110 protein-coding genes, 3 tRNA genes and 1 pseudogene are annotated in these 104934 nt (G+C 66.6%); 64 read left to right on the top strand and 50 right to left on the bottom strand.

The features are described from left to right. Positions 1-53: 53 nt before the first annotated feature. From CZ674_RS09845 to CZ674_RS09855, 3 genes and pseudogenes are all read left to right on the top strand, one after another. Positions 54-287 (top strand): annotated as a pseudogene (locus CZ674_RS09845) (integrase core domain-containing protein); the annotation flags it as partial. Positions 288-577: 290 nt separating this feature from the next. Continuing rightward, positions 578-1078 carry a YtxH domain-containing protein gene (locus CZ674_RS09850; protein WP_143244709.1) on the top strand — a complete coding sequence of 167 codons (501 nt, stop codon included), beginning with the start codon at positions 578-580 and terminating at the stop codon, positions 1076-1078. Beyond that, complete coding sequence (locus tag CZ674_RS09855; protein ID WP_086992356.1) at positions 1075-2205, top strand: hypothetical protein; 1131 nt, start codon at positions 1075-1077, stop codon at positions 2203-2205. Before CZ674_RS09850 ends, CZ674_RS09855 begins: the two co-directional genes overlap by 4 nt. Here the strand turns inward: CZ674_RS09855 and purF are convergent. Beyond that, on the bottom strand, positions 2198-3655 hold the full coding sequence (gene purF, locus CZ674_RS09860; RefSeq protein ID WP_086992357.1) for an amidophosphoribosyltransferase: 1458 nt from the start codon (positions 3653-3655) through the stop codon (positions 2198-2200). The two genes, CZ674_RS09855 and purF, sit on opposite strands and share 8 nt — an antisense overlap. Positions 3656-3839: 184 nt before the next feature. Here purF and CZ674_RS09865 point away from each other — a divergent pair, with 184 nt between their 5' ends. After that, a complete protein-coding gene (locus CZ674_RS09865) occupies positions 3840-4277 on the top strand; it encodes a VOC family protein (protein ID WP_086992358.1) in 438 nt (145 codons plus the stop codon). 79 nt (positions 4278-4356) lie between these two features. On the opposite strand, the gene CZ674_RS09870 is transcribed toward CZ674_RS09865, so the two are convergent. Further along, positions 4357-5535 (bottom strand): glycine C-acetyltransferase, encoded by a 1179-nt coding sequence (locus CZ674_RS09870; protein ID WP_086992359.1) that lies wholly within the window; start codon positions 5533-5535, stop codon positions 4357-4359. Positions 5536-5544: 9 nt separating this feature from the next. Continuing rightward, positions 5545-6588, bottom strand: coding sequence for an L-threonine 3-dehydrogenase (tdh, locus tag CZ674_RS09875; protein ID WP_234988544.1), 1044 nt, complete (start codon positions 6586-6588; stop codon positions 5545-5547). Between the two features lie 202 nt (positions 6589-6790). On the opposite strand from tdh, the gene purM reads away from it, so the two are divergent. Together purM and CZ674_RS09885 are read left to right on the top strand one after the other, a co-directional pair. Further along, entirely contained in the window at positions 6791-7876 is a 1086-nt protein-coding gene (gene purM, locus CZ674_RS09880; protein ID WP_086992361.1) for a phosphoribosylformylglycinamidine cyclo-ligase, read from the top strand. 1 nt (position 7877) lies between these two features. After that, on the top strand, positions 7878-8255 hold the full coding sequence (locus tag CZ674_RS09885; protein WP_086992362.1) for a DUF4190 domain-containing protein: 378 nt from the start codon (positions 7878-7880) through the stop codon (positions 8253-8255). 91 nt (positions 8256-8346) lie between these two features. Here the strand turns inward: CZ674_RS09885 and CZ674_RS09890 are convergent, their stop codons facing one another. From CZ674_RS09890 to CZ674_RS09905, 4 genes are all read right to left on the bottom strand, one after another. After that, positions 8347-9819: an L-serine ammonia-lyase gene (locus CZ674_RS09890; protein WP_086992363.1), complete on the bottom strand. Its 1473-nt coding sequence runs from the start codon at positions 9817-9819 to the stop codon at positions 8347-8349. Between the two features lie 145 nt (positions 9820-9964). Beyond that, positions 9965-10159, bottom strand: a complete 195-nt coding sequence (locus CZ674_RS09895; protein ID WP_086992364.1) for a DUF3073 domain-containing protein — start codon at positions 10157-10159, stop codon at positions 9965-9967. Positions 10160-10316: 157 nt separating this feature from the next. Beyond that, positions 10317-10679, bottom strand: coding sequence for a fluoride efflux transporter FluC (locus tag CZ674_RS09900; RefSeq protein ID WP_086992365.1), 363 nt, complete (start codon positions 10677-10679; stop codon positions 10317-10319). Beyond that, positions 10676-11065: a fluoride efflux transporter FluC gene (locus CZ674_RS09905; RefSeq protein ID WP_086992366.1), complete on the bottom strand. Its 390-nt coding sequence runs from the start codon at positions 11063-11065 to the stop codon at positions 10676-10678. Before CZ674_RS09905 ends, CZ674_RS09900 begins: the two co-directional genes overlap by 4 nt. A gap of 102 nt (positions 11066-11167) precedes the next feature. On the opposite strand from CZ674_RS09905, the gene CZ674_RS09910 reads away from it, so the two are divergent. Then, entirely contained in the window at positions 11168-14479 is a 3312-nt protein-coding gene (locus CZ674_RS09910; RefSeq protein WP_086992367.1) for an efflux RND transporter permease subunit, read from the top strand. Between the two features lie 81 nt (positions 14480-14560). Further along, positions 14561-16924 carry a DUF2510 domain-containing protein gene (locus CZ674_RS09915; RefSeq protein WP_159456955.1) on the top strand — a complete coding sequence of 788 codons (2364 nt, stop codon included), beginning with the start codon at positions 14561-14563 and terminating at the stop codon, positions 16922-16924. Positions 16925-17290: 366 nt separating this feature from the next. Here CZ674_RS09915 and CZ674_RS14400 read toward each other — a convergent pair whose 3' ends face one another. Then, positions 17291-17845, bottom strand: coding sequence for a hypothetical protein (locus CZ674_RS14400; RefSeq protein ID WP_143244710.1), 555 nt, complete (start codon positions 17843-17845; stop codon positions 17291-17293). Here CZ674_RS14400 and CZ674_RS14405 point away from each other — a divergent pair, their 5' ends adjacent. Next, entirely contained in the window at positions 17846-19105 is a 1260-nt protein-coding gene (locus CZ674_RS14405; RefSeq protein WP_143244711.1) for a DEAD/DEAH box helicase, read from the top strand. It begins immediately after the preceding gene. 133 nt (positions 19106-19238) lie between these two features. Here CZ674_RS14405 and CZ674_RS09925 read toward each other — a convergent pair whose 3' ends face one another. Genes CZ674_RS09925 through CZ674_RS14525 form a run of 3 tightly spaced genes read right to left on the bottom strand, consistent with a single transcriptional unit; the run spans position 19239 to position 21302 of the window. Continuing rightward, positions 19239-20540 carry an MFS transporter gene (locus CZ674_RS09925; protein ID WP_086992370.1) on the bottom strand — a complete coding sequence of 434 codons (1302 nt, stop codon included), beginning with the start codon at positions 20538-20540 and terminating at the stop codon, positions 19239-19241. Then, positions 20537-21178: a helix-turn-helix domain-containing protein gene (locus CZ674_RS09930; RefSeq protein WP_159456956.1), complete on the bottom strand. Its 642-nt coding sequence runs from the start codon at positions 21176-21178 to the stop codon at positions 20537-20539. Before CZ674_RS09930 ends, CZ674_RS09925 begins: the two co-directional genes overlap by 4 nt. After that, entirely contained in the window at positions 21171-21302 is a 132-nt protein-coding gene (locus tag CZ674_RS14525; protein WP_268802399.1) for a hypothetical protein, read from the bottom strand. The genes CZ674_RS09930 and CZ674_RS14525 overlap by 8 nt, the downstream gene beginning before the upstream one ends. 167 nt (positions 21303-21469) lie before the next feature. Here CZ674_RS14525 and CZ674_RS09935 point away from each other — a divergent pair, with 167 nt between their 5' ends. The 5 genes from CZ674_RS09935 (at position 21470) to CZ674_RS09955 (ending at position 27485) form a co-directional block, all read left to right on the top strand. Continuing rightward, the gene (locus CZ674_RS09935) at positions 21470-22237 is read left to right on the top strand and encodes an SDR family oxidoreductase (protein WP_086992372.1); all 768 of its coding nucleotides are present in this window, start codon (positions 21470-21472) and stop codon (positions 22235-22237) included. Further along, positions 22207-24105, top strand: coding sequence for a DNA helicase RecQ (gene recQ / locus CZ674_RS09940; protein ID WP_234988546.1), 1899 nt, complete (start codon positions 22207-22209; stop codon positions 24103-24105). Before CZ674_RS09935 ends, recQ begins: the two co-directional genes overlap by 31 nt. A 235-nt stretch (positions 24106-24340) precedes the next feature. Then, entirely contained in the window at positions 24341-25327 is a 987-nt protein-coding gene (locus tag CZ674_RS09945) for a LacI family DNA-binding transcriptional regulator (RefSeq protein WP_086992373.1), read from the top strand. 41 nt (positions 25328-25368) lie between these two features. Next, positions 25369-26604 (top strand): CapA family protein, encoded by a 1236-nt coding sequence (locus CZ674_RS09950; protein WP_086992374.1) that lies wholly within the window; start codon positions 25369-25371, stop codon positions 26602-26604. Between the two features lie 32 nt (positions 26605-26636). Continuing rightward, entirely contained in the window at positions 26637-27485 is an 849-nt protein-coding gene (locus CZ674_RS09955; protein WP_086992375.1) for an HpcH/HpaI aldolase/citrate lyase family protein, read from the top strand. 198 nt (positions 27486-27683) lie between these two features. On the opposite strand, the gene CZ674_RS09960 is transcribed toward CZ674_RS09955, so the two are convergent. Both CZ674_RS09960 and CZ674_RS09965 read right to left on the bottom strand, forming a co-directional pair. Beyond that, complete coding sequence (locus tag CZ674_RS09960; protein ID WP_086992376.1) at positions 27684-27950, bottom strand: CsbD family protein; 267 nt, start codon at positions 27948-27950, stop codon at positions 27684-27686. Positions 27951-28236: 286 nt separating this feature from the next. Beyond that, positions 28237-30012 carry an MDR family MFS transporter gene (locus CZ674_RS09965; protein WP_086992451.1) on the bottom strand — a complete coding sequence of 592 codons (1776 nt, stop codon included), beginning with the start codon at positions 30010-30012 and terminating at the stop codon, positions 28237-28239. Positions 30013-30298: 286 nt separating this feature from the next. Between CZ674_RS09965 and CZ674_RS09970 the strand changes: the two genes are divergently transcribed. Further along, positions 30299-31090 (top strand): M15 family metallopeptidase, encoded by a 792-nt coding sequence (locus tag CZ674_RS09970; protein ID WP_143244712.1) that lies wholly within the window; start codon positions 30299-30301, stop codon positions 31088-31090. Positions 31091-31226: 136 nt separating this feature from the next. Here CZ674_RS09970 and CZ674_RS09975 read toward each other — a convergent pair whose 3' ends face one another. From CZ674_RS09975 to pgm, 3 genes are all read right to left on the bottom strand, one after another. Then, on the bottom strand, positions 31227-32150 hold the full coding sequence (locus CZ674_RS09975; RefSeq protein WP_086992377.1) for a carbon-nitrogen hydrolase family protein: 924 nt from the start codon (positions 32148-32150) through the stop codon (positions 31227-31229). Positions 32151-32173: 23 nt separating this feature from the next. Continuing rightward, a complete protein-coding gene (locus CZ674_RS09980; RefSeq protein WP_086992378.1) occupies positions 32174-33496 on the bottom strand; it encodes an MFS transporter in 1323 nt (440 codons plus the stop codon). Positions 33497-33793: 297 nt separating this feature from the next. Further along, on the bottom strand, positions 33794-35413 hold the full coding sequence (gene pgm, locus CZ674_RS09985) for a phosphoglucomutase (alpha-D-glucose-1,6-bisphosphate-dependent) (RefSeq protein ID WP_086992379.1): 1620 nt from the start codon (positions 35411-35413) through the stop codon (positions 33794-33796). A 22-nt stretch (positions 35414-35435) separates the two neighbouring features. Between pgm and pheA the strand changes: the two genes are divergently transcribed. Further along, the gene (pheA, locus tag CZ674_RS09990; RefSeq protein WP_234988547.1) at positions 35436-36365 is read left to right on the top strand and encodes a prephenate dehydratase; all 930 of its coding nucleotides are present in this window, start codon (positions 35436-35438) and stop codon (positions 36363-36365) included. Here pheA and CZ674_RS09995 read toward each other — a convergent pair. Continuing rightward, on the bottom strand, positions 36343-37296 hold the full coding sequence (locus CZ674_RS09995) for a diacylglycerol/lipid kinase family protein (protein WP_086992381.1): 954 nt from the start codon (positions 37294-37296) through the stop codon (positions 36343-36345). The two genes, pheA and CZ674_RS09995, sit on opposite strands and share 23 nt — an antisense overlap. A 162-nt stretch (positions 37297-37458) precedes the next feature. Here CZ674_RS09995 and CZ674_RS10000 point away from each other — a divergent pair, with 162 nt between their 5' ends. From CZ674_RS10000 to CZ674_RS10045, 10 genes are all read left to right on the top strand, one after another. Then, positions 37459-38523, top strand: a complete 1065-nt coding sequence (locus tag CZ674_RS10000; RefSeq protein ID WP_086992382.1) for a YeeE/YedE family protein — start codon at positions 37459-37461, stop codon at positions 38521-38523. A 36-nt stretch (positions 38524-38559) separates the two neighbouring features. Next, complete coding sequence (locus tag CZ674_RS10005) at positions 38560-38787, top strand: sulfurtransferase TusA family protein (RefSeq protein WP_086992383.1); 228 nt, start codon at positions 38560-38562, stop codon at positions 38785-38787. 45 nt (positions 38788-38832) lie between these two features. Continuing rightward, positions 38833-40119 carry a serine--tRNA ligase gene (gene serS, locus CZ674_RS10010; protein WP_086992384.1) on the top strand — a complete coding sequence of 429 codons (1287 nt, stop codon included), beginning with the start codon at positions 38833-38835 and terminating at the stop codon, positions 40117-40119. Continuing rightward, positions 40116-40931, top strand: a complete 816-nt coding sequence (locus CZ674_RS10015; protein ID WP_086992385.1) for an HAD family hydrolase — start codon at positions 40116-40118, stop codon at positions 40929-40931. The genes serS and CZ674_RS10015 overlap by 4 nt, the downstream gene beginning before the upstream one ends. A gap of 63 nt (positions 40932-40994) precedes the next feature. Then, positions 40995-41077 (top strand) — tRNA-Ser (locus CZ674_RS10020). A gap of 17 nt (positions 41078-41094) precedes the next feature. Next, positions 41095-42384 (top strand): LCP family protein, encoded by a 1290-nt coding sequence (locus CZ674_RS10025; protein WP_086992386.1) that lies wholly within the window; start codon positions 41095-41097, stop codon positions 42382-42384. Between the two features lie 61 nt (positions 42385-42445). Then, positions 42446-42537 (top strand) — tRNA-Ser (locus tag CZ674_RS10030). A gap of 398 nt (positions 42538-42935) precedes the next feature. Beyond that, positions 42936-43193, top strand: a complete 258-nt coding sequence (locus tag CZ674_RS10035; RefSeq protein WP_441352980.1) for a cold-shock protein — start codon at positions 42936-42938, stop codon at positions 43191-43193. Between the two features lie 52 nt (positions 43194-43245). Beyond that, positions 43246-43318, top strand: a tRNA-Arg gene (locus CZ674_RS10040). Between the two features lie 210 nt (positions 43319-43528). After that, positions 43529-44035 (top strand): Dps family protein, encoded by a 507-nt coding sequence (locus CZ674_RS10045; RefSeq protein ID WP_086992388.1) that lies wholly within the window; start codon positions 43529-43531, stop codon positions 44033-44035. Positions 44036-44107: 72 nt separating this feature from the next. Here the strand turns inward: CZ674_RS10045 and CZ674_RS10050 are convergent, their stop codons facing one another. The 5 genes from CZ674_RS10050 to CZ674_RS10070 all read right to left on the bottom strand — a co-directional run bounded on the left by CZ674_RS10050 (position 44108) and on the right by CZ674_RS10070 (position 48631). Next, the gene (locus CZ674_RS10050; RefSeq protein WP_086992389.1) at positions 44108-45034 is read right to left on the bottom strand and encodes a VOC family protein; all 927 of its coding nucleotides are present in this window, start codon (positions 45032-45034) and stop codon (positions 44108-44110) included. Positions 45035-45110: 76 nt separating this feature from the next. Next, positions 45111-46208 carry a glutathione S-transferase family protein gene (locus CZ674_RS10055; RefSeq protein ID WP_086992390.1) on the bottom strand — a complete coding sequence of 366 codons (1098 nt, stop codon included), beginning with the start codon at positions 46206-46208 and terminating at the stop codon, positions 45111-45113. A 56-nt stretch (positions 46209-46264) separates the two neighbouring features. Beyond that, entirely contained in the window at positions 46265-46789 is a 525-nt protein-coding gene (locus CZ674_RS10060; RefSeq protein WP_086992391.1) for an adenine phosphoribosyltransferase, read from the bottom strand. A 108-nt stretch (positions 46790-46897) separates the two neighbouring features. Further along, on the bottom strand, positions 46898-47947 hold the full coding sequence (locus tag CZ674_RS10065) for an NAD-dependent epimerase/dehydratase family protein (protein WP_086992392.1): 1050 nt from the start codon (positions 47945-47947) through the stop codon (positions 46898-46900). 189 nt (positions 47948-48136) lie between these two features. Further along, on the bottom strand, positions 48137-48631 hold the full coding sequence (locus CZ674_RS10070) for an Lrp/AsnC family transcriptional regulator (protein ID WP_086992393.1): 495 nt from the start codon (positions 48629-48631) through the stop codon (positions 48137-48139). Between the two features lie 126 nt (positions 48632-48757). Here CZ674_RS10070 and ald point away from each other — a divergent pair, with 126 nt between their 5' ends. Further along, positions 48758-49837, top strand: a complete 1080-nt coding sequence (gene ald / locus CZ674_RS10075; protein WP_086992394.1) for an alanine dehydrogenase — start codon at positions 48758-48760, stop codon at positions 49835-49837. Positions 49838-49907: 70 nt separating this feature from the next. Here the strand turns inward: ald and CZ674_RS10080 are convergent, their stop codons facing one another. Beyond that, a complete protein-coding gene (locus CZ674_RS10080; protein WP_200810087.1) occupies positions 49908-50330 on the bottom strand; it encodes an OsmC family peroxiredoxin in 423 nt (140 codons plus the stop codon). Between the two features lie 142 nt (positions 50331-50472). Here CZ674_RS10080 and CZ674_RS10085 point away from each other — a divergent pair, with 142 nt between their 5' ends. Then, complete coding sequence (locus tag CZ674_RS10085) at positions 50473-50844, top strand: FKBP-type peptidyl-prolyl cis-trans isomerase (RefSeq protein ID WP_086992396.1); 372 nt, start codon at positions 50473-50475, stop codon at positions 50842-50844. Between the two features lie 10 nt (positions 50845-50854). On the opposite strand, the gene CZ674_RS10090 is transcribed toward CZ674_RS10085, so the two are convergent. Further along, positions 50855-51424 (bottom strand): histidine phosphatase family protein, encoded by a 570-nt coding sequence (locus CZ674_RS10090; protein ID WP_159456957.1) that lies wholly within the window; start codon positions 51422-51424, stop codon positions 50855-50857. A gap of 109 nt (positions 51425-51533) precedes the next feature. Between CZ674_RS10090 and CZ674_RS10095 the strand changes: the two genes are divergently transcribed. Next, entirely contained in the window at positions 51534-52061 is a 528-nt protein-coding gene (locus CZ674_RS10095) for a methylated-DNA--[protein]-cysteine S-methyltransferase (RefSeq protein ID WP_086992453.1), read from the top strand. Beyond that, positions 52039-52953 carry an asparaginase gene (locus tag CZ674_RS10100; RefSeq protein WP_159456958.1) on the top strand — a complete coding sequence of 305 codons (915 nt, stop codon included), beginning with the start codon at positions 52039-52041 and terminating at the stop codon, positions 52951-52953. Before CZ674_RS10095 ends, CZ674_RS10100 begins: the two co-directional genes overlap by 23 nt. A 70-nt stretch (positions 52954-53023) precedes the next feature. Here the strand turns inward: CZ674_RS10100 and CZ674_RS10105 are convergent, their stop codons facing one another. Beyond that, positions 53024-54379 (bottom strand): FAD-binding oxidoreductase, encoded by a 1356-nt coding sequence (locus tag CZ674_RS10105; RefSeq protein ID WP_086992399.1) that lies wholly within the window; start codon positions 54377-54379, stop codon positions 53024-53026. A gap of 42 nt (positions 54380-54421) precedes the next feature. Continuing rightward, positions 54422-54898 (bottom strand): Lrp/AsnC family transcriptional regulator, encoded by a 477-nt coding sequence (locus CZ674_RS10110; protein WP_086992400.1) that lies wholly within the window; start codon positions 54896-54898, stop codon positions 54422-54424. A gap of 144 nt (positions 54899-55042) precedes the next feature. Between CZ674_RS10110 and CZ674_RS10115 the strand changes: the two genes are divergently transcribed. Genes CZ674_RS10115 through CZ674_RS10130 form a run of 4 tightly spaced genes read left to right on the top strand, consistent with a single transcriptional unit; the run spans position 55043 to position 58131 of the window. Further along, the gene (locus CZ674_RS10115) at positions 55043-56080 is read left to right on the top strand and encodes a thiamine pyrophosphate-dependent enzyme (RefSeq protein ID WP_234988548.1); all 1038 of its coding nucleotides are present in this window, start codon (positions 55043-55045) and stop codon (positions 56078-56080) included. Beyond that, positions 56073-57047, top strand: a complete 975-nt coding sequence (locus CZ674_RS10120; protein ID WP_086992401.1) for an alpha-ketoacid dehydrogenase subunit beta — start codon at positions 56073-56075, stop codon at positions 57045-57047. Before CZ674_RS10115 ends, CZ674_RS10120 begins: the two co-directional genes overlap by 8 nt. Then, complete coding sequence (locus CZ674_RS10125) at positions 57047-57364, top strand: biotin/lipoyl-containing protein (RefSeq protein WP_086992402.1); 318 nt, start codon at positions 57047-57049, stop codon at positions 57362-57364. The genes CZ674_RS10120 and CZ674_RS10125 overlap by 1 nt, the downstream gene beginning before the upstream one ends. Then, on the top strand, positions 57364-58131 hold the full coding sequence (locus CZ674_RS10130) for an alpha/beta fold hydrolase (RefSeq protein WP_086992403.1): 768 nt from the start codon (positions 57364-57366) through the stop codon (positions 58129-58131). Before CZ674_RS10125 ends, CZ674_RS10130 begins: the two co-directional genes overlap by 1 nt. 452 nt (positions 58132-58583) lie before the next feature. On the opposite strand, the gene CZ674_RS10135 is transcribed toward CZ674_RS10130, so the two are convergent. The 3 genes from CZ674_RS10135 to upp form a co-directional block, all read right to left on the bottom strand. After that, positions 58584-59264, bottom strand: coding sequence for a winged helix-turn-helix domain-containing protein (locus CZ674_RS10135; protein ID WP_086992404.1), 681 nt, complete (start codon positions 59262-59264; stop codon positions 58584-58586). Between the two features lie 282 nt (positions 59265-59546). Continuing rightward, positions 59547-60086, bottom strand: coding sequence for a GNAT family N-acetyltransferase (locus CZ674_RS10140; RefSeq protein ID WP_086992405.1), 540 nt, complete (start codon positions 60084-60086; stop codon positions 59547-59549). Positions 60087-60088: 2 nt separating this feature from the next. Further along, positions 60089-60727 carry a uracil phosphoribosyltransferase gene (upp, locus tag CZ674_RS10145; protein WP_086992406.1) on the bottom strand — a complete coding sequence of 213 codons (639 nt, stop codon included), beginning with the start codon at positions 60725-60727 and terminating at the stop codon, positions 60089-60091. Positions 60728-60775: 48 nt separating this feature from the next. Here upp and CZ674_RS10150 point away from each other — a divergent pair, with 48 nt between their 5' ends. Further along, a complete protein-coding gene (locus tag CZ674_RS10150) occupies positions 60776-61243 on the top strand; it encodes a nucleoside deaminase (RefSeq protein WP_234988549.1) in 468 nt (155 codons plus the stop codon). Here CZ674_RS10150 and CZ674_RS10155 read toward each other — a convergent pair. Then, positions 61240-62172, bottom strand: coding sequence for a LysR family transcriptional regulator (locus CZ674_RS10155; protein ID WP_086992407.1), 933 nt, complete (start codon positions 62170-62172; stop codon positions 61240-61242). The two genes, CZ674_RS10150 and CZ674_RS10155, sit on opposite strands and share 4 nt — an antisense overlap. A 164-nt stretch (positions 62173-62336) precedes the next feature. Here CZ674_RS10155 and CZ674_RS10160 point away from each other — a divergent pair, with 164 nt between their 5' ends. Together CZ674_RS10160 and putP are read left to right on the top strand one after the other, a co-directional pair. Continuing rightward, positions 62337-65879, top strand: coding sequence for a proline dehydrogenase family protein (locus CZ674_RS10160; RefSeq protein WP_234988550.1), 3543 nt, complete (start codon positions 62337-62339; stop codon positions 65877-65879). 119 nt (positions 65880-65998) lie between these two features. After that, positions 65999-67486 (top strand): sodium/proline symporter PutP, encoded by a 1488-nt coding sequence (gene putP, locus CZ674_RS10165; protein ID WP_086992409.1) that lies wholly within the window; start codon positions 65999-66001, stop codon positions 67484-67486. Positions 67487-67552: 66 nt separating this feature from the next. Here the strand turns inward: putP and CZ674_RS10170 are convergent, their stop codons facing one another. Beyond that, positions 67553-67927 carry a hypothetical protein gene (locus CZ674_RS10170; RefSeq protein ID WP_086992410.1) on the bottom strand — a complete coding sequence of 125 codons (375 nt, stop codon included), beginning with the start codon at positions 67925-67927 and terminating at the stop codon, positions 67553-67555. A 30-nt stretch (positions 67928-67957) separates the two neighbouring features. After that, positions 67958-68920, bottom strand: coding sequence for a cation diffusion facilitator family transporter (locus CZ674_RS10175; RefSeq protein WP_086992411.1), 963 nt, complete (start codon positions 68918-68920; stop codon positions 67958-67960). 52 nt (positions 68921-68972) lie between these two features. On the opposite strand from CZ674_RS10175, the gene proC reads away from it, so the two are divergent. Next, positions 68973-69806: a pyrroline-5-carboxylate reductase gene (gene proC, locus CZ674_RS10180; RefSeq protein WP_086992412.1), complete on the top strand. Its 834-nt coding sequence runs from the start codon at positions 68973-68975 to the stop codon at positions 69804-69806. 30 nt (positions 69807-69836) lie between these two features. On the opposite strand, the gene CZ674_RS10185 is transcribed toward proC, so the two are convergent. From CZ674_RS10185 to CZ674_RS10210, 6 genes are all read right to left on the bottom strand, one after another. Beyond that, positions 69837-70379 (bottom strand): hypothetical protein, encoded by a 543-nt coding sequence (locus CZ674_RS10185; protein WP_086992413.1) that lies wholly within the window; start codon positions 70377-70379, stop codon positions 69837-69839. Continuing rightward, positions 70376-71038, bottom strand: a complete 663-nt coding sequence (locus CZ674_RS10190; RefSeq protein ID WP_086992414.1) for a hypothetical protein — start codon at positions 71036-71038, stop codon at positions 70376-70378. Before CZ674_RS10190 ends, CZ674_RS10185 begins: the two co-directional genes overlap by 4 nt. Further along, positions 71031-71714: a hypothetical protein gene (locus tag CZ674_RS14190; protein WP_159456959.1), complete on the bottom strand. Its 684-nt coding sequence runs from the start codon at positions 71712-71714 to the stop codon at positions 71031-71033. Before CZ674_RS14190 ends, CZ674_RS10190 begins: the two co-directional genes overlap by 8 nt. A gap of 51 nt (positions 71715-71765) precedes the next feature. After that, entirely contained in the window at positions 71766-72158 is a 393-nt protein-coding gene (locus CZ674_RS10200) for a YchJ family protein (protein ID WP_086992416.1), read from the bottom strand. Between the two features lie 63 nt (positions 72159-72221). Further along, positions 72222-72893, bottom strand: a complete 672-nt coding sequence (locus tag CZ674_RS10205; protein WP_086992417.1) for a potassium channel family protein — start codon at positions 72891-72893, stop codon at positions 72222-72224. Beyond that, positions 72886-74322 carry a TrkH family potassium uptake protein gene (locus CZ674_RS10210; RefSeq protein ID WP_086992418.1) on the bottom strand — a complete coding sequence of 479 codons (1437 nt, stop codon included), beginning with the start codon at positions 74320-74322 and terminating at the stop codon, positions 72886-72888. Before CZ674_RS10210 ends, CZ674_RS10205 begins: the two co-directional genes overlap by 8 nt. A 124-nt stretch (positions 74323-74446) precedes the next feature. Here CZ674_RS10210 and CZ674_RS14565 point away from each other — a divergent pair, with 124 nt between their 5' ends. The 10 genes from CZ674_RS14565 to CZ674_RS10260 all read left to right on the top strand — a co-directional run bounded on the left by CZ674_RS14565 (position 74447) and on the right by CZ674_RS10260 (position 80852). After that, the gene (locus CZ674_RS14565; RefSeq protein ID WP_086992419.1) at positions 74447-74965 is read left to right on the top strand and encodes an ArsR/SmtB family transcription factor; all 519 of its coding nucleotides are present in this window, start codon (positions 74447-74449) and stop codon (positions 74963-74965) included. A gap of 143 nt (positions 74966-75108) precedes the next feature. Then, the gene (locus CZ674_RS10220) at positions 75109-75207 is read left to right on the top strand and encodes a 30S ribosomal protein bS22 (RefSeq protein WP_086992420.1); all 99 of its coding nucleotides are present in this window, start codon (positions 75109-75111) and stop codon (positions 75205-75207) included. Positions 75208-75681: 474 nt separating this feature from the next. After that, positions 75682-76074: a hypothetical protein gene (locus tag CZ674_RS10225; RefSeq protein WP_086992421.1), complete on the top strand. Its 393-nt coding sequence runs from the start codon at positions 75682-75684 to the stop codon at positions 76072-76074. Between the two features lie 24 nt (positions 76075-76098). Next, on the top strand, positions 76099-76917 hold the full coding sequence (locus tag CZ674_RS10230) for a hypothetical protein (protein WP_143244716.1): 819 nt from the start codon (positions 76099-76101) through the stop codon (positions 76915-76917). Continuing rightward, on the top strand, positions 76914-77597 hold the full coding sequence (locus CZ674_RS10235; protein ID WP_086992423.1) for a hypothetical protein: 684 nt from the start codon (positions 76914-76916) through the stop codon (positions 77595-77597). Before CZ674_RS10230 ends, CZ674_RS10235 begins: the two co-directional genes overlap by 4 nt. Beyond that, positions 77582-78247: a hypothetical protein gene (locus CZ674_RS10240; protein ID WP_086992424.1), complete on the top strand. Its 666-nt coding sequence runs from the start codon at positions 77582-77584 to the stop codon at positions 78245-78247. Before CZ674_RS10235 ends, CZ674_RS10240 begins: the two co-directional genes overlap by 16 nt. A gap of 22 nt (positions 78248-78269) precedes the next feature. Continuing rightward, on the top strand, positions 78270-78881 hold the full coding sequence (locus CZ674_RS10245; protein WP_159456960.1) for an ATP-binding cassette domain-containing protein: 612 nt from the start codon (positions 78270-78272) through the stop codon (positions 78879-78881). Positions 78882-78915: 34 nt separating this feature from the next. Then, positions 78916-79176, top strand: a complete 261-nt coding sequence (locus tag CZ674_RS10250) for a glutaredoxin family protein (protein WP_086992426.1) — start codon at positions 78916-78918, stop codon at positions 79174-79176. Then, positions 79176-79646 carry an SRPBCC family protein gene (locus tag CZ674_RS10255; RefSeq protein WP_086992427.1) on the top strand — a complete coding sequence of 157 codons (471 nt, stop codon included), beginning with the start codon at positions 79176-79178 and terminating at the stop codon, positions 79644-79646. The genes CZ674_RS10250 and CZ674_RS10255 overlap by 1 nt, the downstream gene beginning before the upstream one ends. 21 nt (positions 79647-79667) lie before the next feature. Beyond that, a complete protein-coding gene (locus CZ674_RS10260; protein ID WP_086992428.1) occupies positions 79668-80852 on the top strand; it encodes a trans-sulfuration enzyme family protein in 1185 nt (394 codons plus the stop codon). Positions 80853-80922: 70 nt separating this feature from the next. Here the strand turns inward: CZ674_RS10260 and CZ674_RS10265 are convergent, their stop codons facing one another. From CZ674_RS10265 to CZ674_RS10275, 3 genes are all read right to left on the bottom strand, one after another. After that, positions 80923-81264: a DUF488 domain-containing protein gene (locus CZ674_RS10265; protein WP_086992429.1), complete on the bottom strand. Its 342-nt coding sequence runs from the start codon at positions 81262-81264 to the stop codon at positions 80923-80925. A gap of 178 nt (positions 81265-81442) precedes the next feature. Further along, on the bottom strand, positions 81443-82750 hold the full coding sequence (gene aspS, locus CZ674_RS10270; protein WP_086992430.1) for an aspartate--tRNA(Asn) ligase: 1308 nt from the start codon (positions 82748-82750) through the stop codon (positions 81443-81445). A 9-nt stretch (positions 82751-82759) separates the two neighbouring features. After that, positions 82760-83041, bottom strand: a complete 282-nt coding sequence (locus CZ674_RS10275; RefSeq protein WP_086992431.1) for a hypothetical protein — start codon at positions 83039-83041, stop codon at positions 82760-82762. Between the two features lie 57 nt (positions 83042-83098). On the opposite strand from CZ674_RS10275, the gene CZ674_RS10280 reads away from it, so the two are divergent. The 5 genes from CZ674_RS10280 to ccsB all read left to right on the top strand — a co-directional run bounded on the left by CZ674_RS10280 (position 83099) and on the right by ccsB (position 87792). Continuing rightward, a complete protein-coding gene (locus tag CZ674_RS10280) occupies positions 83099-83740 on the top strand; it encodes a histidine phosphatase family protein (RefSeq protein ID WP_086992432.1) in 642 nt (213 codons plus the stop codon). Positions 83741-83766: 26 nt separating this feature from the next. Beyond that, complete coding sequence (locus tag CZ674_RS10285; RefSeq protein WP_234988551.1) at positions 83767-84339, top strand: TlpA family protein disulfide reductase; 573 nt, start codon at positions 83767-83769, stop codon at positions 84337-84339. A 73-nt stretch (positions 84340-84412) separates the two neighbouring features. Next, positions 84413-85183, top strand: coding sequence for a cytochrome c biogenesis CcdA family protein (locus CZ674_RS10290; RefSeq protein WP_327078622.1), 771 nt, complete (start codon positions 84413-84415; stop codon positions 85181-85183). After that, positions 85164-86786, top strand: coding sequence for a cytochrome c biogenesis protein ResB (gene resB, locus CZ674_RS10295; protein ID WP_234988552.1), 1623 nt, complete (start codon positions 85164-85166; stop codon positions 86784-86786). Before CZ674_RS10290 ends, resB begins: the two co-directional genes overlap by 20 nt. A gap of 22 nt (positions 86787-86808) precedes the next feature. Next, on the top strand, positions 86809-87792 hold the full coding sequence (gene ccsB, locus CZ674_RS10300) for a c-type cytochrome biogenesis protein CcsB (protein WP_234988553.1): 984 nt from the start codon (positions 86809-86811) through the stop codon (positions 87790-87792). A 1-nt stretch (position 87793) separates the two neighbouring features. Here the strand turns inward: ccsB and CZ674_RS10305 are convergent, their stop codons facing one another. Beyond that, positions 87794-88810, bottom strand: a complete 1017-nt coding sequence (locus CZ674_RS10305) for an o-succinylbenzoate synthase (protein WP_086992433.1) — start codon at positions 88808-88810, stop codon at positions 87794-87796. A gap of 42 nt (positions 88811-88852) precedes the next feature. Here CZ674_RS10305 and CZ674_RS10310 point away from each other — a divergent pair, with 42 nt between their 5' ends. From CZ674_RS10310 to CZ674_RS10325, 4 genes are read left to right on the top strand one after another with little or no spacing between them, the layout of a single operon-like run. After that, positions 88853-89362: a hypothetical protein gene (locus tag CZ674_RS10310; RefSeq protein WP_143244717.1), complete on the top strand. Its 510-nt coding sequence runs from the start codon at positions 88853-88855 to the stop codon at positions 89360-89362. A gap of 53 nt (positions 89363-89415) precedes the next feature. Continuing rightward, positions 89416-90324: a 1,4-dihydroxy-2-naphthoyl-CoA synthase gene (locus tag CZ674_RS10315; protein ID WP_086992435.1), complete on the top strand. Its 909-nt coding sequence runs from the start codon at positions 89416-89418 to the stop codon at positions 90322-90324. After that, positions 90324-91328, top strand: a complete 1005-nt coding sequence (locus tag CZ674_RS10320) for an AMP-binding protein (protein ID WP_086992436.1) — start codon at positions 90324-90326, stop codon at positions 91326-91328. Before CZ674_RS10315 ends, CZ674_RS10320 begins: the two co-directional genes overlap by 1 nt. An 18-nt stretch (positions 91329-91346) precedes the next feature. After that, the gene (locus CZ674_RS10325; protein WP_086992437.1) at positions 91347-92351 is read left to right on the top strand and encodes a 1,4-dihydroxy-2-naphthoate polyprenyltransferase; all 1005 of its coding nucleotides are present in this window, start codon (positions 91347-91349) and stop codon (positions 92349-92351) included. 7 nt (positions 92352-92358) lie between these two features. Here the strand turns inward: CZ674_RS10325 and CZ674_RS10330 are convergent, their stop codons facing one another. Further along, positions 92359-92757 carry a DUF4229 domain-containing protein gene (locus CZ674_RS10330; protein WP_159456961.1) on the bottom strand — a complete coding sequence of 133 codons (399 nt, stop codon included), beginning with the start codon at positions 92755-92757 and terminating at the stop codon, positions 92359-92361. Positions 92758-92859: 102 nt separating this feature from the next. On the opposite strand from CZ674_RS10330, the gene CZ674_RS10335 reads away from it, so the two are divergent. Genes CZ674_RS10335 through CZ674_RS10345 form a run of 3 tightly spaced genes read left to right on the top strand, consistent with a single transcriptional unit; the run spans position 92860 to position 95878 of the window. Then, entirely contained in the window at positions 92860-93360 is a 501-nt protein-coding gene (locus CZ674_RS10335; RefSeq protein WP_086992439.1) for a PLD nuclease N-terminal domain-containing protein, read from the top strand. Further along, positions 93290-95011: a 2-succinyl-5-enolpyruvyl-6-hydroxy-3-cyclohexene-1-carboxylic-acid synthase gene (menD, locus tag CZ674_RS10340; protein ID WP_234988554.1), complete on the top strand. Its 1722-nt coding sequence runs from the start codon at positions 93290-93292 to the stop codon at positions 95009-95011. The genes CZ674_RS10335 and menD overlap by 71 nt, the downstream gene beginning before the upstream one ends. Positions 95012-95020: 9 nt before the next feature. Next, positions 95021-95878, top strand: coding sequence for a polyphosphate kinase 2 family protein (locus CZ674_RS10345; RefSeq protein ID WP_086992440.1), 858 nt, complete (start codon positions 95021-95023; stop codon positions 95876-95878). A 9-nt stretch (positions 95879-95887) separates the two neighbouring features. On the opposite strand, the gene CZ674_RS10350 is transcribed toward CZ674_RS10345, so the two are convergent. Further along, positions 95888-97144: an isochorismate synthase gene (locus tag CZ674_RS10350; protein ID WP_086992441.1), complete on the bottom strand. Its 1257-nt coding sequence runs from the start codon at positions 97142-97144 to the stop codon at positions 95888-95890. A gap of 56 nt (positions 97145-97200) precedes the next feature. On the opposite strand from CZ674_RS10350, the gene CZ674_RS10355 reads away from it, so the two are divergent. Genes CZ674_RS10355 through CZ674_RS10365 form a run of 3 tightly spaced genes read left to right on the top strand, consistent with a single transcriptional unit; the run spans position 97201 to position 100316 of the window. After that, complete coding sequence (locus CZ674_RS10355) at positions 97201-97953, top strand: class I SAM-dependent methyltransferase (RefSeq protein WP_200810088.1); 753 nt, start codon at positions 97201-97203, stop codon at positions 97951-97953. Continuing rightward, on the top strand, positions 97953-98960 hold the full coding sequence (locus tag CZ674_RS10360; protein ID WP_086992443.1) for a polyprenyl synthetase family protein: 1008 nt from the start codon (positions 97953-97955) through the stop codon (positions 98958-98960). Before CZ674_RS10355 ends, CZ674_RS10360 begins: the two co-directional genes overlap by 1 nt. A 15-nt stretch (positions 98961-98975) precedes the next feature. Further along, positions 98976-100316, top strand: a complete 1341-nt coding sequence (locus tag CZ674_RS10365; RefSeq protein WP_086992444.1) for an FAD-dependent oxidoreductase — start codon at positions 98976-98978, stop codon at positions 100314-100316. Positions 100317-100333: 17 nt separating this feature from the next. Here CZ674_RS10365 and cls read toward each other — a convergent pair whose 3' ends face one another. Both cls and CZ674_RS10375 read right to left on the bottom strand, forming a co-directional pair. After that, positions 100334-101803, bottom strand: a complete 1470-nt coding sequence (cls, locus tag CZ674_RS10370; RefSeq protein ID WP_234988555.1) for a cardiolipin synthase — start codon at positions 101801-101803, stop codon at positions 100334-100336. 9 nt (positions 101804-101812) lie between these two features. Further along, complete coding sequence (locus CZ674_RS10375; RefSeq protein ID WP_086992445.1) at positions 101813-102298, bottom strand: YajQ family cyclic di-GMP-binding protein; 486 nt, start codon at positions 102296-102298, stop codon at positions 101813-101815. A 103-nt stretch (positions 102299-102401) separates the two neighbouring features. On the opposite strand from CZ674_RS10375, the gene CZ674_RS10380 reads away from it, so the two are divergent. Then, positions 102402-102680 (top strand): hypothetical protein, encoded by a 279-nt coding sequence (locus CZ674_RS10380; protein ID WP_086992446.1) that lies wholly within the window; start codon positions 102402-102404, stop codon positions 102678-102680. A gap of 76 nt (positions 102681-102756) precedes the next feature. Here the strand turns inward: CZ674_RS10380 and CZ674_RS10385 are convergent, their stop codons facing one another. The 4 genes from CZ674_RS10385 to CZ674_RS14195 all read right to left on the bottom strand — a co-directional run. Further along, positions 102757-103056 carry a hypothetical protein gene (locus CZ674_RS10385; RefSeq protein ID WP_086992447.1) on the bottom strand — a complete coding sequence of 100 codons (300 nt, stop codon included), beginning with the start codon at positions 103054-103056 and terminating at the stop codon, positions 102757-102759. A 3-nt stretch (positions 103057-103059) separates the two neighbouring features. Continuing rightward, positions 103060-103515 carry a hypothetical protein gene (locus tag CZ674_RS10390; protein WP_086992448.1) on the bottom strand — a complete coding sequence of 152 codons (456 nt, stop codon included), beginning with the start codon at positions 103513-103515 and terminating at the stop codon, positions 103060-103062. 8 nt (positions 103516-103523) lie between these two features. Next, on the bottom strand, positions 103524-104513 hold the full coding sequence (locus CZ674_RS10395; protein WP_086992449.1) for an N-acetylmuramoyl-L-alanine amidase: 990 nt from the start codon (positions 104511-104513) through the stop codon (positions 103524-103526). Between the two features lie 56 nt (positions 104514-104569). Then, positions 104570-104934 (bottom strand): hypothetical protein (locus CZ674_RS14195; RefSeq protein ID WP_200810089.1); only part of this gene is annotated, 365 nt, incomplete at its 5' end.

Raw genomic sequence — 104934 nt, forward strand, 5'->3', positions numbered from 1 at the left:
CAAGACCGACCCGAAAACCGGCGAGATCATGAGTTGACAACTATAGGAGCATCAACGCGCTTGCTGAGACCGTGAACGGCTACTACAAGGCCGAGCTCGTGCGCAGGCCAGCGAAATCGGGGCCGTGGAAAACGAATGATGATCTTGAACTCGCGACCCTCGGCTGGGTGCATTGGCACAACACGAAACGGCTCCATGGCTACCTCGGTGATGTGCCGCCTGCAGAGTTTGAAGCGGCGTTCTATGCTGGAGTTGCCAGCGCCAAAGAACTGGTCGAAATCAAATGAGTTAAGTCTCTAAGAAAACCAGGGCGCATCAGAACTCCCTTTGGAGTTGAGCTTCGGCGGGGTTTGCCGAACTGCTTGTTTTGTGGGGGTTTCTGCCGAAGTGCTTGCAGATTGCAAGCGTTTGGGCAGATCCAAGCGTTTCGGCAGACGGTGGGCCGGCAGGTCGGCGCGGGTGGCAACTGAACTCCAAAGGGAGTTCAGGCGGCGAGTTCGCTGACGGCACGTGCCCGGATGCCCGTTTAAGCGGGTGTCTGGCCGAAGCCGCGCCGAAAGTTTGGGAGAATCAGAGGGTGTCTGAGTCAAATGAGCCCCGCCAGCGGATGTCCACCGAGCACCAGCAGGTGCGCGTGCGAACATCGCCGCGCTACGGCGTCTTCATGGCACTCGGCGCGGTCGTCTTCGCGCTCGTCGCATGGGGCGTCAGCTCGACGGTCGAGCCCGGCCTGCAGGCCGACGGCACCCGCATCGACACCACGCCCGTCATCGGCCTCATGGTCGTCGTCGGCTTCGTCGTCGGCGCAACCGTCGGCGCGCTGGTCGCGATCCTGCTCGACTTCATCGTCGGCCGCAAGACCCGCGAGGCCGAAGCCGAGCGCGTCACCGTGACCGAAGAGTACGACGACGAGCTCGCTGCAGACGATGCCGATGCAGGCGACCGGGACCGCGCATCCGCCCCCGAAAACCTCGACGACCCCGCCGACCCGGCCGACCCCGCAGACCCCACAGACGCAGACCCCGCCCAGCACGACACTGGCGAACACCGCCCGGGCCAACACCGCTCGGGCCAATGACCTTGCTGCCCGCGCTGTGGTCGCTGACGGCGACTGCGGCGTTGGGCGTGTTCGCGACGATCGGCCTGCTCGCTGACCAGCAGGCGCTGGCGATGCTGATGACGGCAATCCTGCTCGGATGCGCACTCGGCTCGCTGCGCTTCGCCCGCATCGTGCAGCTCGTGCTGGTGTCGCTGGTGCCGCCGTCGCTTGCGGTTCCGGCGGTGTTTGCGTGGGTTCCGGATGCGGAGCTGCCGATCACGGCGAGTGTTGCGCTGGCAGCCGCCGCGGCGTTGGGTCTCGCGGCCGGTCGGCCGAACTTCGACCAGCGTGCACGGCAGCCCGCGCTCGCGGCCCTCGTGCGCGGGCTCTGCATAGCGGTCGCAGCTGTCGCGGTCGGTGTGCTCGCGTCGTTCAGCATGGCTGCCGCGCTCACGGTCGCTGCCGCTGCTGCGGTCGCGTGGGTCATCGTGTTCTCGACGTCCGCGCCGCCGAAGCGCATCCGCCGCGATGGCCTGCAGCCCACCGAGCTGCTGCAGACGGCGCTCGTCGCGGCCGGAACAGGCGGATGGGCGGTGCTGTCGCTCGTGATCGCCGACCAGGCGGGAATCACCGATGAGCTTGTCGAGACCGGCACTCCCGCGCTGCCGATCGCGGTTGCGGTTGCTGCGGCGGCTGTCGGTGCGGGGCTCGGGGCCGCGGCGGCGCTGGCACTGCTCCGCCAGGGAATCCGTCTGCTGCCCCAGTTGACCCTTGTCATTGCTCTCGTGGGCATGGCGCTCGTGATGATCGCTCGGCCCGGAGGCCTTGCGGCATTCGCAGCAGTCGGCGTGCTCGTGGCTGTGTTCGGCCTTGCGGCCGCTGTGACCATCGCCCGCACCCGCCCTGCTCCCGAGCCGGCGCCGGCCACGGAGCACACGCCATCCGACACCGCCGCCATTGCCCGTCGCCTCTTCGCAAGCGAGGCGGTGCTCGAACGCTTCGCGATTCCGGCAGTGCTGGCATCAGCCGCGCTCGGCGCACTCATCGGCGGACTGCTCGGGTCGATCGTCGAAGTGCGCGACGCACTGTTCGTCAGCCTCGCGGCAGTGGCCGCAGCTGCTGTGTGGATCGCGGTTCGCAGGCAGCTCGCCCGCGAAGTCAGCTGAGCTGCGAGCGCTCGACCCAGGCGAGGTACTCGCTCGAGACGTCGCCCGTGACGTATTCGCCAGTGAAGCAGCTGTCTTCGAGCTTCTTGATCGACGACCCCTGGGTGATGGCCTTCGTCATGTCGTCGACTTCCTGGTAGACGAGGAAGTCGCTGCCTAGTGACGCATTGATCTCGGGAATCGTCTTGCCCGACGCGATCAGCTCGTGACGCGACGGCATGTTGATGCCGTAGACGTGCGGGTAGCGAACCGGGGGAGCAGCCGACGTGAACGTGACCGAGTTGGCGCCCACCTGGCGGGTCATGTCGACGATCTCGTGGCTCGTGGTGCCGCGCACGATCGAGTCATCGACAACCAGCACGTTCTTGCCCTCAAACTCGCTCGCAAGCGCGTTGAGCTTCTCGCGCACGCTCTTCTTGCGGTGCTCCTGGCCGGGCATGATGAACGTGCGGCCGACGTAGCGGTTCTTGTAGTAGCCCTCGCGGTACTCGATGCCGAGCTTGCGGGCGACCTCCATCGCGGCGGGGCGTGACGAGTCGGGGATCGGCATGACGACGTCGATCGCACCCGACGGCGTGTACTTCTCGATCGTGTCGGCCAGGCGCTCGCCGAGGCGCAGACGCGACTCGTAGACGTTGATGCCGTTCATGATCGAGTCGGGTCGGGCGAGGTAGACGTACTCGAACGAGCACGGAACCAGCTGCGACGACGGATGCGTCTGCTTGCTCTGCAGCTCTCCGTCGAGACCGATCAGGATCGCCTCGCCCGGATCGACGTCGCGCACTAGCTCGTAGCCGCTCGCGGTCAGGGCGACCGACTCGCTCGCCACCATCCACTCGGTGCGGCCCTTGCCGCCTTCGCGGCGGCCGAGCACGAGGGGTCGGATGCCGTACGGGTCGCGGAACGCCAGCAGGCCATAGCCCGAGATCAGCGCGATGACGGCGTACGATCCGCGGATGCGGTCGTGCGTCCTCGAGACCGCCGTGAAGACCTGCTCGGCATCGAGGCCGGCTGGACCGACCAGCTGCTGCAGCTCGCTTCCGAGCACGTTCAGCATCATCTCGGTGTCGCTGCCCGTGTTGGTGTGGCGCATGTCCTGCGTCGCAAGCTCGCGCTCGAGGTCGCGCGTGTTCGTGAGGTTGCCGTTGTGCACGAGCACGATGCCGTACGGGGCGTTCACGTAGAAGGGCTGAGCCTCGAGCTCGTTCTTGGCTTCGCCGCTGGTGGCGTAGCGCACGTGCCCGAGGCCGACGCGGCCCACGAGCGCGCGCATGTCGCGGGTGCGGAAGGCCTCCTTGACCATGCCCTTGCCCTTGCGCACATGGATGTGCGAACCGTCGAGGGTCGCGATGCCCGTCGAATCCTGGCCGCGGTGCTGCAGGAGCCCCAGCGCGTCGTAGACCTGCTGGTTGACGCTCGAAGTCGAGGCGATGCCGACGATGCCGCACACGGAATAGTCCTCCATTGGCTGAGAAGCGAGGTACCCGCCAAGCCTAGTCGCTTCTGTGGGCTGTGCTTTGTGGTTGCTGGTTGTGGTGGTGTTGCTTTTCTCGGTCGATCAGCGGTTCGGCGTCAAATAGTGACGTGGAACGCCTGAGCGACCGAGAAAAACAGCACAGGCGTACCCTTGACCCATGGCAAAGGTGCTGCAGATCACGTTCGACTGTGCCGACCCGCTGGGGCTCGGCGAATTCTGGTGCGAGGTGCTGGGCTATGTGCGCGAGAGCCCGCCCGAAGCCGAGACGTGGGAGGAGCAGCTGCGGCTTTGGAAGGTGCCCGAGAGCGAGTGGAACTCGCGCAACGCCATCATCGACCCCGAGGGCGCCAGCCCGCGGATCTACTTTCAGCGGGTGCCGGAAGGCAAGAGCGCCAAGAACCGGCTGCACCTCGACATCAGACAGGCGCCGGGCCTGACTGGCGAGGAGCGCATGGCGGCGTTCGAGCAGCGGGCCGCCGAGCTGGTGGCGATGGGCGCTGAGCGGGTGCAGCGGCTTGACGACAACCCGGCGACGGGTGATCTCGGCATCATCGTGATGCGCGACCCCGAGGGCAACGAGTTCTGCCTCGACTGATCGCCATTTTTCAGCCCCCAGCGAGGGTTCGGCTGCAATATGCAGATGGAGTCACTCTGGGGTCCGAAAACGGCGCGCCCTACGCAGCAACCGCCTCGCGAGCCGCCACGAACGCAGCCACAGCGCGGTCGACATCAGCATCCGAGTGCGCAGCCGACAGCTGCACACGGATGCGCGCCTCACCCTTCGGCACCACCGGAAACGAGAACGCCGTCACATAGACGCCCTCGGCCAGCATCGCGGCCGCCACATCGGCGGCAACCCGCGCCTCGCCGAACATCACCGCGATGATCGGGTGCTCGCCCGGCAGCAGCTCGAACCCGGCCGCAGTCATGCCCTCGCGAAAGCGAGCAGCGTTGCGCTCGAGCTGCGAGCGCAGCGACTCCGCGCCTTCAACCAGGTCGAGCGCAGCGAGCGAGCCCGCCACGACCGAAGGCGCCAGCGCATTCGAGAACAGGTAGGGGCGCGAGCGCTGACGCAACAGGTCGACGATCTCCTGGTGGGCTGCGATGTAGCCGCCCGAGGCCCCGCCGAGCGCCTTGCCCAGAGTGCCCGAGATGATGTCGATGCGATCCTGCACGCCGAAGCGCTCAGGCGTGCCCGCGCCGGTCGCACCCACGAAGCCGACGGCGTGAGAGTCGTCGACCATCACCATCGCGTCGTACTTGTCGGCCAGGTCGCAGATCTCGTCGAGCGGCGCATAGTAGCCGTCCATCGAGAAGACGCCGTCGGTCACGATCAGTCGGCGCCGCGCCCCGGATGCCTCCTGCAGCCTCGCCTCGAGCTCCGCCATGTCGCGGTTCGCGTAGCGGTAGCGCGCAGCCTTCGAGAGCCTGATGCCGTCGATGATCGAGGCGTGGTTCAGGGCGTCTGAGATCACGGCGTCGTCGCGGCCCAGCAGCGTCTCGAAGAGCCCGCCGTTGGCGTCGAAGCACGACGAGTACAGAATCGAGGCCTGCTGCCCCAAGAACGACGCCAGTCGCGACTCGAGCTCGAGGTGCTGATCCTGCGTGCCGCAGATGAACCGCACCGAGGCCATGCCGAAGCCCCAGTCGTCGAGTGCGTCGCGGGCGGCGGCAACGACGTCGTCGTGGTCGGCCAGCCCGAGGTAGTTGTTGGCGCAGAAGTTCAGCACCTCCGTGCCCGCGGTGAGCACGTTCGCGCCCTGCGGCCCGGCCAGCGGCCGCTCGTGCTTGGTGAGTCCGTCGGCCTCGATCTGGCCGAGCTCATCGGCCAGGGATTCCCGAATGCTGTACACAGTGTGCTCCTATCGTGCGAATCGCAGAATGACCTTCGACGCGGCGCCGCTCGACGCAGTGTCGAACGCCTCCTGCCAGTCGTCGAAGTCGAATCGGTGGCTGATCACGGGCGTCACGTCGAGTCCCGAAGCGATCAGCTGGGTCATGGCGTACCAGGTCTCGAACATCTCGCGGCCGTAGATGCCCTGAATCGTCAGCATGCGGCCGACGACGAGCCCCCAGTCGATCGAGATCTCGCTGGCCGGCAGGCCGAGCAGCGCGATGCGTCCGCCCGCGTTCATGTTGCGCACGAGCTCAGGCAGCGCGGTGGGCGAGCCTGACATCTCGAGCGCCACGTCGAACCCCTCGCGCATCGCGAACTCGCTCTGCACATCCCGAATGCTCGTCTCGCGCGGGTTCACAGCGGTGAAGCCCATGGAGCGCGCCAGTTCGAGGCGCGGCTCGGCGATGTCAGTGAGCAGGATGTGGCGGGCACCGACCATGCGCACGACTGCGGCGGCCATCAGCCCGATGGGACCTGCACCCGTGATCACGACGTCTTCTCCCACGAGCGGAAACTTGAGTGCCGTGTGCACGGCATTGCCCAGCGGGTCGTAGATGCCGAACACGTCGAGCTCGTCGTCGGTGGTGTTCGAGAGCGACTTGCCCTGGTGCACCCACACGTTCTCTGCCGGCACGACGACGTGCTCCGCGAATCCGCCGTCTTGCCCCACGCCGAGATTCGACGTCTGAATGCACAGGTGGCGGCGGCCGGCGCGGCAGTTGCGGCACTGACCGCAGACGATGTGGCCCTCTGCGCTCATGAGGTTGTCGACTTCGAGACCTTTCACGCCCTCGCCGAGCTCGACGATCTCGCCGGTGAACTCGTGGCCGACGGTGATGCCGGGCTTGACGTTGGCGGCAGCCCACGAATCCCACTTGTGGATGTGCAGGTCAGTGCCGCAGATGCCAGCGCGCAGTACGCGCACCTTCACGTGGCCGGGCGGCGGTGCCGGCTCTGCGATCTCATCGACGAACAGGCCTGCTGTTCCGTCGGTGCGGAGTGCTTTCACGGGTCTCCCATGGGTCTCGGGGCGCCGGCCGCTCGCTTGTGGCGGTTGCGTCGGCTGCGGTGTGACTGCTTCGAGGCATCGGCGCCTCGTCGGATCCGTGCCCAGCCGGTGCGGCGTCGCACGGGATTCCTGAGCCATCCTACCGAGCGACGGCGGTGCGTTACGAGGATTCCCGAACCCGCATCGGGGTACCCTATTGACCATGACGAACCCCTATGCCGCATCCGGTGTCGACACAGAGGCAGGCGACCGCGCGGTCGAGCTGATGAAGGCCGCGGTCGCCAAGACGCACACGGCCGGAGTGGTCGGCGGATTCGGCGGATTCGCGGGTCTGTTCGATCTGTCGGCTGCGGGCAGGTTCCGTCGTCCGCTGCTGGCCACATCAACCGACGGCGTGGGCACCAAGATCGCGCTGGCGCAGGCGATCGACAAGCACGACACGATCGGGCAAGACCTGGTCGGCATGGTCGTCGACGACATCGTGGTCGTGGGCGCGAAGCCGCTGTTCATGACCGACTACATCGCGTGCGGCCGGGTTGTTCCCGAGCGCATCGCAGACATCGTGCGCGGCATCGCCGAGGCATGCTCGGCCACCGGCACGTCGCTGGTGGGCGGCGAGACCGCTGAGCACCCGGGCGTCATGGCCGAGCACGAATACGACGTGGCAGGCGCCGCGGTCGGCATCGTCGAGCACGACGAGCAGCTCGGCCCGGATCGCGTCGAGATCGGTGACGTCGTCATCGCGATGGCATCGAGCGGCCTGCACTCGAACGGCTTCTCGCTCGTGCGCCACGTGCTCTCGGAGCGCGACATCGCACTCGACGCGCACGTCGAAGAGCTCGGGGGAGTGGCGGCCGAAGTGCTGCTCGAGCCCACGCGCCTCTACACGCAGCCGCTCGTCGAGATGCTCGAGGCGGGCCTCGGCATCCACGCGCTCTCGCACGTGACGGGCGGCGGCATCGCCGCGAACCTCGCTCGCGTGCTGCCCAAGGGCGCCTCGGTCGAGATCGAGCGCTCGTGGAGAATTCCCGAGGTCTTCGGTGCGCTCGCGCACATCGGTGGCTTCGGGATCGACCAGACTGAAGGCACTTGGAACCTCGGCATCGGCATGTTCGCCGTCGTTGACGCAGCTGATGCAGAAGCAGTGATCACTGCCTCGCACGCGGCCGGCATCAACGCCTGGGCAGCAGGACGCGTTGAGTTCGGAGCCTCCCTCAGCGAGGATTACATTCAGGGCGCCAAAGGTGTAAACGGCGGCGCTGTAAGACTGCACGGCAATTGGAGTTAACATGAGCAACTACGACCCTAACCAGGGCTACGACCAGAACCAGGGCGTTCAGAACCCTTACGGCGGCGGCAACGCGCCCGCCGGCTACGACCCCAATGCGGGCAAGAGCGACAAGCGCACCTTCGGCCTGTGGTCGCTGTGGCTCGGCATCGCCGGCATGATCATCCCCGTCGTCCTGCCCTCGCTGGCAGCGCTGGTGCTCGGCATCGTCTCGCTCGTCAAGGAGCCCAAGGCCAAGACGCTCGGCATCTGGGGCACGGTGCTCGGTGCACTGGGCCTGATCTGGAGCCTGATCTTCCTGACGGTGGTCATTCCGCTCATCCTGATTCTCGCGTTCGTCCCAGCAGTCGTCGAGTACGGCACCTACACGTCATACTAGGCAGCAGTTCGCCCAAAATCGGGCCAGAGCGCTCCGCCATGTGGATTATCCACTCGGCGGGGCGCTCTGCCGTGGATTTGAGCGGAGTCGCTCAGCACTCGACGTAGGCGACCGCGAGGCCGCCCATCGCGGTCTCTTTGTACTTGTCGCTCATGTCGGCGCCGGTCGCACGCATCGTCTCGACCGCGGTGTCGAGCGAGATGTGATGTGATCCGTTGCCGTGCTTCGACATGCGGGCGGCGTTGATCGCCTTGACCGATGCCATCGCGTTGCGCTCGATGCACGGAATCTGCACGAGCCCGCCGACCGGGTCGCACGTCAGCCCGAGGTTGTGCTCGATGCCGATCTCGGCGGCGTTCTCGATCTGCTCGGGAGAGGCTCCGATCACGTCGGCGAAGCCTGCCGCTGCCATCGCACAGGCTGACCCGACCTCGCCCTGGCAGCCGACCTCGGCTCCCGAGATTGACGCGTTCGACTTGATGATGATGCCGATCGCGCCTGCTGTCAGCAGGAATCGCACTCCCCAGGGCAGCCCATCCGCATCCGACTCGGGCTTGTGCACGAACCGGTCGTAGTAGTGCATGACTGCCGGGATGATGCCGGCGGCGCCGTTGGTCGGCGCGGTCACGACGCGGTTGCCCGCTGCGTTCTCTTCGTTGACCGCGAGGGCGAAGAGGTTGACCCACTCCATGCCGTCGAGACGGTCTTCGCCGGGCTTGCGGCCGGGATCTGCCTCGCGTGCGAGCAGCTGGTCGTGCCAAGCCTTGGCGCGACGCTTGACCTTGAGGCCGCCGGGCAGGATGCCGTCGACTGAGATTCCGGCGTCGACGCAGTCGCACATGACCTGCCAGATGTGGCGCAGGGCCTCGATCGTCTGCTCGGGCTCGCGCCAGGCGCGCTCGTTCTCGAGCATGAGCTCAGCGATCGAGAGGCCTGACGACTTGCAGTGCGCAAGCAGCGCATCGCCGCTCGTGAAGGGGTAGGGCATCTCGCGCACTCGCTCGAGTGGAGCGGGCACGGGCGTCAGCACGTCGCCCTCGTCGTGGCGCATGACGAAGCCGCCGCCGATCGAGTAGTAGCCGGCGGTCTCGATGACCTCGCCGGCAGCGTCGTAGAGCGTGAGCCGCATCGCGTTCGGATGCTCGGGCCGCATAGTGAGCGGCCTGAAGATGGTGTCGCGGCCCGGGTTGAACGGGATCGCGTGGGTGCCGGCGAGCACGAGCTCTTCACGTTCGCGGATGCGCTCGATCGTGGGCGCGATGCTGGCGGTCTCGACGGTGTCGGGGGCGTAGCCAGACAGCCCGAGCATCGCCGCGATGTCGGTGCCGTGGCCCGAGCCGGTTGCGCCGAGCGAGCCGAACAGGTCGATCTGCACGCGCCGCGCGTTGTCGAGACTGCCGTTCGCCGAGGCCTGCTGGATGAAGTCGGATGCAGCCCGCATGGGGCCGACCGTGTGCGATGACGAAGGGCCGATGCCCACCTTGAACAGGTCGAGCACAGAGAGGTGCTCGAACACCGGTGCCGGTTCAGTCGTGTGTGATCCGGGGGCTTCGGTTGTCGTCATCGACAGCTCCAATCAGAGTCTGCGCACTCGAGCGGATGCTCGCACGGCTGGCAGAGTCGACTACCAGTCAAGCATGGCGCGGCGCAGGTGCAAGCCGTGTGCGCGTGGCTTGGCGCAAGACGCCCGGAAATCGAGCGTGGCAGTGCTAGGCGCTGCGCTCGTCGCTTTCGTCGGTGGAGTCGTAGTCGGCGTAGTCTGACCAGTTGTCGATGTCGACGTCGGCAGCCTGCTCGCCCCCGCGCAGTTCGCGCTCGAGCGACGAGAAGTTGACGTCAGGACTGTATGACTTCAACTCGCGTGCAATCTTGGTGTGCTTCGCCTTTTGACGGCCACGACCCATGCCGAACCCCCGAATGTCTCTGCAGCTCACAGGGCCTCTGCCTCTGCAGCTGTGCTCCGTTAAACGCTGTGTGCCAATTCACCCTGGTGAACACAGGTGTAATCCAACCTGCATAGTATCACGCGCGCCCGCTCGATCTGCCTCTGAGCACGCGTGGCTACGACCAGAGAACCTGCCCCGCAGTGATGCCGAGCCACGCGAATGCCACCGACACGAGTGCGGTGACGGCCACCAGGGCCACGGCGCGAACCCGCTCTCTGCGTCGCAGCGCCTTGGCTGCATCCGTCGACGCAGTCGAGAACGTCGTGAACCCGCCGCAGAATCCCGTCAGCACAGCCAGGCGGATGCCCGGGTCGTCGATCGCAGACGCCGCAAGACCCGCGATGAGCGAGCCGGCGATGTTGACACCGACGGTGATCCAGGGGCGAGTGCGCTCGCTGCCGAGCCGTGAGAGCCCGAAGCGAAGCAGCGCGCCGACAGCGCCGCCGAGGGCGACGAGCAGCACGGATGCGGGGGTCATCGGGTGCCCTTCGTTGCAGTTCTGGAGCCGATCGACAGGCCGGCGTAGGCGACGGCGACTCCGGCCACGGCGACGCCCATGACCAGCAGCACCGAGAGCAGGGTCGGGGCAGCATCGGCGGCGGATGCGCCCCAGAGTGCCAGCGCGGAGTACGTCGTGAAGCCGCCCAGCAGGCCGGTCTGCACTCCCTCGCGAAGCCAGGCAGGCCATCTGACTCGATCGCTCGCTGCGCGACCCGCGAGCACGCCGAGAACGAGCGAGCCGATGAGGTTCACCGCAACCGTCGACCACGGAAGCCCCTGCTCGGGCATCGCCAGGTCGGCAAGCAGTCGCAGCAGCGTGCCAGCGGCGCCGCCGAGCGCGACGGCAAGCAGGGTGAGTGGCATGCAGAGCACGATACTCGGCACCTGTGACACGGGCCCAGCACGGGGGTGTCGAGACGGTTGTCGGCTGCCGCGCTCACGTCCGTGTCACATGTCGGTGCAAGAATGATCGATGTGCACCTCCTCGCCAAAGCCAGCCTCAAGAACCGCGCACTGATCGCGCTTGCAACCATCTGCGCGCTGTTCTTCGGCGTGGTCGCGATGCAGAGCCTTCGCACCGAGCTCGCGCCCGACATCGAGCTGCCCCAGATCGCCGTCATCACGCAGTATGAGGGGGCAAGCCCCGAGGTGGTCGCGAGCGATGTGACCGACCCGATCGAGCGTGCGCTGCAGGCGGTTCCAGACCTCAAAGAGACCACTGGCACGTCGTCGCAGGGCTCGTCGATCGTCATGGCCGAGTTCGAATACGGCATCGACGTCGCGACCACCGAGCAGAAGGTGCAGCAGGCTGTGGGCCGCGTCGATGCGGCGCTTCCCGACACCGTGACGACCGATGTCGTCAGCGGCTCGATCTCAGACTTTCCGATCATCCAGATCGCCATCGGCATCGGCGACGAAGACCCGGCCGCCCTCGCCGATCGCATCGAGCTCGACGTGCTGCCGCGTCTCGACCGCATAGAAGGGGTGCGCGACACCTCGCTCAGCGGCGTCGAGGGCCAGCGCGTCAGCATCACGCCCGATGCAGACGACCTCGCGCAGGCGGGCCTCACGGCGGCAGATCTCAGCGAGGTCATCTCGGCCGCGGGCCAGCTGTCGCCGGCGGGCACGGTCGACGACGAAGACAGCACCCTCAGCGTGCAGCTCGGCGAACAGCTCGAATCGGTTGCCGACATCGAGGCGCTGCCGGTCAGCGGCGACCTCACGGTGGCCGATGTCGCGGCCGTTGAGGTCGAGCAGGATCCCGCCACGAGCGTCGCCCTCGTCAACGGCGAGCCCGCAGTCGTGCTGGCCGTGACCAAGACGCAGTCGGCGAACACCGTCGAGGTGTCAGACCAGGTGCGCGCGCTCTTCCCCGATCTCGAGGCAGTGCTCGGCGAAGGCCACGACATCACGGTCGTGTTCGACCAGGCGCCGTTCATCAGCCACTCCGTCGAGGCGCTCGCGACCGAGGGGCTCTTCGGCCTCGGCATGGCGGTGCTCGTCATCCTGGTGTTCCTGCTGTCGGTGCGCTCGACGATCGTCACGGCGATCTCGATTCCGACCAGCCTGCTCGTCACCATGATCGGCGTCTGGGCCTCGGGCTACACCCTCAATGTGCTCACGCTCGGCGCCCTGACCATGGCCATCGGCCGCGTCGTCGACGACTCGATCGTCGTGGTCGAAAACATCAAGAGACACCTGTCATTCGAGCGCGACCGCATGCGTGCCATCTCGAATGCAGTCAAAGAGGTGGCCGGCGCCATCACCGCCTCGACCGTGACCACGATCATCGTGTTCCTGCCGGTGGCCTTCGTCGGCGACATCGCGGGCGAGCTGTTCAGGCCCTTCGCGATCACCACCTCGATTGCGCTCGCGGCCTCGCTGCTGGTCGCGCTGACCATCGTGCCGGTGCTCTCGTACTGGATGCTGCGCAGCACCGCGCCCGCGCATCCGTCTGATGCTGTCGAAGAGGCGCCTGCTGCCGAGACCGTCGCGCAGTCGGCGAAGACGGATGCACGGCCACGGCGCCAGCGCGGCGTGCGGTCGGTCTTCGGCCCGGGGCGACGTCGCAGCCAGCAGCAGAAGGCCGAGCGACGCGCTGTCGAGGCCGGACGGGCTGTGGGCGTTGCGGCGGCCGGCATTGCGACCGACAGACGAGCCGTCGGGGCCTCAGCGTCTGCGGCGAGGACCGACCGCCTCGACGCCGACGACTCGAAGCGCGACTGGATGCGCCGCGGCTACGGCGGCGTGCTCAAGGCGACGCTGCGCCACCCCGCGATCACGCTGACGAGCGCCGCGGTGATCTTCGTCGGCAGCCTCGGGCTCACGCAGCTGATGGGGCTGTCGTTCCTGGGCAGCAGCGGCGAGAACAGCGTCTCGCTGTCGCAAGAGACCGAGCTCGGCCTGTCGCTCGAGGCGCAGACCGACATCGCGCTGGCCACCAGCGAGGCGATTCAGGGCGTCGACGGCGTCGAGACGGTGCAGGTGACGGTGTCGTCATCGGCCGGCGGCATGCAGGCGATGATGGGCGGGGGCGGCTCGTCGATCACCTACTCGGTGTCAGCTGACGAAGACGCCGACATGGAGCAGGTGACGCAGCAGATCCGCGACGCCACTGCCGACGAGCCGGGCGAGATCTCGCTCATGCAGGGCGGATTCGCGTCGACCGAGATCGCCGTCGACGTGCAGTCGTCTGACCCCGAGGTGCTCGAAGAGGCCGTCGGAGCAGTCGCCGCCGAGATTGAGGCGCTCGACGGCATCGCCCAGATCGAGACCAACCTGTCAGAGCAACAGCCGCTCGTCGAGGTCGCCGTCGACCGTCAAGAGGCGGCCAGCCGCGGCCTCACCGAGGGCCAGGTCGTCAACATGGTCGCGGGACTCACGCAGCCGCAGCCCGTGGGGTCGATCCAGCTTGACGGAGCCCAGGTGACGATGTATCTGTCGCCCGAAGACCCGCCGGCAACGCTGACCGAGTTGCGCGAGCTCGACATCATGACAGCGACCGGCCCGGCACAGCTCGACGACATCGCGTCGGTCGAGATCGTGCAGTCGCCCTCTGAGGTGAGCACGGTCAACTCGACCCGCAGCGCAACCGTGAGCGTGACACCCGACGGCGACGACATCGGCGCAGTCACGACAGCAGTGACGGATGCGCTCGATGCGGCCGACCTGCCGGCCGGCTCTGAGTGGTCGATCGGCGGTGTCTCACAGCAGATGACCGATTCGCTCACGCAGCTCGGGCTTGCGGCGCTGATCGCCATCCTGCTGGTCTACATCGTCATGGTCGCCACATTCAACAGCCTGCTGCAGCCGCTGCTGCTGCTGATCTCGGTGCCGTTCGCGGCCACCGGTGCGCTGATCATGCAGGTGCTCTCGGGCATCCCGCTCGGCGTCGCCTCGATGGTCGGCCTGCTGATGCTCGTGGGCATCGTCGTGACCAACGCGATCGTGCTCGTCGACCTCGTCAACCAGTATCGAGCGAAGGGGCAGAGCGTTCGCGAGGCGGTGCTCTCGGGCTCTGAGCGACGCATGCGCCCGATTCTGATGACCGCCGCGGCGACGATCTTCGCGCTTGTGCCGATGGCGCTCGGCATCACGGGGCAGGGCGGCTTCATCTCGCAGCCGCTCGCGATCGTCGTGATCGGAGGGCTGCTGTCGTCGACCCTGCTGACGCTCATCGTGCTCCCCGTGCTCTACGCAGTCGTCGAAGGCGCTCGCGAACGCCGCGCCCAACGCAGAACCGAACACAAAGCCCAGGCCGCTCTCCAAGCGGCATAAGAGTCAGAGCGCCAAGCGGGCTCACAGCCGCACCCGCTTAAATGGTGGATGGCGCCCACCTCGATCGGATACGGAGTCCTCATGCCGACGTACCTCATTGTTCACAGCGCATCTGGCGCGCACGATGCATCAGCATTCCTGCAGCCGCCGACCCTTCGCGTCAACGACCTCGAGTGCCCCCTCGACTGGGGCGACACGACCCTTGAAGTCCGCGACGGCGACGCCGAGGTCGAGGTCCGCGCCGCAACTGCCGACGAGAGCATGCGCGCATCTGTGCAGCTGACGCTGGCGCCCGAGACCGGCACCCGCCTCACGTTCGTGGCGGCCGGCGACGGCGGCGCCAAGCTGTCGGTCAACGGCCAGTGGCCCGCAGACGCAGCCATGGAGTACTACGCGGCACGCGACTCCCGCACGCTTGCCCAGGCTCGCCCGGCGACCACACCCATTCACGACGACCTGGCCTCGGCCGGGTCAGCGGGATCGGCAGGGTCTGCCGGCTCCGCGGCAGAGGCTCCTGCTCAGGCGGCCGAGCAGCCCGCGACCGAGTCGCAGATCTCACACGACACCGATGGCCCCAGCCGCCCCGCGGTCGGGCCGAACATCGGCTCGCGTGGCTCGGTGCCCTCTGTCACGTCGCCCGACTCGGCCTCGCAGTTCGGCTTCGAGCAGTCGCGCACGGTCGAGCCCGCTGTTGCAGCGTTCAACACGCAGCCTCCCCGTGCCGAGCAGTCGCCGCAGCATCCTGCTGGGCAGCACCGCGCATCCGCGCCGGTCGACCCTGCCCAGGGTGGGTCGCCGCCCGCTGGTTCGTCGCCCGCGCAGGGAGCACCCGTGCAGGGTGGTGCGCTGCCTGTTCCGCCGCTGAAGGTCGACGAGTCGCGTCAGATGCGTCCGCCAGTCGAGCCCGAGCGCGGCGTCGGAGAGTTCGGCCAGCCGACCGACGACATGAATGCCTGGAGCGCGGCGCCGGTTGCGGGCACCGCCGGATCCTTCGGCGAAGCCGACGACACAGCGCAGCCCGATGCGGCGTCGGCTGACGCAGCGCCGGCAGACTTCGGTGAGAAGGCCGAGCCGGTCGAGGTCGACACGAGCAATGAGCCCGACACGGTCGCAGGGCCGATTCCGGTCGTCGCTGATGCCGAAGCCGGTGCAGACGCCGACGATGCGTCTCAAGCAGCAGTGCCGGCGGCCGAAGAGTCGCCTGCCGCAGAGCGCGAGGCCGCTGTCGAGGAGGCTGCCGCCGCTGGCGAAGCCGCCGATGCAGAAGTCGAAGACGAGACCGCGCAGGTCGCATCGCCCACCGATGGCAACATCGCGACCGGCCGCATCACTGTCGTCGAGGCAGACGATGCGGCGAGCGAAGACGCCGATGTCGCGCCCGCAGCTCCGGCAGCAGCAGTGCCCGAACCGGTGCAGGCCTCGACGCCGCAGCCATCACAGTCGCAGCCCACGCCGCAGCAGAGCGCGCAGCCGTCGGCTCCGCAGCAGAACCCGCAGTACGGCGCAGCACAGCCCAGTGCCGCACACCCGAGCGCGGCGCAGCCCAGCGCCGCCCAGCCCAGCGCTGGCCACCCAGCGCAGGCCGGCTTCGGAATGCAGAACCCACAGCAGCCGCAATCGCAGCAGGGGAGTCAGCACATGAATCAGCCGCAGTTCAACCAGGGCTACGGGCAGCAGCCGCAGCCGCAGCAGCCCGGACAGCCTCCGCAGCAGCCTGGCCAGCCCGGATTCCCCGGCAACCCGCCCCAGCAGCCCGGTCACCCCGGTCAGCCGCAGCAGCCGGGTCAGCAGTTCCCGGGTCAGCAGCAGCCGGGTCAGCCTCAGCCTGGCCAGCGCGACATGTACGGCAGGGATCCTGGTCACACAGGCGCGATTCCCACGCCGCAGCAGTACGACTCGTACGCGCGCAGCACCTACCAGGGCGGGCAGCCGCAGCAGTCGTTCGTGCAGCCGGGCCAGCCCATCCGCCCACAGAACCTCCAGCAGGGTCAGCACCCCCAGCAGGGCCAGCACCCGCAGCAGGGTCAGCAGTTCGGTCAGCCTGGTGCGCAACAGGGCCAGCCCGGATTCCCGGGGCAGCACCCAGCACAGCACCAGCAGCACCCGGGTCAGCAGCAGGGCTTCGGCCAGCAGCAGCCTGGCCAGCCGCAGCAGAGCCAGGGGCAGCAGGGGCAATTTCAGCCGCAGCAACCACATTCGGCCCAGACCGGCTACAATCGTGGAGGCCAGTTCGATCAGTCTGGCCAGATCAATCAGCAGAATCCCTACAGCCAGCAGCCGCATCTTGGGCAACAGAACGCCCGTCCGCAGCAACCCGCGCCTCAGCAGATGCCTCAGCAGCCGGGCTGGTACCCAGATCCGAACCGTCGGGCCGAGTACCGCTGGTTCGATGGCAACTCATGGACCGGCTATGTCGCGACAGGCGGCGTTCAGCGTCATGAGTAGCAAACAGATGCAGTGCCACGAAGGCACGCAGGCTGCGCGGCAACTGCCGTGTAGATGAAGGCTCCGCTATTCGAAATCGGAGCGAATTTTGGAGCTCAGATGCATTCGAGTGGCAGCCAGCCCGGTTCAAAGGGCAACCACAGGAAGGGCAATTCAGCCGCTTCCGGAAACTCACGATTCAAGCGACGAGTGAACGACTCAAAGGGTCGTTCGCGCTCAGACCGACCGGACTGGCAGCCCAAGGAGTCGCGCGGCGCCGAACAGGCTTTCCGCACCCGTGGCGGAGGACGCCCCGGTGCAGGCCGGCCCGGTGCCGGTCGCGATGACCGTCGCGGCGGCCGATACGAGTCTGACGACCGCGGCGGTTCACGCGGCGGCGAGCGCGGAGGATTCCGCGGCGATCGCCGCAACGACCGTGGCGATGACCGTCGTGGCGGATTCCGCGAGGACCGCGGAGGGTTCCGGGGCGACAAGCGCAACGATCGCAATGATGACCGCGGTGGGTTCCGCGGTGACAGGCGCAACGATCGCAATGATGACCGTGGTGGATTCCGCGGTGGTCGCGGTGGCGATGACCGCGGCGGCTCGCGCGGCAGCGACCGTGGCGGCTTCCGCAATGACCGTCGCAACGACCGCAGTGACGACCGTCGTGGTGGATTCCGCGATGATCGTGGCGGCTTCCGTGGTGACAGGCGCAACGATCGTAATGACGATCGCGGTGGCTTCCGCACTGACCGTCGCAATGACCGCAATGACGACCGCGGTGGCTTCCGCGGCAGCGACCGCAACGCTGACCGCGGCGGTTTCCGCGGGCGTGGCGGCGACGAGCGTCGCAGAGGCGAAGACCGTGGCGGATACCGCGGCCGCGGCGGCAACGTCAGCAGCGACCGATCCTCGCGCGCCGAACGACCGCAGCATCACGTGCGCACTGACCGCACATCCAAGGGCTACGTTGACGACACCGTGCACGAGAGGCTCGAGGCGACTGCCATCGACTCGTCGACGGTCGCGTCTGACTTCGCTGCGCTGGGTCTCGGCGACGGCATCGTCCGCGCCCTGACCGCTCAGGGTGTGACGTCGCCGTTCCCGATTCAGTCCGGAACAATCCCGGCTTCGCTCGAGGGCCGTCACGTGCTCGGCCGCGCCAGCACCGGCAGCGGCAAGACCGTCGCATTCGGTGCCCCGGTCGTCGAGCTGCTCATGCGCACAAAGTCGAAGGAGCGTCGTGTCGAGGGCCGCAGCCCGCGCGCCCTCATCGTCGCGCCCACGCGTGAGCTCGCAGAGCAGATCAATCGCACCGTCTTCTCGCTCGCTCGCGAGGTCGGCCTCTTCACCGTGCTGATCACGGGCGGAACCGGCCAGCAGCCGCAGGTGGCTTCGCTGCGTAAGGGCGTCGACATCGTGATCGGCACCCCCGGACGCATGGAAGACCTCATCGACCAGGGCCGCCTCAACCTCGGCCGCGTCGAGATCGCCGTGCTCGACGAGGCAGACCACATGGCAGAGCTCGGCTTCATCGAGCCTGTCGGTCGCCTGCTGCGTCAGACGCACCCCGACAGCCAGAAGCTGCTGTTCTCGGCGACCCTCGACCGCGAGGTCGAGTCGCTCGTCAAGGAGTTCCTGACCGACCCGGCGATCTACGAGGCCGCAGATCTCGAGCAGACGAACGACCAGGTCGAGCACACCGTGCTCGTGGCCGACCGTCACGACAAGGACGCTGTTCTCACGAACCTGGCCGCCATCGGCATCAAGAGCGTGTTCTTCACGCGCACCCGTGCGTACGCAGATCGTCTTGCCGACCAGTTCATTGACGACGGCATCCGCGCCACTGCAATGCATGGCGACCTCTCGCAGGCCCGCCGCACCCGCGGCCTCGAGAAGCTGCGCCGCGGCAAGATCGACGTGCTGGTGGCGACCGATGTCGCGGCCCGCGGCATCCACGTCGACGAGATCGAGCTTGTCGTGCAGGCAGACCCGCCCGACGACCACAAGGCCTATGTGCACCGCGCTGGTCGCACTGGCCGCGCCGGCGCATCCGGTCACGTCGTGACGGTCATCGCGCCCTCACGCCGCCGTCGCATGCAGGAGCTGCTCGACCGCGCTGAGCGCGAGGTCGTGATGATTCCGGTCGACGCGACCAGCGATCTCGAGGGCATTCTCGGTCTCGGCCGCAGCGCCTAGGCACAGCACTGAGGGGCTCACCGCAGGCATCTGCTTGTGGTGGGCCCCTCTTGTGCTGCGCCCGTGCGAGGAATGCCACGAAATCGCTACGCGATTTCCAGGCGAAGCGCATGCCTTCACCTGCGCGAATCTCCTAGGCCTGCACGGTCTCAGCAGCCGCCTTCACCTGGTGCCTGCGCCACGGCGAAAGCGACAGCGCACCGGCGACCAGCACGGCAGCGCAGACGACCAGCAGCACCCTGAAATCGACGAACAGGATGAGCCCGGCGCCCACAATCGATACGGCGGTCTGGGGCACGTTGAGCATCATGTTCATGGCGGCGGATGTGCGTCCCTGCACATGCGGAGGAGTCACGCGCATGCGCAGGGTGACCGCCCCGACAACGCTCCATGAGATACCGAACCCGCCGAGCATCCATGCCGCCGCGACCAACACGAGAGCAAGCGGCGAACCGGTCGGCAGCATGATGACGACCGCCGTGGCGCCCACAAGACACAGAGCGAGCGCAGTCACGCCGAACGCGACGGTTCGCTGCTCGTCGAAGCGCTTGATGAGCGCCGCCGCTGTGAGGCCGCCGACGACCGCGCCGATGCCCTGCACCGTCGAGATCGGGCCGAGCATCTCTGGGTCGAGCCCGAGGCCCTGCTCGATCAGGGGGAACACCATGATGTTCAGCAGCCCCGTGATGCCGAAGGCGGCGGCGAGCACGATCATGATCAGACGCAGCGATGTGTCAGTAAGCAGCAGACGGAACCCCGACCAGATGCCCGCATAGGTGTCGGTCTTGCCTGCCGGAGCCGTCTCGGTGACCTTGACGGTGAGCAGCACCAGAGCCGCAATGCCGAAGCAGACGGTCGTGAGCGCGATGACCGCTGTCGCGCCGAACGCGACGTAGAGCATGGTGCCGAGCAGGGGAGTGAGGATGCGGAGGCCCTGGTCGATGGTTGTGAAGAGCCCGTTGGCTGGTGCGATGTGCTCGTCGGGCAGGATGTCGCGCAGCAGACCAGACTGAGCGGCGCCGATCAGGTACTGGGCCGCGCCGTAGATCAGCGTGATCGCGTAGATGAGCCAGAGGTCTTCGGGGCCGCGCACGAACAGCAGCAGCAGCACGACGAGGGCGACAGTGCCGTTGCCGGTGATGAGCAGCGTGCGGCGCGACATGGCGTCGGCGAGGCGTCCAGCGAGCGGGGCCACCAACGCCGGCAGGCCGAGGAAGATGAACACAGACCCGGCCGCAGCGTCATTGCCCGTGAGGTCTTTGACCCAGACGGCCAGCATGAGAAACAGCGCGCTGTCGGCGAGGTTCATCGACACCCACGCGCCGGTCAGGCGCCTGAACGGCGGCAGGCTCAGCGGGCCAGTTCTGAACGGGCCAGTTCTGAGCTGGCCAGTCCTGAGCTGGCCTTTGGCCGACGACTCGGGTTGCGGGCTCATGATGCGTCTTCTTCAGTCGGATGCGCATCCGTCACGGCGTCCGGGTCGTGCGGCTCTGAGTCGGGGTCGGGGTTCACCGCGGCGAACAGGCGGCCGCGGCGCGCACCCGCGGGGCGAAGGGTAGGATCGGCGCCTCGACCCCGGAACGGCTCGACGAGGGCGATGACGCGCTCGACGAGGTCCGTCATCTCTTCTGCCGTGGCCCAGAAGTCGCTGTTGTTGACGGTCGTGGCCGAGACCCACTCGGGCTGGTTGGGGTCGAGCGCGCCCCGCTGCAGATCCTGCATCAGACGCTGCATCTCGTTCTGCACATACAGCACCGCAACCCGGCTCGACGCGACGATCGACTGGGGGTCACTAGGGTCTGGCGAGAGGTTTCTCGACTCGTGCGCGGCTCGCCAGGGCTTCTCGCGACCGCGCTGCTCGGCACGCTCGACGTAGCCGTACTTCTCGAGCGTGCGCAGGTGGAATGAACAGTTGGCGACGGTCTGATCCAGTTGCTCGGCGAGCTGGCTGGCAGTCTTCTCGCCATGCTTGTCAAGGAGCGACAGGATGTCGACCCGCACCGGATGCGCGAGCGCCTTGAGCGTCTCAGGGTCGCCGGTGCGCAGCTCGCGGCGTTCGCTTGGCTCAGCCACGGATGCCTCGCAGTGCTGCTTCGATGTGCGCTGAGCTGATGGGCTCGTTGGGTCGCTCGGGGCTGCGGGTGACACGTCGCTCTGCGGTGTGCCACGGCTGCTTCGGGCTGGGTTGCCTGGTCATGATGTGCGTCCTCACGGTCGGTGGAGGCTGATCCTCCTGATGTTAAACGATACTTGCGAAAGAAGAGTTGCGCAAGAGTTGTTTAACATGGCGTGTCGCTGGGGGCGGCGCGCCGCTCCGGCGGCTGTCGGCTTGCTCGTGTCAGAGGCCGTCGCTAGCGTTGAGACATGCGCATTGCAGTGGTTGGAGCCACCGGACAAACGGGCAGACTGCTCATCGAGCGGCTGCACAAACTCGGCGGGCAGGCGGTTGCCGTCTCTCGCTCAGGCAAGTCGGTTGAGGGGGCAGTCGATGCCGCCGCGGCCGACGTCGTGACTGGCGCGGGGCTCGACGCCGCGCTTGAAGACTGCGACGTTCTGGTCGACGTCGTCAACACCCAGAAGCTGGTCGATCTTCGCGTCTTCAGCCTCGGCGCCCGCAACCTGATCGCGGCTGCCGAGCGCGTCGGCATCAAGCGCGCCGTCATGCTGTCAGCGGTGGGCGTCGAGCAGTCGCAGTACCCCTACCACCGCAAGAAGGCCGAGCAAGAGCGCCTGTACCGAGAGTCGTCACTCGACACCACGATCGTGCGTGCCACCGAGTACCACAGCTTCATCACGTCGTTCTTCGAGAACGGGTCGGCGATGGGAGCCATCCCGGTGTTCCTGGGTGCTCGCTTTCAGCCGGTCGCGCCCGAAGAGGTCGCCGATCTGCTCGCGACAACGGTCATGAATGATCTCGGCGACTCCGAGATCGCCGGTCCTCGCGTCTGGGTCTCGCGCGACCTCGCGAAGGCGTGGCAGCAGTCTTCGCGGGCTCGCGGGCTCATCGTCAATGGGCCGTTTCCGCCGAAGCTGCTCGAATTCTTCCGCTCGGGCGCCAACCTCAGCGACACCGCACTGCAGGGTGCCGTGTCGTTTCAAGAGTGGCTGCAGCGCCAGTCGCGGCACTCGTGAGCGCCGCCGCACCACTTGAGGTGCTGCAGCGCGTCTGGGGCTACGAGAGCTTCAGAGGCGAACAGGCCGACATCGTGCAGACCGTCATCGACGGCGGCGATGCGCTGGTGCTCATGCCCACCGGCGGCGGCAAGAGCCTCTGCTACCAGCTGCCTGCGCTCATTCGCGAGGGCACAGCCGTTGTCGTCTCGCCGCTGATCGCCCTCATGCAAGACCAGGTCGACGCCCTCGAGCAGCTGGGTGTGCGGGCGGCGTTTCTCAACTCTTCACTCGACCTCGACCAGCGCCGCTTCATTGAACAGCAGCTGGTTGCGGGCGAACTCGACCTGCTCTACATCGCTCCCGAGCGGCTGCAGCAGGTCGCACCCCTGTTTGACCGCACCAAGCTGTCGCTCTTCGCGATCGACGAGGCGCACTGCGTGGCGCAGTGGGGTCATGACTTCAGACCCGAGTACCTGCAGCTCGACGAGCTGGGGCGCCGCTGGCCTGAGGTTCCGCGCATCGCTCTGACCGCCACAGCGACCGTCGACACGCGCCGCGAGATCGTCGAGCGTCTCGGGCTCGGCAACGCGCGACAGTTCGTCTCGAGCTTCGACCGGCCCAACATCCAGTACCGCATCGCGCCCGGCAGCCAGGCGCGGCAGGCATTGCTCAAGGTCATCCGCGACGAGCATGACGGCGAAGCGGGCATCGTCTACTGCCTCTCGCGCAAGTCGGTCGAGCAGACGAGCGCCTGGCTGAACGAGCAGGGCGTCGAGGCTCTTCCGTACCACGCGGGGCTTTCGGGCGATCAGCGCCGGCGCAATCAGCAGAGGTTCCTGCGTGAAGAGGGCATTGTGGTCGTTGCCACGATCGCGTTCGGCATGGGCATCGACAAGCCCGACGTGCGATTCGTCGCGCACCTGAACCTGCCGAAGTCAGTCGAGGGCTACTACCAAGAGACCGGTCGCGGCGGCCGCGACGGCCTGCCGTCGACCGCGTGGCTGGCGTACGGCCTGCAAGACGTCGTGCAGCAGCGCCGCATGATCGATCAGGGCGAGGGGTCGCCGGTGCGCAAGCGCGCGCAGTCGCAGCATCTCGATGCGATGCTTGCGCTCTGCGAGACGGTCGAGTGCAGGCGCGTGCAGCTGCTGCGCTACTTCGGGCAAGAGAGCACAGCGTGCGGCAACTGCGACACATGCCTCGAACCGCCGCCCACCTTCGACGCTACGGTTGCGGTGCAGAAGCTGCTCTCGACGATCGTGCGGCTCGGCCGCGACTACAACCAGACGTTCGGCGCTGGCCATCACATCGACGTGTTGCTTGGCCGTCGTACCGAGCGCATTGAGAGCCGGGGACACGATCAGCTTTCCACCTTCGGCATCGGCCGTGACGTGAGCGAGCCCACCTGGAGGTCGATCGTGCGCCAGCTGCTGGCCTCGGGAATCCTCGCGGTGCAGGGCGAGTACGGGGTTCTGGCGGTGACGGATGCGGCGCGTCCGGTGCTGCGCGGCGAGACCGAGCTGCGGCTGCGGCAAGACCTGCAGACACAGAAGTCGGCACGTGTCTCGAAGCACAAGTCGGCGGCGAGCGACCTCAGCTCGGGCCAGCAGGGGCTGTTCGAGCAGCTGCGGCAGTGGCGTGCGAGCGAAGCTGCGGGGCAGGGAGTCCCGGCCTATGTCGTGTTCGCCGACAAGACGCTGGTCGCGATTGCCGAGTCTGCGCCCGCTTCGATCGACGACCTTCGCGGAGTGTTCGGCATCGGCGAGGCCAAGCTCGAGCGCTACGGCGCGCAGGTGCTGAAGGTAGTTGCGGCGGCTTCGGCTGATGCTTCTGGTTCCGATGCCGCTGGTTCTGATGCTTCGGGTGCTGAGGTGCCTGCCGGCTGACGCCTGCTGCTGGCCCGCCTGCTGACTGAGCCCGCGCATCCGCTGCTCTGCGCATCCGTTCTCGTCTGCTGGAGCCCACCCTGCCGAAGTGCTTGTTTTCGCGGCATTTCTGCCCAAGTGCTTGCCAACTGCAAGCATTTCGGCAAATCCAAGCATTTCGGCAGATGCGCTCGTGGAGTTGGGCTTGCCAGCAACCCGCAGTATCGTTCCGGCAAAACTGTGACAGACTCGACGCATGGCATCGAAGCGAGCCACCATCCTTGACGTGGCGGCGAAGGCGGGCGTCTCGACGACGACCGTCAGCGATGCACTGCGCGGCAGGGGCCGCATCTCGGCCGAGACCCGCGCATCGGTCGAACGCGCCGCATCCGACATCGGCTACGTGCCGAACCGCGCAGCCCGCAGCCTGCGCATCGCTGAGTACGGCGTGATCGGCCTGCAGCTTCCGCAGACGCTGTCGCGCAGCGAGTTCTACATGTCGACCACGTTCGGCGTGCTCGAGCGCTGCGCCAACAGCGACTACGACGTCACGCTCATCTCGTCGAGCCGCAAGTCAGCCCCGCCCGACGTCGACGGCGTCATCGTGGTCGACCCCGTCGTCGGCGACCGCGGCGTGCAGCGCGCGCTGCAGCTCGAGGTGCCGATCGTGTCGATGGAGCGCATCATCGACGCCGACGTGAAAGCGGCTCTCGTCACCGCCGACTACGAAGGCGCCGTGCACTCGCTGCTCGACACCCTCAGCGAGGGCGGCGCCAAGCGCATCGGCCTGCTGAGCGCCGTCGCTGAAACCGACTGGGCCCGCCGCGTGCGCAGCGAGTACGAGCGCTGGTGCAAGGGCCGCGGCGCCGTGGCCGACTTCGAGCTGCACTCGGTCAAAGACAGCGACGAGATCTGGGTCGAGGGCGCACAGGCGCTGCTCGGCCGCGGATGCGACGCCGTGCTCTGCGGCCCGCCCACAGCCGCCCACGCACTCCTCGTCGCAACGGCAGCCGCCGACCTCGAGCTCGGCCGCGACCTGCTCGCCGCATGCGTCGTCGACGCGCCATCTCTGGCGACCTCGCTGCCTCCGATCACCAGCGTCGATCTGCAGCCCCGCGCATCCGGCCATGCTGCCGTCGATCTGCTGCTGGCCATTCTGCGCAGCGAATCGCCGGCGGATGCGGTGGTGCCGATCGAGAGCATCCTCACGGTGCGAGATTCGACGGGCGTCGTCACAGCCTGATCCCGGCGTTTCGGCATGCGTTCACAGCTACGCTGGCAGGCGTGATCTCACGCACCGCAGGCCGCCGCAGGGCGCTGACCGCCGCATCCGTCTCTGCGACCGCGCTGCTGGTGCTGGCCGGATGCGCACCCGGCACGCTGAGCCAGGGCGAGCCCCAGCCGTCACAGCAGCAGCCGACGTCGACCGAGACGCAGCAGCCCGAGCCAACCCAAGAGCCCGCCTCGTTCAAGATGAGCGTCATGGGCGACTGGCTGCCGCACGACAGCGTGATCTACGACGCCGAGACCGAGAACGGCTACGACTTCGCGCAGTTCGCCGACCCCATCCGCGATGTCTACGACGACAGCGACCTGGTCTACTGCAACCAGGAGGTGCCGACGGCAGAGTCGTTCCCGCACGCGTACTACCCGACGTTCAACTCACCGCCCGAGCTCGCCTCTGGCATGCAGGAGGCCGGCTGCAACGTGATCGGCCTCGGCAACAATCACGCATTCGACTACGGGCAGCAGGGCGTCGACGAGACGCGGCAGGTGTGGGATCAGCTCAGCCCCGAGCTCATTCACGGAGCCGCTCGCAGCCCAGAGGAGCAGCGGGCGGTGTCGTTCACCGAGGTCAACGGCGTCACGGTCTCGTTCGTCAACTTCGTGTCGTTCAGCAACGCGGGCAACAGCGACTACGCGCTCGCGTTCGTCGACAACCACGAGCTGCGCGCCTCGATGATGGCCGAGGCTGCCGAAGCCGACGTGACGATCGTCGCGATGCACTGGGGCGATGAGTACTCGCACGAGGTCAACGCCTTTCAGCGTGAGTATTCGCAGATTCTGATCGACGAGGGCGCCGACATCATCGTCGGCACGCACCCGCACGTCGTGCAGCCGGTCGAGTGGATGCCCAAAGACGACGGCACCGACGCCCTCGTGTTCTTCTCGGTCGGCAACTTCCTCTCGACGCAGATGGAGATCCCCCGTCTCATCGGCATGCTCGGCCAGTTCGACGTCACGGTCGAGCCCGAAGGACGCGTGCTGATCGACAACGCCCACACCGTGCCCACCTACATGCACTTTGACCTCAGTGTCTACGACAACGTCAACGAGAACTGGATCAACCGGGTCAACCTCAACGTGTATCCGCTGTGGGATGCAGCCGAGCCGCTGGCACGCTCCGGCTGGCGCGATCAGGTGTCGGTCGAGTCGCTCTATGCGATGTACGACGGATGGGCGGGCACCGACCAGGTGCCGGTCGTGCACTCCGCAGACGAGCTGGATGACTATCGGTAACACGGGGCACAGCGACCGATAGCCTAGAGGGTGTGAGTCAGACGATTTCCCCACACCTTGCCCGTTCCTGGTTGCTTGTTCCGGCCTCACAGCCTGAGCTCTTCGACATCGCTCAGCAGAGCCGCGCCGACGCCGTCATCATCGACGTCGAAGACGCCGTTGCCGCGAATGAGAAGCAGCAGGCCAGAAAAGACACCGTCGAGTGGCTGAACTCGGGCCACCGCGCCTGGGTTCGCATCAACGACGCATCCAGCGACTTCTGGAGCGAAGACTGCGCCGCCCTCAGCAAGGCCGAGGGCCTCGAGGGCGTCATGCTCGCCAAGAGCGAGGGCCGCTCGCACCTCTCTGACACCGCAGACCGCCTGCCGCAGGGCACGCGCATCCTCGCACTCGTCGAGACCGCGCGCGGCATCGAGCACGTCGAAGAGATCGCGCACTCGAACGAGACATTCCGCATCGCCTTCGGAACCGGCGACTTCCGCCGCGACACCGCCACCGGCGACTCCGAGCTCGCGCTCGCCTACGCCCGTTCGCGCATGGTCATCGCCTCGCGCGCTGCCCGGCTGCCGGCCCCGATCGACGGGCCGACGCTCAACCGCGACAAGCTGCTGCAGGGCACGCAGCACGCGCGCGACATGGGCATGGGCGGCAAGCTCTGCCTCAACCACGAGCACACCGGCATCATCAACGACAGCCTCGCGCCGTCGCACGAGGACATCGGATGGGCGCACGGCTTCATCAAGGCGTTCGAGGCGTCGGGCGGTGCGATCACCGACGGGTCTGACCTGCCGCGGCTCGCTCGGGCGCAGCGGGTTGTGCAGCAGGCTGCTGACTTCCGCATCCACGTCGACGCCGCCGAGGTCGGGCACAACGACTACTAGCGGCTGGTGAGATGGAAAAGTCCCGTTGAGATGGCATCTCAACGGGACTTTTCTATCTTGCGGACGGGCTGTGCCCGGCGTGCAAGGAGGTTTACGTAGGTAAAGGCATGCGCTTCACCTGCGTAAATCTCCTCGCGCAACGCAGAACGGCGGGCGCCAGCACTGCTGACACCCGCCGTTCGCGCTTGAGCGAAGCGGCTACTTCTCGCCGTTCTCGCCCTTGTCGTCTTTGTCGAAGATGCCTTTGACGAAGCCGCTGACCTTCTCGCCAGCACCCTCGGCGCCGTCGCGCACCTTGTCGAAGGTGTCGCCGACCTTGTCTTTGAGCGAGTCGGCTGCAGCCTCACCCTGCTGCGCCTGACCCTCGCGCTCGACCTCTTCGTTGCCGGTCGCCTCGCCGAACTTCTCCTTGGCCTGGCCGCCGAAGTCCTTTGCCTTGTTGCTGATGTCGCCTCCGAAGCTCACGATGGATCCTTTCGATTGAGGACATGCGGCCGGTGCCGACCGCACACACTCGAAAACTAGCGCACAGGATTCACCCACAACAGACTGATGAGGATTTCAGCAGGATCTTCAGCGACAGGCGAACGCGGTTCGTCGAGACCCGCAGGTTCTGCACCTGCAGGGCACACCCCATCCGTCTGTGCATGCCCCCGGTCCGCGCGCGATCGCGAGATGGAAAAGTCCCGGCGAGATGCCATCTCATCGCGACTTTTGCATCTAGCGGCGACGAAAAGCCTGCGCGTGGCGGTCACTTCGCGGGGTCAGTGCGCTCGTCACCCACGCCAGCGTCACCCACGCCACCGTCGTCGCCATCGCCACCGGCATCATCATCCGCAGGCTGCAGCGTCTCGACCACAACGGGCGCGGTCGGCAGCGGGCCTGTGCGATGCGAAGTCTCGCGGCCGTATCCCTTGTCGTCGTCGAGCGCCTGCTGCAGCGCACTCGTCTCGCGCAGCGGCGGCGTCTTGAAGAACAGCGAGAGCACGAACGCGATGATGCTCACCACGAGCGCCAGCCAGAATGCGGCGGCGGTGGCCTGTGCGAATCCGTCGAGGAACGGCGCTGCAAGCCTCGGGTCTGCGCCCGTCAGAAACGACGAGTCGCTGTTGAGCGCGTGGCCGATGTCAGCGGGGTTCTGCAGCACCTCGAGGATGCGCGAGTTGGTCGGGTCTGCGATCACGTTCGGGTCGCCTAGCGCGGCGGCCATCTCTGACTTGTGGCTTGGGTCGTCGAATGCGGCGGGCAGGGTGGTCGGCAGGCGTCCGTACAGCAGTGAGAACACCGCAGCCGTGCCAGCGGTGCCGCCGAGCTGCCTGAAGAACGTGGCGCTGCTCGTGGCGACGCCCATGTCGCGCGGCTCGACCGAGTTCTGCGAGGCGATGGTGAGGGTCTGCATCAGCTGTCCGAGGCCAAGGCCGAACAGCAGCTGGCCGATCATGAGCAGCCAGATGGGGCTGTCGTACTGCAGCAGCGCCAGGATGCCCAGGGCGATCGCCATCGTGGCGGTGCCCGCAATGGGGAAGATGCGGTAGCGGCCGGTTCGCGAGATGACCTGGCCCGAGCCGATCGAGGCGAACATCATGCCCGCGACCATGGGGATCATCATGAAGCCGGCCTGCGTCGGATCCATGTGGTGCACGATCTGCAGCACGAACGGAATCATCATCATGCCGCTGAACATCGCGATGCCCACGAAGACGCCGATGACCGTCGCCATCGAGAACGTGGGGGAGCGGAACAGCGCCAGCGGGATCAGCGCATCCGGCCCCATCGCCCGCTGGATGAGCACGAACGCGACCGCCGAGACCAGCCCGACCGCGTAGCAGACGAGGGCGGCGGGCGAGGTCCAGCCCCATGTGGTTCCCTGCTCGGCGACGAGCAGCAGCGGCACCACGGCGAGCACGATCGTGGTCGCGCCCCACCAGTCGATGCGTGCGCTGCCCGAGTGCTTCGGCAGGTGCAGGAACTTCGAGACCATCCAGAGCGCGAGGATGCCGATCGGCAGGTTGAACAGGAACACCCAGCGCCAGCCCTCGATGCCCGCGAACGAGTCGATGCCGGCGAAGAGGCCGCCGATCAGCGGACCGAGCACGCTCGAGACGCCGAAGATCGCCAGAAAATACCCCTGGTACTTGGCGCGCTCGCGGGGGCTGAGCACGTCGGCCATGATCGCGAGCGGCAGCGACATGAGGCCGCCGGCTCCGAGGCCCTGCAGCGCGCGGAAGGCGGCGAGCATGATCATCGACTGCGAGAACGACGACGCGATCGAGCCGATCAGAAACAGGATGATCGCGAAGATGAACAGCGGCCTGCGCCCGAAGATGTCAGAGAGCTTGCCGTAGATCGGCGTCACGACGGTCGAGGTGATCAGAAACGCGGTGACGACCCACGCCTGCTGGTCGAGGCCCTGCAGGTCGTCGGCGATGGTGCGCATGGCGGTTCCGACGACGGTCTGGCTAAGCGACGAGAGGAACATCGCGAACATGAGGCCGACGATCACGAGCATGATCTGGCGTCGCGTCATGCCGCCGGCCTGGATGATGGCCTGGGCGCGGTCCTTCGACGACAACCGCTTCTTCTTGTCGGAAGACAAAGATGACTCCTGTATGAGGTTTTGGCCGACTGCGTCTGCGTGCAGTCTGGCAGCTGCAGATGAACAGTCTGTCACCGGCGATGGGGCCGGGCAACTGCGGTTGACACTTCTGAATCAGACTAGTCGAAGACGGATGCGCGGGTGCCGCGCCGGGGTTTCTTCGGCGGATGCCCGGGTCGACAGAAGCCGCATCGCCGGCCCGCGTACAATGGCCCGCGTGTCTCGTAGCCGCAATCGCACATCCGCCCTGGCCGCCGCGACCCTGCTGACGGTGCTGCTGTCAGCCTGCGCCGGAGGCTCGCCCGAGGAGTCGCCGTCGCCGACCCCGTCTGCCTCGCCGACCCAGTCGACCCCCACGCCTTCGCCGACCGAGACTGAGGAGCCGACGCCTTCGCCGACCGAGGAGCCTGCTCCCGAGTACGACATCGACAGTGCAGACAGCCTCACGGTCGTGGTCAACAAGGCGCGTCCGCTGCAGCCGGCCGACTATGTGCCCGAGACCGTGGCGTCGAGTGTGTACAGCGTCAACGGCCAGCCGCTGCGACCCGAGGCGAACGAGGCCCTCGCGCAGATGGACGCCGACGTGACGGCCGCCACCGGAAGCGGCTTCGTGCTCTGCTCGGGATACCGCTCGTACGACTACCAGGTCGAGCTCTACAGCGGCTACGTCAACGGCTACGGCCAGGAGGCCGCCGACGCCACGAGCGCCCGGGCCGGCCACAGCGAGCACCAGCTCGGACTCGCCGCCGACATCATGGGCGAGGGGCAGGGCTGCTCGCTGAGCGAGGCCTATGCGCAGACCGCTTCAGGTCAGTGGGTGAGCGAGCACGCGTGGGAGTACGGCTTCATCCTGCGCTACCCCGACGGCTCGCAGCCGATCGTCGGCTACTCGTACGAGCCCTGGCACTGGCGCTACATCGGCGTCGACATCGCCCAGGACATGCAGGAGCAGGGCATCACGACGCTCGAGGAGTACTTCGGGCTTGACGCTGCCCCCGACTACCTCTGAGCCTGCGCACGGCCTCGGTGCCCCGCGGCGGTTGAGCAGTCGCTGGGTGCCCCTCGGTGGTTTGAGGAGTCGCGCAGCAATTCCTCGGTGGTTGAGGAGTCGCGGAGCGACGTCACGAAACCCCAGATGCTCCCGCTCAGCCGCCGAAGCTCACCGAATCCGCGGGCGCATCGTTGACCTTCAGCTGAAACACGTCGGGCCGCGAGTAGTGGCCGACCGGGTCGAAGTCGAGGTGTGACCGCTTCTTCACGTCGAGGTCGATCTCGGCGTAGAGAATCGTCTCCTCGTCGAACACGGGCCCGGCGAGCACGGTCCCGGTCGGATCGATGATCACGCTGCCGCCGCGCATCAGCACGTCGCCGCCGGGCATCTCCTGCTCGATCGGGTGATCCTCGGGGAACGCGTCGCGCGTGAGGTACTGGCATGCCGAGAGCACGAAGGTGCGGCCCTCGAGCGCGATGTGCGTCATGGTCGCCTGCCACGTCGGGCGGTCATCCGCCGTCGGTGCGCAGTAGAGCTCGACGCCCTTCGCGTACATCGCCTGCCGCATGAGCGGCATGTAGTTCTCCCAGCAGATCACCGAGCCCACGCGACCCATGGGTGTGTCCATCGTGTCGAGGGTCGACCCGTCGCCGAAGCCCCATACGAGCCGCTCGGAGCCTGTCGGCATCAGCTTGCGGTGGTTGCCGACCAGGCCCTCGTCGGGCGAGATCAGCAGCGCCGTGCAGTACAGCGTGTTGCCGAGGCGCTCGATGATGCCGACCACGAGGTGAATCCGGTGCTCGGCGGATGCCTCGACGAGCCTCCGCACCTCGTCGCCCTCGAGCGTCACGGCGCCGTCGAAGTACCTGCGGTACTCTTCGCGGCCCGCCTCGGTTCGCACGCCGATGACAGCGCCGAACGATGTGCCCTTCGGGTATCCGCCGATGAAGGCCTCAGGAAACACGGCGAGCTCAGCACCCCCTGCCGCCGCCTTTGCGACGAGGCTGACGGCCTTGCTGGTGGCCGCATCCGCGTCGAATGGAACGGATGCGGCCTGCACAACTGCGACTCTGCTCATGATCTGATCCTTTCAGGCTTCGGTCAGCCGTGCGAGATGTCGACGTCCTTGGTTTCTTTCAACATGGGCCACAGGATGGCCAGCGAGAAGATTCCGACGGCGATGACGTAGTACGCGGGCGAGATGAGGCTGCCGGTCGCGGCGACGAGCCATGCGGCGATCAGCGGACCGGGGCCCGCGAGAGCTGCGTAGGCGACGTTGTAGCCGATTGCCGAACCAGACGAACGGATGGATGCGGGGAACACCTCGACAAGCAGCACGTTGTTCGTGACGGCCGTGCAGGCGACGAAGAACGCGAACGGCACGAGCGCGACGATCGACAGGAACGGGCTCGCGGTCGACATCAGCCAGAACGCCGGCAGCGACCAGACGATCAGGCCGATGATGCCGATGTGGTTCATGGGCTTGCGGCCGAATCTGTCGGTGAGCACGCCCGCGACGGGGTTGAAGATCACATAGATCACCATCACGATGCCGGTTGTGAGCAGCGCATCGAAGCGATCCATACCCACAGGGCCCGAGAGGTAGTTGTTCATGTACGTGACGAAGTAGTACAGCGCGACACCGAAGATTCCCGAGAACGCGAAGGTCACGATGAACGCCTTCACGCGCGAGCTGGTGCTCGTCTTCTCGAGGGTGCCGGCGATTCGCTTGGCAGAGACGGTGTTGAACACCTCGGTGTCGCTCAGGCGGCGGCGGATGTAGAGGGCGACGACACCCATCAGCAAGGACGCGATGAACGGGATGCGCCAGCCCCACGAGTTCAGCGCATCGTCTTCCATCATCGCTGTCAAGGCGACCGCGAAGAAGGTGCCGACGAGGAAAGCGAGACCTGCGGTCGCGGTTACGACGCTGGCGTAGAGGGCGCGCTTCTTCGGAGGGGCGCTCTCGCCGATGTAGGTCGCGGCGCTCGTCCACTCGCCGCCGACCATTGCGCCCTGCAGCAGGCGCAGGACTACGACGATGATCGGGGCTGCGATGCCGATGGTCGCGTAAGCCGGCGTCAGGCCGATGAGGGCGGTGATGACTCCCATGCCGAGCACGGTGATCATGAGCACAGCCTTGCGGCCGATGCGGTCACCCATGGGGCCGAGGATCAGTGCGCCCACTGGGCGTGAGATGAATCCGACCGCGAACACGGCAAGTGCCGACAGCATCTCGGCCGTGGCGTCGCCTGACGGGAAGAACTGCGCACCGATGATGGCCGCGAAATAGCCGTAGATGGCGAAGTCGAACCACTCCATGAAGTTGCCGATGCCGATCGCAACCATCTGTCTCTTGCGTTCAGCGGCCGACGGCTCGCCGATCTGCGGATTGGCGGCGGGCTGGTTTGTTGCCTGCTCCATGTGATCTCCCTTGTTCACTCACAGCGTGGACACCAGAGTACCGTCATACGGTATTATCGTCTAGTCATACATGCGGAAAGCCGGCAGCCGACGGGGTGACGCGCTGGCTGAGGAGCCGCTTTGCGGCGTCACGAAACCACAGGTGACTCGGTGGTTGCCGGGTTTCGTGGCTGCGCGCTTCGCGCTCCGCACCTCAACCAACGACGAGCGGCGTAGCCGTGTGTCGAAGCACCTCAACCAACGACGCTGGTTGAGGAACGGCGCAGCCGTGTCACGAAACCCTCAACCAGCGATGGGCTAGCCGATCGCTGCGTTCACAATCTCGCGCGCCGCAGCCTGCACCTCGCGCAGGTGCTCGGCCCCGACAAACGACTCGGCGTAGATCTTGTAGACGTCTTCGGTCCCCGACGGCCGGGCAGCGAACCACGCGCGGTCGGTCGTCACCTTGAGGCCGCCGATCGCAGCCCCGTTGCCGGGCGCCTCGGTCAGCTTGGCGGTGATGGGGTCGCCGGCGAGCTCGGTCGCGGTGACGTCTGCCGCCGACAGCTTCGACAGCTTGGACTTCTGCTCTTTGGTGGCAACTGCATCCACTCGCTCGTACACGGGTGCGCCGTAGCGATCCGCAAGCTCTGCGTAGATCTCACTCGGGGTCTTGCCCGTCGCCGCCAGGATCTCGCCGGCGAGCAGGGCGAGCACGATGCCGTCCTTGTCGGTCGTCCAGACGCTGCCGTCGCGGGTCAGGAACGACGCCCCGGCGCTCTCTTCGCCGCCGAAGCCGATCGTGCCCGACGAGAGCCCGTCGACGAACCACTTGAAGCCGACCGGCACTTCGACCAGCTCGCGGCCGAGCGCTTCGGCGACACGGTCGATCATCGACGACGACACGAGGGTCTTGCCGATGGCAGTTTCGTAACCCCACTCGGGCCGGTGCGTGAAGAGGTAGTAGATGGCGACGGCGAGGAAGTGGTTGGGGTTCATGAGCCCGCCGTCGCGCGTGACGATGCCGTGGCGGTCGGCGTCGGCGTCGTTGCCCGTGAGGATGTCGAACTCGCTCTGGTGGCGCAGCGCGCTGGCCATCGCGAAGCGGCTCGAGCAGTCCATGCGGATCTTCTCGTCCCAGTCGAGCGTCATGAACGCCCACTGCGGGTCGACCTTGTCGTTGACCACGGTGAGGTCGATACCGTAGCGCTCGGCGATGAGCTCGTAGTACTCGACGGCGGCGCCTCCGAGGGGGTCTGCGCCGAGACGGATGCCCGACTCGCGGATCGCGCGGAAGTCGATGATGTGCTCGAGGGCGGCGACGTAGTGCTCGCGGTAGTCGGTTGCCTCGAGGTCTTCCTCTTCGACCGGACGCCGCAGCACATCGTGCAGGCCGTCGGCGATGATCTCGTTGGCGCGGTCGGCGATCCACTTGGTGGCGTCGCTGTCGGCCGGCCCGCCGTGGGGCGGGTTGTACTTGAAGCCGCCGTCGCGGGGCGGGTTGTGGCTGGGCGTGATGACGATGCCGTCGGCCTGGTCGCCGCGCTCGAACGAGTTGTAGGCGACGATCGCGCGGCTGAGCGCGGGCGTCGGCACCCAGCTGTCGCGCGAGTCGATGATGACGCGGATGTCGTTGGCGACGAGCACCTCGAGGGCGGTGTCGTGCGCGGGGCCCGACAGCGCGTGCGTGTCGCGGCCGATGAACAGCGGGCCCGCGATGCCGATGCTCGCGCGGTACTCGCAGATCGCTTGTGTGATCGCTGCGATGTGGTCGTCGTTGAACGACGTGTCAAGCGAGGAGCCGCGATGGCCGCTCGTGCCGAATGCCACGCGCTGTGCGGGCTCAGAGGGGTCGGGATGCAGATCGCTGTACGCGGCGATCAGGGCATCGACGTCGATGAGATCCTGGGGCTCGGCAACCTGGCCTGCTCTGGTCATGCCTCTAATCTACGCTGGATGCATGCGCACATTCGCCTACCTCGGCCCATCGGGCACGTTCACTGAGACTGCCCTCGACCAGGTGCCCGAGGCGCAGGGCGCGAACCGCATCCCGGTCGCGACCGTGCACGAGGCGCTCGACACCGTCGTCAGCGGCGAGGCAGAGGCAGCGATGATCGCGATCGAGAACTCGATCGAAGGCGGTGTGACCAGCGCACAAGATGCACTAGCGACGGCTCCCGGCATGCGCATCCGCTCTGAACACCTGGTCTCGGTCAACTTCTCGCTCGTCGTCTCGCCGGGCACGACACTCGCCGATGTCGAGACTGTCGCCGCGCATCCGGTCGCGTACGCGCAGTGCGCAAAGTGGATGGCCGAGCATCTTCCGAAGGCCGTGCACCTGCCGGCTGCATCCAACGTGTCGGCTGCGCGTGACCTCGGTTCGTCGGTGGCGCATGCCGCCATCTCGACACCGCGCATCACCGAAGTCGTCGAGTCGCTCGAGGTGCTCGCAACGGGCATCGCCGACTCGTCCGAGGCCCAGACAAGGTTCGTGCTCGTCAGCCGCGACACCACGCTGCCCGCGCAGACCGGCGCCGACAAGACCTCGCTCATCGTCGAGCTGCCCAACGACCGCGCGGGATCGCTGCTCGACATGCTTGAGCAGTTCGCGACTCGCGGGGTCAACCTGTCTTTGATTCAGTCTCGGCCGATCGGCGACCGCCTAGGCCGCTACCGCTTTGTGATCGACCTCGAGGGGCACATCCGTGACGAGCGCGTTGCTGCCGCAATGCTGGGTCTCAAGCGCGTCTCGCCGCGGGTGATGTTCCTCGGGTCGTATCCGAGGGCGGATGGGCAGCGCGCGGTCGTCGCCGATCGCTTCAGCGACGAGTCGTTCACGGATGCGCGCGACTGGCTGCGAGAGATCGTCAGCGAGGCACCCGCACGGTGAGTGCGCTGGGCAGCACCGATGCCCGCAGCCCGGTGATCTCGCCCACGGAGTCGCCATCGATCTGCAGCTCGATCGCCTCGTCGAGTTTCAGCGTGAACTGCTTGCCCTGTTTGAACGCAAGCTGGGGGATGCGCTTGCGTCCCGGCAGGATCGATCGGTCGCGCAGCTCGCGCTGCAGGGGATCGTTGTTGCTGACCATCTCGTGCACGACGCGAACCCACTCGAGTGAGTCCTTGGGGTCAACGAGCGCGTAGTCGAGCAGGCCGTCGTCGATCTTCGCGTCGGGAAACACGCGCACGTTGCCCGGCAGCATGCCGGCATTGCCGATGAGCACGGTGTTCGCGGTCAGCTCTCGCTCGTCTGCCTCGTCGACCTGGCCCCTGATCTCGATGCGCTTGATCGAGCTGAACGCTCTGAAGAACCCGCCGACGTAGGCGACCCAGCCGACCTTCTTCTTCATGTCGTCGTCGGTCATCGCGATCATGCCGGCGTCGAGCCCGAACCCGGCGAGCACTGTGAACGCCTCGCGCTCTTCGGTGCCGTCTTCGCGGGTGAGGATGAGCTCGCCCATGTCGATCGAGCGGTTGTCGCCGGTGAGTGCGACGCGCACGGCGTCTCGCAGGGCGAGCGGCAGGCTGAGGTTGCGGGCGAGCAGGTTGCCGGTGCCCGCCGGAACGATGCCCAGCGGAATCTCGGTCTTCGAGACCATGTCGGCGCCGAGTCGCACTGTGCCATCGCCGCCTGCCACGATGATGACGTCGGGCTCAGCCTTGATCGACTCTTCGAAGGCTGTGACTCCGAAGTCCTTCTCGCCCGTCTCGCGGTAGTCGACCGATGCTTCGTCGGCCTTGCTTCCGAGTGTGTGGTCTACGGCTTTTCGGAGGTCTTCTTCAGACACCTTGACCGGATTGAAAACGATGGCGGCTCGCATGTCTTAACCGTAAGGCAACGGCGGCCGGCAGGGCTCGCCACGCCGCGATGGTGTTCTCGCATCCGAGTGTTACAACTTGTGGCAATGGGAGCCATAAGCGTTTGTTAGGGTCGGTCGTGCCGTCCGCCGGGCGGTTTCGACATCGACAGGAAGCAGACCCCCGTGATCCTCTCTGGCCTCGCCCTCGGCGCCGTGCTCGGCTTCGCCCTCCAGCGCGGGCGATTCTGCGTCACCGGCGCATTCCGCGACATCTGGCTCGTGCGCCAGTCTCGCTGGCTGACCGCATTCCTGGTGACGATCGCCGTGCAGTCGGTCGGCATCTTCGCCCTCGACGCCGCCGGCGTCATCTCGCTCGGAGCCGAGACGTTCCCGTGGCTCGCCGCCATCCTCGGAGGCCTCATCTTCGGCTTCGCCATCGTCTATGCAGGCGGATGCGCGACCGGCACCTACTACCGGGCCGGCGAGGGCCTGGTCGGGTCGTGGATCGCGCTCGCGGGCTACGCGCTCTCGGCCGCCATCATGAAGCACGGGCCGGGAGCCCCGATCGTCGAGGGGCTGCGCGGCGTCACGGCTCCGGTCGGCACAGTGCACGACCTGCTGGGCGTGAGCCCGTGGGTGCTCGTCGCAGTGCTCGTCGTCGGAGTCGGCGCCGCAACGTGGCATCACCTGCGCAAGGACGCCGCCCGCACGAAGCCCGTGCAGCTGCCCGCCAAGCGCAAGGGGCTGGCACGGCTGCTCTTCGAGCGGCCCTGGAACGCGTTCGCGACCGCAGTCGTGATCGGCATCATCGGCATCGTCGCCTTCCCGCTTTCGTATGCGGCAGGCCGCGAATCGGGCCTCGGCATCACCACCCCGAGCGCCGACATCGTCGCATTTCTCGTCACCGGCGACGTCGAGCTCGTCGACTGGGGCGTCATGCTCGTGCTCGGAATCCTCGTCGGCTCGTTCATCGCAGCCAAGGCATCGGGGGAGTACCGGATGCGCGTCCCCGACGCCCAGACCGTGCTGCGGTCAGCAGGCGGGGGGCTGCTCATGGGGCTCGGCGCAGCGATCGCAGGCGGATGCACGATCGGCAACGCGATGGTCGGCTCGGCATCGTTCACGCTGCAGGGTTGGGTGTCGTTCGCGGCAATGCTGCTCGGCACCGGCATCGCCGTGCGGTTCGTGTTCGGCGCTCGCAGCCGGGCCACCGCATCCGCCCCCGCCAAGACCCCGGTCGGCGTCTGACCGACACCGGCATTCAACCCAATATTAGGAGGAACCATGACTGTGCACATTCTCGAGACAGAGGGCCAGGTGTGCCCGTTTCCGCTAGTCGAGGCGAAGCGCGCGATCAGCGAGATCGCCAGCGGCGACGAGCTGCGCATCGACTTCGACTGCACGCAGGCCACCGACACGCTGCCCCGGTGGGCCGCTGACGAGGGCTACCCCGTGACCGCCTTCGACCGCGTGGGCGACGCGAGCTGGACCATCACGGTGCAGAAGCCCTGAGCCGCGCCAGCGCGGGGAATCTGCCGATCGACGTAGACTGGCTCTGTGATCGATACGCAGATTCTCCGCGAGCAGCCTGAAGCACTTCGAGCAAGCCAGGAGCGCCGCGGCGATCCCGTCTCGCACGTCGACGATGCGATTGCGGCCGACAGTGCCCGACGCACCGCGATCGGCGAGTTCGAGTCGCTGCGCGCCCAGCAGAACGCCAGTGCGGCGCAGGTCGGCAAGGCGTCGAAGGAAGAGCGCCCGGCACTCATCGCGGCTGCTAAGGAGCTTGCCCAGCAGGTGAAGGATGCACAGGCGGCGGCAAACGACGCAGAGGCGGCATTCGAGGCGGCGGCGGCACGCATCGCGAACATCGTGATCGACGGTGTTCCTGCCGGCGGTGAAGAGAACTTCGTGACCCTCGAGCACCGCGGGCCCCGCACATCCGGCGACACCGTTGCTCCTCTCGACTTCGAGCCGCGCGACCACGTCGACCTCGGCGAGAGCCTCAAGGCGTTCGACCTCGCTCGCGGCGCCAAGGTCTCGGGCACGCGCTTCTACTACCTGACCGGCATCGGCATGCGCCTCGAGCTCGCGCTCATGAACATGGCGCTCGACAAGACCCTCGACAAGGGCTTCACGCCCGTCACGACGCCCACCCTCGTGCGCCCCGAGATCATGCAGGGCACCGGGTTTCTCGGCGAGCACGCCAGCGAGGTCTACTACCTGCCCGCCGACGACCTCTACCTGGTCGGCACGAGCGAGGTCGCGCTCGCGGGCTTCCACGCCGACGAGATCATCGACCTCGAGCAGCCCAAGCGGTACGCCGGCTGGTCGACCTGCTACCGCCGCGAGGCCGGCAGTGCTGGCAAAGACACCCGCGGCATCCTGCGCGTGCACCAGTTCAACAAGCTCGAGATGTTCGCGTACGTGAACCCGGCCGACGCCGAGGCCGAGCACGAGCGCATGCGCGACATCCAGACCGACCTGCTCGACGCGTGCGAGCTCGACTACCGCGTGATCGACGTGGCTGCCGGCGACCTCGGCTCGAGCGCCGCCCGCAAGTTCGACATCGAGGCGTGGGTGCCGTCGCAGGGCACCTACCGCGAGCTCACGAGCACCTCGAACTGCACGACCTTCCAGGCGCGCAGGCTCAAGACCAGGTTCAAAGACGAAGACGGCAAGAACCGCCCCGTCGCGACCCTCAACGGAACAGCGGCGACCACCCGCTGGATCGTCGCGCTGCTCGAGCAGCACCAGCAGGCAGACGGCACGGTGCGCGTGCCCGAGGCGCTGCAGCCCTACCTCGGAGGACTCACCGCATTGGAGCCGATCCCAACACCATGACTGCTCGCAGACTCGTCGCGCTCGACGTCGACGGAACCATCGTCCACGAAGACAACACGCTCTCACGCAGCGTCTACGACACCATCCGCGAGGTCGGAGCAGCGGGCCACGAGATCGTCATCGCGACGGGCCGCTCGTACGGCGCGACGTTCGAGGTGTGTCATCGGCTCGACATCCGCCCCGCCTACCTCGTCTGCGCAAACGGTGCGCAGGTGATGCGACTCGCGCATCCGGAATCCGACGGCGAAGACGCCTACGTGTCTGACCGCGTCGAGGTGTTTGACGCCGGGCCCGTGCTCGAGCGCGTGCGCGAGCGGTTTCCCGAGGGCAACTACATGGTCGAGAACGGCCAGGGCGTGCGCCGCTACACGAACGAGAATCTCGGATGGGACATCTCGGCAGGCGAGCGCGTGCCGTTCGAGCGGCTGGCAGAAGAGCCCGCGATGCGCGTCGTCGTCGAGAGTCCCTCGCACGACGCCGAGGAGTTTCTCGCGATCGTCGACGGGATGGGCCTGCACCGGGTGTCGTACACGGTCGGGTTCTCGTCGTGGCTCGACATCTCGCCCGACGGCGTCAACAAGTCGACCGGACTCGACTACGTGATCGAGAAGCTCGGCATCGCACGCGACCGCGTGTTCTCCGCTGGCGACGGGCGCAACGACATCGAGATGCTGCAGTGGACGGCTGCCGGCGGCGGCGTCGCAGTGTCGATGGGGCAGGCGCCCAAGGTCGTGCACGACGCTGCGAACCAGCGCACCGGCGACGTGCTCGAGGACGGCCTCGTCGATGCGCTTCGCACCCACGTGCTCTGACGCACACCCGGCACAAAGGGTTTGCCAGTACACTGTCGTAGGTTCGCGCCCCGTGCGCGACCTGGAGGGCTGTCCGAGCGGCCGAAGGATCTGGTCTTGAAAACCAGCAGGCGAGAGCCTCGTGGGTTCGAATCCCACGCCCTCCGCGCAGTGAAGGGGACTCATGGGCACTGAGAGAATCGTCGACGCCAGCGGTGTTGCGCCGCGGCACGGCAAGCTGAAGCGGCACCACCCGATGCGGTCGGCCCTCGGCTACATCGCGATGGCGATGGCGATCGTGCTGGTCGCGACCATCGGCACCGCAGGCATCACCGTGTGGCAGCTGACGTCGCGCATCGACACCGTCGACATCGCCGACGGCGAGACGGTCACACCGCCGGAGTTCGCCAACCAGAAGGGCGCGTTCAACGTGCTGCTGGTCGGGTCTGACACCCGCGAGGGGCAGGACGCCACGAACGACAGCCACGACGGCCCCGAGCTCAACGACGTCACGATGCTGTTGCACGTGCACGAAGACCACCAGGGCGCGACGGTCATCTCGTTCCCGCGCGACCTCATCCTCGACTTTCCTGCGTGCCCGAGCGTCGAAGAGGGCGAGCCGGATGTGCCAGAGCAGTACGGCGCGCAGTTCAACACGGCGCTCGCGACCGGAGGGCTCGGATGCGTCGCGCACGTCGTCGAGAGCATCACGGGCCTCGAGATTCCGTATGCCGCGAAGATCACCTTCGACGGCGTCATCAACATGTCGACCGCTGTCGGCGGCGTGCCCGTGTGCTTCTCGGGCGCGGTGCAGGACCCGTGGTCGGGGCTCGACATTCCCGAGGCAGGCACGTACGAGCTCGAGGGCGAGCAGGCGCTTCAGTTCCTGCGCACGCGCCACGGGGTCGGCGACGGTTCTGACCTCTCGCGCATCGCCTCGCAGCGCGTGTTCCTGTCGGCGCTGCTGCGCAAGGCGCAGTCTGACGAGGTGCTCGGCAACCTGTCGTCGCTCTACAACATCGCGCAGGTCGCGACCGAAAACATGCAGCTCTCGACGAGCCTCAACGACCTCGGCACGATCGTCGGCATGGCCAATGTGATGCGCAAGATTCCGCTCGACACGATGCAGTTCGTGACGTATCCGACGGTGCCGCTCGACCAGCGCGTGGCCCCCGACTTCTACACGGCCGAGATCATGATGGAGCTCGTGCGCAACGACGAGCCGATTCCGCTCGACCCAGACGATCTCGGCGGCGGGGCAGACGACGGCGAGACCGGGACTTCTGATGAGCCGGTTGACCCGACTGACACTGAGGCCCCTGCGGATCCCACTGACCCGACCGACCCTGCGACGGAAGACCCGACGCAGACCGACCCGAACTCGATCGACGGCATGGTCGACGGGCAGAACGCCGAGCAGGAGACATGCGTTGTGCCATACGGGTTCGTCGAAGAGCCCGTGGGCGGTTTCTGAGCCTTTGCGGTGCCGACCGGGGTGCGCGCTCTGGTAGGGTAATCGTTGGCTTAACGGCCATGGAGACGTGCCGGAGCGGCCGAACGGACTTCACTGCTAATGAAGGGTCTCGTGAAAACGGGACCGGGGGTTCAAATCCCCCCGTCTCCGCCAAAGTGAAAGCCCCTGACTGCGGTCGGGGGCTTTCTTGTTGTGTGGGCTGCCGCGCGGCTGGGCGCCGGGCGTGCACGAGATGCCGCGATTTGCGCATCCGTGCACGAGAAACCGCAGATTGTGCGGCTTCTGGTGACATTGCGGCCTTTCGTGCACGCCCGGCGCCCAGCCGCCCCGCCCCGCGCACCCGCCGTGCAGAAGCGCATGCGCGCCCCCGCACGCCCGCCCCCAAGAGTGCGAATTTGTTGCAAACCGGTGACAGTTGTATATCTGCTTCAATTCCCGACCGTGAATTATGTTGATGACAATGTCCAGGTTGGACAACTGTCTGGCTTGCGCGTGACAATGGCCGAAGTGCTGCCCACACCTGCGGTCGCTCACACCAGACGGCTTGCACTATGCACTGGAGGTTCAACGTGTCGATTGGCGTCGTGAAGTGGTTCGACCCCGGAAAAGGCTTCGGGTTCATCGAATCGAGCGATTGCGGCAGTGATGTGTTCGCACACTTCTCGCAGATCGAGATGGAAGGCTACCGCACGCTGCGTGACGGTCAGCAGGTCGAATTCGAGCTCTCAGAGGGGCCGAAGGGTGCGAGTGCTATCGACATCCGTCCGGTCGCTGCTGCGGCGCCCGAAGACGCACTCGTCTCGAATTGACAGCAGCGCCCGAATTGGGTGTAAGCTGGTCGCTGGCTGTTCAGCCTGATGTGCGCCACTAGCTCAACGGATAGAGCATCTGACTACGGATCAGAAGGTTGGGGGTTCGAATCCCTCGTGGCGCGCGAAATCCCCGTTCTCCACAACGGGGATTTTTCTTTGCCCTGAATGAGGCACAGCACCTCCGATTCTGCGCACGGCGAACCCCGGCTTCGGCAAGCCTTGCCTTCCTATCAAAGCCGCCCGCAAAGGCCTAGGCTTGAGCCATACGCTCCGCCGCGGCAGGGCAAGCAGCACTCCGCAGCGGTGTTTCGATTCGCCTACAAGGAGGACTCATGGCTGACACGCATCCCTACACGGTTCCCGGTCTCTCGCTCGACAAGGGCCAGGAGATCAACGCGATTCTGCAGGATCGCCTCAACTCGATGAACGACCTGCACCTCACGCTCAAGCACGCCCACTGGAACGTCGTCGGACGCAACTTCATCGGCGTCCACGAGATGCTCGACCCGCAGATCGACCTCGTGCGCGGCTACGCAGACGAGGTTGCAGAGCGCATCGCGGCCCTCGGCGGCTCGCCGATCGGTGTTCCCGGTCGCAGCGAGTACGTGCACAGCGACGACGTCTACGACGTTGACCGCGCATCCACGCAGAACCACCTGCAGGCGCTCTCGAAGGTCTACGAAGCGGTCATCATCGACAACCGCGACGCCATCTCGGCCACCGGCAAGCTCGACCCCATGACCGAAGACATGCTGGTCGGCCAGACGCGTGAGCTCGAGAAGTTCCAGTGGTTCATGCGCGCACACCTCGAAGACGCAGCGGGCGACATCCCCAGCTGACCCAGCGGCGACAAGCGAGACGCCCCGCGAGCACATCGGCTCACGGGGCGTCTTCGCGTCAGAGACTCGCGGCTACGCGCGCTCGAGGTGCTCCTCGACGGTCGTGCCGGGCAGCGAGACGGTGACGAGCGTGCCCCACGGGTCAGTCGCTGTCACGGTGCGCCCATTGTCGGCGTACTGCACACCCGTGCTGCGCAGTCGGGCGATGAGCGCATCCAGGTCGTCCCTCTGCGGCACCGTCACCTCGACGTTGCCGAGTCCGAGGGCGGCGGCACGCGGGCCGACTCCTGCGCTGTTCCAGGTGTTCATCGCGACGTGGTGGTGGTAGCCGCCGGCAGAGGCGAACAGCGCGCCCTGATACTCCGACAGCGTGGGCTCGAAGCCGATGCCGTCGACGTAGAAGCGCTTCGCGGTCTCGATGTCACCGACCTGCAGGTGCACGTGGCCGACGCGACCCGCGATCGAGGGCCCGGCGTCGACGGTCTCCTGGTCGAGGTGCGACTGCAGGTAGCGGTTGGGGTCGAGCCAGGTGGTGTCCATCATGATCTGGCCGCGCTCGCGCGTCCATGCCTCGCGGGGGCGGTCGGTGTACAGCTCGATGCCGTTGCCTTCGGGGTCGGTGAAGTAGAACGCCTCGCTCACGAGGTGGTCGCTCGATCCGACGAATTTCGAGAGCGGATGCTGGGCTGCACGATAGACGGTCGCGGCAAGTGCCGGGGCATCGTCGAAGAGGAATGCGGTGTGAAACAGACCGGCGTCACGGGGGCTGCCGGCGGGCAGGTCGGGCGTGTGCACGAGGCGCACCATGGGCGTCGTGCCGCGGCCGAGCACGCGGTGGGTCTCGGCGCCGCTGGAGCGCTCGTCAAGCGGCTGCATCGCGAACGAGTCGGCGTAGTACGAGGTCATCTGCTCGAGGTCGCCGACGCGAAGCGTCACGGCATCCATCGAGGCCTGCGCGTAGATCACGCGGCCGTCAGCTGCAGGGGTGGTTGTTGTCATTGGGGCACCTCAGGGGAGTTCGTCGGACTGTTGCATGAGACAACCGCGCTGCCCGCCAGAGTATTCCGGTTTTTAACTACTTTGCCAGACCCGACGCCGGAACCCGCTCGCTCTCACGCACCGGGGACGGGGGAGTGCCATCGCCGAACGGAGAGCCTCCGAGGGATGCGCGATCATGCTCGTCAAGCCAGTTCGCCAAGTCGGGGCCCGCGGGCATGATGCGGGTCGGATTCACGTCTTCGTGGGTGATGTAGTAGTGCTGCTTGATCTGCAGGAAGTCGATCGTGTCGCCGAACCCGGGCGTCTGGAACAGGTCGCGCGCATAGCCCCACAGGTTCGGCATCTCGGTCAGCTTCTGCCGGTTGCACTTGAAATGCCCGTGGTAGACGGGATCGAAACGGGCGAGCGTCGTGAAGAGCCGCACATCCGCTTCTGTGATCGTCTCACCCATCAGGAAGCGACGGGATGCGAGGCGCTCCTCGAGCCAGTCCATTGCGGTCCAGAGGCGGTCGTAGGCGTCGTCATAGGCCTGCTGGCTGCCGGCGAACCCGCAGCGGTAGACGCCATTGTTCACCTCGGTCAACACGCGAGTCATGACATCCCACATCTCGTCGAGCTGGTGCTCGGGCAGCAGATCTGGAGCGCCCTCGCGGTGGAACTCGCGCCACTGCGTCGAGAAGTCGAGGGTGATCTGCGGGTAGTCGTTCGTGACCACGCCGCCGGTCGGCACGTCGACGATCGCGGGCACCGTGATGCCGCGGGGGTAGTCGGGGAAGCGCTTGAAGTAGTTCTCCTGCACGCGCTCGGTGCCGAGCACGGGGTCGCGGCCGCCCTCGTCGAGGTCGAATGTCCAGGAGCGCACGTCGTGCACGGGGCCGGGCAGCGCGAGCGAGATCGCGTCTTCGAGCCCGAGCAGACGCCGCACGATGACGGTGCGGTTCGCCCACGGGCACGCGCGGGCGGCGACGAGACGGTAGCGGCCGGGTTCGACCGGCCAGGCCTCGGCGCCCTCTGTCAGGCCTGCGCCGAGCGAGCCGACCTTCGACTTCGGCGGAGCCGGCATCGCGCGGATCGCGTCGGGATCAGCGACGATGCGGTCTTCGATGTAGTTCGTGTCGCGGCTGAACTCGCCGCCCGTCACGTAGGCGCCCTTGGTGCTGAACTCGTCGGCCATGTCTGCCTCCTGTTGTTGCCTCCACGCTATCTGCGCCGTGCGCATCTGACGAGTGCCTACTCGTGAAAGACCGTGTGCACCGGGATGTCGCCGAGCTTCGAGCGGCCGCCGAGGGCGTCGAGCTCCATGAGCGTCGTGATGCCGACAGGCTCGAGCCCGAGGCTGCGCGTGAGCGCGACCGAGGCGGCGAGCGTGCCGCCGGTGGCGAGCACGTCGTCGATCAGCAGGATGCGCGTGCCAGCGGGCACATCGGCCTGGATCTCGACGGCTGCAGTGCCGTACTCGAGCGCATACTCCTCGCGGCCAGCGGGTCGGGGCAGCTTGCCCTCTTTGCGGATCGGCAGCATGCCCTTGCCCGCCAGGCCCGCGGCGACGCCGCCAAGCACGAAGCCGCGTGCCTCGACGCCGGCGATCACGTCGTACTGGCCGGCGAACGGCCGCAGCATCTCTTCGACAACAGCGCGCAGCGCACCCGCGTCGGCGATCAGCGGCATGACGTCACGAAAGGTGACGCCTGGCTGCGGATGATCGGGGATCGAGACGATCAGCGACTCGGCTCGCTGGATGGCGGCAGATGACACAGTGGGCTCCTCGGGTCGGGCAGGCTCCAGATTATCGGTCAGCGAGAGCTGTCGGCGCTGGCCGCGAGCGGGTGAGTGCTCCTTTCTCGGTCGTTGAGGGATTCCGCGTCAATTATTGTCGCGGCGCCGCTGAGCGACCGAGAAAGCAGCACCCGGGTCAGCGTCGCGGGCGAGCGCTGTGAGCAGTTCGCGCTCCTCGGCGGAACTGAGTCCCGATCGCCGGGCCCGGTCGACCCCTCGGGCGACTTCGTCGGCGAGCGATCGCTCGATCGTCTCGTGCAGGGGCCGCAGGGTGCCGCCCGCCTCGAGGTACCGCCGGTTGCTGCGCTGTGTGAGCCCGGCATCCGCTGTCGGAATCCACAGCGGCAGCGAATGAGGTCCTGCCCAGTAGTTGACGCCGTGCTTGACGAGCCAGGCGTCTTCGGCGGTCACGAGGTCTGCGTCAGAGCGCACTGCCTCGAGCGCTTGGGCGAAGAAATCAGCCATGGGATGCACATCGCCGACAGCGTTCACGATGCCGGTGCGGCGCTCGCGGCCGGCGCGCACGAGCCACTCGGCGAGGTCTGCCACGTCGATGACCTGGACGAACCGCGACTGTGTATCCGGTGCCAGCACGGCGCCACCGCGCTGCAGGCGGGCGGGCCAGTAGCCGAACCGGTCGGTCGGGTCACCGGGGCCGACGATGAGGCCGGGCCTGACGGTGAGCAGCCGGGGGCGATTCTCTCGGCCGCCGAGGGCCGCAGCTGTTGCCGCTTCTGCCGCGGCCTTGGCGTGGCCGTAGTCATCCATGTCAGTCGGATGCACGAGCGCGGCAGTCTCGTCGGCGAGGGGCTCGTTCGGGCCCAGGGAATCGTTTGAGGCATAGACCGACACCGTCGACACCAGCGTCCAGTGGGCGGCATGCCGGGCGAGGGCATCCAGCGCCGGCTGCACGAGCTCGGGCTCGTAGGCGAGCTCGATGACCTCGTCCCAGTCGCGCTGCAGCGTGGCGTACGCGCCGGGCTTCCGGCGATCGGCCTGCACGAACTCGATGCCGGCAGGAGCCGCACCGGATTCGCCTCTGGCAAGACACGTCACACTGTCGCCGGCTGCGACCGCGAGCCGCGCGATCTCGCGCCCCAGCCAACCGGTCCCACCGAGAATCAATACGCGTCGCATGGATTCAGTCAACTGCAGAACTGCTTTCCGCGCGCTGACGTTCGCTGTCGGCGCTGGCCGCGGGCGGGTGAGTGCTCCTTTCTCGGTCGTTGAGGGATTCCGCGTCAATTATTGTCGCGGCGCCGCTGAGCGACCGAGAAAGTCGCGTCGGTGATCAGAACCGCGGGCGGCTCGCACGCCGCAACCAGCTCACAGCGCAGTCGGTGTCACAGCCCTGTGGTGGTCGAAGATCAGCTTCGTGTCGGTGTGGGCGACGGCCTGGCTCGAGCTGAGGGCATCGAGCACGAAGTCGCGCACGTGGTTGCTGTCGCGTGCCCACAGGTGAATCAGAAAGTCGTCGCTGCCGCCCAAGAAGTACAGCTGCGCCACTTCGGGTCGCACGCGCAGGGTCTCGGCGAACTGCTCGAGCCCGCTGCGGGCACGGGGATGGATGCGCACGAACACGAGCGCCTGAATCGCGCAGCCCAGCGCGGCAGGGTCGACGTCTGCGGTGAATCCGCGAATCACGCCGCGGTCGCGAAGTGCCCGAACGCGGCTGTGACAGGCCGACGGCGAGAGGCCGACGCGCTCGGCGAGCGTGGCGTTCGGCAGCCTCCCGTCGCTGCGAAGCTCGTCGACGATGGCGCGGTCGGTGGGGGTCAGCTGCGTCGATTCTTCGGCGGGACGCTGGCGCAGAATGCTCATATCGAACATTCTGCGGGCATCCGCCCCGAAAGCGCAAGAAGATTTGATGATCAAGCACCAGGGTCGCACGATGCCCCACGATGACGTATGTAAACAGCGTTAGTCACGATCACAAAGGAGTCGATCATGCGTGTTGGAGTTCCTGCCGAAACGAAGAACAACGAGGGCCGCATCGCCCTCACCCCCGCCGGAGCGCACGCGCTTGTCGAACGAGGTCACGAGGTGCGAGTGCTGGCCGGCGCCGGCGTCGCATCGGGCTTCAGCGATGACGAGTACCGCGAGGCCGGTGCCATCATCGTCGACACGGCCGAAGAGGCGTGGGCCCAGGAGCTCGTGCTCAAGGTCAAGGAGCCGACTCCTGCTGAGTACGGGTTCCTCACCGACAACATCCTCTTCACCTATCTGCACCTCGCGGCCGACAAGCCGCTGACCGAGGCGCTCATGGCCGCAGGCACGACCGCAGTCGCCTACGAGACGGTGCAGCTGCCCGACCGCAGCCTGCCGCTGCTCAACCCGATGAGCGAGATCGCAGGCCGCCTGTCGGCGCAGGAGGGCGCGACCCACCTGAAGGCGACCAACGGCGGACGCGGCATCCTGATGGGCGGTGTTCCGGGAACAGAGCGCGCCAACGTCGTCGTCATCGGCGGCGGCGTCGCGGGCGAGCACGCAGCTGCCACGGCACTCGGCATGGGCGCCGACGTCACGATCATGGACGTCTCGCTGCCCCGCCTGCGTCAGCTCGACTCGCTCTACGGCCGTCGCATCAAGACGCTCGCATCGAACTCGTACGCGCTGGCCGAGCAGGTCGCCAAGGCAGATCTCGTGATCGGCTCGGTGCTGATCCCGGGTGCGGCTGCTCCGAAGCTCGTCACCGACGCGATGATCAAGACGGCCCGCCCCGGCGCGGTCTTCGTCGACATCGCGATCGACCAGGGCGGCTGCTTCGAGGGCTCGAAGGCCACGACGCACGCCGACCCCACGTTCAAGCTGCACGACGCTGTCATGTACTGCGTGGCGAACATGCCGGGCGCGGTTCCGGCGACGGCGACGGCTGCGCTGACCAACACGACGCTTCCGTACGTGCTCAAGGTTGCAGACAAGGGCTGGGAGGCGGCGGCGGATGCTGACGCAGCACTCGCACTGGGTCTCAACGTCGCAGGCGGTCAGGTTGTCAACGAACCCGTGAAGGTCGCGCTGGGTCTGTAAGCGCGCATCCGCCCAGACGGCAGAATGCCCCCGGAGTCTTCTCCGGGGGCATTCGCGTCTGTGTGTCGAGCTAGACGAGCTTCGCCGAGGCGAGCACGATCTCGGTGCCGGCGAGCGCCTTCGAGACGGGGCAGCCCTCCTTGGCGGCGTTCGCGATCTCTTCGAACTTGGCCTGCTCGATGTCGGCGACCTTGGCCTCGACCGAGAGGCGGATCTCGGTGATGCCGCCCTTCGAGATGTCGAAGTCGACCTCGGCCGACACTGCGACCTGCTCCGACTTGAAGCCGGCGTCGTGCAGCTCGTTCGAGAGTGCCATCGAGTAGCAGGCCGAGTGAGCGCCTGCGATGAGCTCTTCAGGAGTGGTCGATCCGCCCTCTTCGGCGCGGGCCTTCCAGGTGAACGAGTGCTCGGATCCCGAGCTGAGCTTCGCCTGGCCGCTGCCTTCAGTCAGCGATCCGTTCCAAACTGCGTTGGCCTTGCTGGTTACTGCCACGGGTTCCTCCTTGATTGCCGGTGGTCCCGTCTGTGACGGGCTCTGATGCCAGCCTATGCAGGCCGGGCCCGGCCCGCCATACCGTGTTCGCCTTCGGCGCATACGAGCGGATGCGCGGCTGAACAGTGCAAGACTTGTCGGCATGACTGCAAAGCCAGAAATCGACGCACCCATGGGCCCCGCGCCCGAAGAACTCGTCATCGAAGACATCACTGTCGGCGACGGCGCTGAGGCCAAGCCCGGCACCACCGTCTCGGTGCACTACGTGGGCGTGACCCACTCGGGCGGCGAGGAGTTCGACGCCAGCTACAACCGCGGCGAGCCGCTGCAGTTTCCGCTCGGCGTCGGCATGGTCATCGCCGGCTGGGAGCAGGGCATCGAGGGCATGAAGGTCGGCGGTCGCCGCAAGCTCACGATTCCTCCGCACCTCGCGTACGGCGAGCGCGGCGCAGGCGGCGTGATCGGGCCCAACGAGGCGCTGATCTTCGTCTGCGACCTCATCGGCGTCAGCTGATCTGCACCTCTTAGGCGTCAGCCGGCACGATGCCGGCGGTGACGCTCCAGCGGCCCGGTTCGCCCTCGAGGCGGACCGAGGCCGCATTCGGTATTGACTGCGTGCGCTCGCCCGTGAGCAGGTCGACCACGCTGCGGATCAGCGTGCCGTGGGCCACGATGAGGAGTCCGTCGATCGGATGCTCGGTCGCGGCGAGGTCGATGGCTCTGAGCGCGCGCTCCTGCAGGTGCTCGAACAGCTCGACTCCGGGTCCGACCCATTCGCCGCCGACGCTGTACTGCTTGCGTGCCTCGAACACGTTGAGGCCCTCGACGACGCCGTACTGCCGCTCGGCGAGGTCGTCATAGGTTCCGAGCATCGGCAGGCCGAGCACGTCTGCGATGATCTCGGCCGTGACGCTCGCGCGGTCGAGCGGTGAGGCCACGACGCCTTCCCAGAGGTCGCCCTCGTCGCGCAGCCGTTCTCCGGCTTCCTGAGCCTGGATGCGCCCTCTGTCATTGAGCGGAACATCCGTTGCTCCCTGCACGCGCTGGGCGGCGTTCCAATCGGTCTGGCCATGTCGAACGAGTGCGATTCTCACAGTCGCCAGCCTAGGCGACGCGCGGTGAACAGACTCTCCACAGGCCCGCACTCTGCACAGTCTTGCAGCGCCGGTGCCTGGGCGCGCATCCGTGTGCTCGAATGTTCGCATGGCACACACGACCTATGAATCGCCGATCGGCACGCTCACCCTCGTCGGAGACCGCGGGGCCCTCGACGGGCTCTTCATGCCCGACCACTCGCCCGCGCCCGACACCACGCGGTTCGGCGATCGCGACGACGCAGCCTTCGAGCACGTCGTGACCCAGCTCGATCAGTACTTCGCGGGGGAGCGCACAGCGTTCGACGTGCATGTGCGCGCTGAGGGCACCGAGTTTCAGCAGCGCGTGTGGCAGGCGCTGCGTGAGATTCCGTTCGGCGAGACCCGCACCTATGGCGAGATCGCGGCGCTCATCGGCAGTGCAACGGCGGTCAGGGCCGTGGGGCTCGCGAACAGTCGCAACCCCGTCTCGATCGTCGTGCCGTGCCATCGGGTGATCTCATCGAGCGGCAAGCTCACGGGCTACGCTGGTGGCATCGAGCGCAAGCGGACGCTGCTCGAGCTTGAGGGCGCCCTCGAGCCGGCCATCACCAGCACCGAGGAGCACAGCAGACGTGACGACGATCGCAAAGGTTGACCGAGGCGGATTCATCGAGTCGTGGCACGAGGGCCTCGCGGTGCTGCTCGACGAAGACGGCGGTGTCGTCGAAGAGCACGGCGACGTGCACGGCCAGCACTTTCTCGCGCGCTCGAGTCTCAAGCCGCTCTACGCCGCCGGACTGCTGGGGCAGGGTGTCGTCATCGAGAATGAGCGTCAGCTCGCGCTCGCGTGTGCCTCGCACGGTCGCCTCGCCATACACTCGAGCCTCGCCGCCGACATGGCTGCCGCGCTCGGCGTCGACGAAGACGAGCTGCAGTGCCCCGTAACCGAGTCGCGCGACGACAGCGAGGCAGGCCGCTTCGCGCACATGTGCGTCGGCAAGCACATCGCGATGGTTGCCGCGGCGAAGCAGCAGGGCGGAGCCGACGACTACCGCAACGCTGAGCACCCCGTGCAGCAGCGACTGCGTGCGGTTGTTGCTGAGCTCACCGGTGATGAGGCGCAGGCGTCAGTGGCAGACGGATGCGGTGCACCCGTGCACAGCACTACCGCGGTCGGTCTTGCGCGTGCGTATCGACAGCTTGCGGTTGCCGGTGGCTCGAGCGTCGAAGAGGAGCTGCTGCGTGCCGGACGCGCGATGATCAGCCACCCCGAGGTGATCGAGGCCGCCGGCAAGCCCGACACCGTGATCGGCTCGGTGTTCTCGGCGATCTGCAAGTTCGGCGCAGAGGGCACGGTTGCGATCACGCTGCCGACCGGCGTCACCGCTGTCACACACTGCTTCGACGGAGCACGCCGTGCAGCCACGGTCGCGGCACTCGACATGCTCGTGCGCGCCGGCCACATTCCGGCGGATGCGGTCGAGCAGAACGCAGAGGCGCTCGAATTGCGTCACCCCGGTGCGAAGGTGATCTCAGCCCTCGCCTGAGCTGTAGTCGAAGGCTGACGAGTGATGCCTCCGGTGGTTGAGGAACGGCGCAGCTGTGTCTCGAAACCCCTCAGCCGAACATCTTGCCCGGGTTCATGATCCCCTGCGGGTCGAACGCCGACTTGATGCGCTGCTGGAGCGCGTACTGCGCATCCCCGAGCTCCTGGCGCAGCCAGCGCGCCTTCAGCACGCCAACGCCGTGCTCGCCCGTGAGTGTGCCGCCGAGGGCGATGCACTGCGCGAAGACCTCTTCGGCAGCGGCCCACACTGCCTCGGTCGGCTCGGCTTCCGGAAACACGAACGACGGATGCAGATTGCCGTCGCCGGCGTGCGCCACGTTGGCGATCGTCACGCCGTGGCGGGCACCGATCTCATTGCAGATCGAGAACATGTCGGCCATGCGCGATCTCGGAACCGCGACGTCCTCCACGAGCACCGTGCCCACGCTCTCCATCGCAGGCATCATCTGCCGGCGAATCTCAGCCAGGTGCGCGGCGCGCTCGAGGTCGTCGGTCTGCTCGACCACGCCGCCGAACGAGCGCAGCATCTCGGCGGCCGCGTTCGCGGTCTGCTCGGCGTCGTGGTCGTCGGCCTGCACGAGCACGAAGGCGCCCTCGAGGTCGGCGCCCGTGTACTGCGCGAGCACGCTGAGCCCGACGCCGCCGACGAGTTCCATGATGGCGGGGCGGATGCGCGCTGCAGTGATCGCAGCGCACGCTTCAGCGGCCGTGCGCTCGTCGGTGAACTGCGCGCCGATCGTCCACGGTGTGCCCGGCACGAGCGGGCGCAGCTTGAGCGTTGCCCCGACCACGACGCCGAGGGTTCCTTCGGAGCCGATCATGAGCGACGTGAGGTCGTAGCCGGTCACGCCTTTGACGGTGCGGCGACCAAGGCGCAGCAGCTCGCCGCCGGGCACCACGACGTCGAGACCGAGCACCGCTTCGCGGGTCACGCCGTACTTCGCGCAGAGCAGCCCGCCGGCGTTGGTCGCGATGTTGCCGCCGACCGAGGAGATGGCCCGGCTCGCGGGGTCGGGCGCCCACCACATGCCGTGCTCTTCAAGGGCTGTGTTGAGATCGGCGTTGATGATGCCCGGCTCGACGACCGCGAGCTGGTCGTCGGCGTTCACCTCGAGAATGCGGCGCATGGCAGCAACCGAGAGGCTGATCTCGCCGCCGCCTGCGATGGCGCCGCCGGCGAGCCCGGTTCCGGCGCCACGGGTCACCACGGGGATGCTGTGTGCCTGGGCGATGCGCAGAACCGCCTGCACATCCGCGACGCTCTGTGCGTCGACGACTGCCAGGGGGAGCCCGTCAGCGACCTTGCCTGACCGGTCGGCAGTGGCTGCGCGAAGCCGATCGTCGTCAGTCGTGAGGGCGCCGTCGTTCAGCGCCTCGGCAAGTTCGTGCAGCGCGTCGGTCGTCACAGTTCTCCTCCTGTTCGCAGGGTTCGAAGCCCGCGTTCGAGTCTAGGCGGGGTGCTCTGCCGCAGCCTCGAACGCCGGCAGCGCACGGTTCTCGAAGTGCGTGGTCAGCACGAGCGACGACGAAGTTCGCACGGGAGTGGGATGCGCGGCAATGCGATCCAGCACCCGCTGCAGGTCTGCGTTCGAGGTGGCGACGACGCGGCAGAACACGTCGAAGTCGCCCGAGACCGTGTGCACTTCGGTCACCTCGGGAATGCCCGCCAGGAACTCGCCGAGATTCGCATGCCCGGCCCCCTGCTCGACTCGAACTGACACGAATGCTGACACCGAGTATCCGAACTTCGTCGGGTCGAGCCGCGGTGACAGCGACGAGATGGCGCCTCCGTCGATCAGCTTGTCGAGGCGCGCCTGCACGGTCGCGCGCGCGACGCCGAGCTGGCGGGATGCCTCGAGCACGCTCATTCGCGGATGCTCGGTGAAGAGCCTGACGATCTTGGCGTCTGTCGTGTCGATCTTCATGATGCCTGCAACTCTAGACAATATGTCTGGTCAAAAGTCAGAATCAGTGTGCATGTTGTGCAATGTGCATAGCACTCAGGGTGCAGCTTGTCAGTGTCAGTGGCTCGCCGTAGCGTGGTGGCGATTCGCAGCAAAGGAGGCCTTGTGCCTGTTCCCCCGTCCTCAGCCGCGCAGCCTGCGCAGCTCTGGCCGCCGCAGAACGGCGTCACTGTCGACGTCGAGACCCTGCGCGGCCTGGCCGAGCGCATGCTCGTCACCCGAGTTCTCGACACCGAAGCCGTGCGCTGGCAGCGCCAGGGCATCCTGCCCGCATTCCCGCCCGCCATCGGGCAGGAGGCGGCGCAGGTCGGCAGTGCCATGGCACTCGACCGCGCTCGCGACATGGCCTTCATCACCTACCGCGACCACGGCGTCGTGGTGGGGCTCGACAGCGATCTGACCGATTACATGGGCAGCCACCTGGCGCTCTGGAACGGCGGATTCGCAGACCCGAACAAGGTGCGACACTCGCCTCTGCAGGCGGTCGTCGGTGCGACAGCGCTGCACGCGATGGGCTGGGCGTACGCGCAGAAGCTCGACGGCACCGGCGGCGCGGCCATCGCGTACTTCGGCGACGGAGCATCGAGCCAGGGCGACGTGCACGAGGCCATGAACTTCGCTGCGGTCTCGAAGTCGCCCGTCGTGTTCTTCGTGCAGAACAACGGCTGGTCGCTCTCGACCCCGCTCGACCTGCAGGTGGCCGGCGGCAGTGTCGCGGCCCGCGCATCCGGCTATTCGATGCCGTCGATGCGCATCGACGGCGACGACGTGGGTGAGGTGTATGCGGCAACGCAGATCGCCCTCGAGCACGCTCGCGAGCACGGACCGGTCGTCATCGAAGCCTTCACCTATCGCCGCGGCCCGCACGCCACGAGCGACGACCCCAGCCGATATCGCTCGCTCGAAGAAGAGCGCGCCCTCGGGCCCGACCCGATCGACGTGGCGCGACAGCTCGTCGCCGACGAGGCCTGGTGGGCCGAAGCCGAGCAGCGTGCAGAGCAGGCGGTCGACGCAGTTCGCGTGCAGATGCAGAGCCCCCGCACGATCGACGGCAACGACATGTTCGACTACGTGTTCCAAGAGAAGACGCCGCAGCTGGTCAAGCAGCAGGAGCAGTGGCGAGAGGAGACCGACCTTGACTGAGCAGCTCTCGACCCAGAAGGCCATCAACACGGCACTGCGCGAGATCCTGGCAGACGACGCCAAATCGCTCGTGTTCGGCGAAGACGTCGGCAAACTCGGCGGCGTCTTTCGCGTCACCGACGGCCTGCAGACCGAGTTCGGCGCACACCGCGTCATCGACACACCGCTGGCGGAGTCGGGCATCCTCGGCATGGCGGCCGGGCTTGCCATGGCGGGCCACAGGCCGATTCCCGAGGTGCAGTTCGACGGCTTCGCCTACCCGGCGATGAACCAGATCATCTCGCAGATCGCCCGCACCAACTACCGTTCGCGCGGCGCGACGCCCATGCAGATGGTGCTGCGCATCCCCAGCTACGGCGGCATCCGTGCGCCCGAGCTCCACGGAGAGTCGATCGAGGCCACGCTCGCGCACGTGCCCGGCCTCAAGGTGGTCTCGCCGTCGAACCCGCACCAGGCCTACCACCTGCTGCGTCGCGCACACGAGATGCCCGACCCCGTCATGTTCATGGAGCCGAAGTCGCGCTACTGGAACCGCGGCGACGTCGACTTCGAGAACCCCGGCGACCTCGAAGGCTCGCTCGTGGCTCGCGAAGGCGAAGACCTCACGATCATCGCGTGGGGCGCCATGGTCGCTCGCTCGCTCGAAGTGGCAGAGCTCGCAGCCGAAGACGACGTCTCGATCGAGGTCGTCGACGCGCGCTGGCTGAAGCCGCTCGACGAGGATGGCCTGGTCGCCTCAGTCGCCAAGACCGGTCGCGCAGTCATCGTGCATGAGGCGCCGCGCACCGCCGGTCTCGGCGCCGAGATCGGGCAGCTGCTGACCGAGCGCCTGTGGGGCAAGCTCGAAGCACCCGTCGAGCGCGTCACCGGCTACGATGTTCCCACCCCTGCGGGTGACCTCGAAGACGAATACATCCCCAGCATCGACCGCATCCTGTTCGGTGTGCAGCGCAGTTTGGAGTACTGATGGCTGAGCGATCATTTCCCCTCCCCGATCTCGGCGAAGGCCTGATCGAGGCGACCATTCTCGAGTGGCTCGTCGAGCCCGGCCAGTGGGTCGAGCGCAACACGCCGCTCGTCGAGGTCGAGACGACCAAGAGCGCTGTTGAGCTGCCGAGCCCCATCGCGGGAACGGTCAAGACGACGCACGGCGAAGACGGCGACACGATCAATGTCGGCGACACGCTCATCACCTTCGAAGTGGCTGATGAAGAGGCTGGCATCGTCGGAACCGTGCCCCAGGAGAAGAAGAAGGAGCGACGGGTTCGCCTGTCGAAGAAGTAGTGCTGCGCGTCAGAAGTGCCGACGGCACGCGAATCGCGTTGCACGAAGTAGGCGCATCCGACGGCCCTCGGGTGCTGATGCTGCACGGCTTCGCGTCGAGTTCGCAGAGCAACTGGGTTGATGCCGGATGGGGCCGTGCCTTCGAAGAGGCCGGACTGCGCGGCATTGCCATGGACCTTCGCGGCCACGGCGACAGTGACAAGCCGCGCGGCGAGAACGCCTACGAGGTAGAGCGCTTCAAAGAAGACGTCGACGCTGCGCTCGAGTTCATCGATGCCGTGCCCGGCGAGAAGATCGGCTGCCTCGGCTATTCGATGGGCGCTCGCCTCGCGTATCGGTACGTGGGGGAGGAGCCCGGTGTGTTCGCCGCTCTTGCCCTCGGCGGTCTGCCCGCTGGCGAGCCGTTCGAAGACATCGACCGCCAGATGGCCGACGCCGCGCTTCGCGGCGAGGTCGAGCCGACCGGCGGCACCGAGTTCGTGGTGCAGCTGGCCAAGATGCTGCCAGAGGCCGACCCCACGACACTGCTCGATCTCGCCTTCGGAGTCGCACGCACGCCGTTCGACCCGAGCGTGCATCCGCCTGTCTCGCCGACCCTGTTCATGACCGGTGACAAGGACGACCGCGCTGACGACACCGAGACAATGGTGCCGCTGCTCGACGACGCGAGGTTCGAGCCGATCCCCGGCCGCAACCACATCAACGCGATCACCTCGCGCAAGTTCAAGGCGGGCGTGATCGAGTTCTTACAGTCGCATCTCGGCTGACGCTTGAGCACGCAAGAAGGCCGGACGAGGATTCTCGTCCGGCCTTGTCCCTTGCACCAGCGCTTGTCCAGAGCGCTTGTTGGAGTACCCATGTCCTGATGTCCAACGTGCTTCACACTACGAGTGGATTCCTTGCAACTGCCTTGCGTCACCTAGGAGGTTGCTGAGCGCGCTGCGCGGTAGTGCTGTTTTTCTCGGTCGCTGAGGCGTTCCATCGATGCTGGTGTCATGGAACCGCTGAGCGACCGAGAAAAGCGGCATGCACCGGGCAAATAGAGAACCCCCGCCTCGATGAGGCGGGGGTTCTCAGTCCCTTGCACCAAGCTGATCTCACGATTACAGCTCCGGTTGAAAGCCACAGCATTAACTTTCAACGTGTTCCCACTGTACGAAGCGTGCCTATGTCTCAGCCCTTGTGTTTGCTATGAATCGGCTATTCGAACTCGGCGGCGCTAGAAGACGTCGGGGCTGCGGTGGAGGCCGGTGCGCACGGCCACATCGGGGTGGCCGTCGAAGCGGTAGCCCTCGCCGCGCACGGTGCGGATGATGTCGGCGTAGCTGCCGAGCTTCGCACGCAGACGGCGGATGTGCACGTCGACTGTGCGTGCGTTCGGACGCTCGTCGGCATCCGAGTCCGGCCACACCAGGTCGATGAGGTCTTCGCGGGCGACCGCGCGGCCGGTGCGCAGCACGATCGACTGCAGCAGCTCGAACTCCTTGTAGGTCAGGGCGACGGTGTTGCCGTCTACCGTGACGCGGTTGCGAGCGAAGTCGATCGTGACGCCCTCTTCTTCGGGCTGCTCTTCGGCGACTTCGGATGTGCGGAGTGCCGGGTCGTGCAGCGCGCGGCGCACGACGTCGATGTCGCGTCCCCCAGCGCCGGCCGGTGCGAGGGCGACGGCGGCGTGCGTCTGAGCTGAAGGGGCGACGCGGGCGGTGTGCTCGCGCAGCTCGCGGACGAGCGTCGCGAGGTCGACGCCGTCGAGCTCCTGGGCGTCATCGCCGAGGCCGATGTAGAGCACGAAGCCGCGAGCCTCGGGCTCGGCGGGAACAGCGTGCACGTTCGGGCGCTGCTGCGCTGTGGCCTCGGTGATGTCGGTGCGGGTCTGGATATCGGTGATTGCAAGAGACATTGGGTGCCTTCCGGGTTCGGCCGGAGCTGAGCTCTACAGCCTGGGTGACGAATGAGAGATAAGAAAAACCGGCGGGATTCTCTCCGCCGGTTGCATGCAGTTCGCGTGTTCGCTGATTACTGCATGCACATTCGGCACATGCTCGACATCGGCATCACCATGCCGGACAGTCCCTTGGCGACGAAGGCGGTCGCGGGCTGCTGAATGTCAGTCATGGCCACAGGTTATGCGACCGATAACGATTCCGTCAAGCTTGTTGCGAATAACGCACCGGTTTGACGGTCAAACCGGTGCGTTATTCGCAACAAGACGAAGCTCACGCATGAGGTGACCCGAGCTATGCGTCTCGTGCTTCTCGCCGCCGTCAGTTGCCCATCCGTGTCGCTCATAGAACCGCAGGGCGCGTTCGTTGCCGGCCAGCATCCAGAGGTAGACCCCAGAGAATCCAGCTTGCGCCAGAGCAATCATCGCCTGTTCCATCAGCGCGTGGCCGACGCCAGCAGACCACGAGTCAGGGTGCGCGTAGATGCCCGCGATCTCGCCGACATGCTCCCAGCCGTCGTCGCGACCCCTGCCGAACGTCGCCCAGCCGAGCACCGCATCCGTCTCGTCGACGGCGACGACACACTCGTGACCGACCGCATTGCGATTCGGGTCGCCGTTCAGCCAGCGCTGCCAGCCGGTCGTGCGGTTCTGCACGCTGAGCCCGTCGAGCACCGAATGAGGCATGAGGCCCTTGTATGCGGCGCGCCACGAATCGACGTGCACGCGGGCCACGCCGGCAGCATCGTCGGCTGTTGCGGCGCGCACCCGCACGGTCATCGCTACTCGGCAGTGCCGTACAGGCGGTCGCCCGCGTCGCCGAGGCCGGGCACGATGAAGCCGTTCTCGTCGAGGCCGTCGTCGACAGCACCGAGCACGACGGTGAGGTTCTCGTGGTCGCCGAAGTCCTTCTCGATGCGCGCCACACCCTCAGGCGTGCCGAGGATGCAGATCGCGGTCACGTCGACGGCGCCGCGGTCGAAGAGGTACTTGATCGCAGCCGAGAGCGAGCCGCCCGTTGCGAGCATGGGGTCGAGCACGAAGCACTGGCGGTCGTGCAGGTCATCGGGCAGGCGCTCGGCGTAGGTGTACGGCTCGAGGGTCTCTTCGTTGCGGGCCATGCCGAGGAATCCGACTTCGGCAGTCGGCAGCAGAGCCGTCATGCCGTCGAGCATGCCGAGGCCTGCGCGCAGAATCGGCACGATCAGCGGCGTCGGCTCGGCGATGCGCACGCCGGTGGTCTTGGTGACGGGCGTCTGAATCTCTTTGGGCGTCACCCGCACTTCGCGCGTGCCCTCGTAGGCGAGCAGCGTCATGAGCTCTGACACGAGGTGCCGGAAGGTCGGCGACGGCGTGTTCTCGTCGCGCAGCACGGTGAGCTTGTGCGTGATGAGCGGGTGGTCGGCTACGTGAACTCGCATGCGACAAATCTACCGCGCCCGCGCATCCGCCTCGATACGCTGGTGCGCATGCGAGTCGAGCCGGCGATCGAAGCCCACATGCGGCGCGCGATCGAGCTTGCCGCGGCCGCTGCTGAGCGCACACCGGCGGATGTTCCGGTCGGCGCAGTCGTCGTCGCACCCGACGGCACCGAGCTCGCCGAGGGCGCCAACGAGCGCGAGCTGCATGCCGACCCCACCGGTCACGCCGAGCTCGTGGCCATGCGCGCCGCCGCCAGGGCCACCGGCGACTGGCATCTCGACGGCTGCACGCTCGTCGTCACCCTTGAGCCGTGCGCCATGTGCGCGGGTGCGATCGCGCAGGCTCGCGTCGCGCGGGTCGTGTTCGGGGCATGGGACGACAAGGCCGGAGCCGCAGGGTCAGTCGTCGATCTGCTGCGAGACAGGCGGATGCCCCACAGAGTCGAAGTCGTCGGCGACGTTCTCGCAGGCGAGTGTGCGGCGCAGTTGCGCGAATTCTTCGCCGACAAACGCTAGAGATTTCCGACAGCCTCGGGGGTGTCGATCAGCGAAGCCTGACGCACGATCTCAGCCCGCACCGCGTTCTGCGCCGGGTGCGAACCCATCGACTCGCGCACCGCGGTGAAGATCGTGCGCTCGGGCGCCCCCTCGAGGTCGAGGCGCCGCACCCGCGACTCCATGCCGCCGTGCACGAGCCCCGGCAGGAAGGCAACAGCGGTGCCCGACTCGACCAGTCGCACGTGCGCCTGCAGGTCGGGAGTCTCATAGCGGATGTCGGGTTCGAACCCAGCGCTGCGACAAAGCTGCACGGCCCAGTGTCGGGATGCGGCTCCGGGCTGCTCGACCACCCACGGCATATCGGCGACATCCTGCAGGCGTGTCACGTTCGCGAACGCGCCGCCCGCCGCATCCGCCGGAGGAAGCGCCAGCTGCAGGGCGTCCCGCGCGATCACCTCGCGATCGAGCCCTGTGTAGTGCGCGGTCGAGTGATGCGGATACTGCTCGGCGACCACCAGGTCGAAGGCACGCGCCCACGTCTCGCGCAGCGCCGACTTCGGCTCGTACTGCACCATCTCGACGCGCAGCTCGGGGTAGCGCTCGCGAAGCCGGCCGAGCGTCTGCGGCATCAGCGCCAGCATCGCCGTCTGAAACACGGCCACGCGCACGGTGCCCGAGATGCGCGAGTGGTTGCGATGCAGCGCGGCCTCCGCACGCTCGAGGCCGGCGAGCAGATGCTCCGTCTCGCGCACGAGCGCCCGGGCGGCAGGCGTCAGCTCGAGCTGCCTGCCCGACTTGCGCAGAAGCGGCACCCCGGCCTCGCGCTCGAGCAGGCTCAGCTGCTGCGAGACGGCGGAGGGCGTGTAGCTCAGCGCCTCGGCGACAGCCGCCACAGTGCCGCGGGTCTGCAGCTCCCAGAGCAGCCGAAGGCGTTTCATCTCGAGCACGGCATCCTCCTGCGTCGGCAAATCCAACAAGGTAGCAAAACTACATGTTTAGCGGTACAAACCTTTACTTTACTTTACGCTTCATGAGCCGCACACTGGGCGAACGCGATGAGTGATCGCGTTCGCAATGATGTGAAAGGCTTCCTGTGAACAAGGATGTCAACGTGAGCCGGCCGCAGGATCTCGCCGAAGAGGCGATCCAGCTGGTCGAGCGCTGGCTGCGCGAAGCAGCAGAAGTACCCGCCGATGCGTCGGCCGCACGACTCGCAGGCGTTCTGCAAGACCCGAACGGGCTCGACTTCACCGTCGGCTTCGTCGACGGCGTAGTGCGCCCCGAAGACCTGAAGGCAGCAGCGAAGAAGCTTCGCGCGCTGGTGCCCCTCACTCCCGGATTCCTGGCCGCGCCCCTCCGCGCAGCGGTCGCGGCCGGCGGCGTCTTCGCCAAGCCCATGCCCGGCATCGTCGTGCCCATCGCGCGTCGCGTGCTGCGCGAGATGGTGAGCCACCTCATCATCGACGCCACCGACGACAAGCTCGGCAAGTCGATCGCCAAGATCAAGACCGACGACACGCGCCTCAACATCAACCTGCTCGGCGAGGCCATCCTCGGCCAGCACGAGGCCGAGCGCCGCATCGCGGGCACCAGGCGCCTGCTCGAGCGCGACGACGTCGACTACGTGTCGATCAAGGTCTCGTCGACCGTCGCACCCCACAACCACTGGGCCTTCGACGAAGCCGTCGACCACATCGAGCAGCAGCTCGTGCCGCTCTACGAGATGGCCAAGAGCGCGTCGCCGCGCAAGTTCATCAACCTCGACATGGAGGAGTACAAAGACCTCGACCTCACGCTCGCGGTCTTCAAGCGCGTGCTCGAGCGCGACGAGTTCCGCGACCTCGAAGCTGGCATCGTGCTGCAGGCATACCTGCCCGACGCCCTTGCCGTCATGATCGACCTGCAGGAGTGGGCGGCAGCACGCGTCGCAGCCGGCGGCGCCCCCATCAAGGTGCGCGTCGTCAAGGGCGCGAACCTGCCCATGGAGCAGGTCGACGCCGCGATCCGCGGCTGGCCGGTCGCCACCTGGTCGTCGAAGCAGGAGTCCGACACCAGCTACAAGGCCGTCATGGACTTCGCCCTGACCGCCGACCGCGTGCAGAACGTGCGCATCGGCGTCGCAGGCCACAACCTCTTCGACATCGCCCTCGCCTGGCTGCTCGCCAAGCAGCGCGGCGCCGAGAAGGGCATCGACTTCGAGATGCTCCTGGGCATGGCCACGGGCCAGGCCGAGGCAGTCAAGCGCGATGTCGGCTCCCTCCTGCTCTACACCCCGGTGGTGCACCCGGGCGAGTTCGACGTCGCCATCTCGTACCTCATCCGCCGCCTCGAAGAGGGCGCGAGCACCGAGAACTTCATGTCGGCCGTGTTCGAGCTGAACGACAACCAGCAGCTCTTCGACCGCGAGAAGCAGCGCTACCTCGACTCGCTCGACGACCTCGCTGCCATCACGGCAGACGGCGACGTCGCCGACTACAGCGTTCCCAAGCCGTCGCGCCTGCAGGACCGCCGCGAGTACGACGCAGCGGGGGCGGATGCGCGAGTCGAGCAGCGCACGGCCGGCGGTCTCGAAGCCTTCGAGAACACGCCTGACACCGACCCCGACCTGCCGGGCAACCGCGTGTGGGGACGCTCCATCGCAGACCGGATGGTCGCATCCGATCTCGGAAAGACGCTCGTCGCAGAGGCGCGCGTCGAAGACGAGGCTGCCCTGCAGCAGGTCATCGAGCGCGGCATCGAGGCGTCGGCCAGCTGGCAGGCACTCGGCGTCGACGAGCGCACCCGCATTCTGCACCGCGCAGGCGAGGGCCTCGAGGCCCGCCGCGCCGAGCTGCTCGAGGTCATGGGATCCGAGTGCGGCAAGACGCTCGACCAGGGCGACACCGAGGTCAGCGAGGCCATCGACTTCGCGCACTACTACGCGGGCCTCGGCCAGGAGGTCGAGAAGGCAGATGGCGCGACGTTCGTGCAGCAGAAGCTGATCGCGGTGATTCCGCCGTGGAACTTCCCGACCGCCATCCCGGCAGGCGGCGTGCTCTCGTCGCTCGCGGCAGGCTCGGCCGTCGTGTTCAAGCCGGCTTCGGCCTCGGCTCGCACCGGCGCGATCGTCGCCGACGTGCTGTGGGAGGCCGGTGTTCCGCGCGATGTGCTGCAGTTCGTGCAGTTCGCAGACCGCTCGCTCGGCTCGAAGCTCGTCGCTGACGAGCGCGTCGACCGGCTCATCCTGACGGGCTCGTACGAGACGGCCGAGCAGTTCAGAAAGCTGCGCCAGGATCTGCCGATCCTCGCTGAGACCAGCGGCAAGAACGCCATCATCGTCACCCCGAACGCCGACTTCGACCTCGCCGCACGCGACGTCGTACAGTCTGCCTTCGGCCACGCGGGCCAGAAGTGCTCGGCGGCATCGCTCGTCGTGCTGGTCGGCTCGGTCGCCAAGTCGAAGCGATTCCGTAGCCAGCTGCTCGACGCCATCGAGTCGCTGCACGTCGGCACGCCCGACAGCCTCGAGTCGCAGATGGGCCCGGTCATCAAGGCGCCCGACGGCAAGCTGCTGCGCGGCCTCACGAAGCTCGAGCCCGGCCAGTCGTGGGTCATCGAGCCGAAGCCCATCGAGAGCGACCACCCGCTCTCGCGCGACGCAGACGGCACCACCAAGCTCTGGAGCCCCGGCGTGCGCCAGGGCGTGCAGCGCGGATCCGAGTACCACCTGACCGAGTACTTCGGCCCGATCCTCGGCATCATGACGGCGTCGACCCTCGACGAGGCGATCGACATCGTCAACGACATCGAGTACGGCCTCACCAGCGGCCTGCACTCGCTCGACCGCGACGAGCTCGAGGTGTGGCTCGACCGCATCGAGGGCGGAAACCTCTACGTCAACCGCGGCATCACCGGCGCCATCGTGCGTCGCCAGCCGTTCGGCGGCTGGAAGAAGTCGGCCATCGGCGCCGGCACCAAGGCAGGCGGCCCCAACTACCTGCACGGTCTCGGAGACTGGACGGATGCGCCGGTCGCCTCCCAGCCCCGCGCGCCTCGTCCGCCAGCCGCAGGGCTGCTGCAGGCAGCCGAGCAGGCTGGCGTCGCAGGAGCCGACCTCGAGTGGCTCGGCGAGGCGCTGAGCTCTGACGCCCACGCGTGGGACGACGAGTTCGGCACCGCCCGTGACGTCTCGCAGCTCGTCGTCGAGCGCAACGTTCTGCGGTACCTGCCGGTGCCCGTCACGATCCGCGCCGAGGCCGACGCCCCGCTGCACCACGTCATCCGCGCCGTCGCCGCAGGCCTCGCCGCAGAAGCCGCACCCAGCCTCTCGACCCCGATCGCACTGCCGAACGAGATCGGCGACGCGCTGCGGAATGCAGGCGTTGCAGTCTCGTACGACGACGAGGCCGGATGGGCGGAGCGCGTCTCGCAGATCGCCGCGCAAGAGGGCCGCAAGGGGTGGGCTCGCATTCGCCTCGTGGCAGGGGAGTCGCGTGCCGACAGCATTGCCCGCACATTCGCCGCGTCGGGCGGCAAGCCCGATGTGGCCGTGTATGGTGGCGAGGTCGTCCGCGCAGGACGCGTAGAGCTTCTTCCCCACTTGCACGAGCAGGCGGTTTCGATCACAGCACACAGATTCGGAACCCCGAACCGTCTCTCGGAGGGAGTCATCTAGCACCAGATCACGGGTGGTTTCATAACGATTCGCACTCGATTCTGCGCAGATTCGCAGAAAATGTCCCGCAATGTCGCATCCGCTGTCACGGTTGTGACAACCCTTCAGAAAGGCTGTCCATGTCCGACCAGGTGTATCTGTACATAGCGCTTGCGATTTACTTCGCGGTCATCATCTTCATTGGCTATCGCGCATACAAGAAGACGGAGGGCCACGAGGGCTACATGCTCGCCGGACGCGGCCTTCCACCGTGGGTCGCCGCGCTCAGTGCCGGCGCATCCGACATGTCCGGCTGGCTCATCATGGGTCTGCCCGGAGCCATCTACGCAGCGGGTCTGATCGAGGGCTGGATCGCGATCGGCCTCACGATCGGCGCCTACCTCAACTGGCTGCTCGTCGCACCCCGCCTGCGTGCCTACACAGAGGTGTCGAAGAACTCGATCACGGTTCCCAGCTACTTCGAGAACCGTCTTCGTGACAAGTCTCGTCTGCTGCGCATCGTCTCGAGCGTCATCATCCTCGTGTTCTTCGCGCTCTACGTGTCGTCGGGCATGGTCGCTGGAGGCGTGTTCTTCGAGAGCGCGTTCGACGGCCCCTACCTCGTCGGCATGCTCATCGTCACGGTCGTCACCCTGGCGTACACGATGTTCGGCGGCTTCCTCGGCTCCTCGATGACCGACGTGCTGCAGGGCATCATGATGGTCATCGCGCTGCTCGTCGTGCCCATTGCGGCGATCGTCGCAGTCGGCGGCCCCGGCGAGGCCATCTCGCTGGTCAGCCAGCTCGAACCGAACCACTTCGACCTGTTCGGCGGCGAAGGCCTCACGACAGCGACGATCATCTCGATCGCGTCTGGTCTGGCCTGGGGCCTCGGCTACTTCGGCCAGCCCCACATCGTCGTGCGCTTCATGGCGATGCGCAAGCCGTCAGACGCGAAGGCTGCACGCCGCATCGGCGTCTCATGGCAGATCGTCTCGTTCATCGGAACGATCATCGCCGGTCTCGTCGGTGTCGCGTACATCCACGCGAACAACATCGACCTGGCTGACCCCGAGACGATCGTGCTCGTGCTCGCTCAGGCGCTCATGCACCCGCTGATCGCCGGACTCGTGCTGGCAGCTGTTCTCGCGGCCATCATGAGCACGTTCTCGAGCCAGCTCATCGTCTGCTCGTCGGCACTCGTCGAAGACGTGTACCGCGGGCTCAAGAAGGATGCCCCCAGCGAGAAGACGCTCGTCATCCTCGGCCGCGCATGCGTGCTCGGCGTCGCCCTCGTGGCAGCGCTGCTCGCCATCGTGCCGAACGACACGATTCTCGGCCTGGTCGGTTTCGCATGGGCAGGCTTCGGCGCTGCCTTCGGTCCGGTCATCCTGCTGTCGCTGTTCTGGCGGAAGCTCACCAACTGGGGTGCGCTCGCAGCGATGGTCGTCGGTGCAGCCACGGTGTTCATCTGGGACGCATTCGACACAACGGGCCTGTACGAGCTGCTGCCCGCGTTCGTGCTGGCGTTCATCGTCGCGATCGTCGCGAGCCTTGTGACCTACAAGAAGAACGACGAGATCGAAGCGGAGTTCACCGAGACCGGCACCATGCTGGTCGTCAAGTGATCATCTGATCGACACAGAAGCGGGCCGGCACATCATGTGCGGGGCCGCTTCTTCGGTCGGTGGGGACTAATGCCAGAACACTGCCAGCAGCACGTTGATCGTTGCGAAGCCACCAGCCATGTGGAAGAATTTCTTGGCAGGGCGCTGGTTCTCGCCGGCAGCGGCGAGCTTGCGCTGCTGGATGAGGCCGATCACGGCGCCGACGAGCGCGAGGAGCGCGACGATGCCCTTGATGCCGAGCTTCATGTGGTTCGGGTCACCGCCGAGAGCCATCGTCATGCCGTAGAGGCCGATGCCCGAGAGCAGCTGAATGGCCGCTCCGATCACCATGGCCAGCATGTTCCAGTTCTCATTGCGGCGCAGGTTCGAAAGGAACGTGCCGACGAGGAGGGCGAGCCCGATGAAGTGGGCGGCGAGCAGTACAAGACGCAGGATTTCCATGCGTCCAGGCTATCTGGGAATCAGCTGAAGCTAATTGCCCGATTGGATGACGATGGCATCAGTCGAAAGTTCGACGCCGGGGTCGTCGACGAAGATGTCGGGCTCGATGTAGATGACCCGCGCATCCTTCACCTCGTCGCGCAGTTGCTTCTCGAGGGCGTTGATCGCACGCGAGATGTCGACCGCAGTCGATTGGGGAGGGAAGGCCACCTTGGCGGCGATCATGAGCTCTTCGGGGCCGAGATAGAGCGTCTTCATGTGAATGAGCGCCTCGACCTCGGGGTTGCTGTTGATGACCGAGCGGATGCGCTGCCAGTCTTCGTTCGATGCGCCTTCGCCGATCAGCAGCGACTTCATCTCGATGGCGAGAACGACCGCGACGACCACCAGCAGCGCGCCGATGAAGAGCGTGCCGATCGCGTCGAACACAACGTTGCCGGTGAGCGCGGTGAGGCCGACGCCGATGAATGCGAAGACAAGGCCGAGCAGGGCGGCGACGTCTTCGAGCAGGATGACGGGCAGCTCAGGCGACTTCGACTTGCGGATGAACGTCATCCAGCGGGTCTTGCCGCGAACCTGGTTGGCCTCCTTGACGGCCGTGCGCAGCGAGAACGACTCGGCGATGATGGCGCCGGTCAGCACGAGCATCGGCAGCCACCACATCGCGAGCTCGTGCGGGTCGCGCAGCTTGTTGATGCCCTCGTAGATCGAGAAGAGGCCACCGACCGAGAACAGCACGAGGGCGACGATGAACGCCCACACATACCGCTCGCGGCCGTAGCCGAACGGGTGCTCGCGGTCGGCCTTCTTCTTCGCCAGGCGGCCGCCCAGCAGGAGCAGCAGCTGGTTGCCGGCGTCGGCGACCGAGTGGATCGCCTCAGCGAGCATCGACGCCGAGCCCGAGAAGATCCAGGCAACGAACTTCATCACAGCAATGGCCGAGTTGGCGCTGAATGCAGCGACAACTGCCTTGGTTCCGTGGGACGCACTCACGAAAGCGAGTCTACGCCCACGGCAATCACGATGCAGCGCATACGCTGGATGCATGAACATCTCAGCGAAGCCGTCCATTGCATTCCTCGGAACCGGATCGATGAGCGGGGCCATCCTCTCTGGCCTGCTCGAGAACGCAGAGGCGTTCGGCGCCGTCTCGGCCACGACGCGCTCGGCTGCATCGCGCGACGCGCTGCCCTCAGGCACTGCAGAGTCGGTGGCGCTCGCGGATGAGCCCGGCGCCAACCAGAGGCTGGCTGCGGCATCCGACGTGGTCGTGCTGGGTGTGAAGCCCGCGCAGATCGGCGACCTCGCATCCGAGATCTCCGAATCGCTGCGCCCCGGAACCCTCGTGATCTCAGTTGCGGCCGGTATCACGATCGAGGCCCTCGAGTCGTGCCTGCCCGAGAGCGTCGCCGTCGTTCGCTCGATGCCGAACACCCCCAGCCACGTCGGCCTCGGCGTCACGGGCATCGCAGCAGGCTCGGCCGCGACCGACGAGCACGTCGAGCTGGCCCGCAGCATCTTCGAGGCGGTCGGCGACGTGCTGGTCGTCGAAGAGGACCAGATCGACCCGCTGTCGGCGATCTCGGGCTCGGGCCCCGCCTACGTCTACCTGTTCGCCGAAGCCTGGACGCAGGTCGCCCTCGACCTCGGATTCACGGCCGAGCAGGCCGCCGTCATGGTGCAGGGCACGTTCAAGGGCGCGAGCGAGCTCATGGTGCGCTCAGACGACGAGCCGAGCGAGCTGCGCCGCAAGGTCACGAGCCCCAAGGGCACGACCGAGCAGCTGATCAAGGTGCTGCAGGATGCCGAGCTCGAGCCGCTGTTCGCACGGGCGGCGGATGCGGCGATCAAGCGCGCAAAAGAGCTCGCGGCCGAGTAGGCGGTCGCCGGCCGGTGCAGCCCGGCCCCGTCACATCAGCTGCTGCAGCCCGTGGCGGTGACGGTACAGCCGGATCGTCTCGTTCAGAGCGAACGCGCTCTCCTGTGGCGACCATCCGCGAATCGCTGCCGCGTCGACGCCATGACCGGTCTTGCTGAGCCTCAGGAAGCCCTTCTTGTTCTGCTTGACCCATTCGACACCCTCTGGCGTGAGCACGAGCAGCACCTCGCGGCCCGACCATGCCGAGAGCTTCGGGTGCACCTGGGCGCCTGCGAGAAATTGCCACGGGATGGCCTTCTTGCTGCGGTAGCGAAGGCCCTGCGGCTCGAAGACGAGGCCTTTCTTGAGCTTGGCGTTGTACACGATGTGCATGACGAGCGCCGCTGCGAACAGCACGAACGTGATGGCGTAGAGCAGGCGCACGATGCCCTCCTGCACCAGGATGTTCAAGAGCGAGACGATCAGCATCATGATGCTGACGATGACCATCATGACGAAGATGCCGTTCTTGACCGGCGCGGTCGAGGTGTCATTTGCGTGGATGCGCTGCATCAGCTGCTGGACGCGGTTCATCGGGGTCCTCCTGCGGGGTGTGGGTATCGGGGTGCGAACAGGCCGTACGCGACCTGGAAGAGCTGCACCGTGTCTGCTTCTGAGAAGCCCTCTATGCCGGGAAGCATCATGTACGGCACCTGCAGCCGCAGGTAGGGCGTGGGGCCGACGAGCATCGTGTTCGGCGACGGGTTCTGGTTGAGACGAGCCTGGCCAGCTTCTGTGAGGGGCATGACCGCCAGCTTGCCGCTCACGTCGTGCTTCGTCAGGACCCACTTGTAGACCGGCGGCTGCACCTCATGCCAGGCGATCGGCCCGATCCCGCGCAGCCAGATGCCGTGCGGGTTGAGCACGATCGGCTTCTGCTCGGCGATGGGGCGATAGCGGTACAGCTGCACGATCAGCAGCATGAGGCCGGCCGATGCGAAGCCCATGAATGCGAGGATGGCACCGAACACGACGGCGAGGCCCCAGATGTCGTGGTGGCGCAGCAGGATGCCGAGGACGACCGCGACGATGCCGAAGCCGCCGATGCCGAGCAGCACGAACAGGCCGATGCGGCGACGGCCCTCCCAGGCGCGCTGGGGCCTGGACTTCGCGCCCTGCAGCATGATGCTGCCGTTGCGATAGAGGTGATGCAGCGCGCTCGGAAGCTGCTGCTGCGGGCCGCGGTCACGCATGCGGGCCTTGGCGGGGCTGTGCTGGGTGCTGCTGGTGCTGCTGCTGCTGTGCTGGGTGCTGCTGGTGCTGGCTCGCGTGCACCTGCTGCGGCTGCCGCCAGAACATGCGGTGCGCCGTCGCGAACAGGCGCATCGACTCGGCCCGGCTCATGTCCTTCACGCTCGGGGGAGCGATCGCGCGGCCGCGCCACCCGTTGAGCAGATTGCCGCCGGTCGTGCGCAGCAGGCGTCGCTGCGTCACCGTCAGGGCGCTGACATTGTGCAGGCCCGACTGCGAGAGCATCAGCGTCTCGCCGGATTCGGACTGCTGGATCGGGGCTACGTCATGCCAGGGGATGGGGCCGATGCCGGCGATGATGAAGCCGCGGGGCGCGAATACAACCGGCAGCAGCTCTTTGTCGGCGTAGCTCTTGTGCCAGAGGCGCGCGCGCCAGGCTGCCAGGCACATGCCGCCCGCCATCAGCGGGGCTCCGAAGCCGAGCGGGTTCACGAAGATGCCATTCGCGTACGCGACGATGATCATGACGACGCTGCCGACAGCCAGCCCGCCGGTCAAGACGATGAGCACCCAGAGCTGCACTGACAGGATCTTCGACCCCGGGGAGCGTCGCCCGGGCAACGTCAGGGCTCCGCTTGCCCGCAGCGCAGTGCGTGCTTGATCCAAAGTGGTGGGCATGCCCCCACGTTATGAGTGCTGCCTTGACGCTGTCTGGATGCGCTCAGTGCGTCAGCTGATCACGCCGTCGACGTACTGCCACCCCTGCTCGCGCACGAACCTGCTGCGCTCGTGCAGCTCGCCACGACCATCCGCGTCTCTGCAGTGCGCTCTGAATTCGACGGTCGCCTCGCGGTCGAACGGGCCGCCTGCGGTCTCGACGATGTCGAGGCGAAGCCAGCGGATGCCCGGGTCGAGTTCGAGAGTCTCGGGGCGGGTGCCCTGGTGCCAGCTGGTCAGCAGCCAGTCGACGTTGCCGACGGCGAACGCGCTGAAGCGTGAGCGCATGAGTGCCTCTGCGGTCGGCGCCTGGCGCTCGCCGGTGTGGATCGGCAGGCAGCACTCGCCGAACTGCAGGCCTGTTCCGCAGGGGCATCGACTGAAGGGGACAAGTTCTGCAGTCATCGTGCAATCTTTGTCGAAAAACTCTGGTGTTTGACTGTCAAACACCAGAGTTTTTCGACACTTTTAGGTGCCGAGGGCGGCGAAGCGCTCGATGTCGTTCTGATGCCCTGAGACGATGATGAGGTCGTGGTTCGACACCACGGTCTCGGGCGTTGCGTATGTGAACTCGCCGCCAGGGCTCTTCACGCCCACGACGGTCAGTTTGAATCTCGACCGCACTTTCGACTCGGCGAGCGCCTTGCCGCGCACGTAGCTCGGCGGATACATCTTCACGATCGCGAAGTCGTCGTCGAACTGGATGTAGTCGAGCATGCGACCCGACACGAGGTGCGCGACGCGCTCGCCGGCCTCTGCCTCAGGTGAGATCACGTGGTTCGCGCCGATGCGCGACAGGATCTTGCTGTGCGACTGGTTGATGGCCTTCGCCCAGATCTGCGGAATGCCGAGGTCGACGAGGTTCGCGGTGATGAGCACGCTCGCCTCGATCGACGAGCCGACCGCGCACACCGCGATCTGAAAGTCCTGGGCGCCGATCTGCCGCAGCGCGTCGACGGAGCGCGCATCCGCCTGCACGGAGTGCGTGATGCGATCCGACCACTTCTGCACGAGGGGCATGTCGGTGTCGACAGCGAGCACCTCTCGGTCGAGGCGGGCGAGCTGCCCAGCCGTGGCAGCGCCGAACCGGCCGAGGCCGATCACCAGCACCGGGGCGTCATGGGGAATGCGGTCAACCAACGAGCGGCCTTTCTTCGGGGCGGGAGAACAGTCGCGGCCGCTGCCGCGATGCGAGCGCTGCGGCGAGAGTCACGCCGCCGATGCGCCCGATAAGCATAGTGAGGGACAGAAGGGCCTTGGCGGCAGTCGGCATGTCCTGGGAAGTGACGCCAGAAGACAGCCCGCACGTGGCGAAGGCGCTGATGACCTCGAAGAGCACGAGAGACAGAGGCTCCTTCGTGATGTGCAGCAGGAGGGTCGTCATGACCGCGACGATCGTCGCTCCCCACAGCGTGACAGAGACCGCCAGGCGAAGGATGTCGGGCGGAATGCGCTTGCCGAAGGCTTCCATGTCTCGACGGCCTCGCGCCTCCGCTATCGCTGCCAAGAATAGGATCGCCAGCGTCGTCACCTTTATGCCGCCGGCGGTCGACGCCGAACCTCCACCGATGAACATCAGCATGTCAGTGATGAGCATCGATGACTGATTGAGGTTGGAGAGGTCGTGGAGCGCGAAGCCGCCAGAGCGCGTCATGGTCGACATGAACAGAGCCTGCAGAACCTGCTGCCCGGGGTCGAGCGTGCCCCACGACTCGGAGTTGCCGAGCTCGAGCAGAAAGTAGACGAGGGCGCCGAGCACGAACAGGCCGGTGGCTCCGGTGATCGTGAGCTTGACGTGCAGCGACCAGTGGCGCGGATTGCCGAGGTTTCGCAGCAGCACGAAGTAGACCGGAAAGCCCAGTGACCCGACGAAGACGCCGAGCATGAGCACCGAGAGCATCCAGGGGTCGGTCGCGTAGGGGGCCAGGCCGTCGACGGTGGGGCTGAAGCCCGAGTTCGTGAACGACATGAACGACCAGTACGTGGCCTGGTAGAGCGCCTCGAGAAACGGAACCCCTTCGAGCAGGATGCGCGGCAGCAGCAGCAGCACCAGTGCGAATTCGAAGGTGAGCACGCTGATGATCACAAGTCGAAGCAGCTGGCCGATGTCGCCGAGCCTGATCGCCTGTGACTCTGAGACGACACCGCCGCGGACGCGACTGACGTTCGTCTCGCTCGCGGCCATCAGGCGCTGCCTGAGCCCGAGTCTGCGTGCCACGACCATGCCGAGGAAGGATGTGAGCGTCAGCACGCCAACGCTGCCGACCTCGACGCCCACCAGTGTGAGCGCATCGCCGAAGGACGACCAGTGGGTTGCCATGTCGACCACCGACAACCCCGTGACGCAGACGACGCTCACTGCCGTGAACAGCGCATCCCAGAACGGAGTCGCCTGGCCGTCTGCCGCAGCCCACGGAGTCGCGAACAGCACGGCGAAGACCAGGTTGATCGCGGCGAACACCACGATCGCGAATCGAGCGGGGTACCTCGCCGCGAACGAGTTGATGCGGTCGAAGACGCTGGCATCGACGGCGACCTCGTGATTGCGGCTGCGGAGCTTGGCTGCCACCTCGTACCTTCTCTGCTGTGGGTGTGCTGGGCGCGCCTGATACTAGTCCTGTTTGAGGGCCTGCGGTGGGGGAGTTTTGCGTCTGTGTGCCCGCGAGCTGTGGAATCCTGCAAAGATGTGTGTCATGCCTGACATCTTCGCTGTCGTCGCCGACCCCACTCGTCGCGAGATCCTCGACCTGCTGCTCGATCGTCGCGCCCGAAATGCTGAGGCGAGCGTGAGCGAGATCGTCGATGCGCTCGGCGTCACCCAGCCCACAGTCTCGAAGCACCTCAAGGTGCTGCGCGAGGCCGGGCTGGCGCTGGTGCGCGAAGACGGACAGCACCGCTACTACACGATCGACGTGCGACCGCTCGATGCGCTCGACGACTGGCTGATGCCCTTCATCTTCTCTGACGACGAAGAGCACGGCGAAGCGGCGCTCGGCGCAGCGGCGTTCGCGGCGTGGGCCGATGTGACGCAGCCTGTTCGCCAGGCGGCAGAGCAGGCGCGCACGCGAGCGGCAGCGGCCCGTGAAGCCGTGGAGCGTGTTGCCAACGACCCGAAGCCGTTCGGCCAGTCGGTCGGACGCCGTGCGGCAGACGTCGTGCACGGTGCGAAGACGCGGGTCCAGGATGCGCAGGGCAGGTTCGGGCGGCACTGAGCGTTCTGTGCGGGGCCGGGCAGTGGGCATCCGACAGGCCCGAATGCGCGCTGGGCACGATATCCTGTAACATTACGAGAGTGACTTTTTCGCGGCGTACGGCCGCAGCCGTCCACGCACGAAATTAGAAGGTGAGGAACCATATGGGTTCTGTAGTCAAGAAGCGTCGCAAGCGCATGTCGAAGAAGAAGCACCGCAAGATGCTTCGCAAGACGCGCCACCAGCGCCGCAACAAGAAGTAGAGCTTCTGCAAGACGCCCCGGAGAGATCCGGGGCGTCTTCTTTGTGTGCGGGACTGGGGTGCTGGGTCTGCCGAAATGCTTGCTTCTGCCGAAACGCTTGCAGTCTGCAAGCACTTCGGCAGATTCTGCCGGTTTCCAAGCATTTCGGCAGGTTGTGCAGGCGGAGCATTCGGCGCCGCAGTCGAGCGCCGAGGCGGTCAAGTGGCGCTTGACGAGGCCCTCGGCTGCTAATTGCCTCCAGCAGGTGTCGACGTCTCCTCTGATCATGTGTACCGCGGTGCTGGTTCTCGCGATGACGTTTCGGGCACAGCTGTCACTGCGCTTCGCGGTGGGCTCGATGCGTACACGACCGCAAGGAGGAGCTTGAAGCGCGCCGATAAACGAACACTAGAAAAGTTATCACTTATCTGTTGCTTTTTACTCATATAGCACTTACCCTGAATTCGTCCATGGGGATTCAACAAAAGGAATACCATGAAGAAGAAGATTCTGGTGGCCGCCGCGCTTGCGGCATCGCTCATGTTTGCTAGCGCCCCGGCGTACGCAGGAACCGCGTATTCGTCGTTCAGCAACACGCTGCCCAACCTGCAGCAACCTCGGTTTATTGGAAGTCAGACGAAGACTTACTCGAGCATGCCTGGAAACGTTCACATCACGAACGTTGGTTCCAACTACACCGTCAACGTGAAGCTGAGAAAGAGCAACACATTTCAGTACGGCACTGAAGTCAAGGGCCTGGATGACGGTCAGTCGGCACAGCTTCAGAATTCTTTCTCCGCTGGTACGACCAACCTAGGGGTGACTTTGACCAACAGCACATGGACTTATGTCACTGTTGCGATCAGTGGCTCTTGGAGAACCAACTAGCGATCGATGGTAAACGAGGCGAAAGTGAGCGTCCGAGGTGCACGAGTGGAGGCGTTTCGGACGCTCACCTACGCATTTCGCCAGCAGGTGTCGAGGGCTGCTCTAATCACATGGGGCGCGGTTCTGCTGCTGGTTCCCGTAATGGGCTTTTTGGGCACAGGCAACACGGCATTCCGCGACGGCCTCGATGTGTTCTCTTCGGTGATGACGAGCCCGGCCATGCTGGTGTTCCCGCTGCTCGTGCTCTTCGCCAGTGGGTTGCCGCTGCTCGCAGAGACGCAAAACCGTTTCGCATACCAGCAGGCCTACAGGTCGGGGCGCGGGCTGTTTGTGACCTCGAGGCTGCTGGCGGCCGGTGTGATGAGCTTCGCCTTCTGGGCGCTGCTGACATTCGGGGTGTTCGTCGCAGCGTTCTACCTGTGGGAACCCGTGAGCGGGCTTCGCTTCATGCCTGAGGTGTACAACGAAGTCGTGCCGGCCCAGCAGAGGGTCACGTACTCGCAGTGGCTTGTCGGCGGTGAGCTGGCCTACGGATTGCAGTATTCGGCGCTGGTCGGCGCCGCGGCTGGTCTGATCGCTGTTCTGACTGCGTCTGCGATCCTGCTGATTCCGAATCCGTTTGCGGCATCGACGATCGTCACCGCGCTGTACTTCGTGCAGTCGATCACGGCGGCGCTCGCGGATACACCTTGGACGAGCATCACCTATGCCATCTTCCCGTTCGGCCTTGTGCAAGTACCCATAGCAGCCACCGCCTTGCCGTGGCTGTCACTTCTCGGCCTCTCGATTGCCGCGGTCGTCTTCGTCGAGGTGAGCCGCGCATCCATGCGATCGCTGCAATGACGCTGTTGCGCGGTGCCATCGGATGCTGGGTGCTGCTCTGCACTTTTGGGTACACGCTGTTCGGATCATTGGTGATCGGTGCTTCGCCGTCTGCATCAGCGGTCTCGCTGCCGCAGGCTATGAGCGACCTGCACCTGACGCTGTTCGGCATGGTGCCTGCATGGGTCATCCTGCTGGGCGCCGAGGCAGACGCAGGCGCAGACGACCAGCGTCTAGTGCGATTCGGCTCGCGGTCACGAGCACTGATGGCTGAATCGCCCAGGCTGGTGCTGACTGGTCTGTGCCTTGCGCTGCTCATGACTGCGGGAGCGGCTGCCGGGCTTGCTGTGGCGACGGGTCGGGTCACCGCAGACCTCTTGGAGCTCGGCTACGTGACGATGACCCAGACATTCGCGTTCGCTGCAGTTGCCATGATCATGCGGCTCGCGGCGCTGCTTGTGGTCGCGAGGGTCCGCGCCGACGTTTGGGCCGGCATCGGACTGTGGTTCGTGAGCGTTGTCATGATCCTGGGTGTCTCCGAAGCCGCGTGGTGGTCGCCTGTGGGCATCATCGTCGCAAAGTTCACGGACGACGGTCCTGACCTCTCAGCTCCTGGAGTCTCTACCTGCATCGGTGCGGTGGTCGTCGCATCCGCCGCGATCCGTGACCGCTGGGAGGTGCACCGATGGCTCCTGCGCTGACCCCTCGCCTCTCGTGGACGATGATGCTGGTCGTATTCCTGCTCATTGCGGGCGGCGAGCTGTACGGAGCCATGCAGCAGCTCGAATGGCCGCTGCATCTGACGGGGCAGGTGCAGCTGCTGGTTCCTCGGCTGGCAAGCCTCGCTTGGGAGCTGCTCTATGTGTACTGGTTTCTGGCGAGGCTCACCGAAGCCGATCGCGGCAGACGCGCCCTTGAGCTGACCCGCCATGGGTCAACAGTGAGGTGGCTGTCAGTCACGATGTTGCGAGAGCTGCCGTACGCTGCCGCCTTCGCGTTCGGGTCAGGAGCCTTGGCTGTATTGCTGCGGAGACTGATGAGCGGCGAATGGGGCGGTGCGCATGCCGCGGCGGCACTGGTCGGCTCGAGCCTCGGACTCCTGCAGGTGCTGGTCGACGTGGTGCTGGTCATGACCGCAGTCGCTCTGCTTCGATGGGAGCACACGGCAGTTCTCCTGCTGGCCGGTGTCGCCCTGCTCGGTTTCCTCCGCCTGCAGCTGCCGACCCCCTTTCAGAACTTCGGTGTCGCGCTGCCTCCGGCGGTCGTGCCGACCATCCTCGTGCTGATCGCGCTCGGCGCGGCCATGATCCTCATTCTCACCATGTACGGAAAGCGAGCAGACGTTGACTGACACCGTTGTTGAACTTGCAGATGTGACCAAGAAGCTGGGGCACCACGAGGTGCTGCGCGGCGCGTCGATAGCTGTCAAGCGTGCGACCTCCTATGCCATCGTCGGCGCCAATGGCAGCGGAAAATCCGTGCTGCTTCGGCACCTGTGCGGCCTCATGCTCCCATCGGGCGGAACTGTGAGGTTCGCGCCCGAGTTCATGGGCGGAGGCCGGAGGTTTCCCGACAGATTCGGGGTCATGATCGATGGTCCGGCTTACGTTGCCGGATTCAGCGCCATGAAGAACCTCACGGCTCTTGCCGCCATCCGCAAGCGTGCCTCGAAGGCGGACTGCGCGAAGATGCTCGAGCAGCTGGGGCTTGACGCCAGCAGTCGCAAAGCGGCACGAACATTCTCGCTCGGGATGAAGCAGAAGCTCGGCTTGGCCCAAGCGATGATCGAGCAGCCCGAAGTGCTGATTCTCGATGAGCCCTTCAATGCCCTCGACGCTGAGAGCGTGCAGATGCTGACTGCGTTGCTCGATGAGTTCCGAGCCGGCGGCGGAACTGTCGTGTTCACGAGCCACCGCGGAGAAGACATCGACGCGATCGCCGACGAAGTGCACGAGCTCGACGGTGGGGCGCTCACGAAGGCGTGACTGGCATGTCAGACCTGCGCCGTACAGTGGAGCCATGCTGAAGCTCACGCTCTACTCGAAGCCCGACTGCCACCTGTGCGAAGAGGCTCGCGACAGCATCGATGCGGTCGTGGCCGAGTTCGAAAGTCGCGTCGCGATCGACGAGATCGACATCACGACCGACCCGCAGCTGCAGCGCCAGTACGGCGAAGAGATTCCTGTGGTGTTCGTCGGCGAACGACGACACAGCCAGTGGCACGTCGACGCAGGCCGCCTGCGCGACCGAATCCGCGCATCCCTCGACGAGAACAGCTGATGCCCCAGATCAAGCACGAGGTGTACGTGCCGGTCCCGCCCGACGTCGCGTTTGCCGTGTCGCAGACGACCGGCGAGGTGCGACTGCGCTGGGACCCGTTTGTGAAGGTGCAGCATCTGCTTGACGGTGCCGAGCGGCCGGGCAAGGGCGTGCGAACCTTCACGAAGTCGCGCGAAGGGCTTCGGATGGTCTCGAAGTACGTCTCGTACAACCCGCCCACCAACGTCGGCATGACGATGCTGAAAGGGCCGTGGTTTCTGCAGACCTTCGGCGGCGGCTGGCGGTTCGCGCCCGAGGGCGACGGCACGCGCGCGGTCTGGAAGTACACGTTCACCGTCAAGCCCGCTTGGCTGCGGCGCATCGCCGACCCGATCGGAACCCGCATGCTCGGGCGCGACATCGAGCAGCGCATCACTGCGTTCGCTGCGGCATGCCGCGACCCCGAAGTGCTCGCCGCCGTGCGCGAATGAGGTTGGTGGCATGATCTAGGTATGGATCACGATGCCAACGACGCCCTCCACCCAGACACGCTCGCGGTGCACGCAGGCCGTGCCGACCTCGAAGAGCTCGGCGTGCACGCGCTGCCGATCGACCTCTCGACGACGAACCCGCTGACCGACATCGACAGCGGCGGTGAATCGTACGAGCGGCTCGCTGGCGGAGGCTCGCTCGCTGAAGGCGCATCTCCGGTCTATCAGCGGCTCTGGAACCCCACCACCGCCCGCTACGAAGAAGCACTGGCGACACTCGAGGGCGCGGATGCGGCGGTCGCCTTCTCGTCGGGAATGGCAGCCATCACGGCGGTCATCATGGCCGCTGCGCAAGAGGGCAAGCGTCACGTCGTGGCTCTGCGCCCGATCTACGGCGGCACCGACTACATCCTCGCCAAGCAGCTGCTCGGCACGACCACGACCTACGTCACGAGCGTTGACGAGATCAGCGCGGCGATCACCGACGAGACCGGCATCGTCATCGCCGAGACGCCCGCGAACCCCACACTCGAGCTGACGAGCCTCGACGAGCTCGTGGCGGCAGCTGGCTCGGTGCCGCTCGCGATCGACAACACCTTCGCGACTCCTGTGCTGCAGCAGCCCCTCAGCCACGGAGCAGCCTTCTCGATCCACTCGGCGACCAAGTACATCGGCGGCCACGGAGACGTGCTGGGCGGCATCGTCGCAACTGACGACGCCTGGGCGACGCGCATCCGCGGAATCCGTGCACTGACCGGCGCACTGTCGCACCCCCTCGCCTCGTACCTCTCGCACCGCGGCCTCTCGACGCTTCCGCTGCGAGTGCGGCAGCAGCAGGCGAACGCGCAGGCGCTCGCGGATGCGCTGGTCGCCATGCCCGGCGTCGAGAAGGTCATGTACCCCGGGCTCGCAGAGTGCGACCCCAAGGGTCTCGTGGGCACACAGATGTCAGGACCGGGCTCGATGATGGCCATAGACGTCGGCTCGTTCGAGCGCGCGGCTCACGTGGCCCAGTCGACCAAGCTCTTCACCCACGCGGTGTCGCTCGGCGGCGTAGACAGCCTGGTGCAGCACCCGGCCTCGCTCACCCACCGCCCGGTCGCCGCAGAGGCCAAGCCGAACGCCGGCGTGCTGCGGCTCTCGATCGGGCTCGAGAACGCTGACGATCTGATCGCCGACCTGCGTCAGGCGCTCGCCAGCGCGTAGTCGCAAGATGGAAAAGTCCCGCTGAGATGGCATCTCAACGGGACTTTTCCATCTCGCGGGCGCCTGAAGCTCACTGCAGACGGTCGAGCAGCACCGAGACGTGGCTGCGGTCAGGATCCTTGGCGGCAGTCAGCAGCGTGACGGTCTTGTGCGACTTGAGGTCATCGACGAAGTCGTCGTAGTCATCTGAGTCGTCGAGCTCGCTGTTGTAGTCGCGCTTGAACGACCGATAGTCGTCGTCAGAGTGAAAGCGCTTGCGCAGCTTGCTCGAGGGGGCGATCTCCTTCGGCCAGGCGTCGACGCCGGCGTCTTCCTTCTTGATGCCGCGCGGCCAGATGCGGTCGACCAGCACGCGGTGCCCGTCAGCCTTGGCAGCGTCGTCGTAGATGCGCTTCGTGCGGAACTCAGTCATGCCCCCATCATGCCAACGCAAGGAGATTCACGCAGGTGAAGCGCATGCCTTCACCTGCGCAAACCTCCTTGCGCGCCCGCGCAGAAGCACGGCCAGATGGAAAAGTCCCGCCGAGATGCCATCTCGGCGGGACTTTTCCATCTGGCGGTGGCGCGGCGGTCCAAGCCCCGCGGATGCGCTACGGCTGCAGGCGCGTCGGCCCGCGGAACAGGAAGGTAGTCTCGCGGATCGTGCCCTGCTGCAGCATCAGCATCATGACGCGGGCGAGGCCCATGCCGAATCCGCCGTGCGTGGGCACTCCGTAGCGGAAGAAGTCGAGGTACTCCTCGAGCTCAGCGGGCTCGAGCCCCTTCTCGACAGCCTGCTTCTCGAGCACGTCGACGCGGTGCTCGCGCTGGGCTCCGGTCGAGATCTCGACGCCGCCGAAGATGAGGTCATACGACTTGGTCACTGCCTCGTCGGCCTCGTCACGCATGTGGTAATACGGGCGCACCGTCGACGGGAACTCGGTCACGAACACGAAGTCGTGGCCCTGGGTCTCCTTGACGTGTGCGGCGATCTGACGCTCTGCCTCGGGGTCGAGGTCGCCGTCGGTGCGCTCGATCGTGTGGCCGCGGTCGGCGACGATCTGCTTCACCTCGGCGTGCGAGATGCGCGGGAACGGCAGCGCCGGAACCTGCAGGTCGATCTCGAAGACCTCGCGGATCTCGTCGCCGTGCTTCTCGACCACTGCGGCGAAGGCTGCGTGCAGCAGCTCTTCGTGCATCTTCATGACGTCTTCGTGCGAGTCGATCCATGAGATCTCAGCGTCGATCGACGTGAACTCGGTCGCGTGGCGCGAGGTGAACGAGGGGTCGGCGCGGAACGCGGGCCCGACCTCGAAGACCTTGCCGAAGCCGGCTGCCTGCGCCATCTGCTTGAACAGCTGCGGCGACTGCGCGAGGTAGGCGGTCGTGTCGAAGTAGGGCACCTCGAACAGCTCGGCGCGCGACTCAGAGGCCGAGGCCATGAGCTTGGGCGTGTGGATCTCGGTGAAGCCGTTGTCGACCCAGTACGTGCGCATCGCGTGCAGCATCGTCGTCTGCAGCTTGAACATGAGGCGGCCGCGCTGGCTGCGCAGGTCGATGAAGCGCCAGTCCTGACGCTTGTCGATGCCGGTCTCGGAGTCGATGGGCAGCTCAGCCGCGGTCGAGACGACCTTGAGCGAGCCGACCTTGACCTCGAGTCCGCCGAGCTTGACGCGCTCGTCGTGCTTGAGCTCGCCCTCGACCTCGATGAACGAGCCGTGGGTGAGGGCCGAGATCGACGCCGCCGTCTCGGCAGTGTCGTCGTTCACGGGGTTCACGAGCTGCGCAGAGCCCGACTCGTCGCGCAGGATCACGAACTGCACGCGCTTCTGGTCGCGGACTACCTCGACCCATCCCGAAACCGAGACGGTTCCGTCGGCGTGGGCGGCGAGGTCGTTGATGAGAGTTCTTGAAGTCACCCGCACAGTCTACTTGCGCTGATCGCGGCCGACGCGAACCGAGGCGCGAATCAGAGCCCACACCGACACGGCGAGCAGCACGAAACCGAGGCCCAGCACGCTCCAGACGAGCCACGCATCCGACCCCTGCGCCGCCAGCACGATCGGCGTGCACAGCACCGCCATCGTGACCAGGCTGCCGAACATGAACCAGTTGGGCGCATGCGTGAAGAGCTTCGCGTAGACGACCGCGAGCACCAGTAGGAAGAGCCCGGCCAGCCACACGAGCACGATGAGGCTGAGGGAGTCCATGCCCTCAAGAATAGGCGTCAGTCCCAGTTCATAGACTCGCACCGTAGAATCGAATCCATGCCCGCTACTCGCCTGCATCTGGTGCGCCATGGAGAAGTGCACAATCCCGACGGCATTCTGTACGGGCGCATTCCCGGCTACCGGCTCTCAGAGCGCGGTGAGCGCATGGCCCAGGTCAGCGCGGAGTCGATGACGGATGCGCCGATCGTGCGGCTGTACGCGTCGCCTCTTGAGCGCGCCCAGCAGTCGGCGCAGCCCTGGAGCGAGCAGTTCGGGCTTGAGGCCAAGACCGAGACTCGCATCATCGAGCCCTGGAACAAGTTCGAGGGCGGCAAGTTCGACCTCAAGGGAGCCCTGCTGAAGCCGAGCAGGTGGCACCTGATCCGCAATCCGTTCGAGCCCAGCTGGGGCGAGGCCTACGACGCGATCGCGCAGCGTGTGATCGCCGCGATGGAAGACGCCTGGGACGAACTCGACGAGTCGGGCGAGACCGGCGAGATCGTGATGGTCTGCCACCAGTCGCCGATCTGGATGGCGCACCTCGCGATCGCAGGCCAGCGGCTCTGGCACGACCCGCGCACGAGACGGTGCGATCTCTCGTCGATCACGTCGTTCGAGCGCAGAGACGGCCGCTTTGCTGAGGTCGCCTACGCAGACCCGGCGGCCAACATCGACCGCATTGACACAGGAGCCGTGTGATGACTCGCAGGATGCGCACTTGCCGCATGAACACACTCAGGGCGCTCGGGCTCGCGGCCACGGCACTCGTGCTCGCCGGCTGCGCCTCGGATGACGGCGTCGCGGGCAGCGTCGGCGACGCTGGCTACGTGTCGGGCGACGGGTTCGTGACCGAGATCGCAGCCGGAGACCGCGGCGAGGCCATGGAGTTCGGCGGCGAGACCGTCGACGGCGACGCGTGGACCACGAGCGAGAACGCAGGCGTCACGGTCGTCAACTTCTGGTACGCGGCATGCCCGCCGTGCCGCGTCGAGGCACCGGTGCTCGTAGACCTGCACGAGGAGTACGGCGGCGACGTCAGCTTCGTGGGCGTCAACGTGCGCGACGGCGCAGCCCAGGCGGAGTCGTTCGACGAGACGTTCGGCATCGAGTACCCGTCGATCCTCGACGCACAGGATGCCGCGGTGCAGCGTGCGTTCTCGGGCCAGATCGCGCCGAACGCGGTGCCGACTACGATCATCCTCGACGCAGAGGGCCGCATCGCAGCCCGCATCTCGGGCGCTGTGAGCGACACCTCGATCATCTCGACACTGCTCGACGAGGAGCTCGCTCGCCAGTGACCATCCGCACAGTTGCTGTCCGCACAGCGACAACCAGCACAGTGGCAATCAGCACAGCGGCAGAGGCTGCGCGGTGACCGGCGTCATCGAGACCATGCTGCAGGGGCCGCTTGCGCTCGCCCTGCTCGTCGCGCTCGCCGCAGGCCTGGTCTCGTTCATCTCTCCGTGCATCCTGCCCCTCGTCCCGGGATACCTCGGTCTGCTCGGATCACTCGGAGGGTCGGCGGATGCAGGGTCGCCCGGCAGCGCATCCAGCGGTTCGTCAGGCATGGGCCGCACGGTTGCAGGTGTTGCTCTGTTCGTCCTCGGATTCACGCTCGTGTTCGTCGTCATGAACGCCGTGGTCGGCGGTGTCGGCAGCTTCTTCATCCAGTACCGCGACATCGTGCTGCGCGTGCTGGGTGTCGTGCTGATCGCGGCCGGCCTCGTGTTCGTCGGCCGCGTCTCGTTTCTGCAGCAGATCTGGAAGCCCAAGGTGAGCGCCGCATCCGGAATGTGGACTGCTCCGCTCATCGGCGCCGCCTTCGCGATCGGCTGGACGCCCTGCGCCGGCCCCGTGCTCGCTGCGATCGGCACGCTCTCCATCACCTCGGGCTCGGCCTGGCAGGGGGCCCTCTTCGGGCTCATGTACGGCCTCGGCCTCGGGATTCCCTTCATGCTCATGGCGCTCGGCTTCGGCTGGGCCGCCAAGAGCGCATCCTGGCTCAAGCGCCACATGCGCCTCATCAACATCGCAGGAGGCGTCGCGCTCATTGCGATCGGCCTCGCGATGGTGACCGGCCTGTGGATGCTGCTCATGGACCACCTAGCGATCTGGATCGGCAGTGTCACGACCATCCTCTAATGCAGACCCGCTGCGGCCGGACGACTTCGTCGACGCCGAGTCAGCGAAGCGGCCCGCTCCGGCGCCGAAGAACCCCGAGCTGGGGTTCATGGGCTGGGTGCGCTTCGTGTGGCGACAGCTCACCAGCATGCGCACGGCGATCGTGCTGCTCATCATGCTCGCGATGGCCGCGATCCCCGGGTCGCTCGTGCCGCAGGAGTCCAGCGACCCCAACGGCGTCATCCAGGTGCGCGAAGAGAACCCTGGCCTGCTGTGGTTCTACGACGCGTTCCAGCTGCACCACGTGTTCGAGAGCTACTGGTTCTCGGCGATCTACCTGCTGCTGTTCATCTCGCTCATCGGCTGCATCCTGCCGCGCACGAAGCACCACCTGAAGGCGCTGCGCACGCCTCCGCCGAAGATCCCGGCCCGCCTCAGCAGGCTCAAGGGCTACACCGTGGTGCCCGGCGACGCCGATGACGTCGACCGCGCCCAGAAGACCCTGAAGAAGCTCGGCTACCGCACGCGCCTCTACGAAGGCGGCGTCTCGGCCGAGCGCGGCTACCTGCGCGAGACGGGCAACCTGGTCTTCCACGTGGCGATGCTCGTGCTGCTGGTCGCCGTCGCGGTGGGCGGCAGCCTCGGCTACAAGGGCCAGCGGCTCGTGTTCGAGGGCTACTCGTACGCCAACACGCTCTCGAGCTGGGATCTCTTCCAGCCCGGCCGGTTCTTCTCTGCCGACTCGCTGCCCGACTTCTCGCTCACGCTCAACGAGCTCGACGTCGTGTACGAGATGGAGAACAAAGAGGCGTTCGGCCAGCCGACCGACTTCACCGGCTACGTGACCGTGACCGACGAAGACGGCTCGCACGACGAGATCATCAAGGTCAACCAGCCGCTCAACGTGCAGGGCGCCGACCTGTTCCTGCTCTCGAACGGCTACGCGCCGGTCGTGACGGTGCGCGACGACGCGGGCGAGGTGGTGTTCCAAGAGCCGGTGCCGTTCCTGTCGCAGGACGAGATGAACACGAGCCTCGGCGTGATCAAGCTGCCCGACGGCCTCGACGAGCAGGTCGGCATGCGCGGCTTCTTCTACCCGAGCGCGGTGCCGCTCGACACCGGCGCGTACGCATCGGGGTATCCCGACCTCTGGAACCCCCTCATGACCATGCAGGTCTACACGGGCGACCTCGGGCTCGACGACGGAGCCCCGAGCAACGTCTACGTGCTCGACACCGATGGCATGACACAGGTCGCAGGCGGCGACTCCGACACGGCGTCGCTCGAGCTCGCGATCGGCGAGACAGCCGAGCTGCCCGACGGCCTCGGCACCATCTCGCTCGACGAGGTCGTGCGCTACGCGGTCATCGACATCCAGTCAGACCCGATGAACAAGACCGTGCTCGTCACGGCGATCGTGCTGATCACCGGCCTCATCACCGCGCTGCTCGTGCCGAGGCGCCGCGTCTGGGTGAAGGTGACGCCGAAGGGCCTCGAAGTCGCAGGCCTCGCACGCGGCGAAGACCCGACGCTCGAGAAGGCAGTCGAAGACGTGGCAGATCGGCTTCGCGAAGGCTCAGCCGACCAGGCTGACGCCCCCGATTCGCCGAAAGACGATTCATAGCATTCGCAGATAGGTTGAACAGGTGGAATTCGAAACGATCTCTCGGCTGCTGATCTTCTCAGCGATCGTCGTGTACGCACTCGCGTTCGTGATCTACGCCTTCGACATCGTCAGCCACGGCTCGAGCGCGAAGGCCGCACCGGCGCGCGCGAACCGACGCGAGCTCGTCACAGCGGGGGCGGATGCCGCAGGCGGCCAGTCGCAGAACGTCTCAGCAGACGAGTCCACACCGGTCATCTCACAGGCTGCCCCAGCGAACGCACCCCGACGAAAGCGCCGCAACTGGCTGCGCGCAGGATTCTCGATCACCGTCATCGGCTGGGTGCTGCACGTCGCAGGCACCGTGCTTCGCGGCGTCGCCGCCGAGCGCGTGCCGTGGGCCAACATGTACGAGTTCGCGCTCACGGGCATCGCGCTCGCGGTCGGCGTCTTCGTGTTCGCGCAGCTGTGGCGCGACGTGCGCTTCCTCGGCGTCTACATCATGGGCATGGCGACGCTGTTCCTCGGCGGCGCCGCGTCGAACTACTACGTCGAGATCACGCCGCTGCCGCCTGCTCTGCAGTCGCCGTGGCTCGTCATCCACGTGTTCGTGGCGACGCTCGCGTGCGGGTTCCTGGCGATCTCGTCGGGCCTCAGCATCGTGCAGCTCATCCGCCAGCGGGCGAAGCGCAGCGGCTTCATCGCCTCGCTGCCGAACGCCGACTCGCTCGAGAACACCTCGTACCGCCTCGCGGTCGTCGGCTTCATCCTCTGGACCTTCACGCTCATGGCCGGCGCCATCTGGGCGCACGCAGCGTGGGGCCGCTACTGGGGCTGGGACACCAAAGAGGTCTGGACCTTCATCATCTGGGTCGTCTACGCCGGCTATCTGCACGCTCGTGCGACGCGCGGCTGGCGAGGCACCGCATCCGCCGTGCTGAACCTGATCGGCTTCGCCGCCATCCTGTTCAACTTCGTGATCGTCAACACGTACTTCACGGGCCTGCACGCCTACTCGGGGCTGTAGCTCAGACGGCCTGCGCGAGCGGCCAGCAGTCGATCAGCCGCTGGCGCCAGTGCTGCTGGCGCTCGTCGGCTGCCGCGAACTCGTCGAGCAGTCCTTCGTCGACCTCCGGCTGCGTCACGGGCAGCACAGCGGCGTCGCCGTCCCATTCGGGCAGCAGCCGGCGTCGCACCACGTCGCCGCCGAGCAGCGCGCCGGTGCTGAGGCCGCAGTCGTAGTCGAGCGAGGGCAGGCGGGCCGCCAGCTGCACGCCCGCGGCCAGGCCGACGCTGGTGTCGAGGGCGCTCGAGACGACTGCGGGCAGGCCAGAGGCGACCACGGTGTCGAGGGCCGCAGAGACTCCGCCGAGCGGCTGGACCTTGACGACGACGATGTCTGCTGCGCCCATCCGCGCGACTCGCAAGGGGTCTTCGGCCTTGCGAACGCTCTCGTCGGCAGCGATTGGAATTCGGTCGAAGCGCGTGCGCAGCGTGACGAGGTCGTGCAGCTGCGCGACCGGCTGCTCGGCGTACTCGAGGCCGAACGGCTCGAGGGTGCGCAGCGCGGTCTCGGCCTGGTCGAGATCCCAGCCGCCGTTCGCGTCGATGCGGATGCGCGCCTCGGGAAACCGCTCGCGCACGGCACGCACGCGGGCGACGTCGTCGTCGAGGCGCTGCCCGCGCTCGGCCACCTTGATCTTGACGGTGCGCCAGCGGCCGTACCGCTCGAGCACCTGCACGGCCTGGTCGGCGGGCACGGCAGGCAGCGTCGCGTTGACGGGCACGCGGTCGCGAAGGGGAGCGGATGGGGTGTCGAACGTCGTCAGCGCCGCCCGCAGCCATCGAGATGCCTCGGGGGCCTCGTACTCGAGAAACGGGCTCCACTCGACCCAGCGGTCGCCGATCGGAAGCAGAGCCGCCTCGCGCTCAGTGATGCCCCTGAATCGCACGGTCATGGGCAGCGAGACGACGCGCATGCCGGCCAGGAGGGACTCCAGCGAGACAGCGGCCGAGCCATCGGCATTCGGCTGAGATTCAGGCATCTTTCAGGCGACCTCCACGCGCAGTTTGACAGACTGAGGACCATGACGCTTCATCCGCAGAACGGCACACCCGGCTTCGTCCCCGCACCCAACGGTAGCCCAGGGGCGGCCCCTGGCCAGCCGCAGCCGATGCCTCGCCCAGGCATGCAGCCCGGCATGCAGCCAGCCGGCCCCGCTCTGCTCAAGGACGGCGTCTCGTCCGGGCCGACTGCCGGATCAGACGACGTGCCGTGGGTCGTGGGCACGCGCCTGGCACCCGACCAGAAGGTGCGCAAGTCAATCGTCTGGGGCATCGCCGCGATGGCGCTCACGCTGCTGCACCTGATCGTGGCCGGCATCGGCTACGGCGCGATGGTCAACCAGGGCGACCCGCAGGTGTTCTTCTCGATCATGCCGTGGTGGGGCATCTGCACGCTCGCGCTGCTGGCCTCGATCGTGGGCTGCTTCGTCAAGCGCGGCGCCCTCAACATCATCGCCGGAGTCATCGCGACGCTGACCATCGTGATCTCGAACCCGGCGCTCCCGCTCGCGCTGATCGTCCTCGTCGCCTGAGGCCGGGTGCCAGTGAAAAGCCCCGTGTCAGTCGAGGTCGCTAGGCTGATGCTGTGAGCGTTTCTGATCTGTTCGACCCGTCCGTCTGGGTGCCTGCACCGCACTCTGAGGCATTCACCGACATCACCGCGCACCGCTCCCACGACGGCGCCATCGCCCGCATCGCGTTCAACCGCCCAGAGGTGCGCAACGCGTTCCGGCCGCACACGGTCGACGAGCTCTACGCGGCGCTCGAAGACGCGCGCACCGACCCGCGCGTGGGCGTCGTGCTGCTGACCGGCAACGGCCCGAGCGCGAAAGACGGCGGCTGGGCGTTCTGCTCCGGCGGCGACCAGCGCGTGCGCGGCAAAGACGGCTACAAGTACCAAGACGGCACAGCAGACTCGTCTCCCATCGCCTCGGCGCGCGCGGGCCGCCTGCACATCCTCGAGGTGCAGCGACTCATTCGCTTCATGCCCAAGGTCGTCATCGCAGTGGTCCCCGGATGGGCGGCTGGCGGCGGTCACTCGCTGCACGTCGTCTGCGACCTCACGATCGCGAGTCGCGAGCACGGCAAGTTCAAGCAGACCGACGCCGACGTCGGCTCGTTCGACGCCGGCTACGGCAGCGCGTACATGGCGCGGCAGACCGGCCAGAAGTTCGCGCGCGAGGTGTTCTTCCTCGCCCGTGAGTACTCTGCCGACCGAGCCCTCGCTGCCGGGGCGATCAACGCATCCGTTCCCCACGAAGAGCTCGAGGCGACCGCGGTCGAATGGGCGCGCGAGATCCTCACGAAGAGCCCGACCGCGATCCGCATGCTGAAGTACGCGTTCAACGCCGTCGACGACGGCCTCGTCGGCCAGCAGATCTTCGCGGGCGAGGCCACCAGGCTCGCCTACGGCACCGACGAAGCCGCAGAGGGCCGCGACGCGTTCCTTGGCAAGCGCGACCCCGACTGGTCCGACCACCCCTGGCGGTTCTGATGGGCATCATCGTCGAGACCTCAGGATCATCGAGCGCACCCAAGCGGGTGCAGCTCTCTGACGAGGCGACCCAGGCGTCGACTGATGCTGCCAACGAGCGGCTCGGGGGCCCTGGCCAGTGGGTGCTGTCGCTTCCAGAGCAGTTCATCGCAGCCAAGAACGTGCAGTGGCGCAATGCGGCCAGCGGCGCAGACCTCATCCGCACCTCTGGCTCGTTCACGGCTGAGGCGTTCGTCGAGGCCGCACAGCAGCTCACGCACGAGCGTCGCTACACCTCGCTCGTGCCCACGCAGCTCGCCCGCCTCGTCGATGCCGCAGAGCTCGACCGCTCGTTCATCGCGCCAATCCGCCGCTTCGATCGCATCCTGCTGGGCGGGCAGCGCGCGCCCGTCGGTCTCATCGAGCGCGCATCGATGATCGGCTGGAGCGTCACCCGCACATACGGCGCCACCGAGACCTGCGGCGGCTGCGTCTGGGACGGCCGGCCACTCGGCGACATGAAGATTCGCATCACCGACCAGATCGAGGTCTCGGGCCCGTCGCTGGCCGACGGCTACGTCGACAACGAAGCGCTGACCGAGTCGCGGTTCTACCACGACGCCGCAGGCACGCGCTGGTATCGCACCGGCGACGCAGGCTCGCTCATCGGCGGGCAGCTGCAGATCTCAGGCCGCATCGACGACGTCATCATCTCTGGCGGACTCAAGATCTCGCTCGCTGCCATCGAGCACGTCGTGCAGGTGTTCGCGTCGGATGCCGTGGTCGTCTCGACGCCCGACGACAAGTGGGGAGAGGTGCCGGTGGTCGTCACCACCACGCGCCCCTCCATCGACGAGCTTCGCGCTGCAGTCGGCAACGCCCTCGGCAAGGCGGCCAGGCCCAATCACGTCGTCACGGTCTCGGTCATCCCGACCACGCACACGGGCAAGCCCGATCGCAAGAAGCTGAAGCGTCTCGTCGCCTCGCGCACAGCCCAGCGTCCGCGTCGCCGCCTGTTCGGCTGACGGGTAGCCTTGGTGGCTATGGCAAAGCAGAGACGAAGCAGCACGAGGGCGGGGCGCGACGCCGCGGCAAGGCGCAGCGGCAACCCCGCAAAGCGCAACGCTGTGATCGAGGGCACCCACAGGGTCACAGCCGGCGACTGGATCGCTGGCGCACGCCTTCGCACCCTCGGCATGGCGGTCGGAACCGTGGCCGCCGGAAGCGGCATCGCCGCATACTCGCAGGTGTTCTCGCTGCCCATCGGGCTGCTCTGCCTGGCGCTCGCGCTCTTCCTGCAGATCGGCGTCAACTTCGCCAACGACTACTCCGACGGCATTCGCGGCACTGACGAGCAGCGCACGGGGCCCTCGCGACTCACGGGCTCGGGCAAGGCCGAAGCCAAGACCGTGCGCAATGTGGCGCTGACGTTCCTCGCCCTCGGCGCAGCGGCCGGCCTGGCGATCGTGCTCATCACGCAGCTGTGGTGGCTGCTCGCAGTCGGCGTCGTCGCGATCCTGGCGGCCTGGTTCTACACGGGCGGCAAGCGTCCCTACGGCTACATGGCCCTCGGCGAAGTCGTCTCGTTCGTGTTCTTCGGTCCGGTGCCGGTCGTCGGCACGGTCTACGCGATGAGCGGCGGAACCATCAGCGAAGACGCGATCTACGTCGGGCTCGCGATGGGCTCATTCGCGGCTGCCTCGATGCTGGTCAACAACATCCGCGACATCGACAGCGACCGCGCCGTCGGCAAGCGCACGCTCGCGACCCTCGTGGGGCGCACGTTCTCGCGCGTGCTCTACGGTCTGCTGATGCTGCTGCCGTTCACCGTCGTCGGCATCTACTCGCTCGTGCTCATGCACGGGGCATGGGTGATGCTCGTCATGCTCATCGCGCTGCCCGCCGTCGTCATCGTGGGCATGGGCAATCGCACCAAAGACTTCATCCTCGGCCTCTCGCTCTCAGGCATCAGCGCACTGCTGGTCGGAGTCGGCTTCGGCCTGGCCTTCTGGGGCGGCGTGACGGGCTTCAACAACCCGTACCTGTAGGCAGCGGCTACGCGCGGTCCTGGTCGTCGGCGCTTTCGCCGTCGTCTGCGCCGTCGTTCTCAACCGTGCTGTCGTGCTCACCAGCGACGTCGGCTGCGTCCTCTGACGCGGCTTCGTCAGCCTCTTCGGGGTGTGACTCGGCAGTCAGCGCGTCTTCGCTGGCCTCGTCTTCGCCGCGCACTGCGCCGGTCTCGTTCTCGCGACTCTTGCGCTTCTCGGCCGCCCGCTGCATCGCCTCGTCGAGCTCGCGCTTCTGCTTGCCGAAGAAGATGTAGGCCGCGCAGAACGCGAACACGAGGGCGATGCCGCCCGAGAGCAGCGGGTTCCAGCCCACTGCGACCAGCAGGCCGAACGGCACGATGAACAGCGCCATGCGGATGGCGGCGTACTTCAGAAAGGCAGACACTGCACCCATTCTAATTCGCCCGCGAGGTCCTTGCGGCACTGCGCAGTTCAGCCATCAGCGCACCCGCACCTGCCCGCTCACGGCGAACGGTACCCTGGATGCATGCCCAGGATTCTGCTAGGTGGCGCGCTGATCGCTCTTGTGGCGCTCGTGTACGCCCTCTTCGACCTGAGCTTCACCGATCGCAGCCGCATTCGCCGGCTGAATCGCCCGCTCTGGTTTCTGATCGTGATCGTGCTGCCCATCGTGGGCCCGCTGCTGTGGGTCATGTGGGGCAAGCGGTCTGCGAGCGCAGCGGCAGAGGCGCCCGTTCGTGGCGATGACGACCCTCGGTTCGGCTCGAGCGCACCTGCGATCAGCACAGAAGAGACCGACCAGCGCATTCGCGAGATCGAAGAGCAGCTTGAGGCGCTCGAGGCAGAAGAGGCCGCCGAGCGCGAGCGTCTTGCGGCCGAGTCGCCGGAGTCAGACGAGCCGGATGCACGGCACGACGAAGAAGCGCCGGCTGCGGCAGACGAGGCGGCCGAGGCTGATGCCGCCGCCGACACTGACGACGACGCGCAGCGAACCGACCGCGGCAATGGCGGCCAGCTCGGTGCCTGACGCGGGCCAGCACTACAGCGCCGGCCAGTACTCCGCTCGACTGATCGCAGCGCTGATCGCCTGCGGCGTCACCGATCTCGTGGTCTGCCCCGGGTCTCGCTCGCAGGCCCTTGCGCTCGCCGCGGCTGCGCAGGAACGCGCTGGGCGCATCCGTCTGCACGTGCGCATCGACGAGCGCTCGGCCGCATTCTTCGCGCTGGGCCTGGCCCGCGAGACGGGGGTTCCGGCGCCGGTCGTCGTGACCAGCGGCACCGCCGTCGCAAACCTCGTGCCAGCGGTGCTCGAAGCGCACCACTCGGATGTTCCGATGCTGCTGCTGACCGCCGACCGTCCGGCTGAGCTGCAGGGCGTGCGCGCCAACCAGACGACCGACCAGGCGACGCTGTTCAGCGGCATCGTGCGCGCTGCACGCACGATCGAGGCCGATGCCCTCACCCGGCCCGACCACGATGCCCGTGCCGCTTTCGCCGCCGCGATCGGCGCATCCGCCGACCACGTCACCGACCAAGACGCAGACCCGGGCCCCGTGCAGCTCAACGTGCGCCTGCGCGAACCGCTCTCAGATGCCGACATGCTCGCCGAGCCGCCGACGCTCGAGGCTCCGCGGCGTGACGAGCTGCCAGAGATCGCCGTCGCGCCGAAGCCGGGCACCGTCGTGCTTGCCGGGGCTGACGCGCTGCGTGACGGCCAAGACCCGAATCTGCTCGCCCAGCGGCTGTCGGTGCCGCTCATCGCAGAGCCCTCGAGCGGTGCTCGCCTCGGCCGCGAGTGCGTGAGTGTGCAGCTGCTCGAGACCGAGCTCGCGGCAGAGGTGCGCCGCGTGATCGTGTTCGGGCATCCCACGCTGTCGCGCTCCACGGCACGCCTGCTGGCGACTGCCGACGAGGTGCTGGTGGCCGCGCGCGCGGGCGAGAACCTGCCGGGCACGCCGCTGCGAGGGCGCCTGACCGCCGCCAGCACCGAGACCGACCGCTCGTGGCTCGGGCGATGGGTCGTCTCCGACCGCAAGGCGCGCGAGGCCGCTGAAGAGCCGCTCTCGATCGAGGGCCTGAACCGCCGCGAACTCGCCAAAGAGGGGCTGCGGCAGGCACGCAGGCCGGTCGACCGCGAGACCCTCGTGCGCAGCGTGTGGGAGCACACGTGGCCCCACGACCGGCTCGTGCTCGGGGCATCGCGACTCATCCGGGTGCTCGACCGCACGGTCACGGGCAAGGCGATCACGGTGCACTCCAACCGCGGCCTCGCCGGCATCGACGGCACCATCGCGACCGGGCTCGGCGTCGCAGCGGCGCTCGACCGCTCGGCGCGCGGCGGTGTGACGCGCATCCTCGTCGGCGACATCACCGCGCTGCACGACGCCGCATCGCTGCTGGTGAACCCGGCAGAGCAGCGGCCGCGCGTGCAGATCGTGATCGGCGACGACGGCGGCGGCACGATCTTCGACGACCTCGAGGTGCGGCAGAGCGCCGACGAGGCAGACTTCACGCGCGTGCTCACGACGCCGGTGCGAGCAGACTTCAAGGGCCTCGCCGAGGCATACGGATGGGCGCACGTGCTCGTGACAGACAGGGCCGGTCTCGAGCGGGCGCTGACCGAGAAGAGCACCTGCGTCATCGAAGTGAGACTGCACGAGGAGCCCTCAGGAGATTAGGGTGGGTGCATGAGCGACATTGCCGACGCCCTGCGCGTGACCGACCCGAACTTCGACCTCTCGAGCATCGACCCGCAGTCGACGCCCGCGTACGACGGCAAGAAGGCAGACGGCGAAGACGACCTCGCCGATGGCGCCGATCACCTCTCCGAGCTGCAGGAGCGCCTCTTTGCATCGTCGAAGGCGGGCTCGACGCGTTCGGTGCTGCTGATGATCCAGGGCATGGACACCGCGGGCAAGGGCGGCATCGTGCGTCACGTGGTCGGCCAGGTCGACCCGCAGGGTGTGCAGATCACGGGCTTCAAGGCGCCGACCGACGAAGAGAAGCAGCACGACTTCCTGTGGCGCATCCGCAAGGCTGTTCCCGAGCCCGGCATGATCGGCGTCTTCGACCGGTCGCAGTACGAAGACGTGCTGATCCACCGCGTGCACGGCTGGGCCGACGAAGAAGAGCTCGAGCGCCGCTACGCCGCGATCGCCGACTTCGAGAAGGAGCTGCACGAGAGCGGCACCGTGCTCATCAAGGTCATGCTGCACATCTCGCGCGAAGAGCAGGGCGAGCGCCTCCTCGAGCGGCTCGACCGCCCCGACAAGCACTGGAAGTTCAACCCCGGCGACATCGACGAGCGCGAGCACTGGGATGCCTACCAGCACGCCTACCAGCTGGCGATCCAGAAGACGACGACCGACGCCTCGCCCTGGCACGTGGTGCCGGCGAACCGCAAGTGGTTCGCGCGCCTCGCGGTGCAGCACCTGCTCACCGATGCGCTCGAGTCGATTTCGCCCGAGTGGCCGAAGGCCGACTTCAACGTCAAGTCAGAGCGCGAGCGGCTCATCGCCACGGGAGACGTGCCAGAGGCCGAGTGAGGCTGGCGCTCAGCTCGCGTCTTCTGGCAGCGGGTCTGCGAAGGCGTCGCGAATGGGCCTGAACTTGATCTCGGTCTCGCGCAGCTCGGCTGCCGGGTCGCTGCCCTCGACGATGCCCGCGCCCGCGAAGGCCCTGATCGTGCCGTTCGCCGCGACCTCGGCGCCTCTGAGGGCGATCGCCCACGTCGCATTGCCCGCTGCGTCGACCCAGCCCACCGGACCTGCGTAGCGCATCCGATCGAGTCCTTCGATGCGGCGGATGCGCGGCAGGGCCTCCGCAGTCGGAGTTCCGCCGACAGCGGCGGTGGGGTGCAGCGCGTCCATGACCTCGAACACCGTCGCATCGCCGATCGACCCGGTGATGTCGGTTGCCAGGTGCCAGAGGTTCGGCAGCTGCAGCGTGAACGGCTCGCTCTCGGCCGGCTCGACGCCGACCTCGGCGAGCGACGCCAGGGCGCTCTCGACGGCGAGGGCATGCTCGCGGGAGTTCTTGCCGCTTGCGCTGAGCGACTCGGCCGCCTCGGCATCCAGGGGCTTCGTCGCGCCCCGTGCGGCAGTGCCCGCAAGCACGCGCGTGAACAGGTCGCCGCCGCGAACCCGCACGAGCGTCTCGGGGGATGCGCCGATCAGCCCGTCGACGGCGTACGCCATCGCGGTCGGGTAGCGGCGTCTGAGACCGCGGATGACGCTGCGCAGATCGCCTCCGGCGGGCAGGCGCCCTTCGAGATCTCTCGCGATGACCAGCTTTGAGACGTCTGCGGTGCGGATCTGCTCGAGCGCCCCCACGACCGCGCCCTCGTATGCGGCGCCCGAGATGCGGCCGTGCGTGAAGTCGACGCGCATCTCGTCGATGTCGGTCTCGGCGAGCAGGTCGGGCAGGGGAGCGCTCGAATCCTCTTGGTCGAGGGTGATGCGCGTGACCCAGCGGTCGTCGCCTGACTCGCCGATGACCGCCTGCGGAATCACGAGCACGCTCTCGGCCTGCGACTCGTCGTCGAACGCGAAGGCTCCGAAGGCGACGAGGCCGGTGCCGGGCAGCTGCATCGGATCGTCGACGGTGGCGGATGCGCAGATCGCCGCCCAGGCGGCCGCGGCGTCTGCGAAGCGGCTGCGGCCGGTGAACGTGAGGCGCAGCGTCTCGCCGATGCCGACGATGCCCTCGTCGCCCTTCAGGAAGGCGAGCGGATTGCGTGCGTCGGAGTAGCGAAGCGGTGCCGACCCGGTGAACGGCTCGGTGCGAGCGGTGAGAGCGACGGGTGTGTGCACGGGCTCAATTGTATGCGCGGCGCTCGCTGTGAGGCCCGATTGCCAGGCGGTCTAGGATGGAGGGTGTGAGTGCCGCAGACCAGGAGAAGCAACCAGACGACGTTGCTCGTATGTTCGACGACACCGCCAAGCGCTACGACACCATGAACACGCTGATGACCTTCGGTCAGGCGCAGCTCTGGCGTCTGCAGATGACTCGGGCGGTGCGCGTGAAGCCGGGCGAGCGAATTCTCGATGTCGCCGCCGGAACCGGCTCGAGCGCAGCTCCCATGGCGAAGGCCGGTGCCCTCGTCACCTGCGTCGACCTCTCTGAGGGCATGATCGCCGAGGGCCGCAAGCGCAACCCCGATCTCGAGTTCATCCACGCATCGGCAGAAGAGCTGCCCTTCGACGACAACTCGTTCGACGCCGTCACCATCTCGTACGGCCTGCGCAACGTGCAGAAGCCCAAGCAGGCGCTCGCCGAGTTCTTCAGGGTGCTGAAGCCAGGCGGCCGCGTGCTGATCGCCGAGTTCTCGCACCCGCCCGTCGGCGTCGTCAAGCGCGGCTACGAGACCTACATGAAGATCGCGATTCCCGGCATGGCGAAGCTCATGTCGTCGAACCCCGACTCATACGACTACCTGCTCGAGTCGATTCAGAAGTGGCCCGACCAGGGCACGCTGAGTCAGTGGCTCCGCTCGTCAGGATTCACGCGCGTCGCGCACCGCAACCTCAGCATGGGCATCGTTGCGATGCACCGTGGCTTCAAGCCGCGCGACAAGCACCTTCGCATGCCCTTCGTACTGAAAGACAACGCAGAAGACTGATGGCGAGCATCGCAGAAGCATTCGGACTCACTCGCGCACGCTTCGCCCTTCCGGCCGAGCGTGCGGCACTCAACGCCCTCGACGAAGGGCTCGAGCAGGTCGAGAGCCGGCTCACAGACCAGCTGGCAGTGACCGACCCCGTCGTCGACGCACTGTCGCGCTACCTCATGGAGGCCGGCGGCAAGCGCGTCCGCCCCATGCTGCTGCTGCTTGCGGCGCAGCTCGGCGAGGGCGCATCGCAGGAGGTCATCGACGCAGCCATCATCGTCGAGATCACGCACCTGGCGAGCCTGTACCACGACGACGTCATGGACGAGTCGGATGTGCGGCGCGGCGTTCCGAGCGCGCACGTCGTGTGGGGCAACTCCATGGCGATCCTCGGCGGCGACCTGCTGTTCGCGAAGGCGGCCCAGCTCGGGGCGCCGCTGGGCACCGAAGTCGGCATCCTGCAGGCCAGCACGTTCGAGCGCCTGTGCCTCGGTCAGATGCACGAGACCCTCGGGCCCCGCGACGAAGACCCTGTCGAGCACTACATCCAGGTGCTCGCTGACAAGACCGGATCACTCATCGCAGCTGCGGCCGAGCTCGGTGTCGTCGTCTCGAACGCCGACGACCGCTACCGCCAGCCGATGCGCGAGTTCGGCGAGGCGATCGGCGTGGCCTTCCAGCTGGTCGACGACGTGATCGACCTCTCATTCAGCCCCGAGACGGGCAAGCCTGCGGGCACCGACGTGAAGGCCGGCGTCGCGACGCTGCCGACGCTGCTGCTGCAGCAGCGCGGCGACGCAGACTCCGCCGCCCTGCTCGAGCGGCTCGCAGACACAGAATCAGCAGAGTTCGACAGTGCTGTCGCAGCGCTGGCGGCTCACGAGGTGACCGAGCAGACGATGCAGGTCGCTCGAGACTGGCAGCAGCGCGCGCTGCGCACACTCGAAGACCTGCCGCGGGGGCCCGTCCGCCGCGGACTCGAAGAGTTCTCGCGCAGCGTCATCGCTCGAATCAAGTAACCGGAGGCTTCACGAGTGGCACCTATTCGCATTGCAATCGTCGGCGCTGGCCCGGCTGGCATCTACGCAGCCGACATCCTCAAGAAGGCAGCCGCTGACCGCGAAGTCAGCATCGACCTGTTTGAGGCCCTGCCGGCCCCCTACGGACTGGTGCGGTACGGCGTCGCACCCGACCATCCGCGTATCAAGGCGATCATCAATGCCCTGCGCGAGGTGCTCGAGTCAGGCGTGGTCAGGCTGTTCGGCAACGTGCACTTCGGCACCGACATCACCCTCGACGACTTCAAGCGCCACTACAACGCCGTGATCTTCTCGACCGGAGCCTCGAAGGACGCACCGCTCGCCATCGACGGCATCGACCTCGACGGCTCGTACGGTGCCGCAGACTTCGTCTCGTGGTACGACGGCCACCCCGATGTGCCGCGCGAGTGGCCGCTCGAAGCGCGTGAGATCGCGGTCATCGGCAACGGCAACGTGGCGCTCGACGTCGCCCGCGTGCTCGCGAAGCACCCCGAAGACCTGCTGCCGACCGAGGTGCCCGACAACGTGCTCGACGGCCTCAAGGCGTCTCCCGTCACCGACGTGCACGTGTTCGGCCGCCGCGGCCCGCTCGGCGTGAAGTTCACGCCGCTCGAGCTGCGCGAGCTGGGCGACCTGAATGACGTCGACATGGTGCTCTACGACGACGACTTCGGCGTCGACCCCGACGAAGAAGAGCAGAAGAAGAACAAGCAGATCCTCGTGATCTCGCGAGTGCTCGGCAAGTGGCGCGAGCGCGAGACCGGTTCGGCGAGCCGTCGCCTGCACCTGCACTTCTGGTCGAAGCCCGATGCAGTGCTCGGCGACGGCAAGGTCGAGTCGCTGCGCATCGAGCGCACGCGCCCGGTCGACGGTGGCCTCGAGGGCACGGGCGAATTCCGCGAGTTTCCGGTGCAGGCTGTGTACCGCGCAGTCGGCTACTACTCTTCGCCGCTCGACGGTGTTCCGTTCGACGAGATGCGCGGCGTGATCCCGAACGAGGGCGGTCGCGTCGTCGCAGACGGCGAGCAGGTTGCCGGCGTCTACGCGACTGGCTGGATCAAGCGCGGGCCGGTCGGCCTGATCGGCGCCACCAAGTCTGATGCGAAAGAGACCATCGAGGGCCTGCTCGCTGACGAGGCCAAGTGGTGGCAGCCAGAGGCGCCCGAAGAAGACGCCGTGACTGCGCTGCTTGCAGAGCGCGGAGTGCAGTTCACCGACATCGGCGGATGGGCGAAGCTAGACGCGCACGAAGTCTCACTGGGTGAGCCGCACGGCAGGGAGCGCATCAAGGTCGTTCCGCGTGAAGAGATGATTCGCATCTCGCGCGACTCGTAGGCTCACTGCAGTTCGGGCTACTGCAGGGCCGAGCTGAGTCGCGCGACGTTGTCGAACACTCGCGTCACGGCGGGGCGCTGCAGCCAGCTCTCGAGCGTGAGCAGGTGCGACGAGCGACGGTACTGGTCGGCGACACGATTGAGCTCTTCGACCATCTCGCGGCCCTCGGTCAGAACCGATACCTCGAAGTTGAGGCCAAACGATCGCATGTCGATGTTCGACGAGCCGACGATCGCCGCGTCGTTGTCGAAGGTCATGAACTTCGAGTGCAGCACGGTGGGCTCTGAGTAGAGGTAGATCTTCACGCCGTGCCGCAGCAGGCTCTCGTAGTACGAACGCTGCGCATGGAAGGTCCAGAACTGGTCGCCGATGGCGCTCGCGTAGAGTTCGACTCGAACGCCTCGAAGCGCCGCGGAGGTGATTGCGTAACTCATGGTGTCGTCAGGTACGAAGTACGGGCTGACGATGACGAGTCGCTCTTCGGCACTGTGCACGAGCTCGTTGAACACGCGCAGGTTGACCTCGCCGCTAAAGCCGGGACCGCTGGGAATCAGGGATGCCTCGATCTCGCCCGGCCGCTCGTCGGTCTCGAGCACAGAGAGCAGCTCGTTTGACTCGAGCCACCAGTCAGAGAGGAAGAGCGCTTCGAGTTCGGTGACGAGCGGACCGCGGACTTCGATCCAGAGGTCACGCCAGATGAGGCCACGACGGATGTTCTTCTTCCACAGGTACGACGGGTCGATCAGGTTGAGCGAGCCGACGAACCCCACGCGGCCGTCGATGACGACGAGCTTGCGGTGGTTGCGCAGGTCGATGCGCTGCCACTGGCCCTTCCAGGGACGCAACGGCATCATGTAGTGCAGCTCGGCGCCCATGTGCTCGAGGCGCTCGCGCGTCTCTTTCGTGCGCGGGTATCGGACGGCCGTAATGTGGTCGATCAGCACTCGCACTTCGACGCCGCGCTCGCGCGCTCGTGCCAAAGCATCGAAGAGGCGGCGTGTTCTGGTCGACTCGACCATGAGGTAGAACTCGACGTGCACGCGCTGTGTCGCGCTGTCGATGGCGCGCACCATGGCGTCGAGCTGCGCGTCGAACTCGGAGATGACCGTGATGGCGTTGCCGCCCACGTGAGGCATATTGGTCAGTGATCGGTTGAGCTTCAGCACGCCCGGGAACCAGGCCGCTGTGCGGTTGGCGTCCTTGTCGTCCTCGGCGTCGCGAACTCGCGCCTCGATGAGACTCATGATCTCGCGCATTTTCTTGCGTCGCGCTTTTGGCAGCCTCGTGTTGCCGAGCACGCTGAAGATGAGCCACCCGATGATCGGGTTGATCATGATGAGCAGCAGCCAAGCCATTGAGGCAGCTGGCCTGCGGTTGTAGGGGATGATGACGAGCGCGACAATTCTGAGAATCACGTCGATTACGAGAATGATCGTCGTGATGACGTCTGAGCCCGGAAAGTCCAGGAGCGCCCAGAAGAAGTCCACTCGCGTCAGCTAGCGATAGTTGCTGAACTGCAGGTCGATGTCGAAGTCCTCTGACTTCAGCAAGCGAATGGTGTTCTGCAGGTCGTCGCGGCTCTTTGAGCTCACGCGCAGCTCTTCACCCTGGATCTGGCTCTTGACCGTCTTCGGCGCCTGCTCGCGGATGACCTTCTGAATCTTCTTGGCGTTCTCGGTCGAGATGCCGTTTTTCAGAACAATCTCAATGCGATACTCCTTGCCACTGGGGTAGGGGTCGCCGGTCTCGAGCATCTTGAGTTCGATGCCGCGCTTGATGAACTTGGTCTGCATGACGTCGAGAACTGCCTTGACGCGCTCTTCGGAGTTCGCCTTGATCAGCACCTTCTCGCCCTGCCATGAGATGTCGGCGCCGACGTTGCGGAAGTCGTAACGCTGGGCGACCTCTTTGCGGGCCTGGTTCACAGCGTTCTCGGCCTCCATCGGGTCGACCTTGCTTTCGATGTCAAACGATGATTCCATACGGCCAACCTACCGGGTGGCCCCGACCAGGAGGAACTATGCAACAGCTCAAGCACAACGGAGCCACGACCGGCCCCGCCGACAACGCCAGCACAAAGGGACCATGACCATGGCAAAGGCACCGACCATCACCCAATTCAAGTACAAGGGCGGAGTGCTGATCCGCTCGGCCGCACTGTCATGGCGACCCGGGAAGTGGCCACTCGGCCCCGGCTCGGTCGCGACCGTCACCGCCGGACCCAGCAGCGGGTTCTTGAACTCCGCGACCTACCTCACCATCACGACACCCGAGGGAGAAGTGCTCGTGATCGAGGCATGGAGCCGAAGCGAAGTCGCGAAGGCCCACAAAATGGCTGCGCAGATCACCGCCGACGCCCGCTAACCCGGGAACGAAAAAACGGCCCCCGAGCCGGAACCACGAAGGCTCCGACCCGGGGGCCGTTTCACGTCACGCGACGTCAGGGAGTGTTGGCACGATCCACGCCAGGGGCGGAACCAAGCCGGACGATGTGCTCCAACAGCCGATCGACTGCCGGGAGCGCGGACAGCCGAGCCAAGAGGCCCGACGCCGCGGAGAGGAACGCGACCGCCGCAGCGATCCACGCGGGCACGGGCGAGCCCGGCCAGAACTGTTCGACGAACGCCGCGATCTCAGGACCGGCGACGATCGCTGCAGCCACGAGCACGACCGCCGTCTGCAGGGCGGTTCGCGCAGCGGACCGCCAAGGGTGCTGCTGCTGGGTCGATGTTTCGGACATGGGTTACTCCTTCGTGTACTTGGCGTGAAGGTCGTCGACCTGCTGCCGGATCGGTTCAGATTCGGTGATGTGCTCATGAAGGTTCATGCGAACCTTCTCGACGTCGCCGGTCACTTTGGTGACGCGCTCCTCGGTGCGCTTGACGGCGTCCTTCAATGAAGTGCCGTGGTTCGTCGTCACCTCGTGCTCAATGAGCGCGACCCGAGCATCGAGCCCGGGTCGCGCCGTCACACCAGGGCTCGCGGGCGTCCCGACTATGACCGACTCAATAGAGGCGACCCGCTCCATGAGCGACAAACGTCTGGCCATGCCAAGTCGCGGTGGAGCGCCCAGTACGTCGTCGAGGAACCGCGAGAACTTGCGGACCACCGGCACGACCTTCGTCGTAATGAACACGACGACAGACACGACGATGACGACGGCCGCCAGCCAGGGAGCGAGTTCGATTAGTTCGCTCATTGTTGGCACTAGATCCTCCGGTTCACCTCGGCCTGCACGGCGTGGTAGTTGTAGCCCGCCGCTTCGAGGCGACGCTTACGATCGGGGTCGTTACCCCAATCTCCGCGGAGCACCTCGGTCGCCAGCTGCGAGACAGACTTGCCGCCACCGGAGCCGCCGCCACTCAGGCGTCGATTGACCTCGGCCTGCACAGCGTTGTAGTTCGAGCCCAACGACTTCTTGCGCGCGTCGCCGTTGCCGTGCTTCCCGGCCATGACCTCGTCGGCAAGCTGCGAGATGGTCTTGCCCGCTGGCTTCGGCGTGGGCTTCGAGCCGCCGAGCCCGAGGCGTCGATTCACTTCGGCCTGCACGGCGGCAGCGTCATAGCCTGCCGCTCGGAGCTGCTGCGAGCGGCGAGGGTCGTTGCCCCACTTCCCGTCGAGCACTTCGGTGGCGAGCTGCGAGATGGACTTCTTGCCGGTTGCCGGTGGCTTGGGCTTGGGGTCGGGTGCCGGGGCATCGGGCGATCCCAGAAGAGCACGCACTCGAGCGACGAACTCGCGCCACAGCTTGCCGCCGTTGGCGCGCATGAACGTCGGGCAGTTCTTGTCCTCGCTGCTCCACTTGTTGTGCTGGACCATGCGACTGATCGGGATGCCCTCCTCCCGAAGAATCTTCGCTGCGAGCTGAGCAGCGTTCTCGCGAGCCGCCGCACGAGACATGTCGCTGTTGACGCATATCTCGATTGCGATGGAGTGAGCGTTGCCCGTGCCCCATGCGCCGTCACCCGCGTGACGCAGCTGTCGATTGTGCAGGTAGGACTGCACCGCTTCGATAGCGTCAACGCTCCAGTGCCAGGATGCGTGAGGCCAGAACCCCGCCTGCAGGTTGGCGTGAGCGGCGGCGTTCGCGCCGACTGACGTATTCGCAGTCTCATGGATTGTCAGCCACTCGCACCGGTTCGCGGTGCCGTTGGCCATCTGCATCGAGGGGATAAGTTGCTTACGAATCTTGACCATGTGTGTTCTCCTCCTTGTTCGTTGAGGCGTACCGGGCGGCACGCGGTGATGATCGGTTACCCGTTGAGTACCTTCGTGTCCTGCGGCAGTTCGCCACCGGCCAGGCGCTCCCACACGCGCAGGTCCTCCTGGCCGAGGGTCCACATGGCCACGCCGGATAGACCCCAGTCGAGTGCGGCACGGTCGCGCCAGTGCGTGATCGTTTCCGCGTCCGACCAGTAGGCGACGTTCGCGCCGTCACGATCGACGACCAGGACCTGTCCGACCCACACGTCGTGGTCGGTGGCAATGACCCGGACGCGAGCGAGGGTGTCGGCAGCCAGGGGTGCATCGATCCAGTGTTCGTAGACCCAGTCGAGGGAGTGACGGGTCTGCTGAGGGTTTGGTTGAGTCGGGGGGTTTATGCCGCCAGTGTGACGGC

The sequence above is a fragment of the Agrococcus casei LMG 22410 genome, assembly GCF_900163565.1.
Classification (GTDB): Bacteria; Actinomycetota; Actinomycetes; order Actinomycetales; family Microbacteriaceae; genus Agrococcus; species Agrococcus casei.

What these genes read in the sequence shown, in the direction of transcription:
- CZ674_RS09855 (WP_086992356.1), top strand. Translation starts at nt 1,075, where the DNA reads ATGACCTTGCTGCCCGCGCTGTGGTCGCTGACGGCGACTGCGGCGTTG.
- CZ674_RS09865 (WP_086992358.1), top strand. Translation starts at nt 3,840, where the DNA reads ATGGCAAAGGTGCTGCAGATCACGTTCGACTGTGCCGACCCGCTGGGG.
- purM (WP_086992361.1), top strand. Translation starts at nt 6,791, where the DNA reads ATGACGAACCCCTATGCCGCATCCGGTGTCGACACAGAGGCAGGCGAC.
- CZ674_RS09885 (WP_086992362.1), top strand. Translation starts at nt 7,878, where the DNA reads ATGAGCAACTACGACCCTAACCAGGGCTACGACCAGAACCAGGGCGTT.
- CZ674_RS09890 (WP_086992363.1), bottom strand. Translation starts at nt 9,819, where the DNA reads ATGACGACAACCGAAGCCCCCGGATCACACACGACTGAACCGGCACCG.
- CZ674_RS09895 (WP_086992364.1), bottom strand. Translation starts at nt 10,159, where the DNA reads ATGGGTCGTGGCCGTCAAAAGGCGAAGCACACCAAGATTGCACGCGAG.
- CZ674_RS09900 (WP_086992365.1), bottom strand. Translation starts at nt 10,679, where the DNA reads ATGACCCCCGCATCCGTGCTGCTCGTCGCCCTCGGCGGCGCTGTCGGC.
- CZ674_RS09905 (WP_086992366.1), bottom strand. Translation starts at nt 11,065, where the DNA reads ATGCCACTCACCCTGCTTGCCGTCGCGCTCGGCGGCGCCGCTGGCACG.
- CZ674_RS09910 (WP_086992367.1), top strand. Translation starts at nt 11,168, where the DNA reads ATGATCGATGTGCACCTCCTCGCCAAAGCCAGCCTCAAGAACCGCGCA.
- CZ674_RS09915 (WP_159456955.1), top strand. Translation starts at nt 14,561, where the DNA reads ATGCCGACGTACCTCATTGTTCACAGCGCATCTGGCGCGCACGATGCA.
- CZ674_RS09925 (WP_086992370.1), bottom strand. Translation starts at nt 20,540, where the DNA reads ATGAGCCCGCAACCCGAGTCGTCGGCCAAAGGCCAGCTCAGGACTGGC.
- CZ674_RS14525 (WP_268802399.1), bottom strand. Translation starts at nt 21,302, where the DNA reads ATGACCAGGCAACCCAGCCCGAAGCAGCCGTGGCACACCGCAGAGCGA.
- CZ674_RS09935 (WP_086992372.1), top strand. Translation starts at nt 21,470, where the DNA reads ATGCGCATTGCAGTGGTTGGAGCCACCGGACAAACGGGCAGACTGCTC.
- CZ674_RS09945 (WP_086992373.1), top strand. Translation starts at nt 24,341, where the DNA reads ATGGCATCGAAGCGAGCCACCATCCTTGACGTGGCGGCGAAGGCGGGC.
- CZ674_RS09965 (WP_086992451.1), bottom strand. Translation starts at nt 30,012, where the DNA reads ATGACGCGACGCCAGATCATGCTCGTGATCGTCGGCCTCATGTTCGCG.
- CZ674_RS09975 (WP_086992377.1), bottom strand. Translation starts at nt 32,150, where the DNA reads ATGAGCAGAGTCGCAGTTGTGCAGGCCGCATCCGTTCCATTCGACGCG.
- CZ674_RS09980 (WP_086992378.1), bottom strand. Translation starts at nt 33,496, where the DNA reads ATGGAGCAGGCAACAAACCAGCCCGCCGCCAATCCGCAGATCGGCGAG.
- pgm (WP_086992379.1), bottom strand. Translation starts at nt 35,413, where the DNA reads ATGACCAGAGCAGGCCAGGTTGCCGAGCCCCAGGATCTCATCGACGTC.
- pheA (WP_234988547.1), top strand. Translation starts at nt 35,436, where the DNA reads ATGCGCACATTCGCCTACCTCGGCCCATCGGGCACGTTCACTGAGACT.
- CZ674_RS09995 (WP_086992381.1), bottom strand. Translation starts at nt 37,296, where the DNA reads ATGCGAGCCGCCATCGTTTTCAATCCGGTCAAGGTGTCTGAAGAAGAC.
- CZ674_RS10005 (WP_086992383.1), top strand. Translation starts at nt 38,560, where the DNA reads ATGACTGTGCACATTCTCGAGACAGAGGGCCAGGTGTGCCCGTTTCCG.
- CZ674_RS10015 (WP_086992385.1), top strand. Translation starts at nt 40,116, where the DNA reads ATGACTGCTCGCAGACTCGTCGCGCTCGACGTCGACGGAACCATCGTC.
- CZ674_RS10025 (WP_086992386.1), top strand. Translation starts at nt 41,095, where the DNA reads ATGGGCACTGAGAGAATCGTCGACGCCAGCGGTGTTGCGCCGCGGCAC.
- CZ674_RS10035 (WP_441352980.1), top strand. Translation starts at nt 42,936, where the DNA reads ATGCACTGGAGGTTCAACGTGTCGATTGGCGTCGTGAAGTGGTTCGAC.
- CZ674_RS10045 (WP_086992388.1), top strand. Translation starts at nt 43,529, where the DNA reads ATGGCTGACACGCATCCCTACACGGTTCCCGGTCTCTCGCTCGACAAG.
- CZ674_RS10050 (WP_086992389.1), bottom strand. Translation starts at nt 45,034, where the DNA reads ATGACAACAACCACCCCTGCAGCTGACGGCCGCGTGATCTACGCGCAG.
- CZ674_RS10055 (WP_086992390.1), bottom strand. Translation starts at nt 46,208, where the DNA reads ATGGCCGACGAGTTCAGCACCAAGGGCGCCTACGTGACGGGCGGCGAG.
- CZ674_RS10065 (WP_086992392.1), bottom strand. Translation starts at nt 47,947, where the DNA reads ATGCGACGCGTATTGATTCTCGGTGGGACCGGTTGGCTGGGGCGCGAG.
- CZ674_RS10070 (WP_086992393.1), bottom strand. Translation starts at nt 48,631, where the DNA reads ATGAGCATTCTGCGCCAGCGTCCCGCCGAAGAATCGACGCAGCTGACC.
- ald (WP_086992394.1), top strand. Translation starts at nt 48,758, where the DNA reads ATGCGTGTTGGAGTTCCTGCCGAAACGAAGAACAACGAGGGCCGCATC.
- CZ674_RS10085 (WP_086992396.1), top strand. Translation starts at nt 50,473, where the DNA reads ATGACTGCAAAGCCAGAAATCGACGCACCCATGGGCCCCGCGCCCGAA.
- CZ674_RS10095 (WP_086992453.1), top strand. Translation starts at nt 51,534, where the DNA reads ATGGCACACACGACCTATGAATCGCCGATCGGCACGCTCACCCTCGTC.
- CZ674_RS10110 (WP_086992400.1), bottom strand. Translation starts at nt 54,898, where the DNA reads ATGAAGATCGACACGACAGACGCCAAGATCGTCAGGCTCTTCACCGAG.
- CZ674_RS10125 (WP_086992402.1), top strand. Translation starts at nt 57,047, where the DNA reads ATGGCTGAGCGATCATTTCCCCTCCCCGATCTCGGCGAAGGCCTGATC.
- CZ674_RS10135 (WP_086992404.1), bottom strand. Translation starts at nt 59,264, where the DNA reads ATGTCTCTTGCAATCACCGATATCCAGACCCGCACCGACATCACCGAG.
- CZ674_RS10140 (WP_086992405.1), bottom strand. Translation starts at nt 60,086, where the DNA reads ATGACCGTGCGGGTGCGCGCCGCAACAGCCGACGATGCTGCCGGCGTG.
- upp (WP_086992406.1), bottom strand. Translation starts at nt 60,727, where the DNA reads ATGCGAGTTCACGTAGCCGACCACCCGCTCATCACGCACAAGCTCACC.
- CZ674_RS10150 (WP_234988549.1), top strand. Translation starts at nt 60,776, where the DNA reads ATGCGAGTCGAGCCGGCGATCGAAGCCCACATGCGGCGCGCGATCGAG.
- putP (WP_086992409.1), top strand. Translation starts at nt 65,999, where the DNA reads ATGTCCGACCAGGTGTATCTGTACATAGCGCTTGCGATTTACTTCGCG.
- CZ674_RS10170 (WP_086992410.1), bottom strand. Translation starts at nt 67,927, where the DNA reads ATGGAAATCCTGCGTCTTGTACTGCTCGCCGCCCACTTCATCGGGCTC.
- proC (WP_086992412.1), top strand. Translation starts at nt 68,973, where the DNA reads ATGAACATCTCAGCGAAGCCGTCCATTGCATTCCTCGGAACCGGATCG.
- CZ674_RS10185 (WP_086992413.1), bottom strand. Translation starts at nt 70,379, where the DNA reads ATGAACCGCGTCCAGCAGCTGATGCAGCGCATCCACGCAAATGACACC.
- CZ674_RS10190 (WP_086992414.1), bottom strand. Translation starts at nt 71,038, where the DNA reads ATGCGTGACCGCGGCCCGCAGCAGCAGCTTCCGAGCGCGCTGCATCAC.
- CZ674_RS14190 (WP_159456959.1), bottom strand. Translation starts at nt 71,714, where the DNA reads ATGCCCACCACTTTGGATCAAGCACGCACTGCGCTGCGGGCAAGCGGA.
- CZ674_RS10200 (WP_086992416.1), bottom strand. Translation starts at nt 72,158, where the DNA reads ATGACTGCAGAACTTGTCCCCTTCAGTCGATGCCCCTGCGGAACAGGC.
- CZ674_RS14565 (WP_086992419.1), top strand. Translation starts at nt 74,447, where the DNA reads ATGCCTGACATCTTCGCTGTCGTCGCCGACCCCACTCGTCGCGAGATC.
- CZ674_RS10220 (WP_086992420.1), top strand. Translation starts at nt 75,109, where the DNA reads ATGGGTTCTGTAGTCAAGAAGCGTCGCAAGCGCATGTCGAAGAAGAAG.
- CZ674_RS10225 (WP_086992421.1), top strand. Translation starts at nt 75,682, where the DNA reads ATGAAGAAGAAGATTCTGGTGGCCGCCGCGCTTGCGGCATCGCTCATG.
- CZ674_RS10235 (WP_086992423.1), top strand. Translation starts at nt 76,914, where the DNA reads ATGACGCTGTTGCGCGGTGCCATCGGATGCTGGGTGCTGCTCTGCACT.
- CZ674_RS10240 (WP_086992424.1), top strand. Translation starts at nt 77,582, where the DNA reads ATGGCTCCTGCGCTGACCCCTCGCCTCTCGTGGACGATGATGCTGGTC.
- CZ674_RS10250 (WP_086992426.1), top strand. Translation starts at nt 78,916, where the DNA reads ATGCTGAAGCTCACGCTCTACTCGAAGCCCGACTGCCACCTGTGCGAA.
- CZ674_RS10255 (WP_086992427.1), top strand. Translation starts at nt 79,176, where the DNA reads ATGCCCCAGATCAAGCACGAGGTGTACGTGCCGGTCCCGCCCGACGTC.
- CZ674_RS10260 (WP_086992428.1), top strand. Translation starts at nt 79,668, where the DNA reads ATGGATCACGATGCCAACGACGCCCTCCACCCAGACACGCTCGCGGTG.
- CZ674_RS10265 (WP_086992429.1), bottom strand. Translation starts at nt 81,264, where the DNA reads ATGACTGAGTTCCGCACGAAGCGCATCTACGACGACGCTGCCAAGGCT.
- CZ674_RS10275 (WP_086992431.1), bottom strand. Translation starts at nt 83,041, where the DNA reads ATGGACTCCCTCAGCCTCATCGTGCTCGTGTGGCTGGCCGGGCTCTTC.
- CZ674_RS10280 (WP_086992432.1), top strand. Translation starts at nt 83,099, where the DNA reads ATGCCCGCTACTCGCCTGCATCTGGTGCGCCATGGAGAAGTGCACAAT.
- CZ674_RS10285 (WP_234988551.1), top strand. Translation starts at nt 83,767, where the DNA reads ATGAACACACTCAGGGCGCTCGGGCTCGCGGCCACGGCACTCGTGCTC.
- CZ674_RS10305 (WP_086992433.1), bottom strand. Translation starts at nt 88,810, where the DNA reads ATGCCTGAATCTCAGCCGAATGCCGATGGCTCGGCCGCTGTCTCGCTG.
- CZ674_RS10310 (WP_143244717.1), top strand. Translation starts at nt 88,853, where the DNA reads ATGACGCTTCATCCGCAGAACGGCACACCCGGCTTCGTCCCCGCACCC.
- CZ674_RS10320 (WP_086992436.1), top strand. Translation starts at nt 90,324, where the DNA reads ATGGGCATCATCGTCGAGACCTCAGGATCATCGAGCGCACCCAAGCGG.
- CZ674_RS10325 (WP_086992437.1), top strand. Translation starts at nt 91,347, where the DNA reads ATGGCAAAGCAGAGACGAAGCAGCACGAGGGCGGGGCGCGACGCCGCG.
- CZ674_RS10335 (WP_086992439.1), top strand. Translation starts at nt 92,860, where the DNA reads ATGCCCAGGATTCTGCTAGGTGGCGCGCTGATCGCTCTTGTGGCGCTC.
- menD (WP_234988554.1), top strand. Translation starts at nt 93,290, where the DNA reads ATGCCGCCGCCGACACTGACGACGACGCGCAGCGAACCGACCGCGGCA.
- CZ674_RS10345 (WP_086992440.1), top strand. Translation starts at nt 95,021, where the DNA reads ATGAGCGACATTGCCGACGCCCTGCGCGTGACCGACCCGAACTTCGAC.
- CZ674_RS10355 (WP_200810088.1), top strand. Translation starts at nt 97,201, where the DNA reads ATGGAGGGTGTGAGTGCCGCAGACCAGGAGAAGCAACCAGACGACGTT.
- CZ674_RS10360 (WP_086992443.1), top strand. Translation starts at nt 97,953, where the DNA reads ATGGCGAGCATCGCAGAAGCATTCGGACTCACTCGCGCACGCTTCGCC.
- CZ674_RS10375 (WP_086992445.1), bottom strand. Translation starts at nt 102,298, where the DNA reads ATGGAATCATCGTTTGACATCGAAAGCAAGGTCGACCCGATGGAGGCC.
- CZ674_RS10380 (WP_086992446.1), top strand. Translation starts at nt 102,402, where the DNA reads ATGACCATGGCAAAGGCACCGACCATCACCCAATTCAAGTACAAGGGC.
- CZ674_RS10385 (WP_086992447.1), bottom strand. Translation starts at nt 103,056, where the DNA reads ATGTCCGAAACATCGACCCAGCAGCAGCACCCTTGGCGGTCCGCTGCG.
- CZ674_RS10390 (WP_086992448.1), bottom strand. Translation starts at nt 103,515, where the DNA reads ATGAGCGAACTAATCGAACTCGCTCCCTGGCTGGCGGCCGTCGTCATC.
- CZ674_RS10395 (WP_086992449.1), bottom strand. Translation starts at nt 104,513, where the DNA reads ATGGTCAAGATTCGTAAGCAACTTATCCCCTCGATGCAGATGGCCAAC.